Below are 96,943 nucleotides of genomic sequence, written 5' to 3'. Positions count from 1 at the left end.
CACCAGTATCTTAATTTTAGTAATTTTTCAATTTAAATTCTTCTTTCGCAATAAGTTTAAGGCTAATATTAGTCCCTTTTTTATCTACAAAGAAATTTCCTTTTAAATATGCTACTGTATGGCTAATTAATAATTCATTATCAGCTATTGGCACCTTATAAACATTTGGATATTCCTTGGTAGGACAAGTTTTTTTGAATTTATCATTGATTTTATTATATTTATCTATAAACTCTTACACCTTTTTATATTCGTCAATAAATAAACATAATTTTTATTATCTGTGTTTTCTTTATTGATATAAAAAGTTTCTTTATTGCTTAACATTTCGCAAACATATATAAGGAAAGTAAGGTGTTGTCTTTACAAGAAGCTATTTCTCCATATACAAAAAATATTACAATAGGCTTTTAATTTTTTACTTGTTCTAAGATATTTTGAACATATTTTTCTCTAAGTTTTTTAGTAAATTCTCCTATTTTACCATTGTTTATAAGCTTTTTATCAGCACTAATTACAGGCAGTATTAAAATAGTAGCAGCTGATATAAATACTTCATCTGCCTTATAAACTTCTCCTATACTAAAGGCCCTTTCATTTACATTTAAATTTAATTCTTTTGCAAATTTTAAGATATTTTTTCTACGAATTCCACTTAAAATTTCATTTGATATAGGTTTGACTATAAGGGTTTTATCTTTGATCATAAAGGCTGAGGAGCTAGACCCTTCATTCACTAAGCCATTTTCTACTAAAAAGGCCTCGTCTGCCTTTTGTTCTACTGCCATTTCCTTTGCATAACATTGACCAAGCAAAGATATGCTTTTAATATCTCTTCTTTTCCAACGCAAATCAGGAACACTTACAACGCTAATTCCTTTATCTTTCAAAGGATTATTTAAAATTTCACATTCAAAAACAAAGCACATAATAGTTGGTTTAATATTTTTTGCAAAAGCAAAGTCCCTAGATGAAACGCCCCTTGTAACTTGCAAATATATGCCACCTTCTTTAACATTATTTTTAATAATTAAATTTTGTAAAATATATTCAAATTCAAGCTTTTCATAAGGAAATTCTAGTTTTATTGATTTTAAAGAGCGAAAAAATCTTTCCCAAAAATCTTCTTTATCTACCATTTTACCATTAACAACAGGTACTACTTCATAAATTCCATCACCAAAAATAAATCCCCTGTCAAAAACGCTAATCTTAGCCTCTTCTTTTTTTAAAAACTCACCATTTAAAAAAACTATTTCTTTTTCACTCATCATAATTTATCCTTAATTAAAAAAATATGTTAAATTCACTAAATATTAAAACAAAAATTGTATAATTATACCTAGTTATTTTTAAATTAAGAGTAAGAAATGGCAAATAAATTCACACAATTTAGCTTAAATTTTATCTTTAAAATTTCAGAACAACCCGTGCTTTTAAAGGATTTATTAGAAGCTAATGCTTTATTTAATGAAGGTATGCTTGTAGATTATGCTAAGTTAAATTTTAAGCTTAAAATGCTTAATGCTTACATTTACTATGGAATTTTATGCTTTTTAATACTAGTGCCCCTACTTTTGATAACGCATTATTTATTTACTCGCTTGGATTTTCATATAAGTATTCTTAGTTCTATTTTGGTAACTGCGGTCGTTTTTATAGGCTTTGATATATTTAAGGTATATACTAGAAAAATTATGTCTAAGAATTTGATTTTAAAGGCATGGGCCAATCATTTTCCTTGTTTTGCTTATGAAAAATATTCAAGTATAGTTGAAGAAATTTATAAACAAGCCCTAAAAGATGAAGTTTCTAAAACAAATTTAGAAAAATACGTCTTAGAAAAAATAGTAGAAAATCACTCTAAATAATCTAAAATTTGATTCTTAAAACGCATATTTTCAAGTCTTCTTTTAAGTTCTTTATTTTCTTCATTTAAAACGCTTTCTTCATTTCTTAAAACGGCTATTTCACGGCTTAAATAATAAATATTATTTCTTATGTAAATTTGAGGTACAAATAAAAACAAAACAAAGCTTATGAACAAGGCCACAAAAAGCAATTGATTTAAATTTAAATTCGCATCTTCTTTAGTGGCATTTGAAAAGCTCTCAAGCAAGGTATTTTTAGCATTTTCGTTTTCTTCGCTATTTGAGATAATATTTTTTATATCTATTTTTTCTTCTTTTTTTTCAAAATTATTTTCTTTAATCTCTAAATCTTGTTTAATCTCTAAAGATTTAACTTCCCTTTTTTCTTCTAGCTTATCTTTTTGTTGTATAGTTTCTTTAATATTTTCTTTTTTTTCTTCCTTTTTATAATTATGTCTTTGTTTTAAAATTTTAGCAGTTTCTTCACTTTCTGTAATTGTAGTTGTTTTAGGCTCTTGGGTTGTAATTTTAGTATTTTGACTTACTAAATTTTGATTTTTATCTTTTTTACTATTTTTGCTAAAAACACCAAATAAATTGCGTCTCTTTTTATCGCTTTGTTTTTCTGTTTTATCCTTTTTCTTTTTAAATTGAGTAAAAATTTTATTTGTTAAGGACTGCCTTTCTTCAAGCTTTACATTGATTAAATCTTCTTTTAAATAAATATTTGACTTTTTTTCCCTATCTTCAAATTCTTCATCATCATCTAAATAATCATGCCTTGTTTTATGCCTATTTTTAAATCTACGTCTTAAAATATCATCACTAGAAAGTTCATTAAATTCATCATCTAACGGTTTTCCTTGCGATATAGCACGAGAATATTTAAGCATTTTTTCCCGTATATTTTGTTTTTCTTTTAAAAAATCATCTTCTAACATTCATTTTTTCCACTAAAATAAAAAACACGCATTTTAGCACAACTTGCACGAGAATTTTTTTCTATTTCTAACTTAGAAGCCCTAATAACCTTTTTATTCACAATATGCCCTAAGCTATGATTATTGCCACACTCGCATTTCACAGCTCGTAAATCACAAATGCAAGATTTTTCCCATTTTTTAAAAAAATTTTTTACAATCTTATCTTCTAAGGAATGAAAACAAATTATAGCCACAACACATTCTTTAAGCCTTGATTTTTCAAGCTTTAATAAAAATTCATTCAAGGCGTTAAGTTCATCATTTACTTCAATCCTTATAGCTTGAAATACTAAAATAGCTTGTGAAATATGTCTATTATTTTGCCTTTGAAAGCCTATAATCTCGCAAAGTTCTTTTGCACTTTTTATCTCTTTTATAACCCTAGCCTTGCAAATTTTTTCAGCTAAAAAAAATGCGTTATTTAGCTGGGCATATTCTTTAAAAATATTAGTAAGTTTTTCTTTGCTATAAGAATTTATCACTTCAAAGGCACTAAGTTTAGAATTTTTATCCATTCTCATATCTAAATAATCAGACCTTATGCTAAAACCTCTTTCATTTTTATCAAGCTGCAAGGATGAAACGCCTATATCTGCAAGAATTCCTCTTAATTTAGAACTATCAATTTTATCTAAAATTTCCCTAAAATCACAATGATAAAAAGTAATTCTATCCACAAATTCCTTTAAGTAATCCTTTGAAAAATTTAAGGCTATCTCGTCTTTATCACAAGCAATTAATTTAAGTTTAGAATGTGCTTTAAGTAAGGCATAGCTGTGTCCCCCATAACCCAAAGTACAATCTAAAAATAGCCCCTCGTTTACATTTTCAAAGCTTTGTTTTACTTCTTCAAGCAAAACAGGAATATGTAAAATTTGCAAATTTAATCCTAAAAATTTAAGTTTAAAAGCCTAATTATAACGAAAAAGTATTTAAATGCACAATTTTAAAGAAAATATTTAAAAAAATAACCTTAATTAAACTAAACTTAAACACTTATTAGCTAATATACGAAACTATAAATTTATAAATTTAGTCAAGGAAAACAATGCTTACTTGGATGCAACATCATAAAAAATACCTAGTTATTACTATTTGGGTTAGTGTTATAGCCTTTGTTGGTGCGGGTTTTGTAGGCTGGGGGGCTTATGATTTTAATCTAAATAGAAGCTCATCAGTTGCCATTGTAGGAAATGAAAAAATAAGTTTTAGCGAATTTAGCACTAGATACAATCAAATTTTTAATACTTATAATCAAATAAGCAATGGAAATTTAAGCGAAGAAAATGCCTTAGAAATGGGGCTTGATTTATTAGCACTTAGTTCTTTAGTAGAGGATAAACTTTTATTGAGCTTTGCTAAGGATTTAGGACTTAGTGCATTAGAAAGTGAAATTTTAAACGAACTTAAAAATTTGAGTGCATTTCAAGACCCACAAGGTAATTTTGATAAAAATCTTTACTATGAAATTTTAAAACGCAATCAAATCAGTGCAAAGGACTTTGAAGAAAGTCTTGCAAAGGGTATTACCATAGATAAATTAGCAAATATTTTTAAGATTGCAAATTCAGATGAAGAGCTTAAAATGCTAGCAGCTAGCTATTTTATGCAAGATTCTTTAAATATTGATGTTTTAACAAATAATAATCAAAATGTGGATATAAACGAAGAAGAGATTAAAAAACTTTGGAATGAACATAAAGAAGATTATAAAATGCCAAAAACTTATGAACTTTCTACTTTTTTTGTGACTGCTGATATGAAAGATTACAATGATGAAGAGCTTATAAAATTTTACAACGATGAAAATAATAAATTTAAGTATAAAGACTTTAATGGCAAAATTATGAGCTTTGAAAATGCAAAGGAAGACGTGATAAAAGATTATATTTTAGATAAAACAAGACCTTTAGCTAATGAAAAATTTCTAGCCTTAAAGGATAAAAAAATAGAATTTGAAAATAATATAAGCATTGATGAAAACGCTGTTTATTACCCTTTAGAACTTTTAGCAAAGGCAAAAAGTGATGATATACTAAGACCTGTTATTTGGAATAAAGATAACGATAATATAGGCTATTTAATCATAAAGCTAAATAAAAGCAATCCAGTTCGCATTAAAACTTATGAAGAAGCTAGAAGTGAGATTTTGCCTATTTATATAAGCCAAAGCATTAAAAATAAGCTTGAAGAAAGGGCTAAACAAAATTTAGCAACGTTCAAAGGGATAAATATAGGCTTTGTAACTAGAGATAGTACTAGGGATAATGAAAAGGTAAATTCTTTAAATGATGCAGAATTTGCTAGTTTATTAATGGGCGTTTTTAATAACGAACAAAATGCTTCTTATGTGGTTATAAATAACGATAAGGTAGCCCTTTATAGAATAAATAAACAAAAATTACAAGCACAAGATAATAAAATAGAACAATATCAAGCTATGTTAACTCAAGCCTTAGATAATTTAAAATCAAGTGAAATTAAAAATGAACTTATTGAAGAGCTTAAAAAAACATATCCGATAAAAATTTACTACAAAGGGAATCAATCTTGATGAATATATTAGGAATTGACTTAGGTTCGACACAAACTTGTGCCATTGTCGCTCAAAAAGACGAAGAAGGTTTAAAAATAATCGGTTTTGCAAAGGCAAAAACAAATGGAGTTAAAAAGGGTGCTATTACAAATATAGAACTTGCCTCCAAATCAATAGAAGAAGCCGTTAGAAACGCTGAAATGATGTCAGGTGTTCATTATGATAAAGTAATTATTTCAATATCTGGGGCATACACAAAAAGCGTTGATAGCGTGGGCGTGGTTAATATCCCAACTCAAGAAATTAGCATAAAGGCTATTCAAAGGGCAGTAACTACAGCAAAACACACAGCAAATTTACCAAGTGGTTATGAAATCGTGCATGTTTTGCCTTATAATTTTAAGGTAAATGATTTAGAACATGTTGAAGATCCTCTTGGAATGAGCGGCAATCGCTTAGAGGTATTAACTCACATAGTAATATCTCAAGAATCACATATTAAAAATCTTAAAAAAGCTGTAGAACTTGCGGATTTAAGGGTAGATAATATAGTCCTTTCAGGCTATGCTTCTGCTATTGCTTGTTTAGATGATAGCGAAAAAGAACTAGGTGTTGCACTTATTGATATGGGTGGGGCAATATGCGATATAGTAGTACACACTGGAAATTCTATAAGGCATAATGATTGTTTGCAAATTGGTTCTATTAACATAACACAAGATTTATCAATGGCACTACATACTCCACTTAAAGAAGCTGAAAAGATAAAATTAAAATATAAATCACTTTCTCAACAACCTAACGCCCTTATTCAAATTCCATCAATGGGCGATGAGAAAAAGGTAAATGAAGTATCCTTAGAAATTATTTCTAATGTTATTTATGCAAGAACAGAAGAAACTTTAATGATTTTAGCAAAAATTCTAAGTGATGATTGTTATACTGATGTTATAGGGGCTGGTGGAGTTGTATTAACTGGTGGTATGACGCAACTTGCCGGGCTTGATGAATTAGCCCCTACTATCTTTGGAAATAAATCTGTTCGCCTTGCAAGTGCTAGAAAAGATTTAGCTATGGGTTTTAGTGAAATTTTTGATAATCCTGAAAATACTTGTGCTATTGGTCTTTGTTTATATGGGGCTGGACACTTCACTCCTTATGAACTTGACTCTAATGAAATATTAAGATATAAGGGCGAGATTGAGAATTTTAACCATAAAATAAAGCAAGAAGTAATACCCAAAAAAGAAGAAATAGAGATAAAAACTGAAAATTTTGATGAAAATTTACAAGAAAATGATACAATAACGCTAAAAGATGAGTTAAACATTAAGGAAACGAAGATAAAAAAGCCTGGAATGTTTTCTAATATTTGGCATAAAATTATGAATCAATTTTAAGGAGTAGGGTTTATGAGCGAATTCTTAGTTGAAGAAGCACAACACGGCTTGGGTGTTAGTATTAAAATCATCGGTTGTGGTGGTGGTGGTGGAAATATGATAAATCATATGATAAAAATGGGTCTTAACGACCTAGATTTAATAGTCGCCAATACAGACGCACAAGACCTTGCTAGTTCATTAGCAAAAACAAAAATTCAATTAGGGGAAAAGAAAACTAGAGGACGTGGTGCTGGAATGGTGCCAGAAGTTGGTGCTGAAAGTGCTAGAGAAAATTTTGAAGAATTAAAGGCTTCATTAGCACAAAGTGATATAGTATTTATTGCCTCTGGACTTGGTGGTGGTACAGGTACAGGTGCCACACCTATAATCGCTCAAGCCGCAAAAGAAGTTGGTGCCCTAACCGTTTCAGTAGTAACAATGCCTTTTAAATTTGAAGGAAAACCTAGAACAAGATTAGCAGAAGTTGGTCTTGAAGAACTTAAAAAGGAAAGTGATTCTATTCTTGTGATTCAAAATGAAAAATTGCTTAGTTTAATCGATAAAAAAGCAAGTATGAAAGATTCTTTTAAAGTAGTTGATGATGTACTTACAAATGCAGTTCGTGGAATGGTTTCTATACTTTTAAATAATGGTGATATTAATGTTGACTTTGCCGATGTTAAAACAGTTATGAGCCATAGGGGCTTAGCTTTAATGGGTATAGGTAGTGCAAAAGGTGAAAATGCGGTAAATGAGGCTATTTCAAATGCTATTGAATCTCCTTTGCTTGATGGTATGGATATAAAGGGTGCAAAGGGCGTTATATTGCATTTTAAAACAAGTTCTAATTGTTCTTTCTTTGAAATTGCCCATGCAGCAGAAGGCGTACAAGAATTGGTTGATGAAAATGCTAAAATCATATTTGGAACTACTACTGATGATACTATGGAAGACAATGTGGAAGTAACCATTATAGCAACTGGCTTTGAAAATAGAGCTAGTCAAGCAAATATGGAAAAAGCTAGTGAAGAAAAACAAAATGCTAAAAATCCTTACATAAATATCAAAAAAGTTAGTGGTGGCTATGATGAGGAAATGATGTCTCAACTTGAAACACCGGCCTTTTTAAGAAGGCAAATGGACTAAATTTCAAGGTATTTTTACCTTGATTTTTTTTAACTTTCAAAACTCTCTAAAATTTATTTTTTAACCATAAAAAATCTAACAAATATAAAATTTTTTGCTATAATCTTCCTTTTTTTAAAATTGTGAGTAAAGATGAAAGATAATATAAATAAAGTTTTTTACAAGTCTAGTACTAAAATTCAAGAAGTAGAAAATAACTCCGTGCATTTAATCATAACCTCGCCTCCATATTTTAATATAAAAGATTATTCAAAAAATGGCTATCAAAATATAGCTCATTCTACTCGTTTAAAAAGCGATATAGGGGGGGGGATGATAACTATAAAAAGTATCTAAATAATCTTAGTTTAGTATTTAAAGAATGCTTTAGGGTTTTAAAGCCAAATGGCAAACTTTGCATTAATATTCCATTAATGCCTATGCTTAAAAAAGATTTAAACACACACTACAACAGACATATTTTTGACTTACAAAGCGATATTCAACATCAAATTTTACACAAAACACAATTTTTTTTAATGGACCTTTACATTTGGAATAGGATAAATTCAAGTAAAAACTTATGTTTGGTTCTTATCCTTATCCTAGAAATTTTTACGCCCAAAACACAACAGAATTTATCACTATTTATGTAAAAGATAGATAAAATAAAGAAAAAATTCCTAACAATATAAAAGAAGTAAGTAAATTAAGTCAAAAAGAATGGCTTGAGTATACAAAACAAATTTGGAATATAACCATACCAAATAAAAATAACCCAGCCTTCGGAAAACACCCTGCTATTATGCCAAAGCAGATTGCTTATAGGCTTATTAAGCTTTATTCTTTTGTAGGAGATATAGTTTTAAACCCATTTGCTGGAAGTGGTACTACCTTAGTAGTTGCAAAATCTTTAAAAAGAAATTTTATAGGTTATGAACTTTATGAAAAATATAAAGAAGTAATAATGGATAAATTAAATGAAAAATAAAATTTATATAAAAGATGTTTTTGACTTTTTGCAATCATTGCAAGGTTATAGCATTGATTTAGCTATAATTGACCCACCTTATAGTTTAAAAAAAGCTCAATGGGATAGTTTTAAAAATGAGAATGAATTTTTAAAATTTACCTTTAAATGGCTTGATTTAATGCTAATAAAACTTAAAAAGAATGCTAATTTTATATCTTTAATACTCCTTATAATTGTGGCTTAATGCTTAATTATTTACAAAATAAAGCAAATTTTCAAAACTGGATAACTTGGTATAAAAAAGATGGATTTAATGCAAATAAAAGAAAATATAACAATAACCAAGAAAGCATTCTTTTTTATACAATGGATAAAAAAGAATATTATTTTGATAATGAAAGCATTAGGATAGCTTATGAATCTACGCAAAGAATAGAACATGTAAAAACTAAGGGGATATTAAAAAATGGCAAAAGATGGTTTCCAAATAATAATGGTAAATTATGCCCTGATGTATGGGAGATAAGTTCTCAAAGACATGTAGAAAAGATTAATGGCAAAACTCAAAAATTAAAACACCCAACACCAAAACCAAAACAAATGGTAAAAAGAATGATTAAAGCAAGTAGTAAAGAAGGTGACTTAATACTTGATTTATTTAGTGGCTCAGGTATCGTAAGTTTAACAGCCTTAGAGCTTAAAAGAAATTTTATAGGCTGTGAAATGAATAAAAAATATTTAAATACTAAATTAAAGGATTTTATATATGAGTGATTTAAACGATTTAAAAGAAAAATTAAATGACGTTTATCCAAATTTATCTTGTTGGGAATTTTTATGTGAAAGACTTAAAAGAGATGATTATCGTGGAACTCATAAATTTCAACATTATCGCTGGGATAAGGAATGTATCAAAATAATATTAAATGAACTAATAAAATATGGTTTACTTTATACCACTCAAGGTGATATTAAAGAAAACTACATATATAAAAAAGAAGAATATGCTTTTACCGAATTTCTAAAATGTAAATATAAAACTTAATAAAATAAATTATAGTATAACTGATATGGGAATGATAAAAATAATATTTGTAAATTTGCATAGAATGGGCTTTATTGAAAGATTTACTAAAAAATGAAAATTTGCGAACCAGATAAAAGGTATCGATATAGATATGTTCAAATAAGCGATAGTGGGATGGAATTTTTACAAGCTAAAAACGAACTTGATTAGCTAAAGTCTTTAGGCATAGCTTTAACAAATGTATTTGGCAACTTACATAGAAGATATTGTAGATATTATAAATTCTTTAAATCATGCTTATTTAGATGAATATGAATTTATGTTTTTCGTGTCTTTTTTAGGCAAAAATTATAATGGTAAAAATCTAACAAAAGATATGATTATAAATTACATAAATGAATTTAGAAATTTAAGGGCTAGAAAAAAGATTGCTATAGAACATATAGCTAATTACTGCAATCCTAAAAACTTCACAGGTGATAAAATCAATAAAAGAGATTTTCATAACTGGAACAATGGAACCCAAACTATTTTTGAAAATCTAAATATGCTTGGTGTTTTAGAATATGATAAAGAAAGAAAAAGTATTACTATAAGAAAAAAAATTTAATGGAGAAAAAATTAAATTTAAAAGAAGTCCTTTGGTAAAAAAAAGAATATTTTAAAAATCATAAAATTAATAAGAACGAACAGTTCGAACTTCACTACATAATCCCTTTTTATCTAATAAAAGATATTGCAATGTTAAAGGCCATTGATAATTGAAAAAATTTAATATACATAGATGCAAAGTCACATAAAACATTAAGTATAAACAAAAAAGGAAGACTTTGTATAAGACTTTCCCTTAAAGACAAAATGCCGTACTTGTCTTTCAGATTATAGTGTAGAATTAAAAGCTGATGAAAATATAAAATACGATACTTCACTACAAAAAACATTACTAGATTATAATAATAAACTTATATAAAATTATTAATTTTCTTCTTTTTCCCCTCTTTTTCTAGTAGCAAGTATCAAAGGAACGCCTTCAAGGCAAAAATGAGAGCGAAGCTTGTTTTGCAAATAACGTTTATAACTAAAATGCAAGGTCTTTGGGCGATTCATAATTAGGGCTATTTTTGGAGGGGCGATTTCATACTGGGTAGCATAATAAATTTTTACAAGTTTTCCTTTATCATGGGGTAAAGGGTGAGTTTTAGTAGCTTCTTGTATGATTTCATTAAGCTTTGAGGTTTGCATTTTTTGAATAAAATTTTCAAAGACATTTAATATTTTTTCAAAAATCACATGCACTCTTTTACCACTTAAAGCACTCACACTTATAATAGGGGCAAAGGCAAGAAATTTAAATCTATCAAGTCTTAATTCTTTACTTACCTTATCAAAATCAAAAGTACTTTTATCCCATTTATTAAGCACTATGATAACGCCTAAAAAATACTTTGAAATAAGCCCAGCAATACGTTCGTCAAGTTCGTTAAAGCCTTGTGATGCATCTAAAACAAGCAAGGCAATATGTGCATTTTCAAGCATTTTTTGTGTCCTATTAAGTCCAAATTTTTCAAGCCCTTCTATCTTACCACGTTTTCTAATACCAGCTGTATCGATAAATTCTATAGTTTTATTATTATAAATAATGCTTTCATTTACAGGGTCAATGGTAGTTCCTTCAATCTCACTTACCACACTTCTATTTTCCTTTACTAAAGCATTTAAAAGGCTTGATTTTCCAACATTAACACGGCCAACAATGGCTACTTTTATATGATTTTCATCTATATCTTTTTCATCTAAATTTTCTAAAAAATCTTCCAAACACTCATCATTATCAACGACCAAAGTTGCATCATCTAAGAATTTTTCAAGCCAGGTACAAAGTTCATCAATGCCTATATTATGACTAACAGAAAGGCTAAAAATTTCTTTTATTCCAAAATTTGCAAATTCCCAAGTCCTTTCTTCATCTTTTTTATTATCAACCTTATTTATAAGCAGTGCCATAGGCTTATTTAGCTTTTTTAAACTATAAAAAATTTTCCTATCTTCATCATCTGGCAATTTTTTTCCATCAACCATATAAAGTATAATATCGCTTTCATGTACCATTTTTAGTGTATTGGTTTGTACTTTTTTAAATAAAATATTGCTTTCATCAAGCCCTCCACTATCAATCAAAAAAGCAGACTTAGAACCTATTTGAATTTTGACCTTATTAATATCTCTTGTAGTGCCTGAAATTTCGCTTGTTATAGCAATTCTTTTTCTAAGCAAACGATTAAATAAGCTTGATTTACCTACATTTGGTTTACCTATGATTATAATATTTTTCATTTTTTATTCTCATTTAATTCTAAATTTAAATAATGCCCTGTATAGCTTTTTTTACGCTCCTTTATCAAATGTGCAACATTGCCTTGTGCTATAATCTTGCCACCCTTAACGCCACCTTCTGGCCCCATATCCACTATATAATCAGCATTTTTAATAACATCTAAATTATGTTCTATTACAAAAACAGAATTATTCATATCTACTAAATGTTGTAAAACTGCTATTAATTTATTAACATCTTCAAAATGCAAACCAGTGGTAGGTTCATCAAGTATATAAAGGGTTTTGCCCGTATCTGTTTTGCTAAGTTCTTTTGCAAGTTTTATGCGTTGAGCTTCTCCTCCACTTAAAGTTGTAGCATTTTGCCCAAGTGTAAGATAATCAAGCCCTACTTTTACAAGCGTATCAAGCTTTTGGCGAATTTTAGGCACGGCCTTAAAAAATTCATTTGCCTCTAAAATACTCATATGCAAAATATCAGCTATACTCTTACCCTTATATTTAATCTCCAAAGTAGCCTCGTTATATCTCTTACCCTTACAAGCATCACAAATCACCATTACATCGGGCAAAAAATGCATTTCTATTTTTATCTCACCATCCCCTTGACATTTTTCACAACGACCTCCTTTGACATTAAAGGAAAATCGCCCTATTTTATAGCCTTTCATTTTTGCCTCTTTTGTATTAGTAAAAAGATTTCTAATCTCATCCATAGCCCCAGTATAAGTAGCAGGATTTGAACGAGGCGTTTTTCCAATAGGACTTTGGTCTAAGTAAATTACCTTATCTAAATATTCTAAGCCCTCAATTTCTACCCCACCTACCTTTCTAACCTTTTTTGCGTGATTTAAGGCTTCTTGTGCAAAAGGAAGTAAGGTTTGAAGTATTAAAGAACTTTTACCCGAACCTGAAACACCAGTGATTGCAACCAAATTTTGTAAAGGAAATTTGGCATTTAAATTTTTAATATTATTAATATTTACATTTTTAAGCTCAAGCCATGTTTTTTGTTTTCTATTTTGCTGTAAAGAAATTTGCTTAAGCCCTCTCATGTATAAAGCAGTTTCGCTATTACTTTTAAGCAAATCCTTATACACTCCACTAAAAACAACCTCTCCTCCAAATTTACCAGCTAAGGGGCCAATATCTACTATAAAATCAGCACTTTCAATGGTTTTTTTATCATGTTCTACTACTATTAATGTATTGCCCTTTGCTTGTAAATTTTTAAGGGTTTTAATGAGTTTTGAAGTATCTCTTTCATGCAAACCTATGCTAGGTTCATCTAAAACATACATAACCCCACTTAAACCACTACCTATTTGACTAGCTATACGAATTCTTTGGGCTTCCCCACCACTAATCGTCCTTGCATCTCTACCTAAGCTTAAATAACCAAGGCCCACATCAAATAAAAAATAAAGCCTTTCATTAATCTCATGTAAAATAGGACTTGCAATCATTTGTTCTTGTTCGCTTAAATGCGAAAAATTCTTTTCATTACTAAAAAAATTAACACAATCTTCTATACTCATATCTAAAATTTCACCAAGTCTTTTACCACTAACTTGCACGGCTAAACTTTCTAATTTTAAGCGATGTCCATTGCAATCCTTACAAATTTTCTCACTCATAAAATCAGCCAAATCTCGCTCATCTTTAAGTATATTATAAGCAATCTTTACCACGCCCTCAAAGATTTTTTTAATCCTATGTTTTTTCCAAAAAAAGTTGATTTCCTTAGCATTGCCATATAAAACAAGCCTTTTTTCATCATCGCTTAACTCAGAATAAGGAATTTTAGTATTTATTGAATTTTGTTCGCAAAATGCAAGTAAGAATTTATAATAATAGCTCTTATTAAAGCCATACATTATCTTAACTGCTCCGCTTTCTAAGCTAAGATTTTCATTGATAATTTTTTTCATATCAAGGCTATATCTAATACCAAGCCCATCACAGCTCTCACAAGCACCTTTTAAGGAGTTAAAAGAAAAACTCAAAGGTTCAAGTGGATTAAAAGAAATTTTACAATCAAAACAAGCATAATGTTCGCTGTAATGTAAATTCGGGCTAAGATTAAACTCATCAGCGTTTAAAATTTCAAGTTCTAATTCTCCAAAACTCTCTTCTAAGCCTTTTTCAATATCACTAGCTAAGCGAGATAATAAATCGTCCTTAATCTCAAGCCTATCAATAACAAGTTTTATAGTATGTTTTTTAGTCTTTGCAAGTTCTATATCTTCATCCAATCTAACCATAACCCCATCAACTTGCACCCTAACATAGCCCTTGTGTCTTAAAGACTCAAATAAATCCACAAAGGTACCTTTTTTTTCTCTAATCAAAGGGGCGTAAATAATGATTTTAGCACCTAATGGCAATTTTAAAATTTCATTTACAATATCACTTGAACTCATACTTGAAATTTTTTTACCACAATTATGGCAATGCTGAATACCTATTCTTGCATATAAAAGTCTAAGATAATCATAAATTTCAGTAATAGTTCCAACTGTTGAGCGTGGATTTTTAGAAGTAGTTTTTTGATCAATTGCAATAGCTGGAGTAAGCCCTTCGATTTTGTCAACATCAGGCTTTCCTACCTTGTCTAAAAACTGCCTTGCATAAGCACTAAGGCTTTCAATATAACGTCTTTGCCCTTCTGCATAAAGGGTTGAAAAAGCTAGAGTTGACTTACCAGAGCCACTAAGACCTGTAAAAACTACAAGCTTATTTTTTGGAATTTCAAGGTCAATATTTTTAAGATTATTTTCTCTTGCACCGATAATTTTTATGATATCTTCCATTTTATGCCTTTTTTCAAGCTAAATTTCGATTTTAACACAAAATTTTAAATTATGATAATGCCAAGTTTTCTAAGCAATGAAAAGGTGGTCATAGAAATTGAAAGTACATATATACAAAGTAAAATTTTACGATGAGATGAAATTTTCATATTTTCTATGATTTTAATGCCTAAAAAAACGCCTATCATTGAGGCAATGCCTACTATTATGCCAGAATTTATAACAGAATAATCAATAACCCCTGATTTTACAAAAGAAAAGGTCCCAGCAAATGAAGCTGGTATAACAAAAAATAAAGAAACAGGAACTACCTTTTTGCTATTATATCCTAAAAAATAAGCCAAAATAGGCGTTATTAAAAGTCCTCCACCTATGCCAAAAGATATTGCAAAAATTCCCGTAAAAGCACCAGTACAAAGCAAAACAATATTTTTAGCAAGAACTGATATATTAGTTTGTTGAGGGTGCTCTTTTATACCAAAGGCATATTTTAAGAAAAATGCACAACTTACGCCTAAAAAAATAGAAGTTAAAGAAACATCGCTTAATAATCTTAAAAGCTGACCACTAAAAGCAGCCCCTACTAAACCTCCAAGCCCTACTATAAGACCATCTTTTAAATTTAAATTCTTTTTTTTATAATTTACATACGAACCAAAAATAGATGCAAAAATCATTTGTACTACTGAAATTCCAACGGCATGTTGAGAACTTTCACCAAGTAAAAGCATAAAGGGCACTATTATCATACCTCCACCTATGCCAAATAAACCAGAGGCTATGCCTGATATGATTCCAATTAAAAAATAAGGTATATCCATAATACTCATTTAAATTTCCTATCTTTTTTTTTAAAGTGTTAATTTTACCCCTAAAAACTAAACTTAAATTTAAAAATTTTGTATGTTAAAAGTTAATAAAAGATATTTAAGCCACAAAATGTGGCTTAAATTAATGAAGTTTTGACCAAACGCTACGTTTAAAGCCTATAGCAAAGATACTTAAAATCGCAAAGAAAATCATAATATAAATTCCTAAGCTTTCTCTTTCTTCTTTCTTGCTATCTCCTACTTTTTCAAGGTATGAAACAACTCTTAATTGTGTTTGTTCATTAAGCCCAACCCTTGGCATAGCAGTACCTGAAAGTAATTTTTGAGTATTGTTTATAAAATCATTTAAATACTGCGTTCCACGTGAGCGAATCATCATTGATAAATCAGGTGGTAAAGAACCCAAATAACCCTTTAAATCATCCTTACCTGATGGACTTATAAAATTATCATACTTCATATCATGACAACGTCCACAAGCCTCGATAAAGGCATGTTTATCTTTTTCAAATAAAAATTCCTTTTCAAAAAGTGCTACCTTTTGAGCCCCATCTTCAAGCTTAGCATATTTTGCCTCCAAAGTCTCTTTAATCTCGTTTTCTTGCTTTTGAGTTGACTTTATACTCATTTCTTTAAGATAAGCAATTAAATTTGCTATATTTTCGCTTACAACTTCTTCGCTATCGCCTGACATTTCGCTATTATAAGCACTCATAATAAAGGCATCGCCAAATTTATGATCAACCTTTAAAGCAAGACTAGGATTTAAAATCAAGGCAACTAAAAATTTCTCATCATAAATAATACCTGCTGTGCTTAAATCAGGTGGTATTACACCAAGGGCTGAGTCTGTAATATTTGCAGGAATATCATCAATACTTAAACCATGACATGCAAAACATTGATTTTCAAAAAATTCCTTACCCTTAGTAGAATCGCCCTTTGTAAAGTCTATTTTAGCAACACTAGCCCATAAGGCTTCTTGTTTTGCTAAATTTTCTTGTGCTTTTTGCAAAGCATTTGTGGCATTTTCTATATTTGTTTCGTTATTTTCAGCCTTAGCAAGTTCTAAAAGCTTTTCTTTATCGCTAACTATACCCTTTGCAAAATTAATATCTTCTTCTTCAAAATTAAAATTTGCAGGTGCAACATGAGGGCTTAAAACAGAATGTGCATAAGGTTCAACGCCCCAATATACAAGTGCAGTAAATATCACTACAACACAAAATATTTTTAATTCTCTCATTATTTAGCCCCTTTCTTTCTTTCCATGATCGTAATAACAGGCAAGGCAACTAACAATAATAATAAAAAGATTATAGAAGCATAAAAACCTACCCATGCATTAACACCTGTTGGAGGTAATTTTCCATACACAGTTAAGACTATCAAATCTATAAGCAATACCCAAAACCATATGAAAAATAAAGGTCTTTCATGGGCTGGTTTTACAACATCACTTCTATCAAGCCAAGGTAATAAAAAGAAAATAACTTGTGCTATTCCAAAGGCCGCCAATCCTATATCAAAGGCCTTAATGCCACCTATATCAAAGAAAAAGCCTCTTAATACTTCATAACTCCATAAAAAATACCATTCAGGGTAGATATGAGCTGGAGTTTTAAGTGCATTAGCTGGGTCAAAATTAATAGGATCCATTGCAAAGCCAAATTTAAAGCTTACTAAATAGAAAAAGAATATCATAAACAAGCAAATATACATAAAGTCTTTACTTAAAAAACCTGGCCAAAATGGAATTACTTTTGAATTTTTTGTATCACCTGATATAAATTTTTCAGCCTCTAATTCAAAGTCTAGTTCTTCGGCTATTTCGTTATTTACATGTGGAATTCTTAAAGCATAAAAGTGAAATGCTATAATCATAATAATTACTATAGGCAATAAACACACATGCAACATAAAAAATCTTGTAAGTGTTGGATCGCTTACTGCGTAATCTCCTCTAATCCAAACAACTAAAGCATCGCCTATAAATGGAATTCCACCAAAGAGATTAGTAATAACCTGTGCTGCCCAGTAGCTCATTTGTCCCCAAGGTAACATATATCCACTAAAGGCTTCTGCTGAAAAGATGACAAATAAAAGCATACCACTTATCCAAATCATCTCACGTCCTCTTTTATAAGAACCATAATAAATTCCAGTTAACATGTGAATATAAATAATCAAAAAGATAACAGAAGCTGCAACGCCGTGTATATGACGCCAAAGCCAACCATATTCAACTTCTTGCATAATGGTCTTATTTACACTATCAAAGGCAAGTGCAGTATCAGGCTTATAATACATTACCAATAAAAGCCCTGTGATAAAAAGCACTGTAAAAAGTGTAGTTAAGATAACTCCCATAGCCCATAAGAAATTTATTTGCTTTGGAATCCAGTATTTATTCATTAAAACATCTAATAATTTATGAACGGCAAGTCTTTGATCTAGCCAATCAACTATGCCATTAGCCTTTCTAATATGTGCCATTTTAAACCTCCGCTATCATTTGTTGATATTCAGGACCTTCTTCGCCTAAAACAAGCTTAGTTCCGTCTATTCTAAATGGAGGAATTTCAAGTGGGGTTGGTGGAGGACCAAATGTATTAACTCCATTTATATCAAATTCGCCACCATGACAGGCACATTTAAATAAGCCATCACTCGGGACAAAGGCTGGAATACAACCAAGATGAGTACAAAGCCCTATTACAACCGTATAGGCTGCATTATCAACCATAACCTCTCTTTTTTCATTTTTTAGCTTACTAGCATCTTTTTTCAAAATAAAAATAGGTTTTTTACGCCATTCTATAGTACGCAACTCGCCATCTTGCATACCGGATAAATCAACAGTGGTAAAACCTGCCGCCCTAACGCTAGGAAGTGGGTCCCAAGTTTTTTTCATAGCAACAAGTGACAAAACACCACCTACAGCTGCCACTGTTCCAAATGCAACGCCCATAAAACTGCGTCTACTTTCAGATACAACCATAAACTCGTCCTTTCAATTTTTACAAATTTATTAAGTTAGTAGTTTATCGAAAATAAAATAAATTTTATCTTTGCTTGAAAATTTTTGCAAGCTTAAAGTGAAATAATCTTTAAATTTGCTTTGTTTAAATAGTGTTTGTAAAATCGTAACATAATTTATTTTAGAAACACACAATGATAAAAATAAAAAATAATGATTTTATAATTAAGACCTTAAAAGAGTTAAATATTTGCAATAAACTTAATATTAATGGCTTTTGTGATTATAAGTGGCTGTTTATCCCAGAAATGGCTATATAGAAGAATTTTCATCATTAAATGGGCATATTTTATGCCAAATGAGCTTTATGTCTTATTCAAATGCCCTTATATCAAGGAGCGATTTAGAGATTGGGAGGTGTTGTTCTATAGCTTGGGGCTTAAATTTTATTCGCACTCATCACCCTTTAATTTAATATCTACTTCTTCTTTTACCTATGGTAAGAACGCTTATATATTTAAATATGATAATCTTAAATATGGCAATAACGAGTTTAAAACCACTTCTCATAATGAATTTGTCCTACCACCAGCAAAAACCATTGTAAAAGATGATGTTTATATTTGTACAAATCCTTGTTTAAAGCCCGGTATTACCTTAAATACGGGTTGCGTTGTAACACAAAATTCCTTAGTTACAAAAGATGTTCCACATTATGCTGTGGTAGGTTCAAATCCTGCAAGGATATTAAAATATCGCTTTGATAAAAAGACCATACAAAGATTATTAAGGTTTAAATGGTGGTTATATAATTTTGTTGATTTTAAAAATATTAACTTAAAAACTGATATTAATGTTTATTTAGATGAAGTAAAAAAAGGATTGAAGATAAGCAAATACAAATTTTAAGCCTAAAAAAATACATTTTAAATATTTGCTTGAATTATCCAAAACAAAAAAATATACACTTCTTAATTTAAATAAAAAAACCAATTGGAGCTATTACAAGGGTAACAAACATGCTTTCATATAAACTTGGTAAGTTAATGATACAAGAATCAAAAAGCTTAAAGGATTATATAAAACTTCCTTTTAAACTTTTAAATTATGCTAAAATCCATAAAAAAGAACAAGAATTTTATGAAATCTCCCTTAGCTTAAATCCTTCATTAAAACGTCTGTCGTTAGAAGAATATAGTGATCATGACAAGGCTTTAAGATACAAAGAACATTTAAGCTATAAGTTAGGATAAAGCTTAATCAAAGCTTATAATAATAAATGGGGGGGGGTTATTCAAATTTATCATCATAGATTTGCATAAAATCAAAAAGAAATTTTATAAAAAATAATTAGCTTTAAAAGGCTAAAATTCTCTAGCTTGTAAAAAGCTTTCCAAAAGTTCAATTTGCTTTTCAACACTTTTAATAGAACTTGAACCCTCACTTTGTTTTAAATTTAAGGATTTTTGAAAATTTAAAAGCTCTTGTGCGTCTTTATCAAAATTTGAATCAATGCTTGGTAAATCCTTAATCTCGCTTATATCAATACCCATTTTTTCAGCCTCGCCCACGACTTTTCCTACTATAAAATGGGCCTTTCTAAATGGGATATTCTTTACCCTTACTAAATAATCAGCCAAATCAGTAGCCAACAAATGCCCTTTTTTACAAGCATTTAGCATGTTTTCTTCATTAATGCTAATTTCTTTTAACATAGCATCTAAGATAATAAGGCATTGCTTAGTGCTCTTAACACTATCAAAAACTCCTTCTTTATCTTCTTGCATGTCTTTATTATAAGCTAATGGTAAGGCCTTCATAATGGTTAGTAAAGAGATTAAATTTCCATAAACGCGTCCAGTTTTACCTCGTATTAATTCACAAACATCAGGATTTTTCTTTTGAGGCATTATAGAACTGCCCGTTGAAAAGGCATCGCTTATTGTTATAAAATTAAATTCAGAACTAGAAAATAAGATAAGTTCTTCACAAAGCCTTGAAGTATGCGTAAAAATAACAGCTATATCATAAAGTAAATCAAGGGCAAAATCCCTATCGCTAACCCCGTCCATAGCATTTGCCATTATATCATTAAAGCCTAATATCTTAGCACTCATCATTCTATCGGTTTTATAACTAGTCCCCGCACAAGCACAGCTTCCAAGTGGCGAAAAATCAGTCATTTTATAGGAATTTTCAAGTCTTTTTATGTCCCTTAAAAACATAAAGGCATAGGCTAAAATATAAAAAGAAAAACTCACTGGCTGGGCGTGTTGTAAGTGTGTAAAGCTTGGCATAATAGTATTTTTGTGCCTTTTTGCATGGCTTAATATAGTTTTTATAAGATTTTGCAATAATGCACAAAGTTCTAAATGACTTTCCTTAACAAAAAGCTTAAAATCAGTAGCTACTTGGTCATTTCTACTTCTTGCAGTATGAAGTTTTCCACTTATTTCAGTACCGATTATCTGCCCCAAACGTTTTTCAATAGCCATATGAATATCTTCATCTTGTATATCAAAGATAAACTCATCATTTTCAAGCTCATTTTGAATTTGTTTTAAGCCTTTTTCCATAGCTAAAAACTCATCTTTATTTATAATATCACAACTTACAAGCATACTAGCATGGGCTAAAGAACCCTTAATATCTTGTTTAAAAAGTTCTTTATCTATATTTAAACTTGCGTTAAATTCTTGCAATAAATCACTACTGCTAGTACTAAAACGTCCAGACCACATTTCATTTTTCATAAATTTCCCTTAAATGCTAGGTCCAAATTTGCTATATTCTTTACCCTCTTTAACATCTTCATAACGTTTAAAATTTTCTACAAACATTTTTGCAAGTTTATCTCTAGTTTTAACAAATAAATCCTTATCTTCCCAAGTATTTATAGGATTTAAAAGCGTACTTTCAACGCCTTGTAAGGATTTTGGAATAGCTAGATTAAACACATCAAGGGTTTCAAAATCACAATTTTTAATACTTGAATCTAAAATAGCATTAATGCAAGCCCTAGTTGCCTTTATACTCATTCTTTTTCCTACTCCATAACTTCCACCACTCCAACCGGTATTTACTAAATAAACGCTAACCTGGTGTTTATCTATTTTTTCACCAAGTAAACGAGCATAAACGGTTGGATGCAAAGGCATAAAAGGCTCACCAAAACAAGCAGAAAAAGTAGCTTGAGGCTCAGTTATACCACGTTCAGTTCCTGCTACTTTAGCTGTATAACCACTTAAAAAATAATACATTGCTTGTTCTTTACTTAATTTACTAACAGGAGGCAAAACTCCAAAGGCATCAGCTGTTAAAAAAATTATATTTTTTGGGTGCCCTGCTTTTAAGCTTTTTTCATGATTTCCTATATGTTCTATAGGATAAGAAACGCGAGTATTTTCAGTCTTAGAATCATCGTTATAATCAACACTTTTATCAGCCTTTAAAACTACATTTTCTAATAAGGCATCTCTTCTAATAGCCCCATAAATTTCAGGTTCGTTATCTGGGTCTAAATTTATACATTTTGCATAACAACCACCCTCAAAATTAAACACGCCCTCATCATCCCAGCCATGTTCATCATCGCCTATTAATTTACGATTAGGGTCAGTTGAAAGTGTAGTTTTTCCAGTACCACTAAGCCCAAAAAATAAAGCAGTATCGCCACTTACCCCAACATTTGCAGAACAATGCATAGAAAGTTTATTTTCAAGAGGTAGCCAGTAATTCATCATAGAAAAAATACCCTTTTTCATCTCGCCACCATACCAAGTACCACCTATAACAGCGACATTTTCTTCTACATTAAAGATAACAAAAATCTCAGAATTTAAGCCATCCTTTTTAAAATCATCATTTACGCACTTGCAAGCATTATAAACGATAAAATCAGGCTCAAAATTGTGAAGTTCATGCTCACTAGGTCTAATAAACATATTTTTTACAAAATGTGCTTGCCAAGCTATCTCGGTTACAAAACGAACAGCTTTACGACTTTGAATAGAAGCACCACAATAAGCATCTTGTACATAAATATCTTTATTACTTAAAGCATTTTTTGCCTTTTTTAAAAGCCCATCAAAAAGTTCTTTTGAAATAGGCTGATTAATCTTGCCCCAAGCTATATATTTTTGCGAAGGGTCTTGCTTTACAAAGTATTTATCCTTAGGACTTCTACCCGTAAAAATTCCCGTATCAACGCTAAAAGTACCATTCTTAGTACACTCTCCTTCGTTATTTTGCATCTCATGTTTGAAAAGCTCATCATAACTTAAATTGTGAAAAACTTTTTTAACATTATTTAAACCTAAATCATCAAATTTATTCATAATCAATCCTTGTTTTCTTCTTCATAAATTGCTACGATATCGCTATCACCAACGCTATCTCCTATATTTACTTTTACAATCTTAATCACACCATCTCTTGGTGCACTTACTTCCATTTCCATTTTCATAGCCTCTAAAACCATAATAACTTGTCCAGTGCTTACCTTATCACCATCCTTAATATTTATCTTAAATACACTACCTGAATTTCCAGCGACAATAGCATTTTCACCGGCTTCTTCATGCTCATCTACCTTTTGGATATTTTTAACATTTACATCCTTATCAAAGCCCTCGCTTACTTCAACATGGTATTTATTACCATTAACTGAAACGGTGAATTTATTATCAAGGTGTTGGGCAACAGGTTTTGGCATAGTTGAAATTTTACGAACATTTACCTTTGCATCCCCTCTTAAATATGAAAGTCCCTTATCTTTACAAGCTGCCGCTATAAAGATATTTTCTTCATTTGGTTCTATTCCTTCTTCTTCTAAAAGCTTTCTTGTATAAGCTATACTCTTTGTTTCATCCTTATCGGCTAAATCAATGGCAAGCTCTGTGGTAGGTTCTAAATTTAACTGCTTAGCTGCTAGTTTAATAACTTCTTCATCAGGCTTAACAGGAGTTTTTCCAAAATAGCCAAGTACCATTTTTCCATAACCTTCAGCAATCTTTTGCCAAAGCCCAAACATTACATTATTAAAGGCTTGTTGAAAATAAAACTGACTAACAGGAGTTACACTTGTGCCAAAACCACCTTTTTCAACTACTTCACGCATAGCCTTAATAACTTGTGGAAATTTATCTAAAAGGTTATGGTCTCTCATCATTTGAGTATTTGCAGTTAAAGCCCCACCTGGCATAGGTGAAAAAGGTATCAATGGGCTTACTTGCACAGCCTCAGGTGGTACAAAATAATCTTTTATACAATCACAAAAAATCTCTTCATATTTTAAAATTTTTTCTTCATCTAAACCTAAGTCGTAATTTTTACCCTTTACGGCATGAAGCAAGGTTAAAATATCAGGTTGGCTTGTGCCCCCACTTACAGGACTTGCTGCTAAATCAATGCCATCAACCCCTGCTTCTAAGGCTGCTAAATAACAAGCCACGCTTACCCCTGCTGTTTCGTGTGTATGTAATCTTATGTGCATATTTTCAGGCAAATGTTTTCTTGCCATTTTTATAGTTTCATAAACCTTTTGAGGATTTGAAGTGCCACTTGCATCCTTAAAACAAACGCTAGTAAATGGAATTTGTGCATCTAAAATTTCTTTTAAAATTCTTTCATAAAATTCCACGTCGTGTGCCCCTTTACAATTTGGAGGTAAATCCATCAAAGTAACTACAACTTCGTGTTTTAAGCCGTGTTTTGTAATGCATTCTCCACTAAATTTTAGATTATTAACATCATTTAAAGCATCAAAATTTCTAATAGTAGTAGTGCTATGTTTTGCAAAAAGCTTAGCATGTAAGTCAACTAACTCTCTGCTTCCTGTATCAAGGGTAACTGTATTTACACCCCTTGCAAGTGTTTGCAAATTTGCATCAGGTCCTACAATATCTCTAAATTTATCCATCATTAAAAAGGCATCTTCATTTAGATAAAAATATAGGCTTTGAAATCTAGCTCCTCCACCAAATTCAAAGTGTCTTATCCCAGCTTCTTTGGCAGCTTGTACGGCTGGGAAAAAATCATCCATTAAAACTCTAGCCCCAAAAACGGATTGAAAGCCGTCTCTAAAGCTTGTATCCATCACATCTATATATTTTTTAGCCATAAATTAATCCTTGTACTTTAAATTCTTACAAAAATTTTACGATTATACTATAAATTCTATAAATTTTTCTAATAAAACACTTAAATTTAACTCTTTATCAAAACGGCTATCATAACAATAATAACAGCTAAAGGGGCTATAAATCTTAAAATAAAATACCAAAGTTCAAAGAAAAAATTAGACATAAATGGTCTAAAAAGTATCATAAGCCCTTCTTTTTTCATAACAAAGCCAACAAAGATAGAAACGCAAATTCCACCAAGTGGCATAATAAGTTCGCTTGATAGAAAATCCAAAATATCAAAAACATTTTTTCCAAAAAATTCTAAGCTATGATTTGTAACACTTAAAAAAGATAATATGCACAAAATTCCTAAAATATAAACTACCACGCCTATATAAAAAAGGGCTTTTTTTCTACTCATTTTAAAGCTATTTATCAAATAAAAAGCGAAAGGTTCTATCATTGATACAGCAGAAGTAATCCCTGCAAAAATTAAGGCTATAAAAAAAAGTGCTGCTATAATGTGACCTATGATTCCTAATTGAGAAAATAGTGTTGAAAGTGATATAAATACTAATCCTCCTCCACTTTGAGTAGGGTCTGCCCCAAATTCAAAGATAAAGGTAAAAACTACAAGTCCCATTAAAAGCCCTATTAAGACATTAATAAAAATAATGCTAAGGGTACTAAGTATGAAATTTGAACCCTCTGGCAAGCTTGCAGAATAAGTAATAATGGTCCCTACACCAAGAGAAAGGCTAAAAAAAGCAAGTCCTAAGGCTTGAACTATGGTATCAACGCTTATTTTTGAAAAATCAGGCACAAATAAAAAATTAAAGGCTTGTAAAAAGCCATCCTTGCTACAAGCATAAAAAAGAAGAAATAAAAGCAAGATAAAAAGGCTAGGCATCATCCATACATTTAGCCTTTCAATGCCGTTTTTTATACCCTTTGATACAACATAAAAAATAATAAAAAAAATTATAGTAAAACAAAGAATTTGACTTAAAAAATCCTGGCTTATAAAGCTTTCAAATTTAGCTATGCTACTTTGTAAATCTAAGGGTAAATTTCCACTTAAACTAAGATATAAATAACGAAGAATCCATGCTATAACCAAACTATAAAAGGATACTATAAAAATCGCCCCTATCATCATAAAACCAGCTATACCCCACGCATTTTTATGGCTTGGGGCAAGTGTTTTATAAGCATTAACTGGGTCTTTTTCACTTAACCTACCCATGCTAAGTTCTGCTAAAAAAATAACAAAACTGACGCAAAGTGTTAAAACTAAGTATAAAAGTATAAATGCAGAACCTCCATTTTGTCCTACAAGAGTAGGAAATTTCCAAGCATTACCAAGTCCTACAGCAGAACCTGCAACAGCTAAAATAAAGCCTATTTTAGAAAATTTTGCACTCAAATTTTAACTCCATAAAAAATTTGTTAATTAAAACAAAATTTTTCTTAATAAACAATATCAATTTAAATTTTTTAAGAATTTAAAAATGAGAATTTTAAGATTACTAAATCTTTTATAAAAAGCCATGAATTCGCTTTAAATCTTCACTTATAGCCTTTTTATTGCCGTGTCTATCAACGCTTACATAAATAACATTTGCTGAAGTTACTGCTAGACAAGAAGTACAACCCATATTATCAACCCTTTGGGCTGTTACTTCTACTTGAACTGTTATAGAGGTATTACCAGCCTTAATAATCTTTGCATAGCAAGAAATAATATCGCCTATATAGACAGGTTCTTTAAATACTACCTTATCCATAGAAATAGTTACTACCCTTTCAGGTGCTAACTCCCTTGCAGCAATTCCTCCTGCTAGGTCAATTTGAGATAAAATCCAGCCACCAAAAATATTACCAGCAGGATTTGTATCACTTGGCATAGCAACAATTTTTAATTTAGGCTCCCCCATATCTTTCATTTCTTTACTCCTTATTTTAAAAAATGAATTATAATTAAAAAAAGTAAAGGAGAATTATGAATAATTTTAAAAAACTTGCAAATTTAGCAAAAAAAAGAAAAGAAAAAATCAATGGCTTATACGAACTTTTAGATAGTAATGAAAAGAACGAGTTTATAGATAAGCTTTTAGATATTGCAAATTTAAAAAAGGAAAAAAGTAGTGTTTTAGCCATACTTCGTAGGATGGTTGATTTAAAAGAAGAAAATTTGGTAAAAGAACTTGAAAAAAATGGAAAAAATGAAGAAGAGATTGCTCAAATAAAGCATTTAACCTATAAAGAACTTGTGAATTTTTATGAAAATGAACATCAAAATTTAATAGATGATGCAAAGCAAGAAGGACTTTTAAATGATTTTTATCAAAATTTAATACAAGGCGTTCATAATATAGGAAAAATTATAAATGATTTTGAAAGTGCTTGGACTAAGCAAATCATTGAAACAAATAACAAATATCTAGTACAGGCTTTTAAAAATTTAGATGAGATCTTGCAATTTTTGAGGCAAAATAAGCTTTATCAACTGACCCCACAAGGTGAAATTTGTGAAAGAAGTTATGGAGTGCTTATTAAAATAGGAAGTTTATGGAAATTTGTACCTTACGCAAGGTATTTTGAAAATGAAATTTTAAGATTAGAATATGCCTTTGATATCATGCTTAAAAATCTTAATAAATATGCAAAAACAGATGATGAGTTAGCTTATATTGAATATTTTCAAAAACTTAAACTTGCCTTTTGTGAAAAAAATGATGAAAATATAATTAAAGCATGGCAAGATGCTGAATTTGCTTGGCTTAAAGTAAAATCACCCTTGCAAGTTGGTCACCCCTTAGAATATTATGAAGATAATTACACTCATGCAGTGGCACTAGAATGGGATATTCGCCTTGAAGATGCAAACGATTTTGATGCTTTGAAATTTAGTGATAGTATAAAGGAAAGCTTTATAAGGGTATATGAAAATATAGGCATTAATGATACAAATTTAAAAGAAGAAGTTTTGCATAATATAAATAAGACTCAACTTTATATTTGTATGCCTTTAATTTACTATGGGGCTGAGCTTAAAGGCTTGTTTTCTGCACAAGTTGTACCAAATGATGAATTTGTAAGTGCAAATGGTGGAAAAAAGATTTTTGCATTTTTAAATTTTGTTTATGAAAATAGCAAAACTAAGCCCTTTATGAAACTTGCTAGTGAAATTTTTGATAAAGAATTTTTAAAATATGGACGAGATATTTTATTTTTTAATGAAAGACTTTGGAAAAAAATTTATGAAGTAAGCACTATAGGGCATGAATTTGGACACATTTTTTTTATAACACAAGATAGCGAAAAAGCTATGAATCAAAGTGGGGTATTTAAAAACATAGAAGAATACAAGGCTACAACTGGTGGGCTTGTAAATTTTTTCTATCATGAAGAAGATGAGCTTAAAATGCCAGTTTTTCATGAGTTAATTAAAAGGGCTATAAATTTAATCTCTTGGCAAAGAGTAGAAGAAGTTAAGCCTTATTACACAGAAGGATTAATCCATCTTAGTTTACTTTTTGAAAGCAAAACATTAAGCTTTAAAAATAAAATTTTAAATATAAAATTTGATAATGAAAGCTATGAAAGCTTTAAAATGCTTTGTATGAAAAATTACCATAATTTGGCAAAACATTATACCTTAAGGCTTGATGCTAGTGAATTTTTATCTCATTTTTGTGTTTTAGAAGATGATATTTATCTACCCATAGAAGAAGAATGCAAAGAATTTGTTAAATTTTATTATAATTTATACGAAAAAATTGGTAATGAAATCGATGAAAGTAAAGAATTTGAATATTATAGGAGCAAAAATAACTAAAAATATTAATTTTTTTTTAAAAAATTTTATGTTTTGCTTGATATAAATTAAAAAATATGCTAGAATATGGCGTTTTTAATCAAAAAGAAGGAGCTTTTTATGACTAAAGCAGATTTTATCGCAAAAGTTGCTCAAACAGCCGGGCTAACAAAAAAAGATGCTGCAACTGCTACAGATGCCGTTATCTCTACTATCACCGAGGTTTTAACTAAGGGTGATACCATTAGTTTCATTGGTTTTGGTACTTTTTCAACAGCTGAAAGAGCTGCAAGAGAAGCTAGAGTTCCAAGCACAGGAAGGACTATCAAAGTTCCTGCCACAAGAGTAGCTAAATTTAAAGTAGGTAAAAACCTAAAAGAAGCAGTTGCTAAAAAAGGCAAGAAAAAATAAGCTCGTGGCTAGATTTATTCTAGCCCATTCTGTCTTTATTCAATCTATTTCTTTAAAACCTATAAAATACATTTTTTCAAAGGATATATTATGAAAATATATAGCAAGGTTAGTGAGCTTATAGGCAATACACCTATAATAAGGCTTGAAAAATTTGGTGCAAATATTTTTGCAAAATGCGAATTTCTTAATCCTAGTCATTCTGTTAAAGATAGACCAGCTTATTCTATGATAAAAACAGCGCTTGATGAGGGTAAGATTAATAAAGATAGCTTGATTATTGAAGCAACTAGTGGTAATATGGGTATAGCTTTATCAATGATTTGTGCAGATTTAGGACTTAAAATAATCATTACCATGCCTGAATCGATGAGTATAGAAAGAAGAAAAATTATGCAACTTTTTGGAGCTACACTTGAGTTAACTCCTGCAAGTCTTGGTATGAAAGGTGCTGTTGAAAAGGCTAATGAACTTTTAGCACAAAATAAAAACGCCTTTATCCCATCTCAATTTGCAAATTTAGCTAATAAAAATGCTCACAGACGCACAACTGCACAAGAAATATTAAATGATTTAGATGGACAAGTTGATATTTTTGTAGCAGGTGTTGGTACCGGTGGTACTATTAGTGGTGTTGGTGAAATTTTAAAAGAAAAAAATGCTGATATAAAAATAATAGCAGTTGAACCACAATCTTCTCCTCTTCTTAGCCAAGGAACAGCTGGAGGTCATAAAATTCAAGGTATAGGTGCAAATTTCGTCCCTGATATCTTAAATAGAAATGTTATAGATGAAATACTAACCGTTAGCAATGAAGATGCTATAAACACAGCAAAAGAACTTGCAAAAAGTGGTTTAATGGTAGGAATTTCAAGTGGTGCAAATGTATACGCAGCCACACTTTTAGCAAAAAAATATCCAGGCAAGAATATCGTTACTATGTTAAATGATACAGCCGAAAGATATCTTTCTACTGATTTATTTGCTTTTTAATTTTAAGGCTAGTTTTAACTAGCCTCACTCACAATTTTTTACAAATTTAAAAATTTATTTTAAAATTCCTTGACTGATAGTTAATCTAATGATATATAATTTGATAAATTCTTTAAAAAAGGAGAACTTATGAAATATATTTTAGATTCAGGACTTATTGCAAGTAAAGGCTATGCAATGCTTTCAAAGGATGCTAAATTTACACCCTTTGAATTTACTCGCCATAAAATCGGCGACAATGATATTTTAATCAAAATTTTATACGCTGGAATTTGTCATAGCGATATACATACAGCAAAAAGTGAATGGGGAGAGGCAAATTATCCTTGCGTTCCAGGGCATGAAATAGCAGGAGAGGTAGTAGCGGTTGGCAAAAATGTTAGCAAATTTAAGATTGGTGATTATGCTGGTGTGGGTTGTATGGTAAATAGTTGTAAAGAATGTGAAACTTGCAAAAATGACCAAGAACAATTTTGCGAAAAAACTATTTTTACATACAATAGCATTGATATTTTTAACGACAATAAAAACACCTATGGAGGCTATTCAAATAATATAGTAGTAAATGAACACTTTGCAGTAAGTGTCCCAAAAGATGCCCCACTAGAAAAAGTAGCACCCTTGCTTTGTGCAGGAATTACTACCTATTCTCCTTTAAAATTTTCAAAGATTAAAGAAGGTTGCAAGGTAGGGGTAGCTGGTTTTGGAGGTCTTGGAATGATGGCTGTAAAATATGCTGTAAAAATGGGTGCAATTGTTAGTGTTTTTGCAAGAAATGATAATAAAAAAGATGATGCAAAAGCCCTTGGGGTTAGTAATCTATACACAAACCCTAATCAATGCAAAGAAAAATTTGACCTAATAATCTCAACCATTCCTACAAATTATAATCCTATTGATTATATTAATTTACTTAAATTTGGCGGAGAACTTTCTATAGTTGGACTTCCTCCATATGAAGTAAGCCCTAAAATTAACATAACTGATTTAGTATATAAGGCTGGAAAAAAGGTTTATGGTTCTATGATAGGTGGTATGAAAGAAACTCAAGAAATGCTTGATTTTTCTCTTAAACATAAAATTTATCCAGAAACTGAATTAATACAGCCAAATGAAATTGACAAAGCTTGGGAAAATTTACTTACAGGCAAGGCTAAATTTAGATATGTTATTGATATGAGTAAGCAAGATTAAAAATTTTTAACCCTTATCTATAAATTTAACAGATAAGGGTTTTGTATCAAAATTTACTCACATAATTATATTGTATGCAATTTTTAAGATTTTCATAAAAATATAAGCAAAAATATTTTAAAATCCTTGTATTTATAGATTTTTATTAAGGACAATTATGAAAGATTTGTTTTTATTTAGTTCTTTGCTTGATGCAAGTCACACCTTTACTTACTTTTTTCACCTAGGTTTAGTTGCTCTAATTGCTGTTATTATTGCTAAATTTGCTACTCATTCTATGCAACTTATACCAAGAACTACTCAAAATTTAGGAGAAGCCTTTTTAGAGGGTATTTTATCAATGGGACGCGATACAATGGGCGATGAAAAGGGTGCTAGAAAATATCTTCCCCTGGTTGCTACTCTTGGAATGATTATATTTTTTAGCAATATTATAGGTATAATTCCTGGCTTTGAAGCCCCTAGTGCTAGTTTAAATTTAACCCTACCACTTGCCCTAATCGTATTTTGCTATTACCATTTTGAAGGTATTAGAACTCAAGGTTTTATGCCTTATTTTGCACATTTTATGGGTCCGGTTAAATTCCTAGCCCCTTTAATGTTTCCTATTGAAATCGTATCTCACCTTTCTCGCGTTATCTCACTTTCCTTTCGTTTGTTTGGTAATATAAAGGGTGATGATTTATTTTTAGCTGTTATTTTAGCACTTGTCCCTTACATAGCCCCACTTCCAGCCTATGTACTTTTAACCTTTATGGCATTTTTACAATCTTTCATTTTTATGATTTTAACCTATGTTTATTTAGCAGGTGCGACTGTCGTAGAGGAAGGTCATTGATTTATCTTTTTGAATTTTTTAAGGGTGCTTCATTAGCTTTAATGCTTTTTGGAGCCCTATTTTTATTTTTTAAATTCAATTCTTTTTTTTATCTTTGCATAGGTGTAACCCCTGGTCTTCTTCTAGCCTTAATCTTTACTCTCATTTTAGAAAATCACGAACTGAAAAATAAACTAAAACAAAATTAAAAATTTATATTAAATTTATTGAAAACACTTGACAAAAAAATAAAAAATGTTAAAATTAGTTTTTTATTATCAAAAAAGGTATATAAATGATAAAAGCTATCCCTGAATGGAACAAACAAGAATACTTAATGCTTTCCTTGCCACATGAAAAAACGGATTGGAAGCCTTATTTAAATGAAATTTTAAAAGCCTATGAAAATTTTATAAACCATGTGAGTAAGTTTCAAAAAGTTTTATTAATAGCCCCGAGTGAAAAGGATTTTAAGCCATTTAAACATATGCAAAATATAGAATTTTTTATTTGCGATACAAATGATACTTGGATTAGAGATTATGGTCCTATTGAAATTTTAGATAACAATGTTATAAAGGTGCTTAATTTTAAATTTAATGCTTGGGGTAATAAATTTAAAAGTGAACTTGATAATGCCTTAAATTCAAAACTTTTCAAGGATAAATTTAAGGAAAATATTAAAGATATTGATTTTATCCTTGAAGGAGGCAGTGTTGATTTTAATGGACAAGGTGTTTTACTTACTACAAAAGATTGTTTATTAAATTCAAATAGAAATTCTCATTTAAATCAAAAAGAAATAGAAACTCATTTAAAAGAATTTTTCGGGCTTTCACGCATTATTTGGCTTGAAAATGGCTTTATACAAGGCGATGATACAGACCATCACATAGATACACTAGCTCGTTTTATAGATGAAAATACCATAGCTTACTCAATTTGTGAGAATGAAAAAGATATACATTTTAAGCCCTTAAAAGCTATGGAACATGAACTTTTAAAAACAGGTTTTAATTTAGTAAAATTACCCCTACCCTCGCCTATTTTTTATGATAATAAAAGACTTGGGGCAAGTTATGCAAATTTTGTTTTTATAAATAATGCCTTGATTGTACCTTTTTATAATGATAAAAATGATTTAATCATTAAGAAAAATTTAGAAAAAGTGATAAAAAATAGGCAAATAATAGGAGTTGATGCAAGGGTATTTTTAAGACAAAATGGGTCCTTACATTGTGCTTGTAATAATCTTTTTAAAGGACAAGAATGAACTTAGCTAAAAAAGCTACCATTATAGCTAGTATTTGTGCCCTTATTTTAACCTTGATTAAATTTGGCGTAGGACTTGCGAGTGGTTCGGTTGCTGTGCTTTCTAGTGCTATTGATTCTATGATGGATTTTGCTATTTCAGCCTTTAATTTTTTAACACTTAAAAAAAGCTCACAATCTCCAAATTCAAAATATAATTTTGGTTTTAGTAAAATAGAAGCACTTATGGGGCTTTTAGAGGGCGTTTTTATAGTATGTATAGGCATTTTTATCTTTTATGAAAGCATATATAAAATTTATCACAAAGAAGAAATTATTAATTTATCGCTTAGTATTTATGTAATGCTTATATCATTAATCATAACATTTTTGCTTATATTTTTTTTAACTTTGGTAGCAAAAAAAACAAAAAGTCTTGTTATAGAAAGCGATTGTTTGCATTATAAAAGTGATTTTTTAACGAATTTAAGTACGCTTATAGCATTATTTTTAATATACTTTACAAATTTTTATATCATTGATTCAATTTTTGGCATTATTATTAGCTTATATACAATTTTTAGTGCCTTTAAAATCATTAAAAAAGCATTAGCCTTTTTAATGGACGTAGCCTTAGAAGATGAGAAAATTCAAGCTATTTATAAGCTTATTGAAGATAATAAATCAATAATTTCTTTTCACGATTTTAAAACTAGAAAAACACCTGATATAAATTATCTTAGCGTTCATTTGGTTTTTTGTCCTATAATTTCCCTATTAGAAGCCCATAAAATTTCAGATACGCTTGAAGAGTGTATTCGTAAGATTTTTACAAATGAAAAATGGGATATTCAAATTCACCTTGACCCATATGATGACCAAGAAGCAGAAAGGAAAAGAAAGTGAAAATAGCCTTAATACAACAAAAATTTCACCAAAACAAAAAACTTACCATTGAAAAAACTTGCGAATTTATAGAACAAGCCGTTAAAGATAAGGCAGAACTTATTTGCCTTGGCGAGTTACACCAAAGCGAGTATTTTTGTCAAAGTCAAAATGTGGATTTTTTCGACCTTGCAAATAATTATAAAAAGGATATTGAATTTTGGGCAAGTGTAGCAAAAAAACATAAGATTGTTTTAATTACTTCATTGTTTGAAAAAAGAAGTGCTGGACTTTATCATAATAGTGCCTTTGTCTTTGAAAAAAATGGAAATATAGCTGGAAAATATAGAAAAATGCATATTCCTGATGACCCAAATTTTTGTGAAAAATTTTATTTTACTCCAGGAGACCTTGGTTTTGAGCCTATAAATACAAGTCTTGGGAGGCTTGGGGTGTTAATTTGTTGGGACCAATGGTACCCAGAAGCAGCTAGAATAATGGCTTTAAAGGGTGCTGAAATTTTAATTTACCCTACTGCTATTGGTTGGTTTGATGATGATAGCAAAGAAGAAAAACAAAGGCAACTTGAAGCTTGGATTGGGGTTCAAAGAGGACATGCTATTGCTAATTGCTTACCTGTGGTAGCTGTTAATAGAGTGGGCTTTGAAAAAGATAAAAGTGGAGTTAGTAAGGGTATAAGATTTTGGGGTTCTTCTTTTGCCTTTGGGGCTGGTGGAGAAGAATTATTCAAAGCAGATTCTAAAAATGAATGCGTTAAGGTAATAGAAATTGATAAAAATAAATGTGAAAATATGCGTAGGTGGTGGCCATTTTTACGAGATAGAAGAATTGAATTTTATAATGATTTAACAAAAAGATTCATAGATTAACAAGGCAATATTAATTCTTGCCTTGTGTTTAAAATCAAAGTTCTAAAAGCTTTTTAAGTATGTCATCTTCAATTTGGGCATACCTATCTTGCTTAGCCTTTTCAATAGCGTTAAAGGTGTAGTTATCAATCGCACTATCAAGGTCTAAGTCCTCATTTACCAAAGTACTTTTATCGCTACTACTTTCTTCTTCTTCATTTTTTAAAGAATTTAAAAGTGCTTGAAATTCATCAGCATTACTTTCTTCTTCTTTAATCTTAGTGCTAGTACTAAACAACGAACTTACAAGAGTACTATCATCTACTTGCATTTTTTCTCCTTTTTAAAGATTTTCAAAAATACAAGCAAAAAGCATTCCATTTTTTAAAAGTTAATTTTTATATATCTTATCATTTTATAATTTTATTCTTTTTTTTAATACATTTTAATCTTAAAGCCCTATTTTATAGTTTAAATTTTATATTTAAAATGAAAAATTTTTAAGAATTATTTTATAAAAAAAATATTATACTTTCTCAAAAATATTGATAATAAATATTATTAAGGATTTTTATAAATGAAAATTGCACACAAAATTATATTTTTATTTTTACTTTTTTTTGCAAATTTAGCCCTTGCTAGAGTTGAAAATTTCATAGATGAGGCAAATGATATAAAAGATATTCTTAAACAAAGCGTTGAATTTTATAAGGGTGGCGATTGGGCTAAGGCCAAAAAACTTAGCGAAGATGCTTATTTTCAAAGATTTGAAAATTTAGAAGGTGCCATAGGTAGAAACATAGGTAAAAAAGCTATAGTAATGGAAAGAAAATTTGTAAATTTGCGTCGTTTATATAAGGATAACGCCCCTATAGTTCAAATAAACGCCCTAGTTGAAAGTCTTTGTTATGATTTAGATGAAGTAGCCCCTATTTTACAAAAGGGCTTTCGTTTAAAGGCTGAGGCTAGTGATACAAATTACGATAAGGTTGCAGCAGAGATTTCTTCTATTAAGGAAAATAAAAAAAGAGAGGCCGAGGCTGAATTAATGATAGCTCAAATGATGGGAATTAGCGTAGAAGAACTTAGAAAACAAGAAAATTCAAACAATCAAGTATCGCAAAATATAGATAATACAAACGACTCTGTACAAGCTGATTTACAAGCTGCAGCTGCTATGGATATGAGATTACAATTTATACTTGATAATATCTCTACAAAATTTAGCCAAGCAGCAAGTGCCTTTCATGCAAATAATATAGAAGAAAGTAAGAAATTTTTAAATGATGCTTTGTTTAATGATTATAGAAACACTAAGATAGAAGTACTTATTAATAGCTTTGTTGGGGCAAAAAGTGATCAAAAAATTCAACAAGGCATTAGAAAAATTATATCTAGAATGAATGAAAATAATATAGATGAAAAAGAATTTAGAGATAATCTTTCAAGTATTGAAGAAGAATTATTTGATGCCTTTGTAAAACTTCCTGAAAACGAGCTTAGCACCTTAAAACTAGTAGGCTTTAAAGATACAAACGCTGGTAAGGATTATACAAAGGTTGCAAATGATATAAAAATAGCCTTAGATAAAATTTTACAAGATTATGATGGCTTTAGCGTTTCTATTATAGATGATTTGCAAAATGTCTATTTAGATATCTTTGAGGCTAGTGGCATGGAAAGTAAAATCGGGGCAGTTGATAGTAATTTAAAATTTAAGATAGAAGCCTTTTTTTCAAAAGGCGTTGCTTTGATTAGGGCAAATGTTGATAAAAACGAACTTAGTGCTTGTTTTGATGAATTAAACTCAGCCATTTCATCAAGCATAGATTTAATACAAGAATCAAGCCCTTATTCTCTTTTCATTTGGTCCTTAGTTATCATTTTAAGAGAGGGTTTAGAGGCCTTAATAATAGTGGTTGCTATAGTTTCTTATCTTATTCAAAGTGGCAATAAAAATCGCTTAAATATAGCTTATTCTGCCCTATTTACAGGGGTAATTTTAAGTTTTATAACGGCCTTTATCGTAGCTTGGATATTTAAGGAAAATGCAGGACAAAAAAGAGAATTAATAGAAGGCGTTACCATGCTAATAGCCGTCGCCTTACTATTTTATGTAGGCTTTTGGCTACTTTCAAATGCAAATAATAAAAAATGGGTTAAATTTATTAAAGACCAAACCATAGAGGCTATTTCAAATAATTCGGCTAAAACACTTTGGTTTACGGTATTTTTAGCAGTTTATAGGGAAGGGGCCGAAACGGTTCTTTTTTATCAAGCATTATTAATAGATTCAAAAACTAGTACAGATTACACAGCCGTATTTGTAGGGCTTGGAGTGGGTATTGTCATTTTAGTGGCACTTTATTTTCTATTGAAGGCAGGGGCTATTCGTATCCCTGTAAAACAATTTTTCTATGTTGTTTCATATATTATTTTTTATATGGTTTTCATCTTCACAGGCAAAGGTATCGCCGAGCTTATCGAAGGTAAAGTGATAATACCAACATTAACACCATTTAAATTTGAACCTATAACAACATTTGGTATTTATCCTTATTATGAAACACTAATACCTCAAATTTTGGTTTTAATTTTGCTAGTTTCTGGCATTTTAATAACACATAAAATCTCAAAAAAAGGAGCAATAAAATGAAAAAATTATTTGTAGCTGCTGGTATGGCAGCGATTATGGGAATGGGAGCCTTTGCTGGTGAAGTGCCAATTGGTGACCCTATTGAGTTAAACGGCATGGAAATTGCCGCTGTTTATTTACAACCGATTGATATGGAACCTCGTGGTATAGATTTAGCAGCATCATTAGCTGATATTCACTTAGAAGCTGATATTCACGCTATTAAAAACAATCCAAATGGTTTTGCAGAAGGCTTTTGGATGCCTTATTTAACCATTGCTTATGAGCTTAAAAATCTTGACACAGGCAAAGTAAAAAGAGGAACCTTAATGCCTATGGTTGCTGATGATGGTCCTCACTATGGTGCAAATATAGCTATGGAAAAAGATAAGAGTGGTGGTTTTGGCGTAGGCAATTATCAATTAACCTATTTTATAACAAATCCAGAAAAACAAGGTTTTGGTCGTCATGTTGATGAAGAAACAGGTGTTGGTAAATGGTTTGAACCTTTCAAGGTAGAATATAAATTCAAATATACAGGCACTCCAAAATAATAATACTTGGCTTTATGCCAAGTATTATAAATTTAATTTTTATTTATTTTTATTTTTAAAAAATTTAACACTGTATTTTTGTTTTAAATAACTAAAAAATAATACTTCATAACCTATTTTTAAAGACTTTTAAATACAATTTTAAGCTATTTTTTAAAAAATTTGATTTATCATTTTATTCGTGATTTATTAATAATAACACAAATTCACCTAAGGAGAAAAACGTGGATAAAAAGTTAAATTACACTTTTTATTTTAAGCTTTTAACACCTATAGTACTAGGATTTCTTTTGTATGGAATTTCTCAGTTAAATGGTGGTTGGGGACTTAGTTCTAATGCTTGGCTTTATGCATCTATTTTCTTTGCATTGATTGTAGGCTTGATTTTAGAACCTATACCATCAGCCCTAATTGGTGTTATAGCAATTACAGTTGCAGCCTTATTTAAGGTAGGACCTGTTGGAAGTGGTGCTGAAAATGCTGCTATAAAACCTGCTGTTGCCGTTAACTGGGCAATAAGTGGTTTTTCAAATTCAGTTGTTTGGCTTATCTTTATAGCCTTTACCATAGGTATTGGGGTTAACAAAACTGGCCTTGGTAAAAGATTAGCCTTAGCAATCGTTGCAAAGCTTGGAAATTCTACCCTTGGTCTTGGTTATGCTATAGCTATAATTGATGGCATTTTAGCCCCATTTATACCAAGTAATGCAGCTAGAAGTGGTGGCACAGTTTATCCTATAGTTTCGGCTATTTCTACAATGTTTGATAGTACGCCTGATAAAAATCCACACAAAATAGGTTCTTATCTTATTTGGATAGGTGTTGCTACATGTTGTGTTTCAAGTTCTATATTTTTAACAGGACAAGCCCCTAACCCATTGGCCCTTTCACTTCTTCAAAAACAAGGAGTACAAGTAGTTGACTGGACTGGTTGGTTAATAGCCTTTGCCCCTGTTGGTGTAATTTTATTTTTAATCACGCCTTTACTTTGCTATATCATTTATCCACCTGAAATCAAAGGTTCAAGCGAGGTTGTAGCATGGGCAAATCAAGAAAGGGCAAAACTAGGTAAGATTAGCAAAGGCGAAATTTTTATGGTTTTAATTTGTTTAATCGGCCTTATCCTTTGGGTTGGTGGAAGTATCTTTGCTATAAATGCAACTACTACAGCCTTTGTCGTTATAGTTTTAATGTTTGCTACAAAGGTAATTGATTGGCAAGATTTTCTATCAAATAAACCTGCTTGGAATACATTAATGTGGTTTGGAACTCTTGTTGCTATGGCTGCTGGTCTTAAAAATGTTGGTTATTTAGATTGGGCTGGAAATATCTTAAAACAATACTTAGTTAATCTTGATACCTTCTGGGCTATGATAATCTTACTTTTAAGCTTTAGTATTTTTAGATATTGCTTTGCATCAGGTACTGCCTTTGTTACTGCTATGATTGCTATTTTTGCAACTATTGCACACGCCGTACCAAATTTAAATGTAGTTGAAACAATGCTTATTTTATGTTTGCCTATGGGTTTTATGGGTATTATCACTCCATATGGTACAGGTTGTTCTCCACTTTGGTATGGAAGCCACTATATAAAAGGTCCTACATTCTTTAAACTCGGGGCTATTTTTGCGATAATCTTTATGGCAATTTATATAGTAGTTGGAATTCCTTGGATTAAATATATCCTACCTTCTTTAACCTTGCATTAATTTACTAGCCTTTAAAGGCTAGTATTTTTTTAAATTTTTAATTATAAAACACTTTACAAAAAAAGGTAATTTATGACAAATAATTTAGAAAAGATACAAAATACTTTAAAACAATTGAAATGATTTTAGAACTTTGTGATAAAGATATTTACAAAGCCTTAAACGATGAGATAAAAACTCAACCAGCTGTTATTATGCATTTAATAGTATGCTATGAAAATATAGAAAAAAATATTTTTGTTTTTATAAATACAATTTTAGATAAGCAAAATTTACAAGCCTTAATAGCTTTAAAGATTATTAGAAATACAGCTATTAACGACTATAAAAACTTAAATTTTAAAACGATACACAATTATCTACCAAAAATTAAAGATAATATAAAAAAATATTTAGATAAACAAAGCATTAAAAAACGCAAAAAATAATTTTATTTTTTTTTAAATTCCTTATAAATCTTAAAAATATCATAAAGAAAGAATTTTACTAATCCCCCCCCCAATAGCGTTTACTTGAAGTTATTAGACCAAAGCCAAGTTTATAAGAAAGATGATTTTTATAATGCAAGGCTTCTTTGTAATCGCTATAACTTTCAATGCCAGGCAAGATGAATTTTGGGTGTATGTTGATTAAATTATTATAAAAAGTACTTTGCCTTTTATGTTTAATTGCAATTTTTAAAAGCTTAAATGGCAAGGCAATTACCCCACTAAATGATTTAGAATTACTTATCAAACAAGCCCCTAATTTATAAGAAAGCATATTTTTTACCCTAAAAACTGCTCCTCTATACTCATTTTTTAAAGGAGAAGTTAAAGAAAAGCGATTTTTATGCGTATTTAAATAAAGTTTTTCGTACACAAAATCAAATTTTTCTCTTATATCCTTTAAATTTAATAATTTATTATCTAGTTCTTTTGGATCTAAAAATTCATTCTCGTTAAAATCAAAATTATTATCCACACTAAATTCATATTTTTTACTAGTTTCATCGTCCCAATCTTGATCACAGAAATTTTTCCAAAATATATTTTGTTTAAGCTCCTTACAAGGTACACCGGCATTTATGGTATTTGAATAATAAGTCTTATTTGATAATACACTACAAGCTCCAATCACAGCACCCGTTGCCACAAAGACACCCTTTAAAAAAGCACAATCTTGACCAACCCATACATTATCACCTATAAAAATGCTTTTAGTATGATTTATTCTTTTATTAGTTTTTTTATCATAGATTAAATGTGGATCAGAGGTCCTAAACCAAATATTTATAGAAAAAAGATTAAAATTGCCTATTATTACATTTGTTTTTGCTGAAATAATAAAATTTCTGCCTTGTCCATGTGGATTAAAATAATTATGATGCCCTATATAGCAAAGACTATCTTGCCACATAACTATAACATTTTTTTTCAAAAAAGAATTTCCCATAAAAAATATATTATTTTGTTTTAAGCAAATAGTACAATTTTCTAATTTTGCATTTTCATCTAAGAAAACTATATTGTCACTTCCACTAAATTCAAACTTAGAATTAATTAATATCTCATCTAAATTTTTATATAAAGCATAATATATAATGTTATTTTTATCATCCTTATAACTTTGCATTTGTTTCAAAATAATATCTCCTCATTTAAGGTAGGATTTTGCTTTGGAAAGGGCGATTTTGAAGTATAATACTCAGTTTTTCCATTAAAAGTACCCATTCTAACGCCTTTTGGGGTGCTAAAATGCCTTTTTGCATTTGGAAATTTCTTTAAATAAGTGCTTAAAAATTCTCTAAAAACAGGGGCTGAAGTTCTTGCCCCACCTTCAGTGTAACGCATAGGCTTATTATCATCATTGCCATACCAAATCAATGCTTCAATCTCAGGCGTTATCCCACAAAACCAAGCATCCACGCTTTTATTTGTAGTACCTGTCTTACCTGCTATTTCAATGCCACCTACCCTAGCATTGCGGCCAGTACCATTTTCTACGACATTTCTCATCATATCAAGTACTAAAAAGGCTTGTTCTTCCTCGCTTGCCTTATAGGAATTTGTGTTATATTCTAAGATAGTTTTTCCATTTTGATCTATAACATTTTTAATAATATTAGGTTGTACTATCTTGCCATAATTTCCAAACATAGTATAAAATTTAGAAAATTCCAAAGGCGAAATTCCAAAACTTCCAAGTACTATTGACAAATCAGCAGGCACATTTTCAAAGCCCATATTTACAAGCTTAGAATGCACCACATCTATACCTATATCAAGGGCTAAATTTATAGTAGCTAAATTCCTTGAACTAGTTAGAGCTTGTTTTAAGGTTATAAATCCACCCACATCTTTTCCATAATTTTTTGGAATCCAGTCCTTATTATCACCTGCCCCACCTTCAAAAATACGAGAAATATCAGCCACCTCGCTCATGGTAGAATAACCCAAATCCACAGCTATTTGATATAAAAAAGGCTTAAAAGAACTACCAGGTTGCCTTGTGCTTTGCGTAGCCCTATTGTAATTGCTTTTTTCATAATCTACCCCACCAACAAGGGCTAAAACCTCTCCATTTTGATGATTTACAACAACCATTGCCCCGTTAAGTGTGCTTAAATTTGCATCCTTATCCCTTTTTACTATCTCATCATAACCAAAGCGAAGTGCATTTTGAGCCATTTCTTGCACATCTAAATCAATATTTAAATGAATTTGATAACCCCCACTTTTTAAATCTTGCAATTTTGGACTAAGTTCTTTAATCACCTCATCAACCACGTAAGGTGCAGTATTTTGAGTAAGTGTATCGTTAAAAACTATAGGAATTTCACTTATTGAATTTTCATACTCACTTTTTGAAATCCAGCCTAGATTATACATTCTTTGTACTACATTATTTGCACGAGATATTGAAAGTTCTAAATGTTTTGTAGGGTCATAACTACTAGGGGCCTTTGGTAAGCCCACTAAAATAGCTATTTCTTTAAGGCTTAACTCATTTAAATCCTTGCGAAAATATCCAAGGGCTGCTGTTTTAACACCATAATAACCATGTCCAAAAAATATATAATTTAAATATCTTTCTAAAATTTCTTCCTTGTTAAGTGTAAATTCCATTTTATACGCTAGTAATGCTTCTTTAAGCTTTCTATTTATAGTTTTTTCAGGCGTTAATTCTGTATTTTTAATAAATTGTTGAGTTAGAGTTGATGCCCCTTCCATAGTACGCCCCCCACTTTTTACAATCTTTATAAGGGCTCTAAAAATCGCATCTATATTAACTCCATTGTGTTCAAAAAATGAAGTATCCTCAATAGCTAACAAGGCCTCAATTAAACGAGATGGCAAGTCTTCATATTTTACATAAAAGCGGTGTTCTTCATCAAAGATATTTGCTACTAACTTCCCATTTTTATCAAAAATTTGAGTAGAAAGAGAAGGTTTGTATTCTTTAAAGGTATAACCATCTGTATCAATGCTTGTAAATAAATAAGTCCCAAATCCTACAACTGCTATTACGCAAAGTAAGATAAAACTTAAAAAATAGGTTAAAATTCTCATTCATTGCCTTTTAATTCATTTTCTATAAAACTTAAACTTTGTTCTAAGGCCTCGTTTATCTTAGAAAAATCTTTTCCACCAGCCGTGGCAAAATCATCTTTGCCACCACCATTTCCACCAAGTATAACAGCAGCAAATTTTACTAATTGACCAGCCTTGATAGTAGCATTTTTAACCCCTGCTGCAAGTTTTATTTTTTCATCGCTTTCTTGGATAAGCAAAATAACTGCCTTTTCAAATTTATTTTTAAAATCATCTATCATGGCCTTTATATCACCACTTTTGACATTTTGAACACATACATTTATATCTTTAATTTTTTTAACCGAAAAGCTATTTTCACCCATATTTTTAAGCTCATTTTTAAGCTTTAAATTCTCATTTTTAAGGCGGTTAAAGGCACTTTGTATATCATTTGTTTTTAACTCTTCTTTTAAAAAATTTAACTCATTCATAAAATTTTTTACATACGAAAGTGCTGCCTTGCTAACAACTGCTTCAATGCGTCTAACCCCAGCACTCACCCCACTTTCTTTTACTATGTAAAAACTGCCAATTTGGGCTGTATTTTTTATATGGGTTCCCCCGCAAAGTTCCTTACTTTCACCTAGGGTTAAAACCCTAACTACACCTTGATATTTTTCATTAAACAAAGCAATCGCCCCACTTTTTTTAGCCTCTTCAAGTGGCATATTTTCTAAGATTGCCTCGCTGGAATTTACAATCATATCATTTACTAAATTTTCTATTTTTTCAAGTTCTTCTTTGCTAAGTGCTTTTGCGTGTGTAAAATCAAATCTTAATTTATTAAATTCCACTAAAGAACCAGCCTGGCTAATATGAGAACCTAAAATTTTTCTAAGTGCAAAATGTAGCAAATGAGTGGCTGAGTGATGCCTTGCAATTTGTTCCCTTTTATCTTTATCTATGATAGCTTGTACGCTTTGCCCTATTTTAAAATCACTAACAGCTTTTATCTTGCTTAAATTTAACCCAAAAAATTTTTGAGTATCTAAAACCTTACTTTCATTAATAAAACCACTATCAAAAACCTGACCTCCACTTGTTGCATAAAATGGAGTGTAATCAAGCATTACCCAGCCAAATTCTCCTTTTTTAAGATTAGATACTTCTTTAAAATTTTCATCTAAAAGGGCTAAAATTTTACTATTACTTTCAAAGTTATCATAACCTATAAAAGAATTTTCTTTAAATTTTTCAAGCAAGGCTTTAAAGTCGCCATTTACTGCCTTATCCCCACTTCCTTTCCAAGAGGCCTTAGCACGATTTTTTTGTTCATTCATTAAAAAGTCAAATTTTTCCTCATCAACTTTAAGATTTTTTTCCCTTAACATATCAGCAGTTAAATCCAAAGGAAAGCCGTAAGTATCGTATAATTTAAAGGCGACCTCGCCACTAAAAATATCCTTTGTCTTTTTTAATTCTTCATTAAAAATTTCAATGCCATTATCAATAGTGCTTAAAAATCTTTCTTCTTCAAGCTTTATTTGTTCTTTTACAAAGTCCTTTTTTTCGTTTAAATAAGTATAGTGAGAACCCATAAGCTCACAAACTACTTTAACTAATTTATACATAAAGGGTTCTTTTAAGCCAAGCAAATAACCATGCCTTAACGCTCTTCTTAAAATTCTACGCAAAACATAGCCTCTTCCTTCTTTGTCAAAGCTTATGCCTTGTGCTAGTAAAAATACGCTAGACCTGATATGATCAGCTATTACTCTAAAACTTGCCCCACTTTCATAAAAATATTTTGCCTTGCAAATGTTAGAAAGTTCGTTAATTATAGGCATAAATAAAGATGAATCAAAATTGCTAAATTTACCTTCTTTTATAGCTACAACCCTTTCAAGTCCCATGCCTGTATCTATGCTAGGTTTAGGGAGTTTGCTAAGATTGCCGTTTTTATCTTTTTCATATTGCATAAAGACTAAATTCCAAATTTCTAAAAAGCGGTCGCCATCTCCTCCCATGTAATCTTCACTAGAGTGAAAATGTTCTTCACCTTGGTCATAAAAAATTTCACTACAAGGCCCACAAGGTCCTATATCTCCCATTTGCCAAAAATTATCCTTATCCCCAAAGCGATAAATTCTACGCTCATCTATGTGTTTTTTCCATAACTCAAAGGCTTCATCATCTGTATTATGGATGCTTACATAAAGTTTATCTTTGTTAAAACCTAAATTCTTGGTTACAAATTCCCAAGCTAAAAAAATGGCCTCTTCTTTAAAATAATCCCCAAAACTAAAATTCCCAAGCATTTCAAAAAAGGTATGATGCCTAGCTGTATAGCCTACATTATCAAGATCATTATGCTTTCCACCTGCTCTTATACAAGTTTGACAGCTAGTTTTTCTAGGTGGATTAGGACATGGTAATTCTCCTGTAAAAATGCTTTTAAAAGGCACCATTCCTGCATTTGTAAATAATAAACTTGCATCATCTGGGACTAGATTACTTGAAGACGTAATCTCGTGGTCCTTTGATTTAAAAAAATTTAAAAACTCAGCTCTAATATCCATATATTTTTCCTAAAAAGTTCTAAAAAATTATAAAGGAGTATAATACCAAAATTACTTTAATTTAAGTAAAAATGAATTAAAATTTTTATGTTAAATTATCGTTTAAATAGCTAAAAATAAGGAAAAATATGAGACTTGTTTTATTTTTAAATATGGGTGGGGCTACGAATTTACAAGATTGTGAAGTTTTTTTAAAAAATATGTTTAATGACCCCTATATTTTAGGCATTAAAAATAAATTTTTAAGAAGTATTGTAGCCTTTTTTATAACCAAGGCTAGATTAAAGCCTATGCAAGAAAATTATAAACAAATAGGGGGTAAATCTCCATTAAATAGACTTACTCAGCAACTTTGCGAAAAATTAAATAAAATAGATAGTGATTTTACCTTTGATTTTGTAAATTTATATGTAAAACCCTTTGCCGAGGATATTTTAAGCAAGTATCATTTTAATGAAAATGATGAGATTATTCTTTTTCCTTTATATCCTCACCATTCTCAAACCACAGTTACTACCTCTTTGCAAGTTTTAAAAAATGAAATTTCAAGTCTAAATATAAAGGCAAAAATCAAAGAACTTGATATTTTTTATAAAAATCCTACCTATAATGAGATGATTGTTTCTCATATATTAAAAGAAAAGGCTAAATTTGATTGCAAAAGTATTATTTTTTCAGCCCATTCCCTGCCTCTTTCTATTATTAAAAAGGGTGATTTATACGAAAGGCATGTAAATGAGCATTTTAATATATTAAAAAATGCTTTAAAAGATGAATTTGATGAGTTTATTCTTTCTTATCAATCTCGCCTTGGGCCTGTAAAATGGCTTGGTCCAAATACTGCTGATATATTAGCAAATTTAAAAAATGAGGCCTTGATTTACCCTATTTCTTTTTGTATAGATTGTTCTGAAAGTATCTTTGAACTAGATATTGAATATAGAAAAATTGCTACAAAGGATTATAAAGTAATTGCTTGTCCAAATGATAGCAAGGAATTTATTAATTTTATACTTTCTTATTTATAAAGTATTTAAAATTCATTTTTTTATAAAGCGTACAAATTTAAAAAATATTAATCATTGCTTCTTAAAATAGATTTTTTAAAATGATATTTTATATTTTTACTCCTATTAAAATCAAAAATTTTCATTATTTCAAAAAAATTAAGCTTTAAATAAAGAAAAAAGTTAATAAAATACTAATGAATTTTTTTATCAATTTATATAAGTTATTGATAAAATTTAAAAAGGAGCAAAAATGAAACGCGTTATTTATACATTGCTTAGTTTGGGTCTTTATTGTGAGCTTTTACATGCAAATCCTACAACTCCACAAGGTGATGGCATAAAGCCTAGAACCTTAAAGAATTATGTAGAACAAGAAAAAGATTTTTACAACTACATTAAGAAAAATCACCTTGTTTTAAATATAAAAAGAGGGTAGGTTGGTTGGCAAAATAGCCATTAGCGATAGACAAGAAGAATTTGTTGTTTTGGAGGCGGTAAGGATTATGCAAATGAGAATAATCAAGAAATTGTTTCTGTAACCTATCGTTTAGGTTTTGAATCTATTTTAGATTATCCTAATAAATTCATAGGACCTAATAAATGTGGAGAATGTCACCCTGCACAATATGCTACTTGAAAAAGAAGTAGGCACTCAAAAATGCTTCATTTTCCACACGAGATTGAAGAAATTAATGGGACACAAAAAGAAAAATGTATGGAGCTGAGTCTAATATTTTGCCAGAAGGAATTTATCCAGATGATGTTTATATTATCATAGATACACCTAGACAAAACATAGCTTTTTAGATAAATAGCTAGTTATCATGTAGAAGAAGGAAATTTAAGCTTTTTGACTGGTAAATTAGTGATCTGCATAAATCAATTTTCAAGGCTTTGGGCTAAGAATATAACCACTGAGATTGCTAAGCAAATCGCTTCTTTTTCTCCTGGTTTTCCAACTACTATAGAAGAATTTGACATACATGGTACGCCTGGTTCAAATAGATGGGGGTACAAATTCTTATGGTTTTACAAATAGATAAATTAATGTTTCAACCTGCAAGTTCGCATTGTGAAACCTGTCATAGCTTTAAATTTGACTTTCAAAACAAGACCGAATTTTTTAATACTTTAGGTAATATTGAAGAACTTAGAAAACATACAATTAGCAAGGGTGTATACTGTGAGGACGGGGCAAGTGCTCACCTTTTAGGAGCTGGAACTTTGCTACCTTGTAGCTGAAAATTTTTATAATCAGGGTGATATTTTCTAAAATCATCACCATTCATTACTATGACATTACCCTCTAACTCATTTTTAACTATTTTTATTAAATTTGACTTACCAGCACCAGGTTGACCACCAAGTACAAAACCCTTAGGATTGCTTACAACACTATGTTTATTTGCAAGAATATCGTTAAAAACTTCATCAATTTGTTCTTGAGATAAATTAATTTTATCAATCCACATAAAGATTTTATATTATTAATAGTTGTAACATAATAATTAAAATCTAGTTTTTCACAAGAAGTTATATATAATTCTTCTCTTATATTTTTTAAAGTTTCTTTATATCGCTTATTTGTTTCGTTAGTATTTTTTATTAAAGCAATAGCACCACCTACAAACATCCTTTTCGATTAAAGTAGCCATTTTTATCCTTTCTTTTTTATTTTTGTAATTATAGTTTTATATCATTAATAAACGCATTTAAAGGCTTATTCTAGCCAAAAACTAGCCTCAACATCGCCATTGCCTAATGTTTCTTTAAGATTATTTACTTCATCTATATGACCTATTTTTGTATAATCCCAAGAATTTGAACCATAAAATATTACGATTTGATTATCATTATAAAGGACGATATCACCTATCTTTGTTGTTATATGAGTGTTGCTAGTAGGCAAATTTCTACCAAGCGACCCAACCTTTTCAAAACCAGCATAATCACACATTTTGATCACAACAGGGGCTTTTTTAATCATTTGAGTAAAGGCATTAACTGCCTCGTTTTGTTCTAAAGTAGCACTAAAAATCTTATCATTAAGCTTAACTTTCATTGTTGAAATCTCCTTTTCATTAGCATTAACCATAACACAAAAAAATAAAGCTATTAAAATTAATTTTTTCATTTTTAAGCTTTATTAATTTTCATTTTTTTCATTTTTTGCCCTAAGTGCTAATTCCTTAACGCCCTTAAAATCAGTTTTACCAGAACCAAGTACAGGGATACTTTCAACCTTAAAATAAAAAGTTGGCTTTAAAATAGCTGGTAAATTTGCACTTCTAATAGTATCGCAAATCCCTTTAAAATGCTCATCCTCGCATTCAATTAATAAAACTATACTTTCTCCTTTTTTCTCATCTTCTAAGCTAGTAGCACAAAATTTAACTATATCAGTATTAAAAATTTTAGCTAACTCTTCTTCTAAATGCGTTAGAGAAATCATTTCTCCACCGATTTTTGCAAAGCGAGAATACCTATCTATAATATATAAAAAGCCATCTTCGTCCAAATGCCCCTTATCACAAGTATTATACCAACGAATTCCATCAATCTCTTTTATAAAATCATCCGTTTTTTCTTTATTATTTAAATACCCAACCATTACTTGATGACCACCTATTAAAATAAGTCCATCTTTATTTGCACTTAAACTTTCATAGGTTTCAGGTTCAACTATCCTAATAGCAGTTCCAGGTAGTGCCATTCCTACGCTTTTTTCCTTACTTGCTCTGTGTAAAATCCAAAAATCAGGGTCAAATTTATTTGGCAAATTTACACTTGCAACAGGCGTTGTTTCAGTAGCCCCATAGCCTTCTAATATACTTTTTTTAAATTTCATTTCAAAGGCAGTTCTTATCTCATCTTTTAGCTTTTCAGCCCCACTTACTATGATTCTTAAACTTTCAAACATTATGCTCTCAAGCTTTTTATTCCTTGCATAAATTCCAAGAAAGGTTGAAGTTGCACACATTATGCTAATTTTATTTTTTACAACAGCCTTTGCAATAGCCATTGAATCAGTAGGGTCAGGCAGGGTTACACTTCTAATATTTTCAAGCAGTGGTAAAAAGGTAGTAACGGTTAAGCCAAAGGCGTGAAATGGTGGCAAGGATGATAAAATCACATCATTATTTTTTATGCCAAAGACATCTGAAATTTGGGCAATATTGCTTAAAATATTGCGATTATTTAACATTACCCCCTTAGGAGTTCCCTCACTTCCACTACTAAATAAAATCGCAGCTATTGAAAGATTATTTTTTGAAGGAGAAAAAATCATTTTCAATAAAAAACTAGGCAATATACTAACAAGGCCTAAATACATTAAAACCTTACCTTTTTGCCTTTTAAAATCTTCAAAAATATCTTCCATATAAACTAAATTAACACCATCTTCAAAATTTAAAGTTATATTTTTATCTTGTAATTTTTCTAAAAAAAGCCTAGAAGTATAAATTTGAGAGATATTTGCATCTTTTATAGCTAAATTTAGGGTATTTGAAGTAAAATTTAAATTTACAACTACCTTATTTGCAAGTAAAACAGAAAGATTTAAAAGCGTACTAGCAAAACTAGCAGGAAGTAAAATTCCAACGCATTCTTCTTTCGGGGCATAACTTCCTCTTTTTAAAACTATATTAAATTTTTGAGTATTTTTTTTGATTAAATTTGATAGCATTAAAGAAAGGCCTAACATTTTTCTATAAGTTATTGCCTTAGCTATAGGGTCAATTAGTGCAATTTTTGAAAGATTTTTCTTAGCACTATTTATCCAAGCCCTAGCGATTGTATGCATGGCCTCGCATTGAGATTTCCACGCCATAAAAGAAAGTTCAAAAACCTTAGCCTTTACTATGTCTTTTTTTGTATGTATTGGCAAACTATTACCAAAGGCTATAGCTATATTTCTTTTACTTAAAGTTTTATTGCTAACTGAAAATTCCTCATCCTTTCTTGAAAAACTACTTCCCCAAAGCCCTCTTATATAAAATGGTAAAATGAAGCCATCCTTTTCTTCTAAATTCTCACAAACATGCTCAAATCCACTTTTAAACTCATTAAGCTGACCATGGCGAGAAATAACCCCTTCTGGAAACAAACAAACTAAGTGCCCTTGTTTAATGTGAAAGGCAATAAGCCTAAAACTTTCCTTTGAGCCAGTATTTGAAATAGGAATAACGCCAAATTTATCTAAGAAAATTTTAATATACCACTTAGAATAAAGGCTTCTTTCCATTACAAAATAAACTCTTCTAGGAATTGCCATTTGAATAATGGCCCAGTCTATAAAAGATATGTGATTGCCTAAAAGCAGTGCCCCGCCCTTTTGTGGTATATTTTCAAAGCCTTCAACTAAAAGCCTATATCTTTGAAAAAAAGCTATATTAACTAAAATTCTAACCAAAGAAAAGGGTAGTTTAAACACTACATAAATGGTCCCAAATAAGCATAAAAGGCTAATTAAATAAAAAAGATGCAAGGCAGATAGATTAAAATAAGAAAACAAAAGCCCAACACCAAGTAGTAAAATCATAGCTAGATTTTGCATAAAATTATTTGCTGCTAGAATTTTGCCTAGTTCGTTTTCCTTTGCGTAAAATTGTATTAAAGCATTAAGTGGTACTATAAAAAATGCCCCACAAACTCCAAAGATAAAAAATATACAAGAATAAATATAAAAGCTTGAAAAATAAGGCATTAAAAAGCTCATTATTAAAACGCCAAGTGCCCCAAGTGGAATAAGACCGAGTTCTATATAATTTTTAGAAAATCTACCGGCAATTATAGAACCAACTATTACACCAAGTCCAGCAAAGGCCATTGAAATTTGCACAAAAAAGGTATTTTCTTCTAATAAAACATTTTTTGTAAAAACAGGAAAGCTAACAAGATAAAGTTGAGAAACAGAAGAAAACATAGCAATACCTATAACACAAAGCCAAATAACTTTATCCTTAAAAATAAGCTTGATATTGCTAATAAAAAGCTTTGCCTTTATATAATCTTTTTTATTAAAACTTAATTCTTTATTTACTTGCCTTAATTTTGGTAGTTTAAAGGTAAGTAAGAATTCGCAAAGTGCAAAAAAGATAAGCACAAAACCAAGGGGGGCGATATCTGTTAAAATAGTATCTGCTTGAATAGAATTTATATCATAAAAATACTCAAACCCCAAAGAAAACAAAGCCATTCCTAGTAAAATAGCAACTATACTTGTAGCATTTAAACTACCATTTCCCATGGCTAAAAGCTTATTTCCTACTAATTCTTTTATAAAGCCATATTTTGCAGGCGAGTAAATTGCTGATTGAATTCCCATTAAAAAGGTAAGAAAAAAGGCAAACCAAAAGGCACCAAGATAATAACTTACACATATTAAAATGGTTAAAAATACAGAAAAAAGGGCTGAAAATTTCATTATTAAATTTTTAGGAAATTTATCGGCTAAAAATCCGGATGGCGATAAAACCAAAATAAAAGGAAGTAAGATTAAGGCATTTACTATGCTTGTTAAAAAAAGTTGAGTACTTCCTTCATAGCTTTTATAAATGGTATTTTGAATGATAATTTTATGTCCCAAATCCACAAAGGCATTTAAAAAAGCCACACTTAAAAAGGGTAAAATTCCACGAATTTTCAAAAAAACTTCTTCTTTCATTATTTATCCTAAAAAAATATAAAATGATTTTAGCAAAATATAATAAATTTTTCTTAACTTAGCCCTGCATTGTGAAATTCCTCAGGGTGATTTATAGCATAATTAAATTTGTCCCAATCAATTTGTCTTTCCCAAATAGCAACAATCAAAGCAGCCACGCTATTACCACACAAATTTCCAACAGCCCTCATCTCAGACATAAACTTATCAACGCCCAACAAAACAGATATTGCAGCCACTGGCAAGACCTCAGCAAGCATTGCCCCTGCCCCGTTATTTGCTTCTGGAATTTGCATAGTACCAAGTGCAGCAAGGGTACTACCAAGTACTATAAAGCCTGAACCTGTAACGCCAACAGCTCCCTTTGAGGCCACCATTAAAACAAGGATTATTGAAATTTCATGCGTTAAGGATAAATTCACATTAAAGGCCTGTGCTAGAAAGATTAAACTCATTGACAAATAAATATTAGTACAATCTAAATTAAAACTATACCCGGTAGGTAAAACAAGCCCCACCGTGGCCTTTGAAATTCCAGCCTTTTCAAGCTTTCTCATTAAAGGGGCTAGGGCTGACTCACTTGAACTTGTAGCAAAGACTATTAAAACTTCCCTTGATATAAAATACATAAATTTAAAGATATTTACCCTTACAAAATAGCAAATCGCCCCGGCTACCCCAAAGATAAAAATCAAACAAGATATAAGCATTACAAATAATAAATATCCTAAATTCACCAAAGAACTAAGCCCATATTTTGCCACTAAAAAGGCCATGGCACTAAAGGCAGCAATGGGCGAAAAATACATTATAATTTGTAAAATTTTAAAAACAAAACTTTGTAAAATTTCAAAGAATTTTTGAATATATGCCTTTTCATCGGGCTTTAATAAAGAAATAATAATAGCACTTAAAAGAGCAAGTACCAAAACTTGCAAGGTTTTACCTTCAGAAAATGGGCTTATTAATCCTTGGGGAATGGCCTCTTTTAAGATATTGATAATCTCGGTACTTGCACTAATTTCTCTCGTTTGAGTTGTAAATTGTATAACTGAGCTTGCATCTACTAAATTTGCATCTAAATTCATGCCTGTGCCAGGTTTCATAACATTTGCCATAAAAATACCAATGGCAAGGGCTATAGTACTTACTACTTCAAAATAAATTAAGGCCTTAACCCCTATACTACCTACTTTTTTAAGGCTTTCAAGGCTTATAATTCCAAGTATTATAGTAATAAAAATAATAGGGCCTATTAAAATTTTCAAAGCCTTAATAAAATAATCCATCCCAGGCTTACAAGCAATGGCTATTTCTTTATCAATTAGCCCTAAAACAATACCTGCTATTATGCCAAATATCACCCAAAAAGCTAGACTTTTATATAAAGTTTTAATTTTCTTTTCCTTTGAAAAATTTAAATTTATACATTAAATCTAAAATGTATAATATCGCCATCTTTAACTATATAATCTTTTCCTTCAAGGCGAAGTTTTCCTGCTTCTTTTGCCCCACTTTCTCCACCAAATTTTATAAAATCATCATAGCTAATAACTTCTGCTTTGATAAAACCTTTTTCAAAATCATTATGTATAACGCTTGCTGCCTTTGGTGCTTTAAAGCCATTTTTTATAGTCCAAGAACGAACCTCAATCTCCCCAGCAGTAAAATAACTAATAAGCCCTAGCTTAGAAAAAGCATTTTTTATGATTTGTTCAAGACCACTTTCATTAGCCCCCAAAGACTCTAAAAGCTCATGGCTTTCTTCCTTGCTAAGTACTACTAATTCTTCTTCTAACTTAGCACAAAGTTTTATAACCTCGTTTCCTTCTTTGCTAGCATATTCTTTAAGCTTTTTTACATATTCATTATCCTTACTAATGCTTTCTTCGTCGACATTTGCACCATAAATTACATTTTTTGCCGAAAGCAATCTTAATTCTTTATTTAAACTTTTAAAAATTTCACTTTCTTTTTCTTCAAAGCAATTAGCACTAAGTCCTTTATTTAAATGCGTTAAAAGCAAATTTGCAAGTTCTAAACTTTCCTTAGCACCCTTTATATTTGCCTTTACTTCTTTGTTTAATTTTTCTATTTTTTTACTAAGTTGTTCAATATCTGCTAAAATGAGTTCTGTAATAATGATTTCAATATCTCTAATAGGGTCAGTTTCTCCTTCAACATGGGTAATATTTGAATCATCAAAACAGCGAACAATATGTAAGATTAACTCCGTTTCTCTTATATTAGATAAAAATTTATTACCCAAACCCTCGCCCTTACTAGCACCCTTGACAAGCCCTGCAATATCTACAAATTCTATTAAAGAATGTAAAATTTTTTCAGGTTTTACAATCTTAGCTAGTTCAAAAAGCCTAGAATCAGGTACCTCAACCATGGCCTTATTAGGTTCAATGGTACAAAATGGATAATTTGCACTTTGTGCATTTTGAGCCCTTGTTAATGCGTTAAAGGTAGTAGATTTACCAACATTTGGCAAACCTACTATACCAACGGCTAAACTCATTTTTTAGCCCTTAGTAAAGACATTAAAAAAGCAACGCACATTCTAACTCCAGCCCCTCCAGCTCCAAAGCTTGTATAACCCCAAGCCTTTTCAGTATAAGCAGGACCTGCTATATCAAGGTGTAGCCATTTATCTTTATATTCTTTGCGTATGAATTTATCTAAAAATAAACCGGCTGTAATAGCCCCACCATAACGACTTGAAGCAGTGTTACTAACATCGGCAATTTTTGATTTTATAAGTTCTTTTAAATAAGGATTAAAATGTAAAATAGTAGTAAATTCCCCACTTCTTTTTGAGCTTTGATAAAAGGCATTTTGAAGTTCTTCGTTATTGCCTAAAATTCCACTTGTGTACTCTCCAAGCCCTACTACACAAGCACCAGTTAGAGTAGCCATGTCTATTAATAAATCAGGCTTTAAATCTTGCGCATAAGATAGACAATCAGCTAAAACTAAACGACCTTCAGCATCTGTATTTCTTACTTCTATGCTTACGCCTTCCCTTGATATTAAAACATCATCGGGCTTATAAGCATTTCCTGCTATCATATTTTCAGTTACACCTAAAATAGCATGTACTTCAAGTTCTAAATTTAACTCACAAACTGCCTTTATAATACCCATAGCAGCTGCTGCGCCACTTTTATCAGCCTTCATTGTAAGCATATAATCACTTGGCTTTAAGCTAAGTCCACCACTATCATATGTTAAGCCCTTACCCACAAAAACTACGCGTTGTTTAGCCTTTGTGTGTTTATAACTTAAATGAATGAGTCTTGGAGGGTGAATGGAGGCCTTGTTTACAGCTAAAAAGGCGTTCATTTTTTCCTTTTCTAAGAATTTTTCATCATACACCTTACAAGTAATATTTTTATGAGTTTTAGCTAAATTCTTAGCATCTTCTGCCATTTTTAAAGGGGTGTAAATTTCAGGGACCTCGTTAACTATATCCTTTACAAAATTTGTAGCATTTGCTAAAATAACTCCTCTTTCAATACCTATCTTTCCTTTATTTAAATCAACTTCTTTTTTATTTATCTCATCATTGGCAATAAAAACATTTACAAGGCTTGAAGGTGTTTTTTCACTTTTATATTTATCAAAATCATAATTTGCAAATAAAATTCCCTCAGCCATACTAGCAAAGCTTTGACCAGTACAACCACTGATTATACAAGGGGCTTTAACGCTTTTAATATTTAGTTTACAAATGGCTTTTATAGCATTAAAAAAAGCTAGTCTTATGTCTTCGTGTTCAAGGCTTTTTAATTCTACAAAGACCTTTTTTAAATTCATATCAAAGCAAACACCCTCGCCCTTATAATTAGCTAATTTAAAAAAATTCTTATAAGCACTAAATGGCTTTAAATTTTTTTCTTGTACAAAATTTATCTCAAAATCAGCCTTGATTTTGTCAAGTTTTGCATTTTTAAATTCAATGTTCATTTTTCTTCCTTTTTTCTTTAAGTATGGCTTTTTCCAATTGTTTAAAGCCAAAGATTATAGTACATAAAAATACTATCACAATCACAGCTGCCAAATACCAATGCGAACTAGCCCATTTTAAAGCATCTAAAATTTGTTTTCCAAAAAACCAAGCTAAAAGTATGGTAATAGCAGCCCACACCCAAGCAGAAAATAAATTTATAATGGCAAATTTCTTAGCACTATATCTAGTGATGCCTATACTCATAGGAATTACGGTTCTAAAACCATACATATAACGTTGGGCAAAGATTATTGGCCAGCCAAAACGTTGTAAAAGTAAATGTGCAATGGCAAATTTGCGTCTTTGAGTTTTAAGCTTTTTTTGTATGAATTTTTTATTGTATCTTCCTATATAAAAATAAATTTGGTCCCCCACAAAGCCACCAAGTCCGGCTACAAAAACGGCTATAAAAGTATTTAATTTATCATCATGTGCTGCAAGTCCTGCAAAGATTAAGCCAAGTTCTCCTTCTAAAATGCTCCAAAAAAATAAAATCACATAACCCCAGTTTTCAACATGCTCGTTCCAAATTCTAACCAAACTCTCTTCTAAAGAAAAATCCTTGCCAAAGAAAAAATATAAAAAAGCAATTAAAATTATTAATATTAAAAGTATAAGGATTTTTTTCAAAACTACTCCTTTAAAGTTCTAAAACGCTATAAACTTTTGTATATTCTGAAAGCTTTTTAAGCCCATCAAATTCGCTTAAATGCATTAAAAAACAAGCCCCTATACAATCTCCACCTGCTTTTTTTATAAGATTGTAACCTGCAATTGCAGTACCTCCTGTAGCTAGCACATCATCAATTAATAAAACCTTTGGATTTTTCATACCACGAAAGGCATCTTGGTGAATTTGAAGTGTTTCTTGTCCATATTCTAAGGTATACTCGCAAGAAAATTTTAAAAAGGGTAGTTTATTTGGCTTTCTAACTGGAACAAAAGGGATGCTAAGCTTAGCACTCAAAGCTGCTGCTAAAACAAAACCCCTACTTTCAACGCCTACTATAAAATCAATCCTTTTTTTTTCATAGTAATCTTTTAAATGTTCAAGTAAAAACATAAAGGCATCTTTATCATTTAAAAGCGTGGTAATATCGCGAAACTGCACACCTTCAATGGGAAAATTTGACACAACTCTAATGCTACTGAGTAAATATTGTTTTCCATTTTTATTAAGTTTTTTCATAATAGGGCCTCTATCTTAGCTTCTAGTTCTTTGATTCTTTGTCTTAACTTATCATTTTCTAAGCGATATTGTGAATTCCTTGTTCTTAAAGAGGTTAAATCCGCTTTGATTTTGTTAAGTTCTTCAGTTAAAATATCTATATTTCCTAAACTTCTTTGAAGTTGAACTTGTAGTTTTCTAATGATAATTTCAGTATCATCAAGATTATTTTTAATAAAATCTTTTGAGAATTTTTCTTTATTAAGCAAGGTTTTATAATAAAACAACATTACGACAAGATAAATTGTCGCACACACAAGCACTGTTAAAATGAGCCAATTTGCCACGGGATGATTCATTTATTTACCTCGATTTTTTGAATTCTTTGTATATGTCGTCCATTTTCAAAGGGTGTATTTATAAAATTTGTAATAATATCAATAGCTAAACTAATGCCTATTAATCTACCTCCAAGGGCCAGTACATTAGCATCATTATGCTTTCTTGCTAATCTTGCACTTAAACTTTCACTACATAAAGCACATCTTATATTTTCATGTCTATTTGCAGCTATTGAAACGCCTATTCCAGAGCCACAAATTATAATGCCAAAACTTGTCTCATCTATATTTTTAGCTAGTAAATGAGCAAAATCAGGATAATCACAACTTTCTTTATTATTAGTTCCAAGGTCTTTAAAATTTAAATTTTCATCCTTTAAAAATGTGCAAATTTGGGTCTTTAAGTCAAATCCAGCATGGTCACTTGCTATGTAAATTTTATCTTTTAACATATCTTATCCAAAAAATTTATCTTAGAACTTTGGAATTTTAACACAATAAAGTATAAAAATAGCTATTTTCTTTTAAAAAACTTGCAAAAATAAACTTTATTTTATTTTATGTGATAAAATACACATTTTTATAAAACTTTAAATTTCTTTGAAAGAAAACACAATGAAAATTATCTTAATAGGTTCATCAACTGGTGGTCCAAACCAACTTAAATTTTTGTTAAAGGACATTGATATAGGCAATACATGCGTGATTATAGCACAACATATGAAGCCTGATTTTATCCCTTCTTTTGTTAATCAATTTGACAAAGAGGCCTTAAATGAAGTAGCCTTGCTTAATGATAAGGAAATTTTAGAAAATAGAATTTATATTTGTCAAACAAATACTATTTTAAGTGGTTCTTTAACATTAAGTGCTAGTTTTAGCGATACTAAAACAAATTTTAAGCCAAATATTAATTTGCTTTTTAATTCAGCAGTTCATTATGCAAGTGCTCATAAATTACTTGCGATTTTATTGACAGGAATGGGAGATGACGGGGCTCATGGCTTACTTAATCTTTACAATGCCAAGGTTAAATGCCTTTGTGAAAATGAAGCAGATTGCGTTGTTTATGGTATGCCAAAAAGGGCAAAGGATTTAAATCCTAAACTTATGCCTATGAGTTTAAAAGAATTAAAAAGAGAAATTTTACATTTTGTAGAAAGCGAGTAATATGGATAAAATTATTTTTAATGATAGAGATTTAAATGAATTTATTAAGATTGTTAATGATATAAGTGGCATTGATTTAAATGACAAAAGAAATATTATAGCTTTAAAGCTAGATAAATTTGTAAATGAATTAGGTGTAAGAAGTGTTGATGAATTTTTAAGTGGACTTAGGGTAAATAAAGATTTAAAACAAAAAAACAATTGATTTTGTAACCATTAGCGAAACCTATTTTTTAAGGGAATTAACCCAGTTAAAAGAAATCATAAAATACGCAAAAAGCCTTGAAAAAAGTGTAAATATTTTAAGTGCACCATGTGCAAGTGGTGAAGAGGTTTACTCCTTAGCCATACTAGCAGCTCAAATTTTATTTAAAGACTTACACATTGTAGGCATAGATATAAACACAGAAGTAATTAACGAGGCCAAACTTGCCTTATATCAAGGGAGAACCTTACAAAGATTAAGCGAAAGTGAAAAAAGACGTTTTTTTACAGAAGAAAAAAATGAGGAATTTCGCATTAAAAAAAATGAGCTTTGTACTTGCCATTTTAAACTTTGCAATGTCTTTGATAGCCATTTTGAAAAGCTTGGAAAATTTGACATTATACTTTCTAGGAATATGATTATTTATTTTGATAATATATCAAGAATGAAGCTTTTAGAAAAATTTCACAAGCTTTTAACTGATAGAGGTAGACTTTATGTGGGCAATGCTGATTTGATTCCAGAAAGTGATTATTTTAAAAAGGTTTTTTCTATAAAGGGTAGCTACTATGAAAAAATTACCTTTTAAAAGCAAAATTTAATTTTTCTTTTACTAGAATTTGGCGATTTTATTTTTAAGGTTTTAAATGCGTGGTTATAGAATTTTTTCAGGTACAGCAAATGTTGAATTTTCAAAACAAATAGCAAAATATCTTTCACTTCCTTTAAGTGATGCCGGGATTAAACGATTTAGCGATGGAGAAATAAGCGTTCAAATCGATGAAAGCGTTAGAGGAAAGGATGTTTTTATAATACAAAGTACCTGTGCCCCTGCAAATGATAATTTAATGGAACTTTTAATATTAACTGATGCATTTAGACGCTCAAGTGCAAATTCAATCACTGCAATAGTGCCCTATTTTGGCTATGCAAGACAAGATAGAAAGGCAAATCCTAGAGTGCCTATTACTGCAAAATTAGTAGCAAATTTAATAGAATCTGCTGGTATTGATAGAATAGTTACTATAGACTTACACGCCGGGCAAATTCAAGGCTTTTTTGACATTCCTGTTGATAATCTTTATGGAAGTATAATTTTTAATGATTATATAAAATCAAAGCATTTTGATAATGCCATTATAGGAAGCCCTGATATAGGTGGAGTTGCAAGAGCTAGGAGCGTAGCAAAGAATTTAGGGCTTGATATTGCCATAATTGATAAAAGAAGAGAAAGAGCAAATGAAAGCGAGGTTATGAATATAATAGGGGACGTTGTAGATAAGGATGTTATATTAGTAGATGATATAATTGATACTGCTGGTACCATTGTAAAAGCTGCACAGGCTTTGAAAAACAAGGGTGCAAAATCTGTTATGGCGTGTTGTACCCATGCTGTCTTAAGTGGAGAAGCCTACGATAGAATATCAAGGGGCATTATTGATGAAATAGTAGTAACTGATACCATTCCTTTAAAAAATAAACTACCAAATATAAAGGTGTTAAGCGTAGCTCCTATATTTGCCGAGGTTATACGAAGAATTTATCATAATGAAAGCGTGAATTCTTTATTTATTTAATTGTAAATTTTTATACTTAAAACCTAACTTTTAATAAAACTTTGTTAAAATTAAGATTAAAAAATCAAGGCTAAATTTATGGATAAAATCGCAATTATCGGTGCTGGAAAATGGGGACTTGCCTTAAAAAATACAATTGATGAAAATTATTCTTGTGTAATTACTTCATATTCTAAAAAAAATATAAAGGACTTTGTTAGTATTGAAGAGGCCTTAAAGGCCGAGTTTTTAATATTTGTACTAAGTACTCAAGGAATTTTACCCTGGCTAAAAGAACATTTTAAAAATAAAAATCAAAAAATTTTACTTGCCTCAAAGGGCATTGATATAAGTACTAATTCTTTCCTAGATGAGATATTTTTAAAATTTGTAGATAAAGAAAATTTTTGCGTTTTAAGTGGTCCTTCTTTTGCAAGCGAGGTTATGCAAAAACTTCCTTGTGGCCTTGTTATAAGTGGTGAAAATTTAGAACTTTGTAAAAAATTTGCTAGTTTTTTCCCAAGCTATATAAAAACCTATATTGATAGCGACATAAAGGGGGCTGAAATATGTGGGGCGTATAAAAATGTATTAGCCATTGCTAGTGGGATAAGTGATGGCCTAAATCTTGGCAATAACGCTAGGGCTTCTTTGATATCAAGAGGTCTTATAGAAATGCATAGATTTGGTAAATTCTTTGGAGCTAAAGAAGAAACTTTTTTAGGATTAAGTGGGGCCGGAGATTTATTTTTAACTGCAACTAGTACGCTTTCAAGGAATTATCGCTGTGGTTTAATGCTTAGTAAAGGATTAAGCAAGGATGAGATTATCAAAGAATTAAAAGAAGTAATAGAAGGAATCCCAACTGCTTATGGTTTGCAAGAATTAGCTAAAAAAAATGATATTTATACGCCTATTGTAAATGAAGTAGTTGCTGTTTTAAATGGTAAAAATGTAAAGGACGCTCTAAGTACTTTGCTAAAGGATAAAAAATGATTATAAAAAATGCAAAAATTTATGGAAAAAAAGAACAAGACCTTGAAATTTCAAATGGACTTATAAGTACAATAGCCCCTGCAAATTCCTTAAAAGGTGAAAGTTTTGATGCTAGTGGCTTAACTTTAATCCCTTCTTTTATAGACTTAAATATCAATCTTAAAAATAATAAATTTAGCCTTGAAAATTTAGAACTTTTAGAAAATGAATGCTTAAAGAGTGGAATTTCAAGCATAGTTTTAAGAGATGAAATGTATTTTGATGAAGAAAGTTTTGCCTTGTTTTTACAAAATTTAAGGCAAAAAAAGATAGAAATTTTTGCAAGTATTAAGGTTTTAAATAAAGAAAATGAATTTAGAAATTTAGCCACTCTTATAAATAAAGGTGCCTTTGGAATCGAACTTCAAAGTAGTTTTAATGCAAATATTTTAAGAATGGCTGCACAATATGCCTTTATGAAAAATGTCCCTATTTTCGCCCAATGCTTAAATATGGATTTTGATGATAATGGGGTTATGAATGAGTGTGAAAAAAGCTTTGAGTTAGGTCTTGTTGGCATTAGCGAGGTGGCTGAAACAAGCGAGGTAGCCAAGATAAAAGAAATTGCTAAATTTTATAAGGCAAGGGTGATTTTTGATATTATTACCCTTAAAGATTCTTTAAATTTGTTAGAAAACGAACTTGTAATGACTAGTATACACCATTTAATTAAAGATGATAGTGCGTGTGATGACTTTAATACCTCTTCAAAGATACTACCTCCACTTCGCTCAAAAGCCGATTCAAAGGCTCTAAAAAATGCTCTAAAAAATGGCAAAATCAGCTTTTTAAGCTCTTTACATTCTCCTAAATCCATAAGCTTAAAGGATTTATCCTTTGATGAGGCAGCCTTTGGAATTCATAGTGTGTGCGAATTTATAAGCCTTTGTTATACCTTTTTGATTAAAAATAATAATTTTAGCTGGGAAGAACTTTGTAAAATCACAAGCCTTAACCCTGCCCTACTTCTTGGTTTAAATAGTGGAAAAATAGAAGTTGGCAAGGTAGCAAATTTAGTACTTTTTGATGAAAATAAAAAATTAACTTTAAATTCAAGCAGTTTATATGCAAAAGATAAAATTTTTGGAGAGGTGAGGGCTCATTTTATAAATGGCAAAAAGGTATTTTAATGCCTAAAAAACAACTCTCATTAAGACAGCTTAGCATTCCTATTTTTTGGGATATGTTATCTAAAATTTTATCCTTAATCATAAATACAGCTATGGTTTCTCATTACTCAAATTTCTTAGTCGGGGCAATGGGGGCTGGAAATCAAATAACAGATTTATTTTTTACAATCTTTAATTTTTTAAGCATAGGTTGTAGCGTAGTAATCGCACAAGCAATAGGGGCAAAGGATAAACAAATAGCAAGAAAGGTGATTCATCAAAGCCTTTTTTTAAATGCCTTACTTGGCTTTACTTGTGCCTTTTTTATAGTGTGGCAGGGTGAAATTTTGTTAAAACTTATGCAAATTCCAAATGAGCTTATGAAAGATAGTACTATTTATTTGCATATGCTTGGAATTTGTTTGTTTTTTGACGCTATAGCCATTGTTTTAGCAGCCATTGTAAGAGTTTACAATCTTGCTTACTGGGTTATGTGCGTTGGCTTTTTAATGGATATAGTAATTGTTATTGGCAATTTTTTCGTACTTCACTATACAAATTTAGAACTCTTTGGGGTTGGCCTAGCAAACATAGCAGGGCGAATTGTGGTAGTAAGTTTACTACTTTTAATACTTATTTTTAAACTTAAAATTTATCTTAAATTTAAAGAAATGATAGCCTTTGAAAAAGAAATTCTTAAAAAAATCTTTAATATAGGTGGCTTTTCAGCTGGTGAAAATCTTATATGGATAGTCCAATACACCATAGCTTTTAGCTTTGTAGCAAGTTTAGGAAAAGAAAATTTAAGCGTTCAAACTATATATTTTCAAATTTCTATGCTTATAATGTTAATAGGTCAAGCAATTAGCATAGCAAATGAGATAATAATAGGAAAATTAGTAGGGGCAAGATACAATGAGATAGCTTATAAACATACCTGGATGGCCTTGTATTTAAGCTTGTTAGCAAGTGGAGTTGTGGCTGTGCTTAATTTTGCTTTACAAGATTTTACTATGGATTTATTAAAACTTGATGAGACTTTACGAAAGATTATGATACCACTTTTTGCACTCTCAATCTTTTTAGAATTATCAAGGACCTTTAATATCATAATGGTAAATGCCCTAAGGGCAAGCGGGGATGCAAAATTTCCATTTTTTAGTGGCTTAATCTTTATGATAGGAGTTTCATTGCCACTTGGCTTTTTCTTATGCTTTAATATGAATCTTGGAATTTTAGGCATTTGGATAGGTTTTTGTGCTGATGAATTTTTTAGAGGACTTGCAAATTCTTATCGTTGGAAAAGTAAAAAATGGCAAGGAAAGGTTCTTGTATAAATGCTAGAAAGTTTTTTTTATGAAGGGCGAGTGTTTTACTATAAAATCAAGCCTATTAAGTATTTGCATTTGAAATTTAACGAGGGCTTTTTTTATCTAAGTATCCCTAAAAAAACCTCTCAAAAATTAGTTTATAATTTTTTAAATAAAAATAAAACTTGGCTTGAAAATGTAGAAAAAAATTATAAAAAGGATGAAAATTTTTATTTTTTAAATAAGTGCTATGAATTAAATTTTAACCCTTCTTTTAAAAAAACTTTTTTTAATAAAACTTGCATAAATAGCCCATCTAAAAGGCATTTAAACGCATTTTTAAAAATGAATGCAAGACTTATTTTTTCTTTTTATCTTAAAAAATATGCTAGATTGACTAATTTAAACTACACACATTTAAGCATTAAAACAATGAAAACTCGCTGGGGTTCTTGTAATCACAAAAAAGGCTATATAAATTTAAATATTAAGCTTATGCAAAAGAGCCTAAAATGTATAGAATATGTTATTTTACACGAATTAACACATATTAAATTTCCAAATCACAGCAAAGAATTTTATGCCTTTATAGAAAATTTTATGCCAGAATACAGACAAATTGAAAAGAAATTTTAAAAATTATCTAGGCTAAATTTCATGGCCTTTTTTATAACGCTACCATGGCTTTCATTTTCAAAGATATGCAAATTTATTGTGCACTTACTATCTTGCCTTAATTTTGTGGCTAAATCATTAATATTTATTTTTGAATCTTTTAAAGAATGCGTGTTTTTTTCTAAGCTACCCTTTGCTAAAAAGATATTTGGACAATTTAAAAGACTTAATTTTGTGGGTAAAAAAGCACTTTCTCCCCACCAAAGCGATGGGCTAATTATAAAATAATGAGTAAATAAAGAGCTTTCTTTAAGTAAGGTATTTAAGGCAAATAAGCCTCCAAAAGAATGACCAAAAAATCCTTGGTAATTTTCATTTATAGCAAAATTATCTTTAATATAAGGCATTAAAAATTCTTTTAAAAAGACTAAAAATTCCTTATCTCCTCCACCAACTTCGCTGCCACTTATTTTTGGCGTATAATCTTTCATTCTTTTTTGTTTATGAAAGGCTAAATTTTTACCATATCCTATGCCTACTAAGATTAAATCATCGTTTTTATCGTATAAATTTAAAAAATTTGGAAAAAAGGCATCTGCGTCTGTAAAATACAATACCTTATAATTTTTTGCCTCTTTTTTAGTCTTAGCAATATAAATTTCATAATCTTGCCCATGATGACTTAATTTTACAGGTGCTAAAATATCAAAATTCAAAAAAGCATTTTTAGAAAGTTCTTCTATAACTTGCTTTGGTTTTGCATTTAAAAAAGTAAAAAGAAGTATTAAACAAAAGCAAATTTTATACATTTTTCTCCTTAAAAAAGTTGATTATAGCAAAATTTATTACAATATTAAAATATTAGCTTTTTTATTATAAAATATGTTTTTTATAAGGAAAGTCTTTGAATTTTGTATTAAATTTTAGCTTGATTTTTGATTTTATCGTTATTTGCTTAGCCTTTTACTTTCTTTATACTCGCATTTTTTTTATAAGCCTTGGACTTTTAATAGCAAAAAGTACCTATCTTTACACGAGCATTTATCAAGCACATTTAATTAATTTTACTTTCTTGCCACTTTTATTTGGACTTTTATGCCTTAGCAAAGAAAATAAAATCATATTTTGCAAAGAAAATTTAATAAATTTTTTATGCTTGATTGTCTTTATGTTTATTAGCATTTTTCTAAGCAAGAATACCAATTTTTTAAGTGAAATTTCAAAGGTAAAAATCATAAATTTAAGCATTTTTACCCCACTTAGCGAATTTGGTTTTATTATCTTTTCAATAATGGCTTTTTTAGTTCTTGCAAGATGTATTAAAAGTATGCAGCATTATTTATTACTAGCCTATATTTTAGCCTTTGTTCAATTTTTATATACAAGATTAAGCCTTTGTTCGTACTTTGAATTTGCAAGTTTTGTCTTTTTTGTGTATTTGATTTTTAAGCTATATAAGGCCTTTTTTTATGATGAAATGACAAAATTACCCAATCAAAAAATGCTAAGATACTACCTAAAAAATAAAGAAAATTTTGTAATTGCCCTACTTCATTTTAATGAATTTGATTATGTACAAACTGCTTACAAAAGGCTTATTTTGAGGCAACTTGGCAAGGTATTAAGAAAATTTAAGACAAAAATTTTTGTAAGTGATGATGATTTTGTATTAGTTTTTGAAAATCAAAACAAGGCCTTAAAACACTTAGCTTTTTTAGAATCCTTACTTAGAAATAAAGAGTTTAGCATAGAAGATGAAAAATTTAAGCTAGATTTTAAAATAGTTTGGAGCAATAACACAAAGGAATTAACACAAAGTTTAAAAGACTTAAAGCAACGACTTTAAGTCTTTGTAAAAATTATTTTTCGTTAGCTTCAACCTCTATACTAAGGCTTACTTCGCTACCTAAAGTACTAGCATCTTTTGCAAGATTAAACTCATCTTTATTAATCTTACCATTTAGGGTAAAGCCTACTTTTTCTTTGCCATCTTTTCCCTTAGCAACACCACCAATCTCAGTATCTAAGCTAATATCCTTCGAAACACCTATCATGGTTAAGGTCCCTGTCATCTTACCCTTTTCATTGCTAATTTTTTCATATTTTTTCATAACAAATTTAATTTCTGGATGAGATTTTTCTTTGAAAAAATCATCTTGTAATAAGTGCTTATCCCTTGAAGTATTTTCTGTATTAATAGAATTTACCTTAATATTTGCTTCAAGTTTTGAAAAGGTAAAATTCGCTGAGTCAAAATCAATAACTGCAGAATAATCCTTAAAATTTCCCTTTACATTACTAATACCAAGGTGTTTAATCTTAAAACCAACATCAGTATGAGTTTTATCTAGGCTATATTCCTTTGCTAAAAGCGAAGTACTAAGCAAACTAACCGCTACAAGCGAACTAAGTAAAATTTTTTTCATTTTTTCTCCTTAATTTGAAAATTATATGTAATTTTAACCTTGCAATATAAATTATAAATTAACAAAAATTATTTTTTAAGCCTTTTGTGCAAAAATGATACAAAATCATTAAAATCAGCCAAATTTAAAGACTTAATCTCTCTTTGCTGCTTTCCCCACATACATTCTGGGAAAAAAGCATCATCTTTAAAGCGAGCCATTACATGAAAATGAACCCTTGGTACATAGTTTGCAAAGGATGCTATATTGATTTTATCAGGTTTATAAAATTCTAGCATTGCTTTTTCTGCTTTTAAAACAAGCTTAAAAAGCTTTTTTTGGACCTTTTTTGGACAATGGCTAAGTTCTTTATATTCTTTCTTTGTAAAAATTTTAAGCCATGGAATTTGAGACTCTTCTTTTTCTATGTAGAAAAAATTATTTTCATAAATCATCTTTTATCCTTTGTTAAAAATTTGACATATTTTACAAAAAATTGTATAAATTTTTAAGCAAAGTTAAAGTAAAATGATTAAAAATCAAAGAAAAGGAGAAAAAATGCAAATTAATTCAAATCTTTATAATACCTTTTCTTTTTACAATTCACAAAATTTAGAAGATACAAATTCTACAAACCAAGAAGACACCACGCAAATAAACGGCGTTGAGTTAAATGATAGCGAGTTAAGGCAGGTTAAAGAACTGCAACAAATAGATAGAGAAGTAAGAGCACACGAAGCAGCACATCAAGCAGCTGGTGGAGGGCTTACTGGTAGTGCAAATTATAGCTATGAAAAGGGACCTGATAATCAAATGTATGCGGTGGCTGGTGAGGTACCTATTAGTATGAAAAAAGGTGGAACACCTGAACAAACTATAGTAAATGCTAGAAAAATTTATGCTGCTGCCATGGCACCGGCTGACCCTAGTCCACAAGATTATAGGGTGGCAAATGATGCCTTAAAAATGGAAAGTGAGGCAAGGGTTCAAAAAAATGAAGAACAAAAGGCCGAACTTGAGGAAAAAAAGGATACACAAAATTCAAACGAAGAAGAAGGCTTTGAAGTAGATACACCCGAAAAAATAAACACTTCAACGACTTCAAGCTATACTATTTCAAATTTAGCAAAAAATAATTATGTATTTAGTGCTTATACACAAAACAAAGAAATAGGCTCAAATTTAAATATAGCGTCTTAGTTTATTGTTTGTTTTTTGCAAATTTTTTTATTTATATACTTCTAGATTTTATATTACTTACAATTTTTATAATATTTTTTAACTATACGCTCAATCTCGTCTTGATATTCTTTTGAATTATTATATATATCAAGGCATTGCATAGAATATGTATTTTTCATATTTACTGACAATCTTAATTTCCAAATAAATTTTTTAAACTTATTTTTATCGTTATTTAACCATTCTTTATTATTTAAACCTATTTTAGTTTCAAAATGTTTAATTAAAAAATAATTGTTAATTTGATATATATCATCTGATAACAATGGATAATAATTACTTTTAATAAGTTTTAAGCAATATTCAAAACCTCTTTTTTTTAAAGCTATAACTCGTTGTTCATATGCATATGGTTATTTATACTCTTCTAACACATTCATAGTTTCAATAGCTATTGCAAAAGAAAAAGTGTAAAAAATTAATAAAATAATTTTCATAATATACCTTATTTAAGTATCTAAAAATCAATTTTTTTAGTATAATAAATATATGTATTAGTATATATATGTTGTAAAACCAAATTTAAATTATAAAGTTCTTTTTCAAAATAATCGCCTTTTATACAATATTCTAAACCAATTTTTTTGGAAAGTTTTACCTTTTTCTCATATGGATATTACTCTCTATCTACCTTGTATATAAATCCCATTTTTATAGCTATTTTATTATATTCATCAAATTTTTATGTGTTGTTAATATCATTTGCATTAACAACTAAAAATACACAAAGCAATAAAAATTTTTTCATATTTAATCTTTTAATTCCCAAAAATCAAGTTTAACATCACCTATATTACCAAGATAATAATTGTTAGCCATTTTATTTTCCACATCTACAAAATCCGTTTGATTCCACAAAGTTGTATGAGAAAAATATTGTTTTATATCATAATTTTTAATTAAAACACCTTTATTGTCACTATACCTTATTGTCTTTGTAGTTTATATAATATTTCCTGTCTATCGTCATTATTTAATTTTTCACTAATTTCTAGTTTTTCCCATTTATCATATAATTTAATTATAATTTTTTGCAAATTTTTTTTCGTGATAAAAGAAATTTATTATACTTTTTTCAAAGAGATTAAAAGCTATATTTTTATTTGCACAAAAGCTAGTTGCACTAAATTTTTAACATTTCTTTTAAGCTGATCTCATTTATTATTTTACTATCAAATTTTATAACTAAATATTTTGTATTTTTATAAATATCAACTATGCCTAAAATTTGATTATTTAAATTTAACTTAGTATCTAAGGATAAATAAAGATTTTTAAACTCGCTTGGATTTTTTAAAAAACAAAGCAAAATAAGCCAAATGATAGAAAAAAAGGCTAGTATGATACATAAAATATCAAAATTATTAAAAAATAGCCCTCCTAAAAGTCCGCCTATAAAACTTCCACAATAACCAAAAGAATTAAAAATGCCTAAGGCAACCCCCTTTTCATTAACCTTACAAAATTTAGAAGCACAGCTTTGCATAATAGGTTCGTGTAAGTTAAAACCTATAAAAAATATAACAACAGCAACGATAAAAACACCATTTGCTATGCTTAAACTAAAATTTGCCAATAAACACACAACAAAAAGTACATAGCTTAATATAAAAAATAAAACGCCAAGTATTAAAATTTGCTTACTAAGCCCTCTTTTTTCACCTAAACTTCCAGCCAAGCCCATAGCAAAAAAACCTGCAAGCATTGCTAAGATATAAACCTTATAAAGTTCATCTTCTTTAAAGATACCAAAACCCTTAACCAAAACTATAGGAATACTTAAAAAAGCTAAACTCATAAGCATTTTTTGCATAAAATTTGTTAAATTCATTAGGGCTAAATTTTTATCTTTAAAAAGGTGCAAAAGTGGCGTTTTTTCATTGTGGTGGATGATTTTTGTTTCCTTTGGTAAAAAAGCAAAAAGCAAGATTATACATAAAAAGCTTAATATTGCACTTAAATCAAAAAGGCTTGAAAGTCCAAATTTAGCACTCATTATAGGAGCTATAAGCATGGAGGTAGCAAAGGAAATTCCTATAAACGAGCCCATTATAGCCATTGCCTTACCTCTTTTTTCTTCTGGTACAAAATCACTTATCATAGCAGTAGCCACAGCCCCAATCGCTCCACTTCCTTGAAGTAAGCGTCCAAAAATCATCATATAAATATCACTTGCAAAAGAACATACCAAAGAACCTATTATAAATATTAAAAGCCCAAAAAGCATAGTTTTTTTACGCCCTATTTTATCGCTTAACATACCAAAGGGAGTTTGTAAAAGCATTTGAGTAAGAGCATAAATTCCAACAAGCATACCGATTAAAAAATCATTTGCCCCCTTTAAATTTAAAGCATATAAACTAAGCACAGGCAAAACTATAAAAAGCCCAAAAAATCTAGTAGCTACTATAAAAGATAAGATGAAAATATTTTTTAACATTTTTTGTCCTATTTAAAAAATATAAGTTTACTATTAAATGCTTTAACTCATTATTAAGATTTAAAGTCTTTTTAGCTAAGATTAGATTTAAAATTTCATAGGAGAGACAATGAAGATTATTTTAGCAACCAATAATGCACACAAATTTGCAGAATTAAAAGAACTTTTAAAGTCTTATAAATGCTATTCTTTAAACGAACTTTCAGGGCAATTTAATATAGAAGAAAATGGTACTTCTTTTAAGGAAAATGCCTTAATAAAATCAAGGGCAATTTTTAATCTATTAACCCCTAAAGACAAAGAAAAATTTGTCGTTTTAAGTGATGATAGTGGGCTTTGTGTTGATATTTTGCATGGAAGACCTGGAATTTTTTCAAGCCGTTTTTCTGGTGTAAAAGATGATAAGGCTAATAAGGAAAAACTTGCCTTAGAACTCGAAACCTTAGGGCTTAGTGAAAGTAAGGCGTATTTTTGTTGTGCTATAGCCATTAGTTCTAAATTTGGAGATTTTTCAACTCATGGCTTTCTTTATGGTAAAATAATCACTCAGCAAAAGGGTAAAAATGGCTTTGGTTATGATAGTATGTTTATACCTGATAATTACGATAAAACCCTAGCCCAGCTAAGTGAAAATGAAAAAAATCAAATTTCACACAGAAGTCGTGCTATAAAGGTTGCAAAGCCTATACTTAAAAAATTAAAAAGGAATATGTAATGACTACATTTATAAAATATATGCTTATAGTAATAGTGCTTTTTGTTGTAGTAACAGCCTTTAGTATGTATTTTGATTAATATCTTTTTGGCTTTGTAAGGGTTGATAAAAAGCTTGGAAGTAAAAATAAACTTCCACTTAATAACAAAAACATTACAAAAATAGTCAAAATTCCAAAATAAATAGTAGGTATAAAATTGCTAGTTAGCATAACGCTAAAGCCTAAGATGATGCTTATGCTTGTATAATACAGGGCTGAGCCCACTGCTAGATGTGTTGTTCTAATTGAGTATTTAATACCCTTGTGTTTTATTTCTTCTTTAAAGCGATAAATATAATGCAAGGCATCATCAACGCCTATTCCAATGGCAATAGCTGCTATTGTTATACTCATTATATCAAGAGGAATTTCAAAAATTCCCATTAAGGCAAAAACTATGCTTAAAGGTATAACATTTACTAAGATTGCAATAAGGGCTAATTTTAAATTTCTAAAAATAAGCACGAAAAGCACAAAAATAGCTAAAATCACAAAGGAAAGCGTATTAAACTGCGACGCAAAAAGGCTTTGTAGCATGTTATTATATAAAAGCATAATGCCTGTTAATTGAAATTTAACCCCATCATCCTTTAAAAGTTCTTTTAACTCATCATTTAAGCTTAATAAAAATTCATTTCTTCTAAGCTTAGTATCTGAGTCAACTATTCTCATTACAAAGCGAAGTTCGTTATTTTCAATACTAACATAAGAAGATAATAATTCTTGCTTAAACTCACCTGGCAAATTCTCATTTAAAAAAGCTAGGGCAAAATCATCTAACTCCTTGCCATCATTTACTTTTTTACCAAGTTCTAAAAGGCTATTTAAGCTTAAAATTGAACCTACAAATTCTTTATTCGCTAAGAATTCATGCACCTTTTTTGCAATACGCGTTTTTTTAGCATTGAAAAAATAAGTATCCTGCTTTGCTAGTTCATTAAATTCGCTTTCAAAGTCTAAATTTTCATTATTTAAATCTTCTTTTTTCTCTTCTTCAAAATTAATCACTACTTCTAAGGGAATGGTACCACCTAAATTTCTATCAATGACTAATAAGCCTTTTTTTATATCACTGCCATCCTTAAAATAATTCACAAACGAATTTTCTACCTTTAAAGAACTAATACCCCAAAGTGCAATAAATACGCCAATAATAGCTAGTAGAAAAATCATTTTTCTATATTTTAAACTAGCATTTGCACAAAAATTTAAAAAATTTGCATTAAAATCTTTGTATCTGTAAATTCTAATATTAAATAAAACAAGCATACTTGCTAAAAAAAGATAACTTAAAATAAGTGAAAAAGCAATGCCTATACTCATCATAATACCAAGTTGAATAATAGGCTGGATATTAGAAAAAATCAAAGATAAAAAGCCAATAATTGTAGTAAATATAGCAAAAAAACTAGGCTTTGCCTTTGCTAGTAAGGTTTGAAGTACTACGCGTTTTAATTTTGCGTTTGGGTACTTGCTAGAAGTTTGTACAAAATGCGTTATTAAATGCACTATAACACTTAGTGTAATGATTAAAACAAGGGCTACATAATTTGAAGAAATAACCGTGATTTGAAAATCAAATAATGCAAAAAGTCCACTTGCACTGCTTAAAGATATAAAGCAAATAAATAATGGCAGTATTATAAAATAAAAAGAACGGAAAAAGTACCATAAGGCAAGACCTAGCAAGAATATTAAAGACAATCCATAAAGTGCTAAATCACTTTTTATGTAAGCAATCATATCATCAGCTATCATATTTATGCCACCTAAATAAAGCGTGTGACCTTTATTTTCATAGCTTTTAACTAGTTCTTTAATACTTATAAGGGTTTGTTTGTCAAGTTCTCTTTGTTTATCTTGATGCTTTTTAATTGCCAGTCTTAACTTTGCCTTTTCATTTTCATTTGTAGTACTATCCCTTGTTTCAATCAAATTTGCGTAGGTTAAATCAGGTTCTAAATAAATAATTAAACCCAAAAATTTAGAATCCTTTGAGATTAAATTTAATCTATAAAAAGGACTATTTAAAATTTCATCCTTAGCCTTTTTGAAATTTATATTTTCATCCCTTATAGTAGGAATATGCTTTAAAAGTTCTTTTAAATCATTTTCATTTGTGCTTTGCAACAGGGGTGCATTTATGATACTTAAAACCTTTTTAACTTGAAAAATTTCTTCTAAGCTTTTATGCAAGGATTCAAGCTCGTTTAAACTTTGCGTTGAAAATGGATTTTCATCACTTGGCTTAAAGGCTAACATTAAAAAATTATCACTTTTATAATGCTTTGAAAGTTCCCTAAATACCTTTAAATCCTTATCATCTTCTAATAACAAACTCTCAGCACTTGCATCAACGCTTAATTTAAAGGCAAAAAAGCTTAAAAAAAGACAGAGTGCTAAGGTCGCAAAAAAGGTTATTTTTGCGTTATTTATTAGAATTTTAAGGATACGAGCTAACATTTTATTCTATGATAATCGTATTTAATTTATTTAACAAGGCATTAAAATTTTCATTTTCTAAGATATCTCCAAATTGCGAACGATAGGTTTGAACTATGCTAATACCTAAAACATCAAAATCATAAATTAACCAATCATTATTTTCCTTATAAAATTTAAAAACTACATTCTTTTCTTCTCCATCAATCACCATAGCACTAGTTAAAAAATATCTCTTTTCATTTTTTAACTCGCCTTTTTTAACCTTTAAAGTCTGGTCCTTATAAAGACTAAGTTTATCAGTAAAACTTTTTTTAAGACTTTCTTCAAAAGCCTTATTATAGGTTTCTTGCTGGGTAGAGTCTAAATTTTTATAATATTTTGAAAGACTAAGTCTAGCCATTAATTTATAATCAATAATATCATCAAATATTGCAAATATTGTACTTGCAGCCTGTTTTTTGTCCCCTTGAGTTTGTTTTAAAATTTGCAAACTTTTATCTATATTTGTTTGCATAACACTTTCTATATTATTAAGTTCTAGGCCAAAAAGTGCCAAACTAAGACTTAAAAATAATAGTATTTTTTTCATTTTTTCTCCTTTATTTACTAAGTTCTATACGACTTTGTTCGTAAGCATCGCGTAAAAATGGGTATAAATTTGGCGTATTATAATAAATTTCATCAATTTCATCTGTTCTAAATGACAACTCATTACCATAACCATAAACACTAATCCCCCATCTCAACCAAACATCATCTAAATAAGCAGTTGGCGATAGATACCAATCAAAGGGCAAGGCTATTAAATCCCTTAAATTGCTAGGTCCTAAAATAGGCAAAACTATATGAAAACCACTTTTTATCCCCCAACTTGCAAAGGCTGTTCCTATGTCGCCTGGGTGTTTTGGAATTTTCATATCAGTAGCTGAGTCAAAAATTCCACCAAGCCCTAAAATAGTATTTGCTAAAAAACGTTTTATTTCATCACTTGCCTTGTCAAATTTAAATTGCAGGGTTTGACTGATTATTCTTAAAGGCCCTAAAAGATTACTAAAAAAATTTCTAACCCCTGTTCTAATAGGCTTTGGTGCAACATATTCATAGCCTTTTAAAACGGGGCGAAAAGCATAAGTATAAAGGGCTACATTAAAGCTAGTCATCATTTTATTATATCCTGCTAAGGGGTCGTTTATCTCGTATTGTTCAAATTCTTCTTCAAATTCATCAAATTCATTTTCACTTATGCTTGTGTTATTTTCTATAATTGCTTCCTTAGTAGAACAAGCACATAATAATAAAGCAAAACTACATAAAAAAGCTATATAAATTTTTTTCAAAACTACCCTTTTAAAAATTTAAAACTAAACATTATAATAATTTTTGATTAATAAAGCATAGTATAAAAAAGTGTGTAGCTATAAAACTACACACAATGTTAAAATACAAGGAATGTATAACGAAAGGAAAGTAGCCATTTATGTTTAAACAGCAAAGTCATTATATACTAACTTTTTTAAAATAATATTAAATTATATAATTTTAAGCCAAATATCACAAAAAATATGACATTTAAAATAATTTACTTTTATAATCAATAATTTTTATTATTTAATATTATTTTTATTTTTAAGTGATATAATTTTTCAATCAATAATTTTTATTATTTAGGAGAAAAAATGAGAACATTAACAAATGATTTTGGTAATATAGTTGCGGATAATCAAAATTCGTTAAGTGCTGGCAATAAGGGTCCTTTATTGTTGCAAGATTATATTTTGCTTGAAAAACTTGCACATCAAAACAGAGAAAGAATTCCTGAAAGAACAGTTCATGCTAAGGGAAGTGGTGCTTATGGTGAGATAAAAATCACAAAGGATATTTCAGCCTATACTAAGGCTAAAATTTTTCAAAAAGATGAAGTTACACCTTTATTTATACGTTTTTCAACCGTGGCTGGAGAAGCAGGTGCGGCTGATGGAGAAAGAGATGTTAGAGGTTTTGCTATTAAATTTTACACAAAAGAAGGAAACTGGGACCTTGTAGGTAACAATACCCCTACTTTTTTCATAAGAGATGCTTATAAATTCCCTGATTTTATACATTCTCAAAAAAGAGACCCAAGAACTCATTTGCGTTCAAGTAATGCAGCTTGGGATTTTTGGACACTTTGCCCTGAAAGCTTACACCAGGTTACTATTTTAATGAGCGATAGAGGTATCCCTGCAAGTTATCGCCATATGCACGGCTTTGGTTCACATACTTACAGCTTTATAAATGCTAAAAATGAAAGATTTTGGGTGAAATTTCACTTTAAAACTCAACAAGGCATTAAAAATTTAACTAATGAAGAAGCAGCTAAGATAGTAGCAAAGGATAGAGAAAGTCATCAAAGAGATTTAGTAGAAGCTATTGAAAGGGGTGATTTTCCAAAATGGAAGGTACAAATTCAAATTTTAGGCGAAAATGAAACTGATAAACTTGGTTTTAATCCTTTTGATTTAACTAAAACTTGGCCTCACAGCATAGTACCTTTAATAGATATCGGTGAAATGGTGCTTAATAAAAATGTAAAAAATTATTTCAACGAGGTAGAACAAGCAGCATTTAGCCCTAGCAATATAGTAAATGGTATAGGTTTTAGCCCTGATAAAATGCTTCAAGCTAGAATTTTTAGCTATCCAGATGCCCAAAGATACAGAATAGGAACAAATTATCACCTACTCCCTGTAAATCGCCCAAGGGTTGAAATAAATACCTATAATGTAGCAGGTGCTATGAATTTTGATGAATATAAAAATTGTGGTGCTTATTATGAGCCAAATAGTTTTGCTGAAAGTCCAAAAGAAGATAAAAAGTACCTTGAACCTGATTTAAATATAGGCGATAAGGCACAAAGATATGCTCCTTTGGATGATGATTTTTATACACAACCAAGGGCGTTATATAACATCATGGACGAAGCTCAAAAGAAAGCATTATTTAGCAATATAGCTGATTCTATGCAAGGCGTTGATGGAGTGATTATAGATAGGGCTTTAAGGCATTTTGAAAAAATTGACCCAAGCTATGCAAAGGGCGTTAAAGACGCACTTTCAAAATAATTTTTTGCCACTTTTTTAGTGGCAAAATTAAAAAGGAGTAAAGATGATTTTAAGCGTTCAAGAAGAACAAAGGTTTAGTCAGCTTTGTGCAATGGCCTTTGATTACGCAAGAAACGATGATAGTAGAAATTTAAAAATAATGCTAGATGCTGGTTTGAATATAAATTTAAAAACTCATAAAGGCGATACACTTTTAATGTTAGCAGCCTATAATAATGCTTTAAATGTAGCTAAAATGCTTTTACAAATGGGTGCTAATGTGGATGAAAAAAATGATAGAGGACAAACTCCCTTAGCTGGTGTGTGCTTTAAAGGGCATTTAGATATGGTAAAACTGCTTGTTGAATATGGGGCAAATATCGATGAAAACAATGGCTTAGGTATGACGCCCTTTTCTTTTGCTATTATGTTTGGGCGAAAAGAAGTAGCTAATTATTTAATCAAACATTCTAAAAAAAGCTTTTTAAAAACTTGTTCCTTAAAATTCTTAAAACTTATAAAAAGTGCAAAATAGCTTTGCACTTTTTACTCCACCGTGACACTCTTTGCAAGATTTCTAGGCATATCTACATCGTTTCCTAGGCGAATTGAAATTTCCATAGCTAGAAGTTGTATTATTATCATCATTTCAAAGAATTCACACATTTGATGACTTTGTTCATTTATCTTTATAAAATCATCGCTTAAATCAAATTCTATAGGAGAAATTGTTAAAAGCGTTGAATCGCGTGCCACTAGTTCCTGGGCATTTGAACGAGTTTTATCATATAAACAATGCTCAGGCATTAAAACTATAGTATAAAGTTTTGAATCTACTAAGGCTATAGGTCCATGTTTCATTTCACCGGCTGGATAGCCTTCTGCATGTAAATACGAAAGTTCTTTAAGCTTTAACGCCCCTTCTAAAGCTAATGGATAAAAAATATCTCTTCCTATGTAAAAAAAGCCATGTCCATCAAGATATCTTTTACTAAGGCGATGAATTTTTTCGTGCAATTCTTGCTTTACTACAACGCAATTTGGCGTATGCAAAAGGGCATTAATTTCATTTTCTACCTTATAATCCTTTTTTTGTGCTATATAAATTGCTAACATCCAAAGGGTTAAAATTTGTGTAGCAAAGGCCTTTGTAGAAGCAACCCCCTTTTCAATACCAGCCCTTGTAAGCAAGGATAAATCAGCTAATCTTACTATACTTGAATTATCCACATTGCAAATTGCAAGGGTAAAAGCATTTGCCTTTTTTGCGATCTTTAAGGCCTCTAAGGTATCAGCTGTTTCTCCACTTTGAGAAATTACTACAAAAAGGCTATTTTGTTTTATTAAAGGCTCTCTATAGCGAAATTCACTTGCTATTTCAACCCTTGCCTTTATCTTAGCTATTCTTTCAAATAAATACATGCTAGTTAAGGCTGCATGATAGCTTGTCCCACAAGCACAAAGCGTAATCTCATCAAATTTGCTTAAATCCTTGTTTAAAAGCTCATCAAATATAACCTTCCCCCCATCAATTCTTCCCATTAAAACCTCGCTTAAAACGCGACTTTGTTCATAAATTTCTTTTTCCATAAAAAAGCGAAAGCCATCTTTTTGAGCGTATAATTTATTAGAATGAAGCTTAGAAAAGCTTATACTTTTTTCTTTGTCATTTTCAAAAAGTACTATTTTTTTATTATCTACATAACCATAACTTAAATCTTCTAAATAACAAACTTCCTCGCAAAGTCCTATCAAAGCTGCATCGCCAGAGGCAAAAAATCTTTCATCTTCTTTTTTACCTATTATCAAAGGGGCAGCATTTTTTGCAAAAAATATTTTTTCCTTATCTTTTTTAGTAATTAACAAAATAGCAAAGGCCCCTTTTAACTCTTTAACGCATTTTGTAAATGCTTTAAATGCGTCCTTTTCTTCCCTTGCATAATATTCAAAGAGTTGTACGACAATCTCAGTATCTGTTTGACTTAAAAAACTAATGCCTTTATTTTCTAGTTTTTCTTTTAATTCTTTATAATTTTCTATAATACCATTATGTATAATACAAGAATACTGCCCAAGGTGAGGGTGGGCATTTATCTCAGTAGGTTTTCCATGCGTAGCCCATCTTGTATGCCCTATTGCAAGTCCAAAGCCATCGCTTGTGAAATTTTTACATTTATTTTCCAAATTTTCAAGCTTTCCAACAGCCTTAAAAAAACTTAAATCATCATCTTTTAAAACGGCCATTCCAGCACTATCATAACCTCTGTATTCAAGTTCTTTAAGCCCATTTAAAATCACTTCTTTTTTTTCATTTTTGCCTATGTAACCTACGATTCCGCACATTTTCACTCACTTATTAAAGAATTTATTAGCTCATTTGCATTATTTAGCAAGGCCTCATTTTTTTGAAAAATAAAGGTATTTCTAGTCCTTTGTCGTATAGTTTGTATCTTTGCCGCACAAAGAATTAAATTAAATTTATTAAAATTACTCATTAAAAACGCCACTAAACCCTGCTGGTCCTTAGCATTTAAATTTAATTTTGCATAAATTTTTGAATAATTTAAGTCAAATTTTAATTCATCTTTTTTAATCAATGGTTTTTTAATTTTTCTTTTATGAAAATTTGCTAAATTTGAATTTAAAAGCTGTGCTAATTTATTTCTTTGTTCTATGCTGATGACATCATCATACTCAAATTTTAGATAAATTTTATCATCATATAACTCAAAGAAATTCATAAAAATAAGATTTAAATTTGATAAGGCAAGTAAGATTACTTCAAAATTAAAACCCTTACTTGCAACAACTTGCAAATTTAAGTTAAGTTCATTACTAAACCAAAATTTTAACTCATTTTCTTTGGCTATTTTTGCTATATTTACTATGTCTTCAAAGCTATTTTTAATGATAAATAAATTTGATTTTATATGTAAAATTTTATCTTGCAAATACTCACCTGCATCAAGAAAGAATTTCGTTCTTTTTAGTGTTAATTCTTTTTTGACTCGCCTTGTAGTTTCATCTAGTAAATTTTCATCCTCAAAACCTTGTTTAGCGTTTTCAAACAATCTTGTTAAGCCCTTAAAAAAAAAGATATGCTTATTTAAAACCCTTGCTTTAAGCTTTGTGAGTGAATTTAAAAGTTCTAAACTTTTTTGATTTTCAAGTCTTGAAAGTAGATTACAAATTATCAAAGGATTAAAAATATCTTCTTTTTCTACCATATTTTTAAGGGCATTATAATTTTTTAAAAGCTTTAAACCAAGTTCTAAATTCTCACTTTTTACATTAAATTTCATTACATAATTTCTAAAAATACTGGCTAGAGAAACTTCATTTTCATAACTAATTGCACTCATTAAAATAACAAGTTTTATAATAAATTTTTCTTCATCTTTTAAAGAGATAAAAATTCCCTCATCGCTTTGTTCAAAGGCTTGTAAATTAAGCAAAGCCTGTATATCAAAGCTATATTCTTCTTCTTCATCTATTAAAAATCTTGCATTCATAAAGGGCTTAAAAAGTTCTTTTAAAAAACCCGTATCAAGTAGTAATTTAACTATATCAAAACTATGTTTTTTATATAAAATTTGTTTAAACATTGACATAGCCTTTTGCATATCTTTTTTATGAAAAACTAAATTTTTAAGATTAAATACAAAATTTATATCAAAGCTTTGTTCTTTATCTTCAAGCAAGACTAAATAATTTAAGGCATCAATAAAACTTTTATAATCACTATTTAAATTATTATTTTGTATTTTAAAGGCCAAAAAAGCAGAATAAAGTGCCACCGTGTGCATACTTTGCAAGGCCTTTTGTACTAAAATTTCACTTGCCTTTAAATTCTTTTTATCCTTTTTATACATTAGCTGGGCTATTTCTTGTATATTATTTAATAAAAAAATATTTTCATCTTTATTTGCTTGTAAATTCATAGCCGATTTTAAAGACAATAAAAAATCACTTGCCAAACGAAGTTCACTTAAATCCTTTTCATCTATGAAATTTAAGGCATAATTTTTTGGCGAATTTTTAAATAAGGTTAATAAATCATCCAAATTTCTTTGAGTATTTAAGCCACCAAAATCCTTTTTTATATCAAATTCTTGCTTTAAAAAAGGCAGGGTATCTAAACTAAGCTTATTTAACAACTCACTTGCAAAATGTTCTTTTTCTTCTTTTAAGGCATTTTCAAAACATTCTTTAATATCCTTAAATAAAGGCTTACAACCGCATATAAAACGTGTTTGAATGATATTTTGTTTAAGTTCATTTTTAGCTATATTTTTTAAGCCATCAAGTTCTATTATGACATAATCAATTTGTAAATGTATATCATTTAAAACCACTATTAAGGCCTTAATGATTGATTTTATATGATAGGCCTCAACATCCTTGTATATGAAAAGCAATGGCAAAACCTCATTTGCACAAAGGTTAAATTTAGCATATTGTTTATTTGCTATTATGCAAAGAGGGATTTTATCATTTGGTGGTAAAAAGCTTTCAAAGCAGTTTATTAACACTATATCAAGGGCTTTTTTTATAAAATTATCCATTTCTTTACAATGATGCAAGGCAAAAGAACCTTGTTTTAAAAAATGCTTAAAATACTGGGCTTTATAAAGTTTAAGCTCCATTTTTAACTTTTCAATACTTTCAATCAAAACATAACCTTTATAAAATTTAAAAATTTATTTTAGCGAATTTATCTTTGAAATTGACTTTTTTATAAACTTTTTTTTATATAAGAAAGCTTATAATAAATCTTCACATTTTAACACGGAAAAATACATGAAAAGCTTACTAAATACCCTTGAAAAAGGCGAGAGAATCAAAGATGAGGATGTAAATAAACTTTGGGACTTAGACCTTTTTGAACTAGCTAAATTTGCCCACGAAAAAAGAAAGGCCTTACACGGAAAAAAAGTTTATTTTAATATAAATCGCCACATAAATCCTACAAATATTTGTGCTGATACTTGTAAATTCTGTGCTTTTTCAGCACATCGTAAAAATCCAAATCCTTATAAAATGGATTATGGAGAGATTATGAGCATAGTTGATGAAACGGTTAAAAGAGGTACAAAAGAAATTCATATAGTTTCAGCACACAACAAAGATAGTTCTTGGCAATGGTATTTAGAAATTTTTAAAATGATTAAAGAAAAGTATCCAAATTTACACATTAAAGCAATGACTGCCGCTGAGATTGATTTTTTAAAACGTCGCTTTGATATGTCTTATGAAGAAGTTATTGACAAAATGCTAGAATATGGTGTTGATTCAATGCCTGGTGGGGGTGCTGAAATTTTTGATGAAGAAATTCGTAAAAAAATTTGTCATGGTAAGGTAAGTAGCGATAACTGGCTTAAAATACACGAACTTTGGCATAATAAAAATAAAAAAAGTAATTCTACTATGCTTTTTGGACACATTGAAGAAAAAAAACACAGAAGCGACCATTTATTAAGACTTAGAAAATTGCAAGATAAAACAAATGGTTTTAATGCCTTTATACCTCTTGTTTGGCAAAGTAATAACAATTTTTTAAAGGCAAATAAAATTATGGATAGCGAAGAAATTCTAAAAACTATAGCAATTTCTAGACTAGTGCTTGATAATATAAAAAATATCAAGGCTTACTGGGCTACTATGGGCTTAAATTTGGCTATGGTAGCACAAGAATTTGGAGCAAATGACCTAGATGGCACTATAGAAAAAGAAAGCATTCAAAGTGCAGGTGGAGCAAAGAGTGCTAATGGGGCTAGTTTAGACCTATTTTTAGAACTTATTAAAACTTCAAATTTAATCCCTGTTGAAAGAGATAGCCTTTATAACGAGTTGAAGGTTTATTAATAAATGGATTTTTTCAAGTTAAAAGAAAATCAAAGCAATGTAAAAACTGAAATTATCGCCGGTATTACCACTTTTTTAACCATGCTTTATATAATCCCTGTTAATGCAAATATTATGAGTAGTGCAGGAATGCCCTTTGATGCATTAATATGTGCTACTGCTTTAATAACTGCCCTTGCTTGTATCTTTAACGCCTTTTACGCAAATACCCCTATTGCTATGAGTGTTGGAATGGGTATGAATGCTTATTTTGCCTTTTCTGTGTGCTTAGCCTTAAATGTACCTTGGCAAAGTGCGTTGGGAGCTGTATTTGTTTCTGGTTTTATCTTTTTACTTTTAGCTTTAACTAAATTTAGACTTTGGATTATTAAAAGTATTCCTACTGATTTAAGATATGCAATTTGTGCTGGGATTGGTACCTTTATAGCCTTTTTAGGACTACAACAAATGGGTATTGTGATAAAAAATGATGCAGTTTTAGTAGGGCTTGGAGATTTTAAAGATAGCGGGGTTTTATTTGGCATTTTTAGCCTTATTTTAATACTTTTTTTTAGAAGTTTAAATTTAAAGGGTGCTTTTATAATAGCTATTTTTAGTGCTTCTATTATAGCTTGGGTCTTTAATATAAATAATGCTAGCTTACCTAGTGAAATTTTTTCCTTGCCAAATTTTAGTAAAAATGGTGGGCTTGGTGAAATTTTTCTAGCCCTTGATATAAAATCAGTTTTAAATTTAGCCTTTTTGCCTATCATTTTAACCTTTTTTATAACCCAGCTTTTTGATAGTATAGGCACTATTACAAGCGTTGGGGCAAGGGGTGGAATTTTTGAAAGTAAAAATGGCGAAAAAAAGCTTTCAAAAACACTTTTAAGCGATGCAACAGCTTCAACTTGTGGAGCATTAATGGGGACCTCAACGGTGACTGCTTTTATAGAAAGTTCAACGGGGGTTGAAAGTGGGGCTAGAACTGGTTTAAGCATATTTGTAGTTGGATTTTGCTTTTTATTAAGCCTTTTTTTCTTGCCTCTTTTTAAGGCTATTCCTGCAAATGCTATTTATCCTGTTTTAGTAGTGGTTGGAATTTTGATGTTTGATGAAGTTAAACACATAAATTTTAAGGATTCAAGTATTAGCGTATCTGCCTTTTTTACTATAATTATGATGCCTTTAACTTACTCAATTACTACAGGTTTTGCCTTTGGTTTTATGGGCTATTTGATAATGAAAATTTTAAAAAGAGAATTTAAAGACTTAAATGCTGGTATTTTAATCATTAGCTTGATTTGTCTAGCAGTTTTTATCTTACAATTTTTTAATTAGGAAAAATATGAAATTTTATAGCTTTAATGAATTTAAAAAGGATGTTAAAACACTTGCAAAGGATATTAAAAAATTTAATCCTCAAGCCTTGGTAGCTGTTGCAAGAGGGGGTATGAGTTTAGCACATTCCTTAGCTGTTATTTTAAATAACCGCTCTTTATTTTGCATAAATTCAATCCACTATGATGATACAAATAAACTAGATAATATAAAAATCTTTAATATCCCTGATTTAAGTGGCTTTGAAAGGGTTTTAGTAATCGATGATATAGTAGATAGTGGAGAAAGTTTAGTAGCAATTAATAATATATTAAAAGAAAAATACCCCTTAATAGAATTTAAAATAGCCACTATTTTTTACAAAAAAGCAGCTATCATTAAGCCTGATTTTAAGGTCAAAAAAACAAAGGAATGGATAGATTTTTTCTGGGATATAAGGGCATAAATTTAAAAAAACGGAAATTTTTTAAAATAGATTAAAGATTTTACAATTATAATTAAGCTTTCACAATTAAAGGATATTTATGCGAAAATCTATAAAAATGGCTAAACAAGAATGGAATTTTGAAAAAACTTGTAATTTATATGAAAAATACTATCAAAAAGATGAAAATTTAATACTTGAATATATAAATTTTTTAGCAAATACAGGCAAAATTATAGAACTTAAAGAACTAGTTTTAAGGCTTAGCAAAGAACACATTCAAGCATTAATTGACAAAAAATATATAGGTTTTGAAGAAGCTAAAAATATATTAAATTTTCTAACAACACTTGAAAAAATTGAAAATGATAAATTGCAAAATAACATAGAATCAAATATATATTATCTTACCCTAACAAAACAATTTAGCCCATTAAATGAGCTTTTAAAGCTTGATTTATGTTATGGGGGGGGGTCTTAAGACCTTGGTTTTAAATTTTGCAATAAATGAACTAATAAAGGCAAAATGCTTAGATGAAATGATTTTTAAAAAAATCATTATTATGTATGCAAATACCAAGCTTGAAACCTTGACAAAGCAATATTTTTTAACAAAGCTTTTATTATATTTTTATAATCAAAAAAACTTAGCATTTTTAGACCATAATTTTTCTCGCTTACTTAATTTATTATTCGTAGAAATAGCCCAAAACAATACAAATGATATAGAACTTCCTTTTATAAAAATCATATATGAAAATTTAAGGCAAAATTATCCTAGTTTAAACGAACTTTATTTACAAAAACAAAAACTTTATGCTAATTTAGAACAAAAACCCTTAAATTCGCCGTTAAAAATAGCTGTATTAATATCAGGGCAAATTAGAGGAAATTATGAAGAGATTTTTAAGGAATTTAATAAGACTTTCATTGATAACTTAAATGCTGATGCATTTGTTTGTACTTGGGATAAGCATTATGAATATCCTGGGCTTTGCCATGCTAGGCATTCTCATATGAGTTGGGTAGGTAGAATATGCACGGGTTTTGTTTATCCAAAGGACATTGAAAAAACTTCTTTTTTAATTAACAATATGCCAAATACTTATAAAAAATTAGATACTACAAGTATGCCATTAAAAACAAATAAAAACATATTTAAAACAATACAAAATATAAAAGATATCTTAATATTAAATGAAGAAGAAATTTTTGAAAAAGAAATTAAAGGATATAAAAACTCAAATATAAAAACACAATTAAATATATACAAAATGCTTTATTGCTGGAAAGAAGGCTTAAATCAAATTTTAAATTATGAAAAAGAAAATAATATAACATACGATTTTATTATAAGATTAAGACCTGATATAGTGGTGACAAAAATTCCAAAAACACAAAGTCTTTTAAGGTTAAAAGAAAATGAACTTTATACATCCTGTTTTAATGGCATGGTAGGTGATAATTTTTTCTTTGGACAAAGAAAGACTATGGTAAAAACATTGAGCTTATATGATGATATTAAAAAAACAAAAAGTTTAGCCTATATCAAAGAAATTCCAAATATTGATTCAATTCATTTTATTTTGTATAGGCATATAGCAATTTGTGATATTTTCCTTAAATATTCGACCCTTCCAACAAATTGGACCATATGTTTAAAAAATATCAAAAAACCAGACATTAGCAAAGAAGTATTGCAAGATTTTTTAAATGCAAATGAAAATCTTAAAAATCGTAAGGATATTTGGGATTTTTTTGAGCTAGCCTTTAACGCAAAAGTTCCTTTTGATAAGTTTTATAACCCAAAGTTTTATAACCCAAATTTACATACTACAAAGGGAGCTGTTTTAAGGGTTAAAAATCAACTCTCCTATAAGCTTGGCAAAGCTATAATAGATAATTCTCATTCTTTAATGGGATTTATAAGGATGCCTTATGTATTAAGCTATATTGCTGATATACATAAAAAATCAAAACTTAAACATTTAACACCCATTGAAAAATATGAAGACTATGAAGAGAGCTTAAAATGTAAAGAACATTTAAGTTATAAATTAGGTCAAGCCTTAATAAAGGCAAATAAAAATAAATTTAAGGGTGGTTATATAAAATTCCTATTTGAAGTAAGAAACATTTTAAAAAAAACATAAAGAAAGACTATGAAAAATTTATTAATTGATTTAGACAATACCCTAACCATAGATGAAAAAGAGGTTTCATACGAAAATAAAAGAGTAAATTTAAAACTTGCAAATAAGCTTGTAGAATATAAAAAAATGGGCTTTAAGATTATCATTTTTACAAGTAGAAATATGAAAAGTTTTAATGGTAATATTAAAAAGATAAGAGAAAGCACCCTGCCATTAATCATTGGATGGCTTGAAAAAAATAATATTATTTATGATGAGATAATAGTTGGAAAGCCTTGGTGTGGCGAAGAGGGCTTTTATGTGGATGATAAGGCTATAAGACCTAGTGAGTTTGAAAATTTAAATTATGATGAAATTTGTAAGCTTTTAGATATAAAAAAGGATAAAAATTGATATTAATTACTTCCGCAAAATATTCTTCTTCTGATTTTAATTTAGAATTTGGACGAACCGTTCCTTCATTTTTACCACTTGGCAATAAAAGGCTTTATGAGTATCAAGCAAGGCTTTTAGCCAAATTTAATATGCCTATTTATCTTTCTTTGCCCTCAAATTTTAAAATTTCTCCTTATGATAAAGAAAAATTAAAAGAATTAAATATAAATTTAATCTTTGCAAATGAAAATTTAAGTCTTGGAGAAAGTATAGTTTATTGTATAAATTTATTTTATAATTTAAATGAAAATTTACTTATCTTGCATGGTGATACCTTTTTTCAAAGCCTTGATTGTCCTGTAAATTCCATTCAAGTAGCCCGGCCAAAGGATAATTATGAATGGACTTTTTTAGATGATGAATTTAACGTTATAGATAAAAATTATGATGAAAATTTAGCAATATGTGGGGCATTTTTTGTTCAATTTCCAAGGGTACTTGTTAAAGAAATAGTAAAAAATGAATATAATTTTATAAAGGGCTTAAAAACTTATTCTAAACAATACCCCTTTAAACTTATGCAAAATGATACCTGGCTTGATTTTGGTTTGATTACTAGTTATTTTCATTCTAAAAAAATCATTAGTTCTAGTAGAAGTTTTAACTCAATACACATTGAAAATAACTACCTAGAAAAAAGTTCAAAATGGCTTGAAAAAATAAGGGCTGAAAGTGCGTGGTTTAAGAATTTACCAAAGGAATTATTAATATACACGCCTCGCTTTTTAGAAGGAGATGATAAGTATTTTTTAGAATATTTATATAATAATACCTTAGCTGAAATTTTTGTATTCGGAAAATTACCGAGCTTTGTTTATAAACAAATTTTTATGTCTTTAAAAACCTTTTTAAACACTCTTCATTCTTATAAAAGTGAAAAAAAGATTAATTTTAACTACAAAGAAAAAACTTTACAAAGATTAAACACCTTTGCCAAAGATAATAATTTTAATCTAAATGAAAGCTTAATTATAAATGGTAAAAAATATGATAGTGTTTTAACTTTGATTGATAAATTAAACAAATTTTTAAACACAAAGCAAGATATAAGCTTGATACATGGAGATTTTTGCTTTTCGAATATAATGTATGATTTTAGAAGCAATTTAATAAAAACCTATGATCCAAGAGGCATGGATTTTGATTTAAATATCACAAGTTATGGAGATAAAAACTACGATTTAGCAAAACTAGCCCATAGCGTTTTAGGGCTTTATGATTTTATAATAGCTGGTTTTTATGAGTGTAGTTTTGATAATTTTAAAATTAATTTTTCTATACAAGTTGATGAAGATTTACAAGATATCCAAGAAAATTTTAAAGAAATATTTAATATAAATGAAGAAATACTAGCCATTATGATACATTTATTTTTATCAATGTTACCTCTTCATAGTGATAGCAAAGAAAGGCAGTTTGCCTTTTTAGCCAATGCCTTTTTATTGTATGAGCGTTTTTTAAAGGATGATAAATGACCATTATTTTTCCTATGGCAGGGCTTAGTAGTCGTTTTTTAAAGTCTGGTTATAAGTTACCAAAATATCAACTTTTAATAAATGATAAAAGCGTTTTTTCACATGTAATTGAAGGCTTTAAGGCTTATTTTGGGATAGCTAGGTTTTTATTTATTTATAGAGATATTAATAAGAGTGAAAAATTTATAAAAAAAGAATGTAAAAAGCTAGGACTTTTAAACTATGATTTAGTAAAACTTAAAAAAACTACCAAAGGACAAGCTCACACCGTAGCCCTTGGCATAAAAAAAGCAAAGATTAAGGGTCAAATTTTAATCTTTAATATAGATACCTTTCGCCCAAATTTTACCCTGCCTGATTTTAATTTATCAAAAATTGATGGCTATTTAGAGGTTTTTTGTGCTAGTGGGGAACATTGGAGTTTTATTTTACCAAGTGATGAAAGCTCAAATAAAGTAGCCAAAACTACAGAAAAGGAAAGAATTTCAAATTATTGTAGTAGTGGGCTTTATTATTTTAAAAAGGCTAGTGATTTTTTAAGTGTTTTTAAGCAAATGTATAAAGATAAAGAAACTACAAAGAATGAATTTTACATAGCCCCTATGTATAATAAACTCATTGAAAAGGGAAAAGATATAAGATATTTTACAATAAATTTAGATGAGATTATATTTTGTGGAACCCCTGATGAGTATGAAAAATTAAAAGATAAATATGAATAAAATATGTTTTTTAATGCCTATACCCACCCCATATTTTAAAAAAGATGGCGAATTTATAGCCTCATTTTTAAAATATAATTTAGATAAACAAGCTGATTTAGCCTTTGTATTTTCAAGCTATGAACAAGCAGATAGTTTTAAGAAATTTGATTATAATGCAAAATATATTAGCATTATATTTGGCTTTGATATAGAACATAAAAGTGCTGTTGCAGTTTCTAAAAAATGGTATGGTTTAAAATTATTAGAATTAAGTTATGAATATGTGATAATGATTGATGCTGAAAGCTTGATTATAAAAAATATAAATTTATTAAAAATGTGTGAAAACTTTTTTAAGGAAAAAATTTTATATGGTAATAAAACTAATATATGGAATCACAAAATAAGCTCACATTGTGTAAAATACTTCATTAAACATAAAAACTACGCAAATATAAACCTTAGGCTTTACATGTGGTTTCATAACCTATTTATTTACAAAACTTCTCATTTAAAACATTTTTTTAAGTTAACAAAAATCGATGAAAATTTAACTAAACTTACTTGGTATGATTTTGAACACTTAATATATGCTTATTATTTGATTTTATATAAAAATTTCAAGCTTGTTGATTTAGGTTTGATAAGTTTTTGGGGTGCCTTTGAAACTGCTCAATTTTTTGTAGTAGATAATTATTATTTAACTTATAAGCCTTATCATGGACATATAGCAACTTATAAATATTTTAATTGTGAAAATATATTTATGTTAATTCAACTTGACAGACTTGCAAAATATGAGGCAAAAAATTTAATGGGGCTGTGCGAAGAATTAAAAGTAGGTTAAGCTATAAACTAGGCTTTGCAATGGTGCATAATAATATTTTTATCCTACCTTTTAAACTCATAAAAATATATTTACAACATAAACAAATAGATAAAAAATATCAAGCAAATATAAAAATAAATCCTAAACTTACCTTGCCAAAATTACAAGATTATAGCGATTATCAAGAAGGTTTAAAGCTTAGAAAACACTTATCCTATTTGCTTGATGATGTCTTTTTAAAAGCTTGCAAACGCAAATGGGGGCTTATCAAATTTATCCTTATCGATGTGCCTAAGATAAGAAAAAAATTTAAGCAAAATAAATTCTAAACATTCTTAAATAAGGCTTCTAAATTTTTCATGGCCTCTTCGTTATTTTTTGTTTGATTGGCTTTAATCTCTACAAGCTCGATTTCATAGCCACTTAACATAGATGCTAGTCTTATATTTATACCATTTTTACCTATGGCCTTGCTTTTTTGTTCCGTGTTTAAGCTAACTATTGCCTTATTATCTTCAATCTTTACCGAAGATACAATGGCAGGGGCTAGTGCCCTTGCTATTAAAATTTCTTTTTCATTTGAAAATTCAATACAATCTATATTTTCATTATGAAGTTCTTTGCTAACTGCATTTATCCTAACGCCTTTAACACCAACAGCAGCACCAACCGGGTCAATACTAGCACTATTTGCTAAAAGGGCTATTTTTGCCCTTTCTCCTGGAATTCTAGCACTTGCTACAATGCTTACCATTTTATCTTTAATCTCAGGCACCTCAGCTTCTAAAAGTGCTTCTAAAAATTTTGGACTAGTACGGCTTAATTCTATCTTAATTCCCTTATCAATATAAACAAATCTAATAACAGCCTTAACCACATCTCCTACCTTAAATTTTTCACCCTTTATGCGATTTTTGCGAGGTAAATAAGCCCTTAATTCATCAATTTCTATATAGGTATTTTCTTCACTATCAACGCGTATAACATCGCCAAAAACCATTTCGCCAATACGACTTTTATATTTATCATAAATAGTTTGTTCTAAAAGCCTTTGAATGTGATATTCTAATTCTTTATGCAAGGTATTTACAGCAGTTCTTCCTAAATTTTCCAAAGAACACTCATAGGTAAGCTCGTCCCCTATCTCAACATCACCAGCTTCTTTTTTAGCCTTACTTAAACCGATAAAACTTTCAGGATTATTTACAATCCTTTCATCATCATCAGCAACAATTGTGATTTTTTGATACAAATTTAAATTCTTTTTATCAACAAAAAAATCATATTCTTGCCCGTAAATGCGTTTTGCAGTGTTTATTAAGGCTATTATTACCTTTTCTTTAACACTTTGTAAGTCTAAATTTTTTTCATTGGCAATAGACTCGATGATATCTGTGGTTTTTTCCATATTTTGATACCTTTTTGGGAAATTTTCAAAAGAAGATTCAAATTATACCTTTAATAAGTTTAATTAAAAGTAAAATTTGCTAAAATCACAAATTTAAAAGAAGTCAAGGATATGATATGGAGTTAAAAATAGCAAGAAATTTAATCAATGAAAAGCCTAAAACTATAAGCTTAGAAAAGATTGAAGAAGCAGTAGAAAAAGAAGGACAAAAGTTTTTTTATTTTGATAGGGACAATACACATAAGCAATTAATTGCCCTTGTCGAACATTTTAGCAAAAAAGGATTGAGCGTATATCATAGAATTGTAAAGTATGGGCTTGATGCAAATGATTATATGTATGAGGTACATATTCTTTGAGTTCTAAAAAGCTATTTATTCAAACCTTAGGTTGTGCTATGAATGTTAGAGATAGCGAACATATCATAGCTGAGTTAACGCAAAAAGAAAATTATAGCTTAACCCAAGATATCAAAGAGGCTGACTTAATACTTATAAACACTTGTTCGGTTAGAGAAAAGCCGGTACATAAACTATTTTCAGAGGTAGGTAGCTTTGAAAAGGTGAAAAAAAAGGACGCAAAAATCGGTGTTTGTGGTTGTACGGCCTCGCATTTGGGTGCTGAAATTTTTAAAAAAGCCCCTTATGTTGACTTTGTACTTGGGGCAAGAAATATTTCTAAGATTACAAAGGCAGTTAAAACGCCTAAATTTTTGGGCGTTGATATAAATTATGATGAAAGCGAATTTGCCTTTGCTGATTTTAGAAATAGTCCTTATAAAAGCTACATAAATATATCCATAGGTTGTGATAAACACTGCACTTATTGCATAGTTCCTCATACTAGAGGAGATGAAATTTCAATCCCTTATGAAATAATCTTAAAAGAGGCACAAAAAGCTACCAAGAATGGTGCTAAAGAAATTTTTTTGTTAGGGCAAAATGTAAATAATTACGGAAAACACTTTGCAAATACTCATAAAAAAATGGATTTTTCGGATTTACTTAATAGTTTAAGTGAAATTGAAGAATTAAAAAGAATAAGATTTACAAGCCCTCACCCCTTACACATGGATGATAAATTTTTACATACCTTCAGTACAAATGATAAAATTTGTAAAAGTATGCACATGCCATTGCAAAGTGGTTCAAACTCTATATTAAAGGCCATGAAAAGAGGCTATACAAGGGAATGGTACTTAGATAGGGCATTAAAACTTCGTTCAATGTGCCCAAAAGTTAGTATTTCAACAGATATTATAGTAGCCTTTCCTGGTGAAAATGATGATGATTTTATGAAAACCCTAGATATTTTAGAAAAGATTCGTTTTGAACAAATTTTTTCTTTTAAGTACTCAAAAAGACCACTAACAAAGGCTGCTTTAATGACTAATCAAATTCCTGAAAACATAGCCTCTCAAAGATTAAGTTTTTTGCAAAATAGACATACTCAAATTTTAGATGAGATAGTAGCTACTAAGAAAAATAAAGAATTTGAAGTGCTTTTTGAAGAGATAAAAGATGAAAATATAATAGGACGAACGGATAATAATTTTTTAGTTCAAGTACATAAAAATACTGAATTTTTAGGACAGATAAAAAGAGTTAAAATAAATCAAGCAGGGCGTATGGTTTTTTATGGTCAAATCATTTAAAGAAACCTTGCTTTCGCTAGTTATAGTATTTTTTCAATGGTTAATTTTTTTAACTTGCATTAAAAGTTATAGGGGTGAAAAAATAGATGAAAAGCCATGTGTTATTTTATTTTGGCATGGGCGACTTGCCCTTATGCCCTTTGCATTTAGGCATTTTAGAATAAAAGATAAAAAGGCTTATGTGATGATTTCTCACCATAAAGATGGACAAAGGATAGCCAATATTATAAAATTTTATGATTTAAATAGCGTTAGGGGTAGCACTTTTAAGGGAGCAAAACAAGCTATCAAAGAATCTTTTAAAATTTTAGATGAAAAAAACGACCTTGTAATAACTCCTGATGGACCAAGGGGTCCTTTTCATAGCATATCAGATGGGGCCGTCTTGATTGCACTTAAAAAAAATGTTAAAATAAGGCTTTTAAATTATGAGTCAAGTAATTTTTGGCAGTTTAAAAGTTGGGATAAAATGATATTACCAAAGCCTTTTAGTAGGATTGTTTATCGTTTAAGTGAGCCCTTGGATATTTCTGGGCTTGAAAAAGAACAAGCAAAGCAGTTGATACAAAAAGAATTTAAAAAAATTTATCAACTTGATAGTTTTAAGGAATAAAATGTTATCTTTTATTAGACAATTTTTACCTCAACTTTTTGTAGCAGTTATTCTTGATGATGAAAAATTTACTATTAAAGCCATACAACTTCGTTCAAATAATATCCTTACTAGTGAAGAAAAAAGCTTTGATAAAGAAGATAAATTCCTAGAACACCTTAAACTTTTAAGCAAGAGATTTCATTTTCATTATACTGGTTTATTGCTAGATAGCAAAGAACAAGGCTTAGCAATGACTCTTGATGAAAAGGAATTTGAAAAACTTGGCGTTGGAAAGATTAGCATTAAAACTATGCCTTTGAATAATGCCTTTATTTATACTGCTACTGAACATATTGATTATTTTGATAGTTTTTTTGAAAAAAGTGGAGAGCTTGACTTTATCTTTTCGCCTTTGGCACTTTTGTATTATTGTGTTAGAAGAAGTGATATTGACCCGGGAAAAACAATATTATATGTATTTAAACATAAAAAAATAATGTCCTTACTCATTTGCAAGGATAGAAAAATTTTAATAGGAAAATACCATTTTATAGAAGATGAGGCCGGTTTAGAAATGGTTGATGAAGATGGTGATTTAGGGACAATACTTGATGATATTGATTTAAGTGGGCTTGATGATGAAAAAATCGAAGATAAAAAAGAAGAAAAAAAAGATATTGATTTAAATTTGGATAATTTTGACGAGACCTTAGATGATAAGTTAGCACAACTTGACCAACTTGATGATGTTTTAAATGAAGATGATACCAATGTAAAAGTGGATTTTGGCGATGAGAAAATAGAAATTGACGAGCTTAATCAATTTAGTAACGATATGGAATTTTGCCGTAATATCATTAAAAATTTAGAAGAATTTTATAAGGATGAAAGATATCAAGGAAGCTTTATAGATGAGCTTTTAATCTTTGCAAGTGAGCCTATTTTGCAAGGTGCACTTGATTTTTTAGAAGGTGAAATTTTTGTAAGTCCAAGTGTAAAAGAGATAAATACCTATGATTTGCTTTTAGAGCTTATGCAAAAGGAACTTAAATGACTTATAGTTTTACAAAAGCTAAAAATAAACCACTTTTAACCTCTTTTGGTAAGATATGGTTTTTCTTATTTAGCCTTAGTATACTTTTTATTTTTGCCATTTATATGCTTTATGTCATTAGAATAGGACTTGCACACAATGGAATTTACAATAAAGAACAAGAAACCATTCACACAAAAGAAGAGATTAAAAAGGCACAAAGCTTATACGAGCTTTTAGTAGAACAAAATTTAATAGCTAATAAATACAACGAACATAATGAGATAATGAAAAATAGCCTTAAAAATCTTTTTGATATGGTTATAAGAACTGATTCTATAAAGCTTGATAGCTTTGATTGGGAGCAAAATACCCTAACTTTAAGTGGAGTAAGCCCTACAAAAGAAATGTTTTCCTTGCTTTTAGAAACGCCTTTAAGAAGTGTGTTTGATGAAACTTACACTAGTTATTATAAGCTAACAAATGGCTGGTATCGCTTTGTTAGCATTAATAAAAAGCAAATACTTGAAGAGGATTAAATGAAAGAATTATTAAACGATAAAAGCCTTGATGATATAAATACACTTAAATTAATCATTTGTGTTTTAAGCTTTATAACCGTGTGCTTTGCCTTGATTTTATTTTTATTACTGCCTACCCTTAAAAATTTCAAAGAATTAAATATATTAGAAAATTCCCACCTTGCCACCTTGCAAGAAGAACAAGCCAATTTGCAATTTAATCAAGAAAGAATCAATGATTTAAAAGAAGCAAATGCCCATAGCTTTTCGCAATTTGAACAAAAATTTAACCCTGTGCATTTTAGAGAATTCTTAGAAAAATATTTTCAAAATGTAGTTATGAAAGAGCTTGAAAATACAAACGAACTTTATTTAACAAATAATATAAGCATTGATGCAAGTATGGATAAACCACAAAATTTATACGATTTTTTAGATAATTTAAAAAATTTTGAAAGTCTAGTTAAGATAAGCCCACCTCTTATTATGAAAGCTCAAAAAACTACAACTAGCATACATTTTAATGCAAAGGTTTACTCAGCCATAAAATAAATTTAAAAAAACTTTTCTAAGCTTTAATAATACATTTTTTTTAACGCAAATTTATTTAAAGGAGAAAAAAATGCAAAAAGTTATTATTTTTGGAGCGGGTAGCTCTGGGATAAATATCTTTAAAAAACTTATGGGGGGAGGTAAGCGATAAAAATGAAGTTTTATTTTTTATCGATAATAACCCTAAAA

Annotated in this window: 90 protein-coding genes and 3 pseudogenes; 55 read left to right on the top strand and 38 right to left on the bottom strand. The window is 29.6% G+C overall.

Annotated elements, in window-relative coordinates:
* Positions 1 to 410 precede the first annotated feature (410 nt).
* Positions 411 to 1,274 (bottom strand): D-amino acid aminotransferase, encoded by an 864-nt coding sequence (locus FMM56_RS07715; protein ID WP_150139565.1) that lies wholly within the window; start codon positions 1,272 to 1,274, stop codon positions 411 to 413.
* Between the two features lie 96 nt (positions 1,275 to 1,370).
* Here FMM56_RS07715 and FMM56_RS07710 point away from each other — a divergent pair, with 96 nt between their 5' ends.
* Positions 1,371 to 1,871 carry a hypothetical protein gene (locus FMM56_RS07710; RefSeq protein WP_150139563.1) on the top strand — a complete coding sequence of 167 codons (501 nt, stop codon included), beginning with the start codon at positions 1,371 to 1,373 and terminating at the stop codon, positions 1,869 to 1,871.
* Here FMM56_RS07710 and FMM56_RS07705 read toward each other — a convergent pair.
* Positions 1,859 to 2,812, bottom strand: a complete 954-nt coding sequence (locus tag FMM56_RS07705; RefSeq protein ID WP_150208268.1) for a hypothetical protein — start codon at positions 2,810 to 2,812, stop codon at positions 1,859 to 1,861. The genes FMM56_RS07710 and FMM56_RS07705 overlap by 13 nt on opposite strands.
* On the bottom strand, positions 2,806 to 3,735 hold the full coding sequence (gene rsmH / locus FMM56_RS07700; RefSeq protein WP_150139559.1) for a 16S rRNA (cytosine(1402)-N(4))-methyltransferase RsmH: 930 nt from the start codon (positions 3,733 to 3,735) through the stop codon (positions 2,806 to 2,808). The genes FMM56_RS07705 and rsmH overlap by 7 nt, the downstream gene beginning before the upstream one ends.
* A gap of 167 nt (positions 3,736 to 3,902) precedes the next feature.
* On the opposite strand from rsmH, the gene FMM56_RS07695 reads away from it, so the two are divergent.
* The 7 genes and pseudogenes from FMM56_RS07695 (at position 3,903) to FMM56_RS07665 (ending at position 10,507) form a co-directional block, all read left to right on the top strand.
* The gene (locus FMM56_RS07695; RefSeq protein ID WP_150139557.1) at positions 3,903 to 5,408 is read left to right on the top strand and encodes a peptidylprolyl isomerase; all 1,506 of its coding nucleotides are present in this window, start codon (positions 3,903 to 3,905) and stop codon (positions 5,406 to 5,408) included.
* Positions 5,402 to 6,790 (top strand): cell division protein FtsA, encoded by a 1,389-nt coding sequence (gene ftsA / locus FMM56_RS07690; RefSeq protein WP_150139555.1) that lies wholly within the window; start codon positions 5,402 to 5,404, stop codon positions 6,788 to 6,790. The genes FMM56_RS07695 and ftsA overlap by 7 nt, the downstream gene beginning before the upstream one ends.
* 12 nt (positions 6,791 to 6,802) lie before the next feature.
* A complete protein-coding gene (gene ftsZ, locus FMM56_RS07685) occupies positions 6,803 to 7,918 on the top strand; it encodes a cell division protein FtsZ (protein WP_150139554.1) in 1,116 nt (371 codons plus the stop codon).
* Positions 7,919 to 8,050: 132 nt separating this feature from the next.
* Positions 8,051 to 8,888 (top strand): annotated as a pseudogene (locus FMM56_RS07680) (DNA-methyltransferase).
* A pseudogene (locus FMM56_RS07675) lies at positions 8,878 to 9,644 on the top strand (site-specific DNA-methyltransferase). The pseudogenes FMM56_RS07680 and FMM56_RS07675 overlap by 11 nt, the downstream one beginning before the upstream one ends.
* A complete protein-coding gene (locus tag FMM56_RS07670; protein WP_150139552.1) occupies positions 9,637 to 9,915 on the top strand; it encodes a hypothetical protein in 279 nt (92 codons plus the stop codon). The pseudogene FMM56_RS07675 and the gene FMM56_RS07670 overlap by 8 nt, the downstream one beginning before the upstream one ends.
* 220 nt (positions 9,916 to 10,135) lie before the next feature.
* Positions 10,136 to 10,507: a hypothetical protein gene (locus FMM56_RS07665; protein WP_150139551.1), complete on the top strand. Its 372-nt coding sequence runs from the start codon at positions 10,136 to 10,138 to the stop codon at positions 10,505 to 10,507.
* A 365-nt stretch (positions 10,508 to 10,872) separates the two neighbouring features.
* Here the strand turns inward: FMM56_RS07665 and der are convergent, their stop codons facing one another.
* From der to petA, 6 genes are all read right to left on the bottom strand, one after another.
* Positions 10,873 to 12,231: a ribosome biogenesis GTPase Der gene (der, locus tag FMM56_RS07660; RefSeq protein WP_150139549.1), complete on the bottom strand. Its 1,359-nt coding sequence runs from the start codon at positions 12,229 to 12,231 to the stop codon at positions 10,873 to 10,875.
* On the bottom strand, positions 12,228 to 15,044 hold the full coding sequence (uvrA, locus tag FMM56_RS07655; RefSeq protein ID WP_150208265.1) for an excinuclease ABC subunit UvrA: 2,817 nt from the start codon (positions 15,042 to 15,044) through the stop codon (positions 12,228 to 12,230). Before uvrA ends, der begins: the two co-directional genes overlap by 4 nt.
* Positions 15,045 to 15,088: 44 nt before the next feature.
* Positions 15,089 to 15,874, bottom strand: a complete 786-nt coding sequence (locus tag FMM56_RS07650; RefSeq protein ID WP_150139546.1) for a sulfite exporter TauE/SafE family protein — start codon at positions 15,872 to 15,874, stop codon at positions 15,089 to 15,091.
* Positions 15,875 to 15,995: 121 nt separating this feature from the next.
* Positions 15,996 to 17,120 carry a c-type cytochrome gene (locus FMM56_RS07645; protein ID WP_150139544.1) on the bottom strand — a complete coding sequence of 375 codons (1,125 nt, stop codon included), beginning with the start codon at positions 17,118 to 17,120 and terminating at the stop codon, positions 15,996 to 15,998.
* Positions 17,120 to 18,370 carry a cytochrome b gene (locus FMM56_RS07640; protein WP_150139542.1) on the bottom strand — a complete coding sequence of 417 codons (1,251 nt, stop codon included), beginning with the start codon at positions 18,368 to 18,370 and terminating at the stop codon, positions 17,120 to 17,122. The genes FMM56_RS07645 and FMM56_RS07640 overlap by 1 nt, the downstream gene beginning before the upstream one ends.
* 1 nt (position 18,371) lies before the next feature.
* A complete protein-coding gene (gene petA, locus FMM56_RS07635) occupies positions 18,372 to 18,875 on the bottom strand; it encodes a ubiquinol-cytochrome c reductase iron-sulfur subunit (RefSeq protein WP_150208263.1) in 504 nt (167 codons plus the stop codon).
* A gap of 268 nt (positions 18,876 to 19,143) precedes the next feature.
* Here petA and FMM56_RS08805 point away from each other — a divergent pair, with 268 nt between their 5' ends.
* The 3 genes from FMM56_RS08805 (at position 19,144) to FMM56_RS07625 (ending at position 20,107) form a co-directional block, all read left to right on the top strand.
* Positions 19,144 to 19,329 carry a hypothetical protein gene (locus FMM56_RS08805; RefSeq protein ID WP_190319038.1) on the top strand — a complete coding sequence of 62 codons (186 nt, stop codon included), beginning with the start codon at positions 19,144 to 19,146 and terminating at the stop codon, positions 19,327 to 19,329.
* Positions 19,287 to 19,763 carry an antibiotic acetyltransferase gene (locus FMM56_RS07630; RefSeq protein WP_150208260.1) on the top strand — a complete coding sequence of 159 codons (477 nt, stop codon included), beginning with the start codon at positions 19,287 to 19,289 and terminating at the stop codon, positions 19,761 to 19,763. The genes FMM56_RS08805 and FMM56_RS07630 overlap by 43 nt, the downstream gene beginning before the upstream one ends.
* A gap of 110 nt (positions 19,764 to 19,873) precedes the next feature.
* On the top strand, positions 19,874 to 20,107 hold the full coding sequence (locus FMM56_RS07625; protein ID WP_150139536.1) for a hypothetical protein: 234 nt from the start codon (positions 19,874 to 19,876) through the stop codon (positions 20,105 to 20,107).
* Positions 20,108 to 20,218: 111 nt separating this feature from the next.
* On the opposite strand, the gene argH is transcribed toward FMM56_RS07625, so the two are convergent.
* The 5 genes from argH to FMM56_RS07600 form a co-directional block, all read right to left on the bottom strand.
* Positions 20,219 to 21,607 (bottom strand): argininosuccinate lyase, encoded by a 1,389-nt coding sequence (gene argH / locus FMM56_RS07620; RefSeq protein ID WP_150206000.1) that lies wholly within the window; start codon positions 21,605 to 21,607, stop codon positions 20,219 to 20,221.
* 9 nt (positions 21,608 to 21,616) lie between these two features.
* On the bottom strand, positions 21,617 to 23,191 hold the full coding sequence (gene pckA / locus FMM56_RS07615) for a phosphoenolpyruvate carboxykinase (ATP) (protein ID WP_150205998.1): 1,575 nt from the start codon (positions 23,189 to 23,191) through the stop codon (positions 21,617 to 21,619).
* A gap of 2 nt (positions 23,192 to 23,193) precedes the next feature.
* Positions 23,194 to 24,975 (bottom strand): biotin/lipoyl-containing protein, encoded by a 1,782-nt coding sequence (locus FMM56_RS07610; RefSeq protein ID WP_150208258.1) that lies wholly within the window; start codon positions 24,973 to 24,975, stop codon positions 23,194 to 23,196.
* Between the two features lie 86 nt (positions 24,976 to 25,061).
* Positions 25,062 to 26,405: a sodium-dependent transporter gene (locus FMM56_RS07605; RefSeq protein WP_150139529.1), complete on the bottom strand. Its 1,344-nt coding sequence runs from the start codon at positions 26,403 to 26,405 to the stop codon at positions 25,062 to 25,064.
* A 112-nt stretch (positions 26,406 to 26,517) separates the two neighbouring features.
* A complete protein-coding gene (locus FMM56_RS07600; protein WP_150139527.1) occupies positions 26,518 to 26,925 on the bottom strand; it encodes an acyl-CoA thioesterase in 408 nt (135 codons plus the stop codon).
* Positions 26,926 to 26,981: 56 nt separating this feature from the next.
* Between FMM56_RS07600 and ciaB the strand changes: the two genes are divergently transcribed.
* The 9 genes from ciaB to FMM56_RS07555 all read left to right on the top strand — a co-directional run bounded on the left by ciaB (position 26,982) and on the right by FMM56_RS07555 (position 35,240).
* The gene (ciaB, locus tag FMM56_RS07595; RefSeq protein WP_150208255.1) at positions 26,982 to 28,820 is read left to right on the top strand and encodes an invasion protein CiaB; all 1,839 of its coding nucleotides are present in this window, start codon (positions 26,982 to 26,984) and stop codon (positions 28,818 to 28,820) included.
* Between the two features lie 99 nt (positions 28,821 to 28,919).
* Positions 28,920 to 29,210: an HU family DNA-binding protein gene (locus FMM56_RS07590; protein ID WP_150205994.1), complete on the top strand. Its 291-nt coding sequence runs from the start codon at positions 28,920 to 28,922 to the stop codon at positions 29,208 to 29,210.
* 90 nt (positions 29,211 to 29,300) lie between these two features.
* Complete coding sequence (gene cysK / locus FMM56_RS07585) at positions 29,301 to 30,203, top strand: cysteine synthase A (protein WP_150139521.1); 903 nt, start codon at positions 29,301 to 29,303, stop codon at positions 30,201 to 30,203.
* 129 nt (positions 30,204 to 30,332) lie between these two features.
* Positions 30,333 to 31,397, top strand: coding sequence for an NAD(P)-dependent alcohol dehydrogenase (locus FMM56_RS07580; protein ID WP_150139519.1), 1,065 nt, complete (start codon positions 30,333 to 30,335; stop codon positions 31,395 to 31,397).
* A gap of 157 nt (positions 31,398 to 31,554) precedes the next feature.
* Positions 31,555 to 32,235 carry a F0F1 ATP synthase subunit A gene (locus tag FMM56_RS07575; RefSeq protein WP_150139517.1) on the top strand — a complete coding sequence of 227 codons (681 nt, stop codon included), beginning with the start codon at positions 31,555 to 31,557 and terminating at the stop codon, positions 32,233 to 32,235.
* Positions 32,232 to 32,423 carry a hypothetical protein gene (locus FMM56_RS07570; protein ID WP_150139516.1) on the top strand — a complete coding sequence of 64 codons (192 nt, stop codon included), beginning with the start codon at positions 32,232 to 32,234 and terminating at the stop codon, positions 32,421 to 32,423. Before FMM56_RS07575 ends, FMM56_RS07570 begins: the two co-directional genes overlap by 4 nt.
* A gap of 86 nt (positions 32,424 to 32,509) precedes the next feature.
* Positions 32,510 to 33,487, top strand: a complete 978-nt coding sequence (locus FMM56_RS07565) for an agmatine deiminase family protein (protein ID WP_150139514.1) — start codon at positions 32,510 to 32,512, stop codon at positions 33,485 to 33,487.
* Complete coding sequence (locus tag FMM56_RS07560; RefSeq protein ID WP_150139512.1) at positions 33,484 to 34,371, top strand: cation diffusion facilitator family transporter; 888 nt, start codon at positions 33,484 to 33,486, stop codon at positions 34,369 to 34,371. Before FMM56_RS07565 ends, FMM56_RS07560 begins: the two co-directional genes overlap by 4 nt.
* On the top strand, positions 34,368 to 35,240 hold the full coding sequence (locus FMM56_RS07555; RefSeq protein ID WP_150139510.1) for an N-carbamoylputrescine amidohydrolase: 873 nt from the start codon (positions 34,368 to 34,370) through the stop codon (positions 35,238 to 35,240). The genes FMM56_RS07560 and FMM56_RS07555 overlap by 4 nt, the downstream gene beginning before the upstream one ends.
* 34 nt (positions 35,241 to 35,274) lie before the next feature.
* Here the strand turns inward: FMM56_RS07555 and FMM56_RS07550 are convergent, their stop codons facing one another.
* A complete protein-coding gene (locus FMM56_RS07550; protein WP_150139508.1) occupies positions 35,275 to 35,550 on the bottom strand; it encodes a hypothetical protein in 276 nt (91 codons plus the stop codon).
* A 246-nt stretch (positions 35,551 to 35,796) separates the two neighbouring features.
* On the opposite strand from FMM56_RS07550, the gene FMM56_RS07545 reads away from it, so the two are divergent.
* The 4 genes from FMM56_RS07545 to FMM56_RS07530 all read left to right on the top strand — a co-directional run bounded on the left by FMM56_RS07545 (position 35,797) and on the right by FMM56_RS07530 (position 40,548).
* Complete coding sequence (locus FMM56_RS07545; protein ID WP_150180293.1) at positions 35,797 to 37,875, top strand: FTR1 family protein; 2,079 nt, start codon at positions 35,797 to 35,799, stop codon at positions 37,873 to 37,875.
* Positions 37,872 to 38,408, top strand: coding sequence for an iron transporter (locus FMM56_RS07540; protein WP_150139505.1), 537 nt, complete (start codon positions 37,872 to 37,874; stop codon positions 38,406 to 38,408). The genes FMM56_RS07545 and FMM56_RS07540 overlap by 4 nt, the downstream gene beginning before the upstream one ends.
* 224 nt (positions 38,409 to 38,632) lie before the next feature.
* Positions 38,633 to 40,120: a DASS family sodium-coupled anion symporter gene (locus FMM56_RS07535; RefSeq protein WP_150180292.1), complete on the top strand. Its 1,488-nt coding sequence runs from the start codon at positions 38,633 to 38,635 to the stop codon at positions 40,118 to 40,120.
* Between the two features lie 119 nt (positions 40,121 to 40,239).
* Positions 40,240 to 40,548 (top strand): hypothetical protein, encoded by a 309-nt coding sequence (locus FMM56_RS07530; RefSeq protein ID WP_150150982.1) that lies wholly within the window; start codon positions 40,240 to 40,242, stop codon positions 40,546 to 40,548.
* A gap of 58 nt (positions 40,549 to 40,606) precedes the next feature.
* Here FMM56_RS07530 and FMM56_RS07525 read toward each other — a convergent pair whose 3' ends face one another.
* Genes FMM56_RS07525 through alaS form a run of 3 tightly spaced genes read right to left on the bottom strand, consistent with a single transcriptional unit; the run spans position 40,607 to position 46,214 of the window.
* Positions 40,607 to 41,743: a hypothetical protein gene (locus tag FMM56_RS07525; RefSeq protein ID WP_150150979.1), complete on the bottom strand. Its 1,137-nt coding sequence runs from the start codon at positions 41,741 to 41,743 to the stop codon at positions 40,607 to 40,609.
* Positions 41,740 to 43,671 (bottom strand): penicillin-binding protein 1A, encoded by a 1,932-nt coding sequence (locus FMM56_RS07520; protein WP_150139499.1) that lies wholly within the window; start codon positions 43,669 to 43,671, stop codon positions 41,740 to 41,742. Before FMM56_RS07520 ends, FMM56_RS07525 begins: the two co-directional genes overlap by 4 nt.
* On the bottom strand, positions 43,668 to 46,214 hold the full coding sequence (alaS, locus tag FMM56_RS07515; protein ID WP_150208253.1) for an alanine--tRNA ligase: 2,547 nt from the start codon (positions 46,212 to 46,214) through the stop codon (positions 43,668 to 43,670). Before alaS ends, FMM56_RS07520 begins: the two co-directional genes overlap by 4 nt.
* 128 nt (positions 46,215 to 46,342) lie before the next feature.
* On the opposite strand from alaS, the gene hemH reads away from it, so the two are divergent.
* From hemH to FMM56_RS07500, 3 genes are all read left to right on the top strand, one after another.
* The gene (hemH, locus tag FMM56_RS07510; RefSeq protein WP_150208250.1) at positions 46,343 to 47,242 is read left to right on the top strand and encodes a ferrochelatase; all 900 of its coding nucleotides are present in this window, start codon (positions 46,343 to 46,345) and stop codon (positions 47,240 to 47,242) included.
* A 232-nt stretch (positions 47,243 to 47,474) separates the two neighbouring features.
* Positions 47,475 to 47,660 (top strand): hypothetical protein, encoded by a 186-nt coding sequence (locus tag FMM56_RS07505; RefSeq protein ID WP_150180288.1) that lies wholly within the window; start codon positions 47,475 to 47,477, stop codon positions 47,658 to 47,660.
* Positions 47,661 to 48,229: 569 nt separating this feature from the next.
* Complete coding sequence (locus FMM56_RS07500; RefSeq protein WP_150205986.1) at positions 48,230 to 48,466, top strand: hypothetical protein; 237 nt, start codon at positions 48,230 to 48,232, stop codon at positions 48,464 to 48,466.
* Here the strand turns inward: FMM56_RS07500 and FMM56_RS07495 are convergent.
* From FMM56_RS07495 to rpiB, 10 genes are all read right to left on the bottom strand, one after another.
* Positions 48,427 to 48,696, bottom strand: coding sequence for a zeta toxin family protein (locus tag FMM56_RS07495; protein WP_150139487.1), 270 nt, complete (start codon positions 48,694 to 48,696; stop codon positions 48,427 to 48,429). The genes FMM56_RS07500 and FMM56_RS07495 overlap by 40 nt on opposite strands.
* Before the next feature lie 248 nt (positions 48,697 to 48,944).
* Positions 48,945 to 49,286 carry a cyclophilin-like fold protein gene (locus tag FMM56_RS07490; protein ID WP_150208247.1) on the bottom strand — a complete coding sequence of 114 codons (342 nt, stop codon included), beginning with the start codon at positions 49,284 to 49,286 and terminating at the stop codon, positions 48,945 to 48,947.
* An 84-nt stretch (positions 49,287 to 49,370) separates the two neighbouring features.
* On the bottom strand, positions 49,371 to 52,892 hold the full coding sequence (locus tag FMM56_RS07485; protein ID WP_150208245.1) for an acyl-[ACP]--phospholipid O-acyltransferase: 3,522 nt from the start codon (positions 52,890 to 52,892) through the stop codon (positions 49,371 to 49,373).
* 53 nt (positions 52,893 to 52,945) lie between these two features.
* The gene (locus FMM56_RS07480; protein WP_223810133.1) at positions 52,946 to 54,319 is read right to left on the bottom strand and encodes a cation:dicarboxylate symporter family transporter; all 1,374 of its coding nucleotides are present in this window, start codon (positions 54,317 to 54,319) and stop codon (positions 52,946 to 52,948) included.
* Positions 54,316 to 55,419 (bottom strand): redox-regulated ATPase YchF, encoded by a 1,104-nt coding sequence (ychF, locus tag FMM56_RS07475; protein ID WP_150139480.1) that lies wholly within the window; start codon positions 55,417 to 55,419, stop codon positions 54,316 to 54,318. The genes FMM56_RS07480 and ychF overlap by 4 nt, the downstream gene beginning before the upstream one ends.
* Positions 55,416 to 56,867 carry a leucyl aminopeptidase gene (locus FMM56_RS07470; RefSeq protein WP_150139478.1) on the bottom strand — a complete coding sequence of 484 codons (1,452 nt, stop codon included), beginning with the start codon at positions 56,865 to 56,867 and terminating at the stop codon, positions 55,416 to 55,418. Before FMM56_RS07470 ends, ychF begins: the two co-directional genes overlap by 4 nt.
* Complete coding sequence (locus tag FMM56_RS07465; protein ID WP_223810132.1) at positions 56,857 to 57,501, bottom strand: DedA family protein; 645 nt, start codon at positions 57,499 to 57,501, stop codon at positions 56,857 to 56,859. The genes FMM56_RS07470 and FMM56_RS07465 overlap by 11 nt, the downstream gene beginning before the upstream one ends.
* A 49-nt stretch (positions 57,502 to 57,550) precedes the next feature.
* Positions 57,551 to 58,099: an adenine phosphoribosyltransferase gene (locus tag FMM56_RS07460; RefSeq protein ID WP_150139474.1), complete on the bottom strand. Its 549-nt coding sequence runs from the start codon at positions 58,097 to 58,099 to the stop codon at positions 57,551 to 57,553.
* On the bottom strand, positions 58,096 to 58,437 hold the full coding sequence (locus FMM56_RS07455) for a coiled-coil domain-containing protein (protein ID WP_150139472.1): 342 nt from the start codon (positions 58,435 to 58,437) through the stop codon (positions 58,096 to 58,098). Before FMM56_RS07455 ends, FMM56_RS07460 begins: the two co-directional genes overlap by 4 nt.
* Positions 58,434 to 58,871 carry a ribose 5-phosphate isomerase B gene (gene rpiB / locus FMM56_RS07450; RefSeq protein WP_150139470.1) on the bottom strand — a complete coding sequence of 146 codons (438 nt, stop codon included), beginning with the start codon at positions 58,869 to 58,871 and terminating at the stop codon, positions 58,434 to 58,436. The genes FMM56_RS07455 and rpiB overlap by 4 nt, the downstream gene beginning before the upstream one ends.
* 163 nt (positions 58,872 to 59,034) lie before the next feature.
* Here rpiB and FMM56_RS07445 point away from each other — a divergent pair, with 163 nt between their 5' ends.
* The 7 genes and pseudogenes from FMM56_RS07445 (at position 59,035) to FMM56_RS07415 (ending at position 65,440) form a co-directional block, all read left to right on the top strand.
* Positions 59,035 to 59,589 carry a CheB methylesterase domain-containing protein gene (locus FMM56_RS07445; RefSeq protein ID WP_150139468.1) on the top strand — a complete coding sequence of 185 codons (555 nt, stop codon included), beginning with the start codon at positions 59,035 to 59,037 and terminating at the stop codon, positions 59,587 to 59,589.
* A gap of 1 nt (position 59,590) precedes the next feature.
* Positions 59,591 to 60,383: pseudogene (locus tag FMM56_RS07440) on the top strand (CheR family methyltransferase).
* Positions 60,384 to 60,441: 58 nt separating this feature from the next.
* A complete protein-coding gene (locus FMM56_RS07435) occupies positions 60,442 to 61,371 on the top strand; it encodes a ribose-phosphate pyrophosphokinase (RefSeq protein ID WP_150139464.1) in 930 nt (309 codons plus the stop codon).
* Positions 61,372 to 61,449: 78 nt separating this feature from the next.
* Positions 61,450 to 62,346 (top strand): NAD(P)H-dependent glycerol-3-phosphate dehydrogenase, encoded by an 897-nt coding sequence (locus tag FMM56_RS07430; protein ID WP_150139462.1) that lies wholly within the window; start codon positions 61,450 to 61,452, stop codon positions 62,344 to 62,346.
* Positions 62,343 to 63,515, top strand: a complete 1,173-nt coding sequence (locus tag FMM56_RS07425) for a metal-dependent hydrolase (RefSeq protein ID WP_150139460.1) — start codon at positions 62,343 to 62,345, stop codon at positions 63,513 to 63,515. Before FMM56_RS07430 ends, FMM56_RS07425 begins: the two co-directional genes overlap by 4 nt.
* Positions 63,515 to 64,831 carry an MATE family efflux transporter gene (locus FMM56_RS07420; RefSeq protein ID WP_150139458.1) on the top strand — a complete coding sequence of 439 codons (1,317 nt, stop codon included), beginning with the start codon at positions 63,515 to 63,517 and terminating at the stop codon, positions 64,829 to 64,831. The genes FMM56_RS07425 and FMM56_RS07420 overlap by 1 nt, the downstream gene beginning before the upstream one ends.
* Positions 64,832 to 65,440: a M48 family metallopeptidase gene (locus FMM56_RS07415; RefSeq protein WP_150139456.1), complete on the top strand. Its 609-nt coding sequence runs from the start codon at positions 64,832 to 64,834 to the stop codon at positions 65,438 to 65,440.
* On the opposite strand, the gene FMM56_RS07410 is transcribed toward FMM56_RS07415, so the two are convergent.
* Positions 65,437 to 66,228 carry an alpha/beta hydrolase gene (locus tag FMM56_RS07410; protein WP_150208242.1) on the bottom strand — a complete coding sequence of 264 codons (792 nt, stop codon included), beginning with the start codon at positions 66,226 to 66,228 and terminating at the stop codon, positions 65,437 to 65,439. The genes FMM56_RS07415 and FMM56_RS07410 overlap by 4 nt on opposite strands.
* A gap of 95 nt (positions 66,229 to 66,323) precedes the next feature.
* On the opposite strand from FMM56_RS07410, the gene FMM56_RS07405 reads away from it, so the two are divergent.
* Positions 66,324 to 67,265, top strand: coding sequence for a hypothetical protein (locus FMM56_RS07405; RefSeq protein WP_150208240.1), 942 nt, complete (start codon positions 66,324 to 66,326; stop codon positions 67,263 to 67,265).
* A gap of 13 nt (positions 67,266 to 67,278) precedes the next feature.
* Here FMM56_RS07405 and FMM56_RS07400 read toward each other — a convergent pair whose 3' ends face one another.
* Both FMM56_RS07400 and FMM56_RS07395 read right to left on the bottom strand, forming a co-directional pair.
* Positions 67,279 to 67,845: a YceI family protein gene (locus FMM56_RS07400; RefSeq protein WP_150150970.1), complete on the bottom strand. Its 567-nt coding sequence runs from the start codon at positions 67,843 to 67,845 to the stop codon at positions 67,279 to 67,281.
* 68 nt (positions 67,846 to 67,913) lie between these two features.
* Entirely contained in the window at positions 67,914 to 68,279 is a 366-nt protein-coding gene (locus FMM56_RS07395) for an HIT family protein (RefSeq protein WP_150141757.1), read from the bottom strand.
* Positions 68,280 to 68,382: 103 nt separating this feature from the next.
* Between FMM56_RS07395 and FMM56_RS07390 the strand changes: the two genes are divergently transcribed.
* Positions 68,383 to 69,024: a putative metalloprotease CJM1_0395 family protein gene (locus FMM56_RS07390; protein ID WP_150141758.1), complete on the top strand. Its 642-nt coding sequence runs from the start codon at positions 68,383 to 68,385 to the stop codon at positions 69,022 to 69,024.
* A 1,165-nt stretch (positions 69,025 to 70,189) separates the two neighbouring features.
* Here the strand turns inward: FMM56_RS07390 and FMM56_RS07385 are convergent.
* On the bottom strand, positions 70,190 to 71,506 hold the full coding sequence (locus FMM56_RS07385; protein ID WP_150141759.1) for an MFS transporter: 1,317 nt from the start codon (positions 71,504 to 71,506) through the stop codon (positions 70,190 to 70,192).
* A 109-nt stretch (positions 71,507 to 71,615) separates the two neighbouring features.
* Here FMM56_RS07385 and rdgB point away from each other — a divergent pair, with 109 nt between their 5' ends.
* Positions 71,616 to 72,221, top strand: a complete 606-nt coding sequence (gene rdgB / locus FMM56_RS07380) for an RdgB/HAM1 family non-canonical purine NTP pyrophosphatase (RefSeq protein WP_150141760.1) — start codon at positions 71,616 to 71,618, stop codon at positions 72,219 to 72,221.
* A gap of 76 nt (positions 72,222 to 72,297) precedes the next feature.
* On the opposite strand, the gene FMM56_RS07375 is transcribed toward rdgB, so the two are convergent.
* From FMM56_RS07375 to FMM56_RS07365, 3 genes are read right to left on the bottom strand one after another with little or no spacing between them, the layout of a single operon-like run.
* Complete coding sequence (locus FMM56_RS07375; RefSeq protein WP_150208238.1) at positions 72,298 to 74,724, bottom strand: efflux RND transporter permease subunit; 2,427 nt, start codon at positions 74,722 to 74,724, stop codon at positions 72,298 to 72,300.
* A 1-nt stretch (position 74,725) separates the two neighbouring features.
* A complete protein-coding gene (locus tag FMM56_RS07370) occupies positions 74,726 to 75,295 on the bottom strand; it encodes an ABC transporter substrate-binding protein (protein ID WP_150208236.1) in 570 nt (189 codons plus the stop codon).
* 10 nt (positions 75,296 to 75,305) lie between these two features.
* Positions 75,306 to 75,971: a VacJ family lipoprotein gene (locus FMM56_RS07365; protein WP_223811488.1), complete on the bottom strand. Its 666-nt coding sequence runs from the start codon at positions 75,969 to 75,971 to the stop codon at positions 75,306 to 75,308.
* A 411-nt stretch (positions 75,972 to 76,382) separates the two neighbouring features.
* Between FMM56_RS07365 and FMM56_RS07360 the strand changes: the two genes are divergently transcribed.
* Together FMM56_RS07360 and FMM56_RS07355 are read left to right on the top strand one after the other, a co-directional pair.
* Complete coding sequence (locus tag FMM56_RS07360; protein WP_150141763.1) at positions 76,383 to 77,807, top strand: catalase; 1,425 nt, start codon at positions 76,383 to 76,385, stop codon at positions 77,805 to 77,807.
* 43 nt (positions 77,808 to 77,850) lie between these two features.
* The gene (locus FMM56_RS07355) at positions 77,851 to 78,321 is read left to right on the top strand and encodes an ankyrin repeat domain-containing protein (protein WP_150141764.1); all 471 of its coding nucleotides are present in this window, start codon (positions 77,851 to 77,853) and stop codon (positions 78,319 to 78,321) included.
* A gap of 11 nt (positions 78,322 to 78,332) precedes the next feature.
* On the opposite strand, the gene glmS is transcribed toward FMM56_RS07355, so the two are convergent.
* Positions 78,333 to 80,129, bottom strand: a complete 1,797-nt coding sequence (glmS, locus tag FMM56_RS07350; protein ID WP_150150968.1) for a glutamine--fructose-6-phosphate transaminase (isomerizing) — start codon at positions 80,127 to 80,129, stop codon at positions 78,333 to 78,335.
* 2 nt (positions 80,130 to 80,131) lie between these two features.
* Positions 80,132 to 82,432 carry a nucleotidyltransferase gene (locus FMM56_RS07345; protein WP_223811487.1) on the bottom strand — a complete coding sequence of 767 codons (2,301 nt, stop codon included), beginning with the start codon at positions 82,430 to 82,432 and terminating at the stop codon, positions 80,132 to 80,134.
* A 154-nt stretch (positions 82,433 to 82,586) separates the two neighbouring features.
* Between FMM56_RS07345 and mqnE the strand changes: the two genes are divergently transcribed.
* The 10 genes from mqnE (at position 82,587) to FMM56_RS07295 (ending at position 91,320) form a co-directional block, all read left to right on the top strand.
* Positions 82,587 to 83,651, top strand: coding sequence for an aminofutalosine synthase MqnE (gene mqnE, locus FMM56_RS07340; protein WP_150141766.1), 1,065 nt, complete (start codon positions 82,587 to 82,589; stop codon positions 83,649 to 83,651).
* Positions 83,652 to 83,654: 3 nt separating this feature from the next.
* Positions 83,655 to 84,971: an NCS2 family permease gene (locus FMM56_RS07335; protein WP_150208233.1), complete on the top strand. Its 1,317-nt coding sequence runs from the start codon at positions 83,655 to 83,657 to the stop codon at positions 84,969 to 84,971.
* 7 nt (positions 84,972 to 84,978) lie between these two features.
* The gene (locus FMM56_RS07330) at positions 84,979 to 85,416 is read left to right on the top strand and encodes a phosphoribosyltransferase (protein WP_150141768.1); all 438 of its coding nucleotides are present in this window, start codon (positions 84,979 to 84,981) and stop codon (positions 85,414 to 85,416) included.
* A gap of 79 nt (positions 85,417 to 85,495) precedes the next feature.
* Entirely contained in the window at positions 85,496 to 85,876 is a 381-nt protein-coding gene (locus FMM56_RS07325; RefSeq protein WP_150141769.1) for a hypothetical protein, read from the top strand.
* Positions 85,860 to 87,548 carry a hypothetical protein gene (locus FMM56_RS07320; protein ID WP_150208231.1) on the top strand — a complete coding sequence of 563 codons (1,689 nt, stop codon included), beginning with the start codon at positions 85,860 to 85,862 and terminating at the stop codon, positions 87,546 to 87,548. Before FMM56_RS07325 ends, FMM56_RS07320 begins: the two co-directional genes overlap by 17 nt.
* A 9-nt stretch (positions 87,549 to 87,557) precedes the next feature.
* Positions 87,558 to 87,941, top strand: a complete 384-nt coding sequence (locus FMM56_RS07315; RefSeq protein WP_150208229.1) for an HAD-IIIC family phosphatase — start codon at positions 87,558 to 87,560, stop codon at positions 87,939 to 87,941.
* A complete protein-coding gene (locus FMM56_RS07310; RefSeq protein WP_150208227.1) occupies positions 87,938 to 89,458 on the top strand; it encodes a capsular biosynthesis protein in 1,521 nt (506 codons plus the stop codon). The genes FMM56_RS07315 and FMM56_RS07310 overlap by 4 nt, the downstream gene beginning before the upstream one ends.
* A complete protein-coding gene (locus FMM56_RS07305; RefSeq protein ID WP_150208225.1) occupies positions 89,455 to 90,180 on the top strand; it encodes a glycosyltransferase family 2 protein in 726 nt (241 codons plus the stop codon). Before FMM56_RS07310 ends, FMM56_RS07305 begins: the two co-directional genes overlap by 4 nt.
* Positions 90,173 to 91,009, top strand: a complete 837-nt coding sequence (locus FMM56_RS07300) for a hypothetical protein (RefSeq protein ID WP_150208222.1) — start codon at positions 90,173 to 90,175, stop codon at positions 91,007 to 91,009. The genes FMM56_RS07305 and FMM56_RS07300 overlap by 8 nt, the downstream gene beginning before the upstream one ends.
* A gap of 20 nt (positions 91,010 to 91,029) precedes the next feature.
* Positions 91,030 to 91,320, top strand: a complete 291-nt coding sequence (locus FMM56_RS07295) for an alpha-2,3-sialyltransferase (protein ID WP_150180278.1) — start codon at positions 91,030 to 91,032, stop codon at positions 91,318 to 91,320.
* On the opposite strand, the gene nusA is transcribed toward FMM56_RS07295, so the two are convergent.
* Positions 91,317 to 92,399: a transcription termination factor NusA gene (gene nusA, locus FMM56_RS07290; protein ID WP_150141777.1), complete on the bottom strand. Its 1,083-nt coding sequence runs from the start codon at positions 92,397 to 92,399 to the stop codon at positions 91,317 to 91,319. The genes FMM56_RS07295 and nusA overlap by 4 nt on opposite strands.
* 116 nt (positions 92,400 to 92,515) lie before the next feature.
* On the opposite strand from nusA, the gene FMM56_RS07285 reads away from it, so the two are divergent.
* Genes FMM56_RS07285 through FMM56_RS07260 form a run of 6 tightly spaced genes read left to right on the top strand, consistent with a single transcriptional unit; the run spans position 92,516 to position 96,754 of the window.
* Positions 92,516 to 92,758, top strand: coding sequence for an HP0268 family nuclease (locus FMM56_RS07285; RefSeq protein WP_150141778.1), 243 nt, complete (start codon positions 92,516 to 92,518; stop codon positions 92,756 to 92,758).
* Positions 92,755 to 94,053: a tRNA (N6-isopentenyl adenosine(37)-C2)-methylthiotransferase MiaB gene (gene miaB, locus FMM56_RS07280; protein ID WP_150141779.1), complete on the top strand. Its 1,299-nt coding sequence runs from the start codon at positions 92,755 to 92,757 to the stop codon at positions 94,051 to 94,053. The genes FMM56_RS07285 and miaB overlap by 4 nt, the downstream gene beginning before the upstream one ends.
* Positions 94,037 to 94,666: a lysophospholipid acyltransferase family protein gene (locus tag FMM56_RS07275; RefSeq protein WP_150141780.1), complete on the top strand. Its 630-nt coding sequence runs from the start codon at positions 94,037 to 94,039 to the stop codon at positions 94,664 to 94,666. Before miaB ends, FMM56_RS07275 begins: the two co-directional genes overlap by 17 nt.
* A 1-nt stretch (position 94,667) precedes the next feature.
* Positions 94,668 to 95,702 (top strand): clan AA aspartic protease, encoded by a 1,035-nt coding sequence (locus tag FMM56_RS07270; protein WP_150141781.1) that lies wholly within the window; start codon positions 94,668 to 94,670, stop codon positions 95,700 to 95,702.
* A complete protein-coding gene (locus tag FMM56_RS07265) occupies positions 95,699 to 96,220 on the top strand; it encodes a hypothetical protein (RefSeq protein ID WP_150180276.1) in 522 nt (173 codons plus the stop codon). Before FMM56_RS07270 ends, FMM56_RS07265 begins: the two co-directional genes overlap by 4 nt.
* The gene (locus FMM56_RS07260) at positions 96,221 to 96,754 is read left to right on the top strand and encodes a hypothetical protein (protein ID WP_150141783.1); all 534 of its coding nucleotides are present in this window, start codon (positions 96,221 to 96,223) and stop codon (positions 96,752 to 96,754) included.
* Positions 96,755 to 96,943: the final 189 nt, after the last annotated feature.

The sequence above is a fragment of the Campylobacter sp. LR264d genome, from assembly GCF_008633895.1.
Taxonomy (GTDB): domain Bacteria; phylum Campylobacterota; class Campylobacteria; order Campylobacterales; family Campylobacteraceae; genus Campylobacter_D.
The sequence above is the reverse complement of the archived record's forward strand: the minus strand, read 5'-3'. Positions and strand labels throughout refer to the sequence as shown.

Excerpts from the sequence above, each read along its gene's own strand:
- FMM56_RS07715 (WP_150139565.1), bottom strand. The coding sequence starts at position 1,274 with ATGATGAGTGAAAAAGAAATAGTTTTTTTAAATGGTGAGTTTTTAAAA.
- FMM56_RS07710 (WP_150139563.1), top strand. The coding sequence starts at position 1,371 with ATGGCAAATAAATTCACACAATTTAGCTTAAATTTTATCTTTAAAATT.
- FMM56_RS07705 (WP_150208268.1), bottom strand. The coding sequence starts at position 2,812 with ATGTTAGAAGATGATTTTTTAAAAGAAAAACAAAATATACGGGAAAAA.
- FMM56_RS07695 (WP_150139557.1), top strand. The coding sequence starts at position 3,903 with ATGCTTACTTGGATGCAACATCATAAAAAATACCTAGTTATTACTATT.
- ftsZ (WP_150139554.1), top strand. The coding sequence starts at position 6,803 with ATGAGCGAATTCTTAGTTGAAGAAGCACAACACGGCTTGGGTGTTAGT.
- FMM56_RS07670 (WP_150139552.1), top strand. The coding sequence starts at position 9,637 with ATGAGTGATTTAAACGATTTAAAAGAAAAATTAAATGACGTTTATCCA.
- FMM56_RS07665 (WP_150139551.1), top strand. The coding sequence starts at position 10,136 with ATGTATTTGGCAACTTACATAGAAGATATTGTAGATATTATAAATTCT.
- der (WP_150139549.1), bottom strand. The coding sequence starts at position 12,231 with ATGAAAAATATTATAATCATAGGTAAACCAAATGTAGGTAAATCAAGC.
- uvrA (WP_150208265.1), bottom strand. The coding sequence starts at position 15,044 with ATGGAAGATATCATAAAAATTATCGGTGCAAGAGAAAATAATCTTAAA.
- FMM56_RS07650 (WP_150139546.1), bottom strand. The coding sequence starts at position 15,874 with ATGAGTATTATGGATATACCTTATTTTTTAATTGGAATCATATCAGGC.
- FMM56_RS07645 (WP_150139544.1), bottom strand. The coding sequence starts at position 17,120 with ATGAGAGAATTAAAAATATTTTGTGTTGTAGTGATATTTACTGCACTT.
- FMM56_RS07640 (WP_150139542.1), bottom strand. The coding sequence starts at position 18,370 with ATGGCACATATTAGAAAGGCTAATGGCATAGTTGATTGGCTAGATCAA.
- petA (WP_150208263.1), bottom strand. The coding sequence starts at position 18,875 with ATGGTTGTATCTGAAAGTAGACGCAGTTTTATGGGCGTTGCATTTGGA.
- FMM56_RS07625 (WP_150139536.1), top strand. The coding sequence starts at position 19,874 with ATGCTTTCATATAAACTTGGTAAGTTAATGATACAAGAATCAAAAAGC.
- argH (WP_150206000.1), bottom strand. The coding sequence starts at position 21,607 with ATGAAAAATGAAATGTGGTCTGGACGTTTTAGTACTAGCAGTAGTGAT.
- pckA (WP_150205998.1), bottom strand. The coding sequence starts at position 23,191 with ATGAATAAATTTGATGATTTAGGTTTAAATAATGTTAAAAAAGTTTTT.
- FMM56_RS07610 (WP_150208258.1), bottom strand. The coding sequence starts at position 24,975 with ATGGCTAAAAAATATATAGATGTGATGGATACAAGCTTTAGAGACGGC.
- FMM56_RS07600 (WP_150139527.1), bottom strand. The coding sequence starts at position 26,925 with ATGAAAGATATGGGGGAGCCTAAATTAAAAATTGTTGCTATGCCAAGT.
- ciaB (WP_150208255.1), top strand. The coding sequence starts at position 26,982 with ATGAATAATTTTAAAAAACTTGCAAATTTAGCAAAAAAAAGAAAAGAA.
- FMM56_RS07590 (WP_150205994.1), top strand. The coding sequence starts at position 28,920 with ATGACTAAAGCAGATTTTATCGCAAAAGTTGCTCAAACAGCCGGGCTA.
- cysK (WP_150139521.1), top strand. The coding sequence starts at position 29,301 with ATGAAAATATATAGCAAGGTTAGTGAGCTTATAGGCAATACACCTATA.
- FMM56_RS07580 (WP_150139519.1), top strand. The coding sequence starts at position 30,333 with ATGAAATATATTTTAGATTCAGGACTTATTGCAAGTAAAGGCTATGCA.
- FMM56_RS07575 (WP_150139517.1), top strand. The coding sequence starts at position 31,555 with ATGAAAGATTTGTTTTTATTTAGTTCTTTGCTTGATGCAAGTCACACC.
- FMM56_RS07565 (WP_150139514.1), top strand. The coding sequence starts at position 32,510 with ATGATAAAAGCTATCCCTGAATGGAACAAACAAGAATACTTAATGCTT.
- FMM56_RS07560 (WP_150139512.1), top strand. The coding sequence starts at position 33,484 with ATGAACTTAGCTAAAAAAGCTACCATTATAGCTAGTATTTGTGCCCTT.
- FMM56_RS07550 (WP_150139508.1), bottom strand. The coding sequence starts at position 35,550 with ATGCAAGTAGATGATAGTACTCTTGTAAGTTCGTTGTTTAGTACTAGC.
- FMM56_RS07545 (WP_150180293.1), top strand. The coding sequence starts at position 35,797 with ATGAAAATTGCACACAAAATTATATTTTTATTTTTACTTTTTTTTGCA.
- FMM56_RS07540 (WP_150139505.1), top strand. The coding sequence starts at position 37,872 with ATGAAAAAATTATTTGTAGCTGCTGGTATGGCAGCGATTATGGGAATG.
- FMM56_RS07530 (WP_150150982.1), top strand. The coding sequence starts at position 40,240 with ATGATTTTAGAACTTTGTGATAAAGATATTTACAAAGCCTTAAACGAT.
- FMM56_RS07520 (WP_150139499.1), bottom strand. The coding sequence starts at position 43,671 with ATGAGAATTTTAACCTATTTTTTAAGTTTTATCTTACTTTGCGTAATA.
- alaS (WP_150208253.1), bottom strand. The coding sequence starts at position 46,214 with ATGGATATTAGAGCTGAGTTTTTAAATTTTTTTAAATCAAAGGACCAC.
- hemH (WP_150208250.1), top strand. The coding sequence starts at position 46,343 with ATGAGACTTGTTTTATTTTTAAATATGGGTGGGGCTACGAATTTACAA.
- FMM56_RS07505 (WP_150180288.1), top strand. The coding sequence starts at position 47,475 with ATGAAACGCGTTATTTATACATTGCTTAGTTTGGGTCTTTATTGTGAG.
- FMM56_RS07500 (WP_150205986.1), top strand. The coding sequence starts at position 48,230 with ATGGGGGTACAAATTCTTATGGTTTTACAAATAGATAAATTAATGTTT.
- FMM56_RS07495 (WP_150139487.1), bottom strand. The coding sequence starts at position 48,696 with ATGTGGATTGATAAAATTAATTTATCTCAAGAACAAATTGATGAAGTT.
- FMM56_RS07490 (WP_150208247.1), bottom strand. The coding sequence starts at position 49,286 with ATGAAAGTTAAGCTTAATGATAAGATTTTTAGTGCTACTTTAGAACAA.
- FMM56_RS07485 (WP_150208245.1), bottom strand. The coding sequence starts at position 52,892 with ATGAAAGAAGAAGTTTTTTTGAAAATTCGTGGAATTTTACCCTTTTTA.
- ychF (WP_150139480.1), bottom strand. The coding sequence starts at position 55,419 with ATGAGTTTAGCCGTTGGTATAGTAGGTTTGCCAAATGTTGGTAAATCT.
- FMM56_RS07470 (WP_150139478.1), bottom strand. The coding sequence starts at position 56,867 with ATGAACATTGAATTTAAAAATGCAAAACTTGACAAAATCAAGGCTGAT.
- FMM56_RS07460 (WP_150139474.1), bottom strand. The coding sequence starts at position 58,099 with ATGAAAAAACTTAATAAAAATGGAAAACAATATTTACTCAGTAGCATT.
- FMM56_RS07455 (WP_150139472.1), bottom strand. The coding sequence starts at position 58,437 with ATGAATCATCCCGTGGCAAATTGGCTCATTTTAACAGTGCTTGTGTGT.
- rpiB (WP_150139470.1), bottom strand. The coding sequence starts at position 58,871 with ATGTTAAAAGATAAAATTTACATAGCAAGTGACCATGCTGGATTTGAC.
- FMM56_RS07445 (WP_150139468.1), top strand. The coding sequence starts at position 59,035 with ATGAAAATTATCTTAATAGGTTCATCAACTGGTGGTCCAAACCAACTT.
- FMM56_RS07435 (WP_150139464.1), top strand. The coding sequence starts at position 60,442 with ATGCGTGGTTATAGAATTTTTTCAGGTACAGCAAATGTTGAATTTTCA.
- FMM56_RS07430 (WP_150139462.1), top strand. The coding sequence starts at position 61,450 with ATGGATAAAATCGCAATTATCGGTGCTGGAAAATGGGGACTTGCCTTA.
- FMM56_RS07425 (WP_150139460.1), top strand. The coding sequence starts at position 62,343 with ATGATTATAAAAAATGCAAAAATTTATGGAAAAAAAGAACAAGACCTT.
- FMM56_RS07420 (WP_150139458.1), top strand. The coding sequence starts at position 63,515 with ATGCCTAAAAAACAACTCTCATTAAGACAGCTTAGCATTCCTATTTTT.
- FMM56_RS07415 (WP_150139456.1), top strand. The coding sequence starts at position 64,832 with ATGCTAGAAAGTTTTTTTTATGAAGGGCGAGTGTTTTACTATAAAATC.
- FMM56_RS07410 (WP_150208242.1), bottom strand. The coding sequence starts at position 66,228 with ATGTATAAAATTTGCTTTTGTTTAATACTTCTTTTTACTTTTTTAAAT.
- FMM56_RS07400 (WP_150150970.1), bottom strand. The coding sequence starts at position 67,845 with ATGAAAAAAATTTTACTTAGTTCGCTTGTAGCGGTTAGTTTGCTTAGT.
- FMM56_RS07395 (WP_150141757.1), bottom strand. The coding sequence starts at position 68,279 with ATGATTTATGAAAATAATTTTTTCTACATAGAAAAAGAAGAGTCTCAA.
- FMM56_RS07390 (WP_150141758.1), top strand. The coding sequence starts at position 68,383 with ATGCAAATTAATTCAAATCTTTATAATACCTTTTCTTTTTACAATTCA.
- FMM56_RS07385 (WP_150141759.1), bottom strand. The coding sequence starts at position 71,506 with ATGTTAAAAAATATTTTCATCTTATCTTTTATAGTAGCTACTAGATTT.
- rdgB (WP_150141760.1), top strand. The coding sequence starts at position 71,616 with ATGAAGATTATTTTAGCAACCAATAATGCACACAAATTTGCAGAATTA.
- FMM56_RS07375 (WP_150208238.1), bottom strand. The coding sequence starts at position 74,724 with ATGTTAGCTCGTATCCTTAAAATTCTAATAAATAACGCAAAAATAACC.
- FMM56_RS07370 (WP_150208236.1), bottom strand. The coding sequence starts at position 75,295 with ATGAAAAAAATACTATTATTTTTAAGTCTTAGTTTGGCACTTTTTGGC.
- FMM56_RS07360 (WP_150141763.1), top strand. The coding sequence starts at position 76,383 with ATGAGAACATTAACAAATGATTTTGGTAATATAGTTGCGGATAATCAA.
- FMM56_RS07355 (WP_150141764.1), top strand. The coding sequence starts at position 77,851 with ATGATTTTAAGCGTTCAAGAAGAACAAAGGTTTAGTCAGCTTTGTGCA.
- glmS (WP_150150968.1), bottom strand. The coding sequence starts at position 80,129 with ATGTGCGGAATCGTAGGTTACATAGGCAAAAATGAAAAAAAAGAAGTG.
- FMM56_RS07345 (WP_223811487.1), bottom strand. The coding sequence starts at position 82,432 with ATGGAGCTTAAACTTTATAAAGCCCAGTATTTTAAGCATTTTTTAAAA.
- mqnE (WP_150141766.1), top strand. The coding sequence starts at position 82,587 with ATGAAAAGCTTACTAAATACCCTTGAAAAAGGCGAGAGAATCAAAGAT.
- FMM56_RS07335 (WP_150208233.1), top strand. The coding sequence starts at position 83,655 with ATGGATTTTTTCAAGTTAAAAGAAAATCAAAGCAATGTAAAAACTGAA.
- FMM56_RS07330 (WP_150141768.1), top strand. The coding sequence starts at position 84,979 with ATGAAATTTTATAGCTTTAATGAATTTAAAAAGGATGTTAAAACACTT.
- FMM56_RS07325 (WP_150141769.1), top strand. The coding sequence starts at position 85,496 with ATGCGAAAATCTATAAAAATGGCTAAACAAGAATGGAATTTTGAAAAA.
- FMM56_RS07320 (WP_150208231.1), top strand. The coding sequence starts at position 85,860 with ATGGGGGGGGGTCTTAAGACCTTGGTTTTAAATTTTGCAATAAATGAA.
- FMM56_RS07315 (WP_150208229.1), top strand. The coding sequence starts at position 87,558 with ATGAAAAATTTATTAATTGATTTAGACAATACCCTAACCATAGATGAA.
- FMM56_RS07305 (WP_150208225.1), top strand. The coding sequence starts at position 89,455 with ATGACCATTATTTTTCCTATGGCAGGGCTTAGTAGTCGTTTTTTAAAG.
- FMM56_RS07300 (WP_150208222.1), top strand. The coding sequence starts at position 90,173 with ATGAATAAAATATGTTTTTTAATGCCTATACCCACCCCATATTTTAAA.
- FMM56_RS07295 (WP_150180278.1), top strand. The coding sequence starts at position 91,030 with ATGGTGCATAATAATATTTTTATCCTACCTTTTAAACTCATAAAAATA.
- nusA (WP_150141777.1), bottom strand. The coding sequence starts at position 92,399 with ATGGAAAAAACCACAGATATCATCGAGTCTATTGCCAATGAAAAAAAT.
- FMM56_RS07285 (WP_150141778.1), top strand. The coding sequence starts at position 92,516 with ATGGAGTTAAAAATAGCAAGAAATTTAATCAATGAAAAGCCTAAAACT.
- FMM56_RS07275 (WP_150141780.1), top strand. The coding sequence starts at position 94,037 with ATGGTCAAATCATTTAAAGAAACCTTGCTTTCGCTAGTTATAGTATTT.
- FMM56_RS07270 (WP_150141781.1), top strand. The coding sequence starts at position 94,668 with ATGTTATCTTTTATTAGACAATTTTTACCTCAACTTTTTGTAGCAGTT.
- FMM56_RS07265 (WP_150180276.1), top strand. The coding sequence starts at position 95,699 with ATGACTTATAGTTTTACAAAAGCTAAAAATAAACCACTTTTAACCTCT.
- FMM56_RS07260 (WP_150141783.1), top strand. The coding sequence starts at position 96,221 with ATGAAAGAATTATTAAACGATAAAAGCCTTGATGATATAAATACACTT.